73 protein-coding genes and 3 pseudogenes (1 of these 76 only partly in view) are annotated in these 102,792 nt (G+C 69.8%); 35 read left to right on the top strand and 41 right to left on the bottom strand.

The window, feature by feature from the left end; genetic code table 11:
- Positions 1–19,580: the 5' portion of a non-ribosomal peptide synthase/polyketide synthase gene (locus tag AC0B44_RS12520; RefSeq protein ID WP_471903202.1), read on the bottom strand. 2,479 nt of this gene lie to the left of the window's left edge; 19,580 of the gene's 22,059 nt are visible here — the first part of the coding sequence; it begins with the start codon at positions 19,578–19,580; its stop codon lies off the left edge, out of view.
- Between the two features lie 580 nt (positions 19,581–20,160).
- Between AC0B44_RS12520 and AC0B44_RS12525 the strand changes: the two genes are divergently transcribed.
- Positions 20,161–20,763, top strand: coding sequence for a hypothetical protein (locus AC0B44_RS12525; RefSeq protein ID WP_471903203.1), 603 nt, complete (start codon positions 20,161–20,163; stop codon positions 20,761–20,763).
- Positions 20,764–20,784: 21 nt separating this feature from the next.
- Here AC0B44_RS12525 and AC0B44_RS12530 read toward each other — a convergent pair whose 3' ends face one another.
- Positions 20,785–21,117: a hypothetical protein gene (locus AC0B44_RS12530; protein WP_471903204.1), complete on the bottom strand. Its 333-nt coding sequence runs from the start codon at positions 21,115–21,117 to the stop codon at positions 20,785–20,787.
- Between the two features lie 183 nt (positions 21,118–21,300).
- On the opposite strand from AC0B44_RS12530, the gene AC0B44_RS12535 reads away from it, so the two are divergent.
- From AC0B44_RS12535 to AC0B44_RS12555, 5 genes are all read left to right on the top strand, one after another.
- On the top strand, positions 21,301–21,639 hold the full coding sequence (locus AC0B44_RS12535) for an RNA polymerase-binding protein RbpA (RefSeq protein WP_072698158.1): 339 nt from the start codon (positions 21,301–21,303) through the stop codon (positions 21,637–21,639).
- A gap of 258 nt (positions 21,640–21,897) precedes the next feature.
- A complete protein-coding gene (locus AC0B44_RS12540; RefSeq protein WP_471903205.1) occupies positions 21,898–22,278 on the top strand; it encodes a chorismate mutase in 381 nt (126 codons plus the stop codon).
- 7 nt (positions 22,279–22,285) lie between these two features.
- Positions 22,286–24,424: an aminodeoxychorismate synthase component I gene (pabB, locus tag AC0B44_RS12545; RefSeq protein ID WP_471903206.1), complete on the top strand. Its 2,139-nt coding sequence runs from the start codon at positions 22,286–22,288 to the stop codon at positions 24,422–24,424.
- The gene (locus AC0B44_RS12550) at positions 24,421–25,335 is read left to right on the top strand and encodes a prephenate dehydrogenase/arogenate dehydrogenase family protein (RefSeq protein ID WP_471903207.1); all 915 of its coding nucleotides are present in this window, start codon (positions 24,421–24,423) and stop codon (positions 25,333–25,335) included. The genes pabB and AC0B44_RS12550 overlap by 4 nt, the downstream gene beginning before the upstream one ends.
- On the top strand, positions 25,332–26,333 hold the full coding sequence (locus tag AC0B44_RS12555) for a diiron oxygenase (protein ID WP_471903208.1): 1,002 nt from the start codon (positions 25,332–25,334) through the stop codon (positions 26,331–26,333). Before AC0B44_RS12550 ends, AC0B44_RS12555 begins: the two co-directional genes overlap by 4 nt.
- Before the next feature lie 34 nt (positions 26,334–26,367).
- Here AC0B44_RS12555 and AC0B44_RS12560 read toward each other — a convergent pair whose 3' ends face one another.
- The 4 genes from AC0B44_RS12560 to AC0B44_RS12575 are packed head-to-tail and all read right to left on the bottom strand — an operon-like array spanning position 26,368 to position 30,980.
- Positions 26,368–27,147: a polyprenol monophosphomannose synthase gene (locus AC0B44_RS12560; protein ID WP_471903209.1), complete on the bottom strand. Its 780-nt coding sequence runs from the start codon at positions 27,145–27,147 to the stop codon at positions 26,368–26,370.
- Positions 27,147–28,781 (bottom strand): apolipoprotein N-acyltransferase, encoded by a 1,635-nt coding sequence (gene lnt, locus AC0B44_RS12565; protein WP_471903210.1) that lies wholly within the window; start codon positions 28,779–28,781, stop codon positions 27,147–27,149. Before lnt ends, AC0B44_RS12560 begins: the two co-directional genes overlap by 1 nt.
- Positions 28,778–30,388: an amidohydrolase gene (locus tag AC0B44_RS12570; RefSeq protein ID WP_471903211.1), complete on the bottom strand. Its 1,611-nt coding sequence runs from the start codon at positions 30,386–30,388 to the stop codon at positions 28,778–28,780. Before AC0B44_RS12570 ends, lnt begins: the two co-directional genes overlap by 4 nt.
- A gap of 19 nt (positions 30,389–30,407) precedes the next feature.
- Positions 30,408–30,980, bottom strand: coding sequence for an FxsA family protein (locus tag AC0B44_RS12575; RefSeq protein ID WP_471903212.1), 573 nt, complete (start codon positions 30,978–30,980; stop codon positions 30,408–30,410).
- A gap of 155 nt (positions 30,981–31,135) precedes the next feature.
- On the opposite strand from AC0B44_RS12575, the gene AC0B44_RS12580 reads away from it, so the two are divergent.
- From AC0B44_RS12580 to AC0B44_RS12590, 3 genes are read left to right on the top strand one after another with little or no spacing between them, the layout of a single operon-like run.
- Positions 31,136–31,903 (top strand): sulfite exporter TauE/SafE family protein, encoded by a 768-nt coding sequence (locus tag AC0B44_RS12580; protein WP_471903256.1) that lies wholly within the window; start codon positions 31,136–31,138, stop codon positions 31,901–31,903.
- 21 nt (positions 31,904–31,924) lie between these two features.
- On the top strand, positions 31,925–33,436 hold the full coding sequence (locus tag AC0B44_RS12585; protein ID WP_471903213.1) for a TldD/PmbA family protein: 1,512 nt from the start codon (positions 31,925–31,927) through the stop codon (positions 33,434–33,436).
- The gene (locus AC0B44_RS12590) at positions 33,433–34,803 is read left to right on the top strand and encodes a metallopeptidase TldD-related protein (protein WP_471903214.1); all 1,371 of its coding nucleotides are present in this window, start codon (positions 33,433–33,435) and stop codon (positions 34,801–34,803) included. The genes AC0B44_RS12585 and AC0B44_RS12590 overlap by 4 nt, the downstream gene beginning before the upstream one ends.
- A 13-nt stretch (positions 34,804–34,816) precedes the next feature.
- Here AC0B44_RS12590 and AC0B44_RS12595 read toward each other — a convergent pair whose 3' ends face one another.
- Positions 34,817–35,350: a glutathione peroxidase gene (locus tag AC0B44_RS12595; RefSeq protein ID WP_471903215.1), complete on the bottom strand. Its 534-nt coding sequence runs from the start codon at positions 35,348–35,350 to the stop codon at positions 34,817–34,819.
- Between the two features lie 150 nt (positions 35,351–35,500).
- On the bottom strand, positions 35,501–35,938 hold the full coding sequence (locus AC0B44_RS12600) for a PPOX class F420-dependent oxidoreductase (protein ID WP_378528243.1): 438 nt from the start codon (positions 35,936–35,938) through the stop codon (positions 35,501–35,503).
- A gap of 100 nt (positions 35,939–36,038) precedes the next feature.
- Here AC0B44_RS12600 and AC0B44_RS12605 point away from each other — a divergent pair, with 100 nt between their 5' ends.
- From AC0B44_RS12605 to AC0B44_RS12625, 5 genes and pseudogenes are all read left to right on the top strand, one after another.
- The gene (locus AC0B44_RS12605) at positions 36,039–36,827 is read left to right on the top strand and encodes a precorrin-3B synthase (protein WP_378528244.1); all 789 of its coding nucleotides are present in this window, start codon (positions 36,039–36,041) and stop codon (positions 36,825–36,827) included.
- Between the two features lie 73 nt (positions 36,828–36,900).
- Positions 36,901–38,400: a dihydrolipoyl dehydrogenase family protein gene (locus AC0B44_RS12610; RefSeq protein WP_471903216.1), complete on the top strand. Its 1,500-nt coding sequence runs from the start codon at positions 36,901–36,903 to the stop codon at positions 38,398–38,400.
- A 59-nt stretch (positions 38,401–38,459) separates the two neighbouring features.
- Positions 38,460–38,573 (top strand): annotated as a pseudogene (locus tag AC0B44_RS12615) (VOC family protein); the annotation flags it as partial.
- Between the two features lie 160 nt (positions 38,574–38,733).
- Positions 38,734–39,228, top strand: coding sequence for a nitroreductase/quinone reductase family protein (locus tag AC0B44_RS12620; protein WP_378528246.1), 495 nt, complete (start codon positions 38,734–38,736; stop codon positions 39,226–39,228).
- A gap of 178 nt (positions 39,229–39,406) precedes the next feature.
- Positions 39,407–39,697, top strand: coding sequence for a WhiB family transcriptional regulator (locus tag AC0B44_RS12625; protein ID WP_378528264.1), 291 nt, complete (start codon positions 39,407–39,409; stop codon positions 39,695–39,697).
- Between the two features lie 69 nt (positions 39,698–39,766).
- Here the strand turns inward: AC0B44_RS12625 and AC0B44_RS12630 are convergent, their stop codons facing one another.
- A complete protein-coding gene (locus tag AC0B44_RS12630; RefSeq protein WP_471903217.1) occupies positions 39,767–40,513 on the bottom strand; it encodes an SDR family NAD(P)-dependent oxidoreductase in 747 nt (248 codons plus the stop codon).
- Between the two features lie 94 nt (positions 40,514–40,607).
- On the opposite strand from AC0B44_RS12630, the gene AC0B44_RS12635 reads away from it, so the two are divergent.
- Positions 40,608–41,003 carry a PPOX class F420-dependent oxidoreductase gene (locus AC0B44_RS12635; RefSeq protein ID WP_378528248.1) on the top strand — a complete coding sequence of 132 codons (396 nt, stop codon included), beginning with the start codon at positions 40,608–40,610 and terminating at the stop codon, positions 41,001–41,003.
- Between the two features lie 13 nt (positions 41,004–41,016).
- Here the strand turns inward: AC0B44_RS12635 and AC0B44_RS12640 are convergent, their stop codons facing one another.
- The gene (locus tag AC0B44_RS12640; protein WP_471903218.1) at positions 41,017–42,147 is read right to left on the bottom strand and encodes a M24 family metallopeptidase; all 1,131 of its coding nucleotides are present in this window, start codon (positions 42,145–42,147) and stop codon (positions 41,017–41,019) included.
- Between the two features lie 35 nt (positions 42,148–42,182).
- Here AC0B44_RS12640 and AC0B44_RS12645 point away from each other — a divergent pair, with 35 nt between their 5' ends.
- The gene (locus tag AC0B44_RS12645; protein WP_471903219.1) at positions 42,183–43,163 is read left to right on the top strand and encodes a 5'-3' exonuclease; all 981 of its coding nucleotides are present in this window, start codon (positions 42,183–42,185) and stop codon (positions 43,161–43,163) included.
- A gap of 25 nt (positions 43,164–43,188) precedes the next feature.
- Here AC0B44_RS12645 and AC0B44_RS12650 read toward each other — a convergent pair whose 3' ends face one another.
- The 7 genes from AC0B44_RS12650 to pafA all read right to left on the bottom strand — a co-directional run bounded on the left by AC0B44_RS12650 (position 43,189) and on the right by pafA (position 51,743).
- Positions 43,189–44,013, bottom strand: a complete 825-nt coding sequence (locus AC0B44_RS12650; RefSeq protein WP_378528251.1) for a DUF4333 domain-containing protein — start codon at positions 44,011–44,013, stop codon at positions 43,189–43,191.
- Positions 44,014–44,145: 132 nt separating this feature from the next.
- A complete protein-coding gene (locus AC0B44_RS12655) occupies positions 44,146–46,902 on the bottom strand; it encodes a DEAD/DEAH box helicase (RefSeq protein WP_471903220.1) in 2,757 nt (918 codons plus the stop codon).
- Positions 46,899–47,828, bottom strand: a complete 930-nt coding sequence (gene tatC, locus AC0B44_RS12660) for a twin-arginine translocase subunit TatC (protein WP_378528253.1) — start codon at positions 47,826–47,828, stop codon at positions 46,899–46,901. Before tatC ends, AC0B44_RS12655 begins: the two co-directional genes overlap by 4 nt.
- 108 nt (positions 47,829–47,936) lie before the next feature.
- The gene (tatA, locus tag AC0B44_RS12665) at positions 47,937–48,212 is read right to left on the bottom strand and encodes a Sec-independent protein translocase subunit TatA (RefSeq protein ID WP_378528254.1); all 276 of its coding nucleotides are present in this window, start codon (positions 48,210–48,212) and stop codon (positions 47,937–47,939) included.
- Positions 48,213–48,335: 123 nt separating this feature from the next.
- The gene (locus tag AC0B44_RS12670; protein ID WP_471903221.1) at positions 48,336–49,316 is read right to left on the bottom strand and encodes a helix-turn-helix transcriptional regulator; all 981 of its coding nucleotides are present in this window, start codon (positions 49,314–49,316) and stop codon (positions 48,336–48,338) included.
- Positions 49,313–50,317: a helix-turn-helix transcriptional regulator gene (locus AC0B44_RS12675; RefSeq protein ID WP_471903222.1), complete on the bottom strand. Its 1,005-nt coding sequence runs from the start codon at positions 50,315–50,317 to the stop codon at positions 49,313–49,315. Before AC0B44_RS12675 ends, AC0B44_RS12670 begins: the two co-directional genes overlap by 4 nt.
- 67 nt (positions 50,318–50,384) lie before the next feature.
- Positions 50,385–51,743, bottom strand: coding sequence for a Pup--protein ligase (pafA, locus tag AC0B44_RS12680; protein WP_378528257.1), 1,359 nt, complete (start codon positions 51,741–51,743; stop codon positions 50,385–50,387).
- A gap of 62 nt (positions 51,744–51,805) precedes the next feature.
- Between pafA and AC0B44_RS12685 the strand changes: the two genes are divergently transcribed.
- Complete coding sequence (locus tag AC0B44_RS12685; protein WP_378528258.1) at positions 51,806–53,296, top strand: bifunctional phosphatase PAP2/diacylglycerol kinase family protein; 1,491 nt, start codon at positions 51,806–51,808, stop codon at positions 53,294–53,296.
- Here AC0B44_RS12685 and prcA read toward each other — a convergent pair.
- From prcA to arc, 5 genes are all read right to left on the bottom strand, one after another.
- Complete coding sequence (gene prcA, locus AC0B44_RS12690; protein ID WP_471903223.1) at positions 53,281–54,087, bottom strand: proteasome subunit alpha; 807 nt, start codon at positions 54,085–54,087, stop codon at positions 53,281–53,283. The genes AC0B44_RS12685 and prcA overlap by 16 nt on opposite strands.
- Complete coding sequence (prcB, locus tag AC0B44_RS12695; RefSeq protein ID WP_378528260.1) at positions 54,084–54,938, bottom strand: proteasome subunit beta; 855 nt, start codon at positions 54,936–54,938, stop codon at positions 54,084–54,086. Before prcB ends, prcA begins: the two co-directional genes overlap by 4 nt.
- Positions 54,935–55,126, bottom strand: a complete 192-nt coding sequence (locus tag AC0B44_RS12700) for a ubiquitin-like protein Pup (RefSeq protein ID WP_296549362.1) — start codon at positions 55,124–55,126, stop codon at positions 54,935–54,937. The genes prcB and AC0B44_RS12700 overlap by 4 nt, the downstream gene beginning before the upstream one ends.
- A gap of 153 nt (positions 55,127–55,279) precedes the next feature.
- The gene (dop, locus tag AC0B44_RS12705; RefSeq protein WP_378528261.1) at positions 55,280–56,773 is read right to left on the bottom strand and encodes a depupylase/deamidase Dop; all 1,494 of its coding nucleotides are present in this window, start codon (positions 56,771–56,773) and stop codon (positions 55,280–55,282) included.
- Between the two features lie 122 nt (positions 56,774–56,895).
- Entirely contained in the window at positions 56,896–58,680 is a 1,785-nt protein-coding gene (gene arc / locus AC0B44_RS12710) for a proteasome ATPase (protein WP_471903224.1), read from the bottom strand.
- Positions 58,681–58,867: 187 nt separating this feature from the next.
- Between arc and AC0B44_RS12715 the strand changes: the two genes are divergently transcribed.
- The 4 genes and pseudogenes from AC0B44_RS12715 to AC0B44_RS12730 all read left to right on the top strand — a co-directional run bounded on the left by AC0B44_RS12715 (position 58,868) and on the right by AC0B44_RS12730 (position 60,458).
- Entirely contained in the window at positions 58,868–59,359 is a 492-nt protein-coding gene (locus tag AC0B44_RS12715) for an MTB12 C-terminal domain-containing protein (protein WP_378604128.1), read from the top strand.
- 81 nt (positions 59,360–59,440) lie between these two features.
- Positions 59,441–59,959, top strand: a complete 519-nt coding sequence (locus tag AC0B44_RS12720) for a MarR family winged helix-turn-helix transcriptional regulator (protein ID WP_471903225.1) — start codon at positions 59,441–59,443, stop codon at positions 59,957–59,959.
- Positions 59,960–60,009: 50 nt separating this feature from the next.
- A pseudogene (locus AC0B44_RS12725) lies at positions 60,010–60,293 on the top strand (SgcJ/EcaC family oxidoreductase); the annotation flags it as partial.
- Positions 60,294–60,299: 6 nt separating this feature from the next.
- Positions 60,300–60,458, top strand: a complete 159-nt coding sequence (locus AC0B44_RS12730; protein ID WP_471903261.1) for a hypothetical protein — start codon at positions 60,300–60,302, stop codon at positions 60,456–60,458.
- A gap of 54 nt (positions 60,459–60,512) precedes the next feature.
- On the opposite strand, the gene AC0B44_RS12735 is transcribed toward AC0B44_RS12730, so the two are convergent.
- The gene (locus AC0B44_RS12735) at positions 60,513–61,364 is read right to left on the bottom strand and encodes a tRNA (adenine-N1)-methyltransferase (RefSeq protein ID WP_471903226.1); all 852 of its coding nucleotides are present in this window, start codon (positions 61,362–61,364) and stop codon (positions 60,513–60,515) included.
- Between the two features lie 260 nt (positions 61,365–61,624).
- Here AC0B44_RS12735 and AC0B44_RS12740 point away from each other — a divergent pair, with 260 nt between their 5' ends.
- Complete coding sequence (locus AC0B44_RS12740; protein ID WP_471903227.1) at positions 61,625–62,452, top strand: thioesterase family protein; 828 nt, start codon at positions 61,625–61,627, stop codon at positions 62,450–62,452.
- Between the two features lie 63 nt (positions 62,453–62,515).
- On the opposite strand, the gene hisG is transcribed toward AC0B44_RS12740, so the two are convergent.
- From hisG to metH, 6 genes are all read right to left on the bottom strand, one after another.
- Positions 62,516–63,379, bottom strand: coding sequence for an ATP phosphoribosyltransferase (hisG, locus tag AC0B44_RS12745; RefSeq protein ID WP_471903228.1), 864 nt, complete (start codon positions 63,377–63,379; stop codon positions 62,516–62,518).
- A gap of 87 nt (positions 63,380–63,466) precedes the next feature.
- On the bottom strand, positions 63,467–63,748 hold the full coding sequence (locus tag AC0B44_RS12750; protein WP_206037218.1) for a phosphoribosyl-ATP diphosphatase: 282 nt from the start codon (positions 63,746–63,748) through the stop codon (positions 63,467–63,469).
- A 50-nt stretch (positions 63,749–63,798) separates the two neighbouring features.
- Positions 63,799–64,686 carry a pseudouridine synthase gene (locus tag AC0B44_RS12755; protein WP_471903229.1) on the bottom strand — a complete coding sequence of 296 codons (888 nt, stop codon included), beginning with the start codon at positions 64,684–64,686 and terminating at the stop codon, positions 63,799–63,801.
- 1 nt (position 64,687) lies between these two features.
- A complete protein-coding gene (gene trhO, locus AC0B44_RS12760; RefSeq protein ID WP_471903230.1) occupies positions 64,688–65,548 on the bottom strand; it encodes an oxygen-dependent tRNA uridine(34) hydroxylase TrhO in 861 nt (286 codons plus the stop codon).
- A gap of 1 nt (position 65,549) precedes the next feature.
- On the bottom strand, positions 65,550–66,269 hold the full coding sequence (locus AC0B44_RS12765; RefSeq protein WP_471903231.1) for an HAD family hydrolase: 720 nt from the start codon (positions 66,267–66,269) through the stop codon (positions 65,550–65,552).
- The gene (metH, locus tag AC0B44_RS12770) at positions 66,262–69,831 is read right to left on the bottom strand and encodes a methionine synthase (RefSeq protein ID WP_471903232.1); all 3,570 of its coding nucleotides are present in this window, start codon (positions 69,829–69,831) and stop codon (positions 66,262–66,264) included. The genes AC0B44_RS12765 and metH overlap by 8 nt, the downstream gene beginning before the upstream one ends.
- A 51-nt stretch (positions 69,832–69,882) precedes the next feature.
- On the opposite strand from metH, the gene AC0B44_RS12775 reads away from it, so the two are divergent.
- Genes AC0B44_RS12775 through nirD form a run of 4 tightly spaced genes read left to right on the top strand, consistent with a single transcriptional unit; the run spans position 69,883 to position 74,848 of the window.
- Complete coding sequence (locus AC0B44_RS12775) at positions 69,883–70,782, top strand: PAC2 family protein (protein ID WP_471903233.1); 900 nt, start codon at positions 69,883–69,885, stop codon at positions 70,780–70,782.
- A complete protein-coding gene (locus AC0B44_RS12780; protein ID WP_471903234.1) occupies positions 70,779–71,948 on the top strand; it encodes an MFS transporter in 1,170 nt (389 codons plus the stop codon). Before AC0B44_RS12775 ends, AC0B44_RS12780 begins: the two co-directional genes overlap by 4 nt.
- A gap of 57 nt (positions 71,949–72,005) precedes the next feature.
- Entirely contained in the window at positions 72,006–74,516 is a 2,511-nt protein-coding gene (nirB, locus tag AC0B44_RS12785) for a nitrite reductase large subunit NirB (RefSeq protein WP_471903235.1), read from the top strand.
- Complete coding sequence (nirD, locus tag AC0B44_RS12790; protein ID WP_471903236.1) at positions 74,513–74,848, top strand: nitrite reductase small subunit NirD; 336 nt, start codon at positions 74,513–74,515, stop codon at positions 74,846–74,848. The genes nirB and nirD overlap by 4 nt, the downstream gene beginning before the upstream one ends.
- A gap of 579 nt (positions 74,849–75,427) precedes the next feature.
- On the opposite strand, the gene AC0B44_RS12795 is transcribed toward nirD, so the two are convergent.
- Complete coding sequence (locus AC0B44_RS12795; RefSeq protein ID WP_471903237.1) at positions 75,428–76,513, bottom strand: AraC family transcriptional regulator; 1,086 nt, start codon at positions 76,511–76,513, stop codon at positions 75,428–75,430.
- A 128-nt stretch (positions 76,514–76,641) separates the two neighbouring features.
- On the opposite strand from AC0B44_RS12795, the gene AC0B44_RS12800 reads away from it, so the two are divergent.
- Positions 76,642–77,541 carry an SDR family oxidoreductase gene (locus tag AC0B44_RS12800; RefSeq protein ID WP_471903238.1) on the top strand — a complete coding sequence of 300 codons (900 nt, stop codon included), beginning with the start codon at positions 76,642–76,644 and terminating at the stop codon, positions 77,539–77,541.
- Between the two features lie 24 nt (positions 77,542–77,565).
- On the opposite strand, the gene AC0B44_RS12805 is transcribed toward AC0B44_RS12800, so the two are convergent.
- Complete coding sequence (locus AC0B44_RS12805) at positions 77,566–78,027, bottom strand: 6,7-dimethyl-8-ribityllumazine synthase (protein ID WP_471903239.1); 462 nt, start codon at positions 78,025–78,027, stop codon at positions 77,566–77,568.
- 112 nt (positions 78,028–78,139) lie between these two features.
- Here AC0B44_RS12805 and AC0B44_RS12810 point away from each other — a divergent pair, with 112 nt between their 5' ends.
- From AC0B44_RS12810 to AC0B44_RS12825, 4 genes are all read left to right on the top strand, one after another.
- Positions 78,140–79,222: a helix-turn-helix domain-containing protein gene (locus tag AC0B44_RS12810; RefSeq protein WP_471903257.1), complete on the top strand. Its 1,083-nt coding sequence runs from the start codon at positions 78,140–78,142 to the stop codon at positions 79,220–79,222.
- Between the two features lie 138 nt (positions 79,223–79,360).
- Positions 79,361–80,176, top strand: coding sequence for a trehalose-phosphatase (gene otsB / locus AC0B44_RS12815; protein WP_471903240.1), 816 nt, complete (start codon positions 79,361–79,363; stop codon positions 80,174–80,176).
- Between the two features lie 35 nt (positions 80,177–80,211).
- Complete coding sequence (locus tag AC0B44_RS12820) at positions 80,212–82,656, top strand: glycoside hydrolase family 65 protein (RefSeq protein WP_471903241.1); 2,445 nt, start codon at positions 80,212–80,214, stop codon at positions 82,654–82,656.
- A gap of 19 nt (positions 82,657–82,675) precedes the next feature.
- Positions 82,676–83,482, top strand: a complete 807-nt coding sequence (locus AC0B44_RS12825; RefSeq protein WP_471903242.1) for an HAD family hydrolase — start codon at positions 82,676–82,678, stop codon at positions 83,480–83,482.
- 40 nt (positions 83,483–83,522) lie between these two features.
- Here the strand turns inward: AC0B44_RS12825 and AC0B44_RS12830 are convergent, their stop codons facing one another.
- The 5 genes and pseudogenes from AC0B44_RS12830 to AC0B44_RS12850 form a co-directional block, all read right to left on the bottom strand.
- Positions 83,523–85,928 carry a phosphoketolase family protein gene (locus AC0B44_RS12830; protein ID WP_471903243.1) on the bottom strand — a complete coding sequence of 802 codons (2,406 nt, stop codon included), beginning with the start codon at positions 85,926–85,928 and terminating at the stop codon, positions 83,523–83,525.
- A 67-nt stretch (positions 85,929–85,995) separates the two neighbouring features.
- A complete protein-coding gene (locus tag AC0B44_RS12835) occupies positions 85,996–86,880 on the bottom strand; it encodes an RCC1 domain-containing protein (RefSeq protein WP_471903244.1) in 885 nt (294 codons plus the stop codon).
- 39 nt (positions 86,881–86,919) lie between these two features.
- Positions 86,920–88,131 (bottom strand): annotated as a pseudogene (locus AC0B44_RS12840) (RNA polymerase sigma factor).
- A gap of 6 nt (positions 88,132–88,137) precedes the next feature.
- A complete protein-coding gene (locus AC0B44_RS12845; RefSeq protein ID WP_471903258.1) occupies positions 88,138–88,545 on the bottom strand; it encodes a YciI family protein in 408 nt (135 codons plus the stop codon).
- 44 nt (positions 88,546–88,589) lie between these two features.
- Positions 88,590–89,582: a DMT family transporter gene (locus tag AC0B44_RS12850; protein ID WP_471903245.1), complete on the bottom strand. Its 993-nt coding sequence runs from the start codon at positions 89,580–89,582 to the stop codon at positions 88,590–88,592.
- Between AC0B44_RS12850 and AC0B44_RS12855 the strand changes: the two genes are divergently transcribed.
- The gene (locus AC0B44_RS12855; RefSeq protein ID WP_471903246.1) at positions 89,581–90,987 is read left to right on the top strand and encodes an aminotransferase-like domain-containing protein; all 1,407 of its coding nucleotides are present in this window, start codon (positions 89,581–89,583) and stop codon (positions 90,985–90,987) included. The two genes, AC0B44_RS12850 and AC0B44_RS12855, sit on opposite strands and share 2 nt — an antisense overlap.
- A gap of 7 nt (positions 90,988–90,994) precedes the next feature.
- Here AC0B44_RS12855 and AC0B44_RS12860 read toward each other — a convergent pair whose 3' ends face one another.
- The 3 genes from AC0B44_RS12860 to AC0B44_RS12870 form a co-directional block, all read right to left on the bottom strand.
- Positions 90,995–92,059: a tyrosine-type recombinase/integrase gene (locus AC0B44_RS12860; protein WP_471903259.1), complete on the bottom strand. Its 1,065-nt coding sequence runs from the start codon at positions 92,057–92,059 to the stop codon at positions 90,995–90,997.
- Positions 92,060–92,151: 92 nt separating this feature from the next.
- A complete protein-coding gene (gene pepN / locus AC0B44_RS12865) occupies positions 92,152–94,638 on the bottom strand; it encodes an aminopeptidase N (RefSeq protein ID WP_471903247.1) in 2,487 nt (828 codons plus the stop codon).
- A gap of 113 nt (positions 94,639–94,751) precedes the next feature.
- On the bottom strand, positions 94,752–95,360 hold the full coding sequence (locus AC0B44_RS12870; RefSeq protein ID WP_471903248.1) for a TetR/AcrR family transcriptional regulator: 609 nt from the start codon (positions 95,358–95,360) through the stop codon (positions 94,752–94,754).
- Between the two features lie 302 nt (positions 95,361–95,662).
- On the opposite strand from AC0B44_RS12870, the gene AC0B44_RS12875 reads away from it, so the two are divergent.
- A complete protein-coding gene (locus AC0B44_RS12875; RefSeq protein WP_471903249.1) occupies positions 95,663–96,517 on the top strand; it encodes an NmrA family NAD(P)-binding protein in 855 nt (284 codons plus the stop codon).
- 43 nt (positions 96,518–96,560) lie between these two features.
- On the opposite strand, the gene AC0B44_RS12880 is transcribed toward AC0B44_RS12875, so the two are convergent.
- Complete coding sequence (locus AC0B44_RS12880; RefSeq protein ID WP_471903260.1) at positions 96,561–98,477, bottom strand: ABC transporter ATP-binding protein; 1,917 nt, start codon at positions 98,475–98,477, stop codon at positions 96,561–96,563.
- A 35-nt stretch (positions 98,478–98,512) separates the two neighbouring features.
- Complete coding sequence (locus tag AC0B44_RS12885; protein WP_471903250.1) at positions 98,513–100,246, bottom strand: ABC transporter ATP-binding protein; 1,734 nt, start codon at positions 100,244–100,246, stop codon at positions 98,513–98,515.
- Between the two features lie 279 nt (positions 100,247–100,525).
- Between AC0B44_RS12885 and rox the strand changes: the two genes are divergently transcribed.
- The gene (rox, locus tag AC0B44_RS12890; protein WP_471903251.1) at positions 100,526–101,953 is read left to right on the top strand and encodes a rifampin monooxygenase; all 1,428 of its coding nucleotides are present in this window, start codon (positions 100,526–100,528) and stop codon (positions 101,951–101,953) included.
- A gap of 57 nt (positions 101,954–102,010) precedes the next feature.
- Complete coding sequence (locus AC0B44_RS12895; protein ID WP_471903252.1) at positions 102,011–102,598, top strand: DJ-1/PfpI family protein; 588 nt, start codon at positions 102,011–102,013, stop codon at positions 102,596–102,598.
- The last annotated feature ends 194 nt before the right edge of the window (positions 102,599–102,792 follow it).

A 102,792-nucleotide genomic window follows, 5' to 3' on the forward strand; every position in this document is an offset into this window, starting at 1 on the left:
AGATCCCGGTAGGTCAGGGTGGTGTCTCCGTCGATGACGGCGAGACCGTCCGGGTCGGTGGCGACGGCGTCGTCGAGCAACTGCGGCCACACTCGGGCGGGGCCGCCCGCCGGGCCGGTGGCGGGCACCAGCGCCGCGCGTTCGGAGTCGGTGAGCAGGTCGACGTCGCCGACGGGGACGGCGGGGTCGGCGGTGACGGCGCGGAGGAGCCGGACGAACCGGTCGGCGAACCCGGCGACGGTGTCCCGGTCGAACAGGTCGGTGGCGTAGACGAAGGCGGCGTCCATGCCTCCGGCGGGGTCCTCGCCGAGGAGCAGTTCGAGGTCGAAGTTGCACACCTGCGGGTCGAGTTGGACGCCCTCTTCGGTCAGGTGCGGCAGTTCCAGGGTGGGGCGTTCGGTGTTGTGGAACTCGAGGGACACCTGGAACAGCGGCGAATGGGCGGTCGAGCGGGCCGGTTCGACCGCCTCGACGACACGTTCGAACGGCAGATCGGTGTGGGCGAACGCCTCGAGGTCGTCGTGGGTGACGGTGCCCAGCAGGTCGGTGAACGGTGCGTCGCCGGGGACACGGCTGCGCAGCACGACGGTGTTGACGAACATGCCGATCAGGTCGTCGAGGGCGCGGTGGCCGCGTCCGGCGATCGGGGATCCGATGGCGATGTCGTCACTGCCTGACAGGCGGGCCAGCAGCACGGCGAGAGCGGTGTGCACGGTCATGAACAGCGTGGTGCCGTGCGCGGACGCCAGGCGGGTGAGGCGGGTGTGCAGGTCGGAACCGATGGGGAACCGCACGATGTCGCCGCGGAACGACTGCTGCGGGGGGCGGGGCCGGTCGGTGGGCAGGGTGAGCACGTCGGGGAGTCCGGCGAGGGTGGTGCGCCAGTACTCGGCCTGCGCGGCGGCGAGCGATGCCGCGTCGGTGGGCTCGCCGAGCCGGTCGAGTTGCCACAGCGTGTAGTCCGGATACTGCACCGGCAGCGGCGTCCACGCGGGGACGTCGCCGCGGCTGCGGGCCTGGTAGGCGCCGAGCAGATCACGCGCGAGCGGGCCGGTGGAGGCGCCGTCGGCGGCGATGTGGTGCACCACCAGCACCGCGAGGTGTTCGTCGCGGCCGAGGGTGAACACCCGCGCCCGGAGCGGGATGTCGACGGTGACATCGAATCCGGTGGTGATGAAGTCGGCGACCGCGGTGTAGACGGTGTCGTTGTCGGCGGGCACCACGTCGAGGGTCAATGCCACGTCGTCGGCGTCGAGGATGCGCTGGCGCGGTCCGGCGGCGGACGCCGGGTAGACCGTGCGCAGGCTCTCGTGCCGGGCGACCACGTCGTGTAGCGCGTCGCCGAGGGCGGTGGCGGACAGGTGGCCGCCGAGCCGGATCGCGAGCGGAATGTTGTAGGCGCCGCTGCCGGGGTCGAACTGGTTGAGGAACCACAGGCGTTGCTGCGCCGGGGACAACGGGATGTGGCTGGGGCGCGGCACCGGGGTGGGTCCTGCGGTGTCGCGGCCGGTACTCGTCTCGGCGTCGAGATGGGTGGCGAGCATCCGGACGGTGGGCGCTTCGAACAGGGTGCGCACCGCGATGTCACGGCCGAGCCGGTCGCCGAGGCGGGCCGCGGCGCGGGTGGCGACCAGGGAGTTGCCGCCGATGTCGAAGAAGTTGTCGGTGACCGAGACCCGGTCGAGGCCGAGCACGTCGGCGAATTCGGCGGCGACGGCGGTTTCGAGGTCGCCGTTCGGGGGTTCGTAAGCGCCGGTGCCGGTCAGGTCGGGGACGGGCAGGGCGCGGCGGTCGAGTTTGCCGACCGGGGTGAGCGGGATCGTGTCCAGGACGGTGATCGCGGCGGGCACCATGTGTTCCGGAAGCAGTTGCGCCAGATGCTCTTTGACGTCATCCGGGTCGACAGGAGTGTCGCCGGCGGGACGGACGTACCCGACCAGCACCGGATCGCCGCTCGGTGCGGTGTGCGCGACGGTCACCGCGAAGGACACCGCCGGGTGCGTGGTCAGGGCGGCGTCGATCTCGCCGAGTTCGACCCGGAATCCGCGGATCTTGACCTGGAAGTCGGCGCGGCCGAGGTAGTCGAGTTGCAGGCTGTCGTCGGGGTCGCCGGTCCACCGGACGATGTCTCCGGTGCGGTACATCCGCTCCCCCGGCGTGCCGTACGGGTCGGCGACGAACCGGGAGGCGGTCAGCGTCGGCCGGTCGTGGTAGCCGCGGGCGAGTCCGAGTCCGGCGAGGTACAGCTCACCGGCAACACCGAGCGGGACGGGCCGCAGCGCCGGGTCGAGCACGACGGCGTGCACGCCTTGTAGCGGTCCGCCGAGGACGAGTGGGTCGCCGGGGCCGATCGGATCGCTGATCGTCGCCATCACTGTGGTTTCGGTGGGGCCGTACCCGTTGACCAGGCGGCGGTGCGGCGCCCAGGTGTCGCGCAGTTCGGGGGGCCAGGCTTCGCCGCCGACGGACAGGTCGGTGAAGGCGGTCAGGTCCGCCGGGTCGAGCGACGCCAACGCGGCGGGGGTGATGAACCCGTGGGTGACGGCGGTGTCGCGGAGCAGGCGGCCGAGTTCGGCGCCGCCGTACACGTGCGGGGGCACCACCACGAGGCTTGCGCCGGAGGCGAATGCCAGCAGGTATTCGAAGATGGACGCGTCGAAACTCGGCGACGAGAAGTGCATGACCCGGGAGCCGGGTCCGGCACCGAACCGGTCCTGCTGGGTGTGCGCGAAGTTGTCGAGGCTGCGGTGGGTGGTGAGTACTCCCTTGGGACGGCCGGTGGATCCGGAGGTGTAGATCAGGTAGGCGGCGTGGTCGAGTCGCAGCGGGACGGTGCGGTCCCGGTCGGTGATCGGCGCAGGATCGGCGGCCGCGAGCGCGGTGGTCGTCTCCGGGTCGTCGAGCACGAGCCACTGCACGGTGCCGGGCAGGCCGGCGACGTGCGCTTCGGCGGTCACCCCGACAGTCGCGCCACAGTCGTCGAGCATGAACGCGACCCGGTCGGCCGGATAGCGGGGATCGACCGGTACGAACGCCGCCCCGGTCTTGGTGATCGCCCACAGCGCGACGAGGGACTCCACGGACCGGGCGATGCCGAGCGCCACGAAGGTCTCCGGCCCCACTCCGCGCGCGAGCAGGATCCGGGCCAGCCGGGTGGACCGCTCGTCGAGGTCGCCGTAGGTGACGGTGCGGGCGGTCGCACCGGAAGCGGGGTCGAGCACCGCGGGGAGGTCCGGGTGTGCGGCGGCGGTGGCGGTGAACAGGTCGGGCATCGTGGCGACGCTGCCGCCGATCGGCCCGTGCACGGGGGCGAGGGTGCGGCGTTCGGTGGGTGTGAGCATCTCGACGCTGGTGACGGGCACGGTGGGGTCGCCGGCGAGGGCGTCGAGGGCGCGGGCGATGCGTTCGGCGATGCCGGTGACCTCGGTTCGGTCGAACACGTCGGGCAGGTACTTCATCCGCAGGTGCACCGCGGTGTCGGTGTGCACCACCACGCTCAGCGGGTAGTGCGCGGCGTCGTGGCCGGTGATGTCGGCGACCCGGATCCCGCCGATGTCGGTGTCGGAGGTGAGCCCGGCGCGTTCGACCGGGTACGACTCGAACACGGTGAGGGTGTCGAAACGGGTGGCGGCGCCGAGGTGCCGGTCGAGGGTGCCCAGGTCGAGGTGGTGGTGGTCGAGCAGCGCGGTTTGTTCGGCGCGGACCCGGTCGACGAGGCCGCCCACGGTGTCCCCGGGCCGCAGGGAGATCCGGACGGGAACGGTGTTGATGAACAGTCCCACCATCGATTCGATGCCCGGCACCTGCGGCGGCCGGCCGGAGACGGTGGCGCCGAACACCACGTCGGTGCGGCCGGTCAGCGCCCCGAGGACGAGTCCCCAGGCGGTCTGCACGAGGGTGTTGACGGTGACGCCGCGGGCCGCGGCGATCTCGTCGAGGCGTGTGGACAGCGTCGGGTCGAGGTCGATGTCGAGGTCTTCGGAGATGCCGGTGCTGCGCGACGACCGGTGTTGCGGCGCCAGCAGGGTGGGTTCGTCGAGACCGTCGAGGGCGTCCCGGTAGGCGTCGATCGATGCTGCGGGGTCGCGGTCGGCGAGCCATTGGAGGTACGTCCCGTAGTTGTGCGGGCGGTCCAGGACGGCGGGGTCGCCGTCGGTGGCGTAGAGCACGAGCAGTTCGCGGATCAGGACAGGTGTGGACCAGCCGTCGAGCAGCAGGTGATGGTTGGTCAGGGCCACGAGGTGGCGGTCCGGGGCGGTGCTCACGACCGTAACGCGCAGCAGCGGTGGGTGCGCGGTGTCGAACCGGGTGTGCCGGTCGGTGTCGAGCAGGTGCGCGGCGGCGGCGTCGGGGTCGGGTTCGTCGGTGGTGTCGACGACGGTGAACGGCAGGTCGACGTGGGACGGGACGACCTGGAGGTGGCCGTCGGGGCCGGGTGTGAACGCGGTCCGCAGGTTGGGGTGCCGGTCGAGCAGCAGTTCGAGTGCCCGTCGCAGCCGGGCCGGGTCGAGGGGGCCGCGCAGGTCGAGGACGAGTTGGACGATGTAGGCGTCGGGGTCGTCCCCGGCGAGCAGCGCGTGGAACAGCAGGCCGCTGTGCAGCGGTGCGGTGGGCCAGACCGTCTCGAGCGGCCCGTATCGCTGTTCGAGGTCCTCGATGCTGTCCTGAGGCAGCCGGACCAGCGGCAGGTCGGACGGGGTCAGTCCACCGGTGTGGGGGGTGCGGGTGTGGCGGGTCAGCGCGGTGGCCGCGGCGGTGAATGTGGCGTCGAGCCGGGCCAGGTCGGTGGTGTCGAGCAGTCCGGCCGGTGCGGACCAGTGGGTGCGCAGCACCGGCCCGTCGGGGGTGTCGACGGTGACGGCGTTGATGTCGATGACGGCGGCGGCGGGCATGTCGGGGTTCTGGGCGCCGCCGTGCGGGAATCCGGCGATGGGCAGCCACGGGGTGTCGGTGGCGCTGCCGGTGCCGGCGGTGGGACGGCCGAGATAGTTGAAGCTGATCTGTGGGGTGGGGCGGGCGGCGAGGTCTTCGCCGATGCCGGGGTCGAGGTAGCGCAGCAGCCCGTACCCGATGCCGTGGTCGGGGACGGTGGCGAGGTGTTCCTTGACGGTCTTGACGGCGCGGCCGGCGGCGGGACCGGCGGCCAGCGCGTCGTCGAGGTCGATGCCCGTCAGGTCGAGGCGCAGCGGGTGGATGGTGGTGAACCAGCCGACGGTGCCGGACAGATCCGCGCCGGGAACGGCGGCGGTGTCGCGGCCGTGGCCTTCGAGGTTGAGCAGCACGCTGGTGGTGTCGTCGCCGCGGTCCCGGCGCCATGCCTGCACGGCGAGTGCGACAGCGGTGAGCAGGGCGTGGTCGACCTTGCCGTGGAACGCGGTGGGCACGGTGGTGAGCATCGCGTCGGTGACTGCGGTGGGCAGGTTGCCGATGACGGTGGTGACGGTGTCGTTGGTGTCGCGGGCCGGATCGAACGGGCGGCGTCCGAGCGGCGGTTCGGCGCCGGTGAGCATGTCGCGCCAGTACTCGGCTTCGGCGCGGCGGTCCGGGTCGCGGGCGGCGTCGACGAGGGCGTGCGCCCAGCGGCGCACCGAGGTGCCGGCCGGTGGGGGTAGCAGCGACCCGGTCGGGTCGCCGTGTGCGGCGGTGCCCCACGCGGCGGCGAGGTCGGGTACCAGGATGCGCCACGACACGCCGTCCACGGCGAGGTGGTGGATGACGATCAGCAGTCGGCCGGCGCCGCTGGCGGCGTCGAACCACACGATCTGCACGACGCGCCCGGCGGTCGGGTCGAGGCGGTCGGCGGCGGCGTCGAGTTCGGTGGCGGCGAGGGCGAAGAAGTCGTCGGTGTCCGCGGCACTGGTGACCGGGACGCGGTGCACGACGGTGTCGGCGGTGACGCTGCCGGGCGGGTCGACGTGCAGACCGTATCCGGCGGGCGCTGCCGGGTCGGGAACGAGACGCGCCCGGAGCATGTCGTGCCGGTCCACGACGGCGTCGACGATGGCGGTGAGTGTGGTGTGGTCGAGGCCGGTGGGCAGACGCAGCAGCACCGACTGGGAGTACCGGTCGAAGTGTCCGCCGCGGTCGAGCATCCAGTGCACGATCGGTGGGATCGGGACGGCACCGACACCCCCACCGGGCAGTTCGGCCAGTTCCGCAGGCGCGGTGGTGGTTCCGGCGACCGCGGCGAGACCGGCGGGGCTCTTGTGCTCGAACACCGCGCGGGGTGTGAGGTCCAGGCCCAAAGCTTTGGCGCGGGAGACCAGTTGGATGGACATGATCGAGTCGCCGCCGAGGGCGAAGAACGAATCGTCCACACCGACGGTGTCGAGACCGAGCACCTGCGCGAACAGGTCGACGAGGGCCTGTTCGGCGCCGTCGGTGGGGGCGCGGCCCCCAGTCGTGCGGGCGGCGAAGTCCGGGGCGGGCAACGCCCGCCGGTCGAGTTTGCCGGTGGCGGTGACGGGCAGGGCGTCGAGCACCACGAGGGTCGCGGGCACCATGTAACCGGCGAGGTCGGCGGCGGCGCGGTCGAGGGTAGCGGTCACGTCCAGGTCGGTGCCGGTTTCGGGGACGACGTAGCCGACGATCCGATCGGCACCGGACCGTGCGTCGGTGTGCACGACGGCGATGGCCCGCGCGACTCCGGGACAGCGCAGCAGCACCGTCTCGATTTCGCCGAGTTCGATGCGGAATCCGCGCATCTGGACCTGGAAGTCGCTGCGCCCCAGGTATTCGAGGTCGCCGCGGCGGGTGCGACGCGCCCGGTCGCCGGTGCGGTACAGCCGGGCCCCGGGTGGGCCGTACGGGTCGGCGACGAACCGGGAGGCGGTCAGGTCGGGGCGTCCGAGATAGCCGTGGGTCAGTTGCTCTCCGGAGATGTACAACTCCCCCGCCACACCGGTGGGGACCGGATGCAGTCGTGCGTCGAGCAGATGGGACCGCAGCGCGGGCAACGGTTCACCGATGAGGCTGGCGGTGGCGGTGTCGGCGAGGTGCCGGTCCAGCGGCAGCGCGGTGACGTGCACGGTGGTCTCGGTGATGCCGTACATGTTCACCAGGGCCGGTGCGGTGTCGTCGTGTCGGCGATACCAGCGGCCGAGTTGGGCCAGGTCGAGAGCTTCACCGCCGAAGAACACCCGTCGCAGCGCGAGAGGTTCTCCCCCGGCGGCGCGGTCGGCTTCGATGAGTTGGTAGAACGCCGTCGGGGTCTGGTTGAGGACGGTGACGTGTTCGCGGCGCAGCAACTGCAGGAAGTCCTGCGGGGCGCGGGCGGTGTGGTAGTCGACGACGACGAGGCGGCCGCCGTGGGCGAGCGCCCCCCACAGTTCCCACACCGAGAAGTCGAAGGCGTAGGAGTGGAACATTGTCCACACGTCGCGGTGATCGAACCCGAACATCTCGCGGGTGTCGGACATCAGGGTGACGACGGTGCGGTGGGGCACGACAACGCCTTTGGGCCGTCCGGTGGAGCCGGAGGTGTAGATGACGTAGGCGGTGGCGTCCGGGTGCAACGGCCCGCGACGGTCCGCGTCGGTCAGTGCGGTGGCGGGCAGCGTCGCGAGTCGTGCGCGGACGTCGGGATCGTCGAGGTGGAGCGCCGGCGGGCCCGACTCGGGTAGCGGTGCGGCGTGGTCGCCGCTGGTCACGGTGCACACTGGGCGGGCGTCGGCGAACATGTGGGCGAGCCGGTCCGCGGGGTAGGTCACGTCGATGGGCAGATATCCGGCGCCGGTGTCGAGCACCGCGAGCAGGGTGACGACCAGGTCGCAGGTGCGCGGCAGGGCGACGGCGACGAGTTCGCCGGGCCCGGCGCCGTGGTCGACGAGCAACCGGGCAAGCCGGTGCACCCGCTCGTCGAGGTCCCGGTAGGTCAGGGTGCCGTCCTCGGCGGTGACGGCGACGGCGTCGGGGTCGCGGTCGGCGCCGCGCCGGAACAGGTCGACGAGGGTGTCGGCGGCGGGGACGCGCGGTGATGCGGGCCGGTGGGGATGCTCACCGGGGGCGAGCACGTCCACGTCGCCGACGGGGCGCTGCGGGTCGGCGGTGACCGCGTCGAGCACCCGCACGAACCGGTCGGTGAAGTCGGCGACGGTGTCGGCGTCGAACAGGTCGGTGGCGTAGGTGAACGCCCCGGACATGCCGGTGCCGTCGGGTGCTTCCTGCAGGTTCAGTTGCAGGTCGAATTTGGTGACGGGCAGATCGGTCTCGAGCGCCTCGACGGTCAGTTCCGGCAGGTCGAGGTGCGCGCGTTCGTTGTTCTCGAACTCGAGCACCACCTGGAACAGCGGGGAATGGTCGGTGGCGCGGGTCGGGGCGAGCACGTCCACGAGCTTCTCGAAGGGCAGTTCGGTGTGCCCGAACGCGGACAGGTCGATCTCGCGGGTGCGGTCGAGGTGATCGGAGAACGACAGATCGCCGGAGACGGGGGTGCGGAGCACCACGGTGTCGACGAACATGCCGACGAGGTCGTCGAGCGCGCGGTGCCCGCGGCCCGCGACAGGGGTACCGACGGCGATGTCGTCCGTGCCCGACAGGCGGGCGAGCAACACCGCGAGCGCGGCATGCACGGTCATGAACACGGTGGCGCCGTGCTCGGCGGCGAGGGCGGTGACGCGGCGGTGCAGGTCGGCGTCGACGGTGAACCGCACCATGTCGCCGCGGAAGGTGCGGTGTGCCGGGCGCGGCCGGTCGGTGGGCAGCGGCAGCACCTCGGGGAGGTCGGCGAGGGTTTCGCGCCAGTACCGCAGTTGGCCGGCAGCCAGGGAGTCGGGATCGTCGGGGTCGCCGAGCAGTTGCTGCTGCCACAGCGCGTAGTCGGCGTACTGCACGGTCAGGGGCGCCGCGGACGGTTCGGCGCCGCGGGTGCGGTCCAGGTAGGCGGTCATCAGATCGCGGGCGAGCGGCGCCATCGACGCCCCGTCCGCGGCGATGTGGTGGACGACCACGGCGAGGATGTGCTCGTCGGGCCGGTCGGAGTCCGGACCGGCAGGGTCGTCGGGGACGACGCGCATCACCCGGATCCGCACGGGCACGGCGGCTGCGACGTCGAACCCGGCGGAGAGGAATTCGAGCAGCGCGGCGGGCAGGTCGGGTGCGGCGACGGGCACCGGGGTGGGGTCGGCGAGGACCCGGCCGGTGTCGGTGACGACCTGGTGGGGGCCGTGTCCGTCGTCGGGATACCAGGTGCGCAGGATTTCGTGCCGGTCCAGGACATCGCCGACCGCGCTGATCAGCGCGGGCAGATCCAGTCGGCCGGTCAGCCGGATCGCCAGTGGGATGTTGTAGGCGGCGGAGGTGGTGTCGAACTGGTTGACGAACCACATCCGCTGCTGCGCCGGGGACAGTGGGAGGCGGTCGGGGCGTTCCGCGGCGGTGAGCGGCACCCGCCCGTGCCCGCCGTGGTCGTCGAGCACCCGCACCGCCAGGGTCCGCACGGTGGGGGCCTCGAACAGCACCCGCACACCGGCGTCGGTGCCGAGCGTGGTGTTGATGCGGGCGACGACCCGGGTCGCGACCAGGGAGTTGCCGCCCAGGTCGAAGAAGTTGTCGTCGATGGAGATCTGCGGGTGGCCGAGGACCTCGGCGACGATGCCGGCGAGGACCCGTTCGAGGTCGGAGGTCGGTGCCTGGTAGTCGTCGCCGGTCGCGGCGAGGTCGGGGACGGGCAGGGCGCGCCGGTCGAGTTTGCCGACCGGGGTGAGCGGGATGTCGTCGAGCACGACGACGGTGGCGGGCACCATGTGCGCCGGCAGGGACGCGCCGAGGTGGGTGCGCAGGGCCTGCGGGTCGGGCGCGGCTGCGGGGTCGGGCAGCACGTAGGACACCAGCACGGTGTCGCCACTGGGGGCGGTGTGGCCGAGGGTGTGGGCGAACACCACGTCCGGGTGGGCGGTCAGTGCCTCGTCGATCTCGCCGAGTTCGATGCGGAATCCGCGGACCTTGACCTGGAAGTCGGAGCGGCCGAGGTATTCGACGGTGCCGTCGGAACGCCACCGCACGATGTCGCCGGTGCGGTACATCCGCTCCCCCGGCGCGCCGTACGGGTCGGCGACGAAGCGGGCGGCCGTGAGGTCGGGTCGGCGGTGGTAGCCGCGCGCCACCCCGGCGCCGGCGATGTACAGTTCGCCGGCCACGCCGGTGGGGACGGGCCGGAGCCGGTCGTCGAGCACCACCTGGTGGAAGCCGATGGCGGGGCTGCCGACGGTGACGGTGTGCCCGGGCTGCAGGGGTGCGCTGACGCTGGTTTCGATGGTGGCTTCGGACGGGCCGTAGCCGTTGAACATCTGCCGACCCGGCGCCCAGCGGGAGACCAGGTCCGGGGGGCATGCCTCCCCCGCTACGACGAGCACCTGCAGGGTATCGAGACCGGCGGGGTCGAGTGAGGCGAGCGCGGTGGGCGTGATGAAGGCGTGGGTGACCCGCTCGTCGCGCAGCAGCCGGGCGAGTTCGTCGCCGCCGTAGATGTCGGGCGGGACGATGACCAGGGTGGCGCCGGCGCAGAACGCCTTGGTGTATTCGAAGATCGACGCGTCGAAGCTGGGCGATGCCAGGTGGGACACGCGGGCGGTGTGGGTGAGCGCGAAGTGGCTGCGCACCTCGGCGTGCAGGTTGGCCATGCCGCGGTGGGTGGCCACCACGCCTTTGGGGCGGCCCGTCGATCCGGACGTGTAGATCAGGTAGGCGGGGTGATCGAGGTGCAATGGGGCGGTGCGGTCGAGGTCGGTGACGGGGGTGTCGGAGGTGTCGTCGATGCGGCGGCGTACCGCCGGGTCGTCGAGGATCAGCCACGGCACCGTGTCGGGCAGCGCGTCGCGGTGCGCGCTGGTGGTCAGGCCGACGGCGGCGGCGCAGTCGGTGAGCATGTAGGTGATGCGGTCGGGTGGGTAGGCGGGGTCGACGGGGACGAACGCCGCGCCGGTTTTCGTCACCGCCCACACCGCGGCCGCGGATTCGACTGATCGTGAGAGACCCAGCGCGACCACCGATTCCGGTCCGATACCGGCCTCGTCGATGAGCAGGCGCGCCAGGCGGGTGGACCAGCGGTCGAGTTCGCCGTAGGTCACCTCGCGGTCGCGGAAGGAGAGGGCGACCGCGTCCGGCACGATCGCCGCGATCGACGAGAGCAGTTCGGGCCACGACTGGGACGAGACGGGCGGCAGGCCGCGGGCCGGTGCCAGTGCGGTGAGTTCCCGGCCGGTGACGATGTCGATGTCCCCGACCGTGACGGTGGGAGTGCTGCCGACGGTGTCGACGATCCGCACGAACCGGTCGGCGAACGACCGCACGGTGGTCTCGTCGAACAGGTCGGTCGCGTAGGTGAAGGCGGCGCGGATCCCGGCGGGTCCGTCGTCGTCGGTGTCCTCGGCGATCGACAGTTGCAGGTCGAAGTGCGACAGTTCCGGTTGCAGGTCGAGCACCGACGCGGTCAGTCCCGGCAGGTGGATGTCGGGGCGTTCGGTGTCCTGGAATTCGAGCAGCACCTGGAACAGTGGGGAATACGCCGTCGATCGGGGCGGATCGAGGACTTCGACGAGTCGTTCGAAGGGAACGTCGGTGTGTCCGAACGCGGCGAGATCGGCGTTGCGGAGGTCGTCGAGCAGCGCGGTGAACGTGGCGTTCTCGTCGACGTGGTTGCGCAGCACGACGGTGTTGACGAACATGCCGACGAGGTCGTCGAGGTTGCGGTGACCGCGTCCGGCGACGGGCGTGCCGACGACGATGTCGTTGGTGGCGGCGAGGCGGGCGAGCAGCACCGACAGGGCGGCGTGCACGACCATGAACACCGACGCGTCGTGCCGGCGGGCCACCGCCACGAGTCGCCGGTGGGTGTCGGCGTCGATGGTGAACGGCACCTGCGCGCCGCGGAGGCTCTGCTGGACCGGCCGGGGTCGATCGAGGGGCAGTTCGAGCAGTTCGGGGGCACCGTCGAGGGTGGTGCGCCAGAACTGTAGTTGCCGAGCGGCGATGGAGGTGGGGTCGTCCTCGTCGCCGAGGACCCGGTGCTGCCACAGCGCGTAGTCGGCGTATTGGACGGGCAGGGCGTCCCACTGCGGGGCGTGTCCGGTGCGGCGGGCGGTGTACGCGGTGATGATGTCGCGGGCCAGCGGGCCCATCGAGAAACCGTCGGCGGTGACATGGTGCACGACCAGCACCAGGACGTGTTCGGTCTCGGAGATGCTCAGGACCCGGATGCGGGTGGGGATCTCGGTGGCGACGTCGAATCCGGCCCCGACGATGCGGGCGATCTGCGCGTCGGGATCGGTGGCGGCGTCGAGCGGAACGACCGCGAATTCGGGCGGGGCCGCCGCGGCGGGCACCACGACCTGCACCGGGCCGTCGTCGGTGAACGGATATCGGGTGCGCAGCGATTCGTGGCGCGCGACGACGTCGGCGACCGCGAGGCGCATCGCGGCCGGGTCGAGATCGCCGGACAGGTGCAGGGCCACAGCGATGTTGTAGGCCGGGGAGGTGGTGTCGAACTGGTTGATGAACCAGATGCGCTGCTGGGCGGGCGAGAGGGGAATCGCGTCGGGGCGGGGTCCGGCGACCGGCGCGGGGCGAGCGGTGCTGTCGCGGTCGGCCCGGCTCAGGTGCGCGGCGAGGTCACCGACGGTGGGATGGTCGAACAGATCCCGGATCCCGACATCGATCCCGAGGATCGCGGCGAGCCGGGCGGCCAGGCGCATCGCGAGCAGTGAGGTGCCGCCCAGGTCGAGGAAGTTGTCGTCGAGGCCGACGGTGGCGGTGCCGAGCAGGTCGGTGAACGCCGCGGCGACCTGCTCTTCGTGCGGGGTGCTCGGTGGCCGGTACGCGGCGGTGCCGGTGTGGTCGGGTTCGGGCAGCGCCCGGCGGTCGAGTTTGCCGTTGGGTCCGACGGGGAGCCGGTCGAGCACCACCAGTGCGGTGGGCACCATGTAGTCCGGGAGGCGGGCGGCGGCGAACGCGGTCAGTGCGGCGGTGTCGACGGCGCGGTCGGGTCGCGGGACGACGTACCCGGCGAGGTGGGTGTCGCCCCGCTCGTAGACCAGCACGACGGCTTGTGCGACGTCGGGGTGGCTGCGCAGCACCTGTTCGATTTCGCCGAGTTCGATGCGCAGGCCGCGGATCTTGACCTGGAAGTCGGTGCGGCCCAAGTACATCAGGGCGCCGTCGCGCCGCCACGTGGCGAGGTCGCCGGTGCGGTACATGCGGGACCCGGGCGAACCGTACGGGTCGGGGACGAACCGGTCCGCGGTGGCGGCCGGGCGGTCGAGGTAGCCGCGGGCGAGTTGGATGCCGGCCAGATACAGTTCGCCGGCCGCGCCGGGCGGGACGGGATGCAGCCGCGCGTCCAGCACGTAGGTGCGGGTGTTCCACACCGGGGTGCCGATGGGCACGGCGCCGGTGTCGGTGTCGCCGGTGGGCCACGCGGTGACGTCCACGGCGGCTTCGGTGGGTCCGTACAGGTTGTGCAGTGCGGTCCCCGGGAGCGCGGCGCGGGTGGCGGCGGCCGTCGCCGCCGGTAGTGCTTCCCCGGATGCGAACAGCAGGCGCAGCGAGGCGCCGCGACCGGCGGTGACGGCGTCGACGAACACCTCGAGCATCGAGGGCACGAAGTGGGCGACGGTGACCTGCCGGTCGTCGATCAGCCGCAGCAGGTAGGCGGGGTCGCGGTGGCCGCCGGGGTCGGCGAGGACGAGATGCGCGCCGACCTGCAAGGGCCAGAAGAACTCCCACACCGACACGTCGAAGGTGGCGGGGGTTTTCTGGACGACGGTGTCGGCGGCGGTGAGCGGGTAGGTGTGCTGCATCCAGCGCAACCGGTTGACGATGGCGGCGTGCCCGACGGCGACGCCTTTGGGCCGTCCGGTCGAGCCGGAGGTGAACAGCACGTAGGCGAGGGTGTCGCCGGTCGGGTCGGGCCGGTCGGCGGCGGTGGTGGGCGCGGTCGCGGGCACACCGCTGGTGTCGGCGGTGTCCAGGTCGAGGGTGTCCAGGTCGACGGTCGGGGTGCCGGCGGGCAGCGTGAGGTGGTCGCGGCCGCGCACCAGCACCGTCACCGGGTGGGCGGTGTCGAGGACGTAGGCCATCCGGTCGGCCGGGTGCTCCGGGTCGAGCGGTAGGTACGCGGCCCTGGTCTTGACGATCGCGTACATGCCGACCAGCAGGTCGAGGGAGCGGGGCACGGCCAGCGCGACGACCCGTTCGGGCCCGGCGCCGGCGTCGAGCAGCACGTGGGCGAGACGGTTGGCGGCGGCGTCGAATTCGGCGTAGCTCAGGGTGGTCTCCCCCGCGGTGACCGCCGGGGCGTCGGGGGCGGCGGCGACCTGTGCGGCGAACAGGTCGCCGAGGGTGGCGTCGGTGCGGGGGGCGGTGGTGGCGTTCCAGTCCTCGAGGATGCGGGTGCGTTCGGCGGAGGTGAGCAGGTCGACGTCCCCGATCGCGGTGGTGGGGTCGGCGACGAGCGCGGTGAGCATCCGCACGAAACTGTCGGCGAACGCGGCGGCGGTGGCACGGTCGAACAGGTCGGTCGCGTAGGACAGCGCTCCGGTGGAGGTGACGGTGGTGCCGTCGTCGCCGGGCACGTCGCTGAGCAGCAGGTGCAGGTCGGACTTGGTGGTGCCGGTGTCGATCTCGGCGATGTCGACGGTCAGGCCCGGCAACTCGAGATGCGCGGACTCGTTGTTCTGGAAGGCGAGCATGACCTGGAACAGCGGCGAGTACGCCTCCGACCGGGCCGTGACAAGGGTGTCTGCGAGCCGGTCGAACGGCAGATCGGCGTGCGCGAAGGCGTCGAGGTCGTCGTCGCGGGTCGTCGCGAGCAGGTCCGTGAACTTCCTGTCGCCGCGCAGCGTGCTGCGCAGCACGACGGTGTTGACGAACATGCCGACGAGGTCGTCGAGGGCGGGGTCCCCGCGGCCGGAGACGGGGGTGCCGACGGTGATGTCGTCGCTGCCCGACAGGCGTGCGAGCAGCACCGCGAGCGCGGCGTGCACGACCATGAAGGTGGTGGCGCCGTGGGCGCGGGCGAGTTCTCCGATCCCCCGGTACAACTCGGGGTCGAGGTCGAAGCGGACGGTGTCACCGCGGAACGACTGCCGTGGGGGTCGCGGCCGGTCGGTGGGCAGCGCCGTCACCTCGGGGGCACCGGCGAGCCGGTCGCGCCAGAAGGCGAGTTGGGTCGCGGCCCGCGAGTCGGGGTCGGTGAGGTCGCCGAGCACCTCGTCGAACCACAGGGTGTAGTCGGCGTACTGGACGGGCAGCGGCGTCCACATGGGGGCGGTGCCGTGGGTGCGGGCCGCGTAGGCGGAGATCAGGTCGCGGGCCAGCGGGGCGAGAGAGGCACCGTCCGCCGCGATGTGGTGCACCACCACCGCGAGGGTGTGGTCGTCGTCGGCGGTGGTGAACAGCCGGATCCGCACCGGCAGGTCGGTGGTGACATCGAAACCGGCGGTGGTGAATTCGGCGACGGCGGCGTCGAGGTCGGCGGGGTCGATCGGCACGGCGGTCAGGTCCGGGTCGGCGGTGGGCACGACCTGCTGAACGGGTCCGTCGGCGGTGCCGGGGAAGACGGTGCGCAGCGCTTCGTGCCGGTCGAGCAGGTCGGCGACGGCGGCGGCGAGCGCGGCGGTGTCGAGCGGTCCGGTCAGGTGCAGGGCCATCGGGAGGTTGTAGGACGCGGACTGCGGGTCGAGCTGGTTGACGAACCACAAGCGCTGCTGGGCGGCGGAGACCGGGACCCGGTCCGGGCGGGGACCGGCGATCAGCGGCACCCGATCGGTGGGCGCGTCGGTCAGTTGCGCGGCGAGGGTGCGTGCGGTGGGTGCTTCGAACAGCGTCCGCACCCCCAGGTCGGTGCCGAGCGCGTCGTTGAGGCGGGAAACCACGCGGGTGGCGATCAGGGAGTTGCCGCCGAGATCGAAGAAGCTGTCGTGCACGCCGATGTCGGGAACGCCGAGTTGCTCGGTGAACACCCGGGTGATGGTGGCCTCGGCGGCGGACGCCGGTGCGGTGCCGGTCGTGCCGGTCGTGCCGAACATCGGCTCCGGGAGGGCGCGGCGGTCGAGTTTGCCGACGGCGGTCAGCGGGATCTCGTCGAGTGCGACGAGCGCGGCGGGCACCATGTGCGCGGGCAGCCGGTTCGCGAGGTGCGCGAGGAGCGCGTCGTGGTCGACGGCGCGGCCGGGTCCGGGCAGCGCGTAGGAGACGAGCACCGTGTCGCCGGAGGGGGCGGTGTGACCGAGGGTCGCGGCGAACGCGATGTCGGGATGGTCGGTGAGCGCGGTGTCGATCTCGCCGAGTTCGATGCGGAAACCGCGGATCTTGACCTGGAAGTCGGAGCGGCCGAGGTATTCGGCGGTCGGGGCGCCGTCGGGGGTGGACTGCCAGCGCACCACGTCGCCGGTGCGGTACATGCGGCTGCCGGCCGGGCCGTGCGGGTCGGCGACGAACCGGGTGGCGGTCAGTCCCGGCTGCCCGTGATAGCCGCGGGTCACTCCGTCTCCGCCGACGTACAGTTCGCCGGTCACACCGGCGGGCACCGGCCGCAGCCGGGCGTCGAGGATCACCTCGTCGACGCCGCACACCGGGGTGCCGATGGTGATCGGCTCTCCCGGCACGAGCGGATCGGTGACGTTGACGACGATGGTGGTTTCGGTCGGGCCGTAGGCATTGAACATGCGCCGCCCGGGCGCCCAGCGGGCGACCAGTTCCGGTGGGCAGGCCTCCCCCGCCACCGTCACCGCTTGGCAGTCGACGCCGGTGGGGTCGACGGAGGCCAGCGCGGCGGGGGTGGAGAACGCGTGGGTGATCCGTTCCTCGCGCAACAGCCGGGCCAGTTCGTCGCCGCCGTACACGTGGGCGGGAATGACGACCAGGGTCGCGCCGATACCGAAGGCGGTGATGTACTCGAACACCGAGGCGTCGAAACTCGGGGACGAGAAGTGCGAGACGCGGGAGGTGGGCTGCGGTTCGAGCCGCGAGTGCAGCGTCGCGGACAGGTTCGCCAGACCCAGGTGCGGCACCACCACACCTTTGGGGCGGCCGGTGGATCCGGAGGTGTAGATCAGGTAGGCGGGGTGCGCGGTGTGCAGGGGCGCAAGGCGATCGGTGTCGGTCAGCCCGGTCGCGTCGGTCTCGGCGATGCGGGTCCGCACCGCCGGGTCGTCGAGGACGAGCCAGTCCACGGTGTCGGGCAGATCGGCGCGGTGGGCGGCGGTGGTCAGCCCGAGTGCCGCGCCGGAGTCGGCGAGCATGTACTCGATCCGATCGCGCGGGTAGGCGGGGTCGACGGGCACGAACGCCGCCCCGGATTTGGCGACCGCCCAGATCGCCTCGACCGACTCGAGGGACCGGCCGATACCCAGCGCGACATACCGTTCGGGGCCGGCGCCGGCGTCGATGAGGATCCGCGCGAGCCGGTTGGACCATTCGTCGAGTTCCCGGTAGGTGCGTGCATCGTCGCCGCAGGACAGGGCGACTGCGTCGGGCACGATCGCGGCGACCGCGGACAGCATCTCGGGCAGGGTCTGTGGGGAGGTCGCCGGGAGTCCGCGTGCCGGCAGGAGTCCGGCGAGTTCGTCTTTCCCGACGACCGGCAGATCACCGAGGGTGGTTGTGGGGTCGGTGACCGCCGTGTCGAGGACGCGGCCCAGTCGGGTGACGAAAGTTCTGGCGGTGTCCTCGTCGAGGGTGTCGGGCCGGTACCGGCCGTGCACGCACAACCCGTCGTCCGTGGGGGTGACCTCCAACGTCAGCGCCGGGCCGCCGGAATGTCCGGGACCGTGTGCCGGATCGTCGGAGGACCGGGGGTCGGCGGAAGGAGTCTGCATGTCGACGACCACGGGCACCGACACGCCGGCGAGCACCGATCCGTCGACGTCGCTGTGCGTCGCCGCGTCCTGGGCGCGCTGCCGCACCTTCTCGAGGAACTGCGCGAACGGTGCGGTGGGGTCGACGTCGCTGCGGATCGGTAGGACGGTGGTGGCCGCCGGGGCGCCGACGACGGTGTCACGGCTGCCGGTGAGCACCGAGGTGACCACGGCGGTGGCCGCGTAGAGCAGGTGCCGCGGGTCGGCAGCCGGGTCCCGGAGCACCTGGGCGACGCTGCGCGAGACGGGCAGATCGGTGTCGAATTCCGCGACCCCGGCGTCCGCGACGTCGGAGTCGGCGGGCCGGGGCAACTCGAGATGGTCCGGCGCGTCGGCGAGGACGGCCCGCCAGTACGCGGCGGCGGCGGCGGTGCGGGCGCGCTGCGCCCCGATCGCGGCGGTCGGCGGGTCGATCACGCCGACCGGCGTGTCGCCGTCGGCCTGCAGGAACGCGGTGAGCACCTCCACGAACCGGTGATGGTGATCCCGCATCTCGGCGTCGTCGTACCGGTACGGATTGCCCCGGAAATCGAGGAATGTCCTTGCCGGGGTACCGCTTTGATAGATGTTGACGAGCAGATCCTCGACCGGCCCGGACGTCATGATGTGGAATTCGCCGCGCAGGTCGCCGAGGGTGATCTCCTGCCGGAAGAGCATCACGTTGATGGTGGGACCGGCGTAGGCGTGCGGCGCGGTGGTCCCCGATTCCCGGCGGATGTCTTCGATGCTGCATCGCTGGTGGCGCAGCGCGCCGGTCAGTTCCAGTTGCACGCGCCGCACCAGCGCGGTGCGGGTGTCGTCCGGGTCGATGTGCAGGTGCAGTGGGGCGGTGTTGACGAGCATGCCGCCCGAGCGCCGGGCCGAGGCGGTGGTGCGGGCGGAGACCGGCAGGTTCACCACGACGTCGTCGGTGCCGGTCATCCGCGCCAGGTAGCAGCCGAATGCCGCGACCACGGCGGCGGTGGACGACGACCCGGCGTCCTCGTCGATGGCGGTCAGAGCGGCGACGAGATCGTCGGGCAAGGGGATGCTCGACAGCAACGACACCGGGGCGAGCGGGCCGGCGCGGGTGGCCAGGGTCGAGCCGTCCTCGAGCCCGGCGACCCGTTCGAGCCAGTAGTCCCGGTCGGTGACGTACCGGGTCGACTGCCGGTAGTCGCGGTCCCAGTCGTAGAGGGTGCGGAGGTCGGCGGCGCGCGCCGGTTCGGGATCGCGGTTCTCGACGGCGGCGGTGTAGAGCGCGGCGATGCGGTTGACCATGGTCATCGCGGCGTAGCCGTCGAGCGCGACGTGGTGGATGCGGCCGTACCAGAGGTAGCGGGCGTCGTCGATCCGCAGCAGGGTCATGTTCATCAGCGGGTCGTGCGCGAGATCGACGGGGCGCGAGTAGTCCGCGGTCATCCAGCGGTGCGCCGCCTCGAGCGGGTCGGGTTCGGCCCGGAAGTCGACCACCTCGATCGGTTTCGCGGCCAATGTGGGGTCGACGTACTGGTAGGGCTCGCCGTCGACCTCCACGACCCGCAGGCAGGCGGATTGGAACTCGCCGCCGGCGACGTAGCCGGCCTGACGCACCCGATCGATGTCGAGGTCACCGGGCAGGTCGACGTACTGGGCGATGCAGATCGGCACCTCGGGTGCCAGTTGCTGCGCGAACCAGATGGAGCGTTGTGCGGACGAGAGTGGAAAAGCATCGGGTGGTAGCTGCAGACGACGCTGTCGCAACGACATGTCCCCTCCGGAAGCGATGTTGGCGTGAAACGGCGCGCCCCCGACATCGCGTCGGGGCCGATCCTCGCCGATCGTGTCTCGCCGAGTTCGGCCCCCGTTCGAGCTCCCGGTTGTGACCGGGAGCACTTCCCCAAGTTAGCTCACAATTATCGGAGGCGTCCGAATTCCGGAAACAGGAACGCCGATTTCCCGGCGACGCCGAATTCGATCTTGGATTTCCGCCCGAATAGTCTTTACCGACCGTTTACCGCGTCGTATGCCGGCAATTACGAGTACTGCGTAGATGCGCACTTCCGTTTAAACAGTGCTGCGGTACGCGGCAAATGTCGGAAATGCTCGGACATGTGTGCCAATTTCGCCCGGAGGGATGCTCGCCTCTTTATCCTCGGGTTCTGGTACCCCCGTACGCGTCAGGAATTCAGGGTGCCGCGCACCCCCGCGTCACGCACGTCGCCTCACCGTCGCCCCGGGACGCCTCGCCTCGGCGCGCGACCGCTCGTCCGCGTTCCCGCACGACCTGCTTCCCACATACGACTTGCTTCCACATCCGACTTGCACAGCCGACTCGAAGGAGCACCCGATGCCGCGTCGCCGGACCATCCGCACTCTCGGCGTACTGTTCGCCACCGCACTCGCCGTCGCCCTGCCCGCCCACGCCTCCGCCGAACCCGCGCCGCCGGGCCTGCCGCTCGAGCAGTTGCGGGCGGCCGCCGCACCCGACCCCGGCGCGCTGCGCGCCGTCGACGACATGATGGGCGGCGGAACGGGGTCGGCGCTGTTCGCGCCGCCGCCGCGCAACACCCCGCAGCCGTTCATGCAGCCCGCACCCACGCTCGGGCCCGGGTGCGGCGGCGGCCTGGTGCCGTACGCGATGACCACGGGATGGGTGCAACCCGGCCCCAACGTGAACCCGGACGTGCAGATCGGGCAGTTGAAGATCTTCGTCGCGCCCACCATCCCGGTCACGCCCGCCGCAGCGGACCTGAAGTTCGTCTGGCTCAACATGGAGACCTTCCGCGGCGGCATCGAGACGCTCGACGACTCGATCGGCGGGGTTCCGCAACTGTCGAAGACCGTCAACACCGGGACCGGCCCGGTGCTCGCCGCCCTGTTCGGGTCGATCAACTACACCAACGGCGCGTTCTGCCAGGTGGTGTACACGATGGGCGGGTTCTTCGCCTGACCGGACGGCCGGGCGGAGCGCTCAGCGGATCCGCTCGGCGTCGCGGGCGAGCGTCACCAGTTCGGCGCACAACCGGCCCAGTTCCTCGGTGTCGGCGCCCTCCGCCACCGCGGTCGTCACGTCCTCGGCGGCGCAGCGCACCAGATAGGCGCGGTCCGCCAGGGACTCGACCTCGGCGGCGGTGAGCACCACCGCGTCCTCGGGCAGACCGGCCTCCCGGGTGGTGTGGCGCTGCTCGTAGGCGCGTTGCCGGCACGACTGCCGGCAGTACTGTCGGCGCCGCCCCGTCCCGATCTCCGGGACAGGTCGCCCACACCACAGGCAGTTGCCCGGCGGGCGGGTCCGTTCGGTCATGACCGGACACCTTACTGCCGTCGCGGAGGCGGCCGGTAATGTGGTGTATCCGGCCCTGACGCGGGCCGCGGGAACGGAATCGGCCCCGTCGGCGTTGACATGAGGTGAACGTTGATCCCGCGTGGGCGCTCGCCGGTACCGGCGAGCCCACCCCCGGGTGGAGCACAAGGAGAGGACACCACCATGGCAGATCGTGTACTGCGAGGCAGCCGGCTCGGCGCGGTGAGCTACGAAACCGACCGTGACCACGATCTGGCGCCACGGCGGATCGCCCGTTACCGCTGCGACAACGGCGAAGAGTTCGATGTGCCGTTCGCCGACGAAGCGGAGATCCCCGGCACCTGGATGTGCAAGAACGGCCTGGAGGGCACCCTCGTCGAGGGCGCCGCACCGGAGCCGAAGAAGGTCAAGCCGCCGCGCACCCACTGGGACATGCTGCTCGAGCGCCGCTCGATCGAGGAACTCGAGGTTCTGCTGCAGGAACGCCTCGATTTGATCAAGGCGAAGCGCCGCGGAGCCTGACCGAGGCTGCACCGACGCAAAGAATGCCGTTGCGGGAATTGTTTCCCGCAACGGCATTTTGCATTTTCCGGGCGAGTCCTCCGACACCATTTCGAGACCGGAGATCACCAGAGTTTCCGGAGTGGCACAAATCCATCAATCGTCGGCACTTCGGTTCGGCCACATGCAATCATGAGCGAATACCAACCGACGAGTCGGGCACCGTCGAACACTTCACGATCCGACCCCCACCCCCGGGGGCTGTAGGGGTGAGCGCACGTGAACGACAGGAACAGCACCGCGGCGGACACGACGACCGCACCGACACCGGAAACCCAACTGGACGCCCTGCGCGCCCACCTCGACCGACTCGACCGCGCGTTGCTCGACGGCGTCCGAGAGCGGCTGGCCCTGTGTGTCCGCGTCGCTGAACTCAAACGACGCCACGACATCGCCGTGCTGCAACCGGATCGGATGCAGGTGGTGCACCGCCGCGCCCAGGACTATGCCCGCAGCAACGGGCTGTCCGGCGATTTCGTCGAAGAATTGTTCACGCTGCTCATCGGGGAGGCCTGCAGGCTCGAGGACGACATCGTCGCCGGTTCGGGTGACGGCGCCGGTCCGCGACGCCGGGCACGCTCCGGGGACCCCCAGATCTGAGGCCGCCATGTCTGCGCCGCCACCGACCCGAACCCTGCTGGTCGACAACTACGACTCCTTCACCTACAACCTTTACAGCCTGCTCTCCCGCGTCAACGGGATCCCCCCGGTGGTCGTCACCCACGACGCCGCCTGGGACGAGTTGGGGCTGCATCGGTTCGACAACATCGTCGTCTCCCCCGGACCCGGGCGACCGGATCGCGTCCGCGACTTCGGGATCAGCGACCGCATCCTCGCCGAGTCCGGGTTACCGGTCCTCGGTGTCTGCCTCGGCCATCAGGGACTGTGTCATCTGTTCGGCAGCGCCGTGGTCCCCGCGCCCGAGCCGGTACACGGCCGGATCGCCCGGATCGTGCACAGCGCCACCGGCCTGTTCGACGGCATCCCGTCCCCGTTCGACGCGGTCCGCTACCACTCGCTGATCGCCGACCGCGTCCCCGACGAACTGGTCGGCACCGCCTACACCGACAGCGGCCTGCTGATGGCTGTCGCACACCGGCACCGCCCTCTGTGGGGGGTGCAGTTCCATCCCGAATCGATCTGCACCGACTACGGCGCCGACCTGCTCACCAACTTCCGTGCCGCCACCCCCGCCCGGTCCCCGATCACCGTGACCGGCCCCGCGTCGGCCGCGACTCCGCCCCCGCCGCGGTACGTGCTCGACACCCGCGTCCTGGATCTGCATCCGGATCCGCATGCCGTCTACGAGACCCTCTTCGCCGACGGTCCGCACAGTTTCTGGCTCGACGGGTCCGTGACCACCGAACCCGGCTCCCGGTTCACCGTGATGGGCGACAGTTCCGGTCCGCGGGCCGAGTTCGTCACCTACAGCGTCGCCGAAACGGTGGTGCGCGAATACCGTGCCGGCGCCCCCGTCGCCGAATATCACCGCACCTTCTTCGACCATCTCGACACGCGCCTCGCCGAACGGCGCATCGCCCGCCGCGACGATCTGCCGTTCGCGTTCGCGCTCGGCTACGTCGGCTATCTCGGCTACGAACTCAAAGCCGACGCCGGTGGGCAGTTGGTGCACACCTCCCCGATCGCCGATGCGTCGATGGTGTTCGCCGACCGTGCGGTCGTCCTCGATCACGAGGCGGGGCGCTGTTATCTGCTGGCATTGTCGGATCGCGCCGACGACCCGGAGACCGTCGCGTGGTTCGACAGCACCGCCGCGGCGCTGGCCACCCTCGCCGACACCGACGTCACCGCGCCGACACCGGTGCCGTTGTTGCGCGACGAACACGACCTGCAGATCCGGTTGCGGCACACTCCGGCGCGGTACCTCGACATGATCGAGCAGTGTCAGGCGGAGATCCGCAGCGGCGAGACATACGAGGTGTGCCTGACCAACACCGCGACCGTCGACGGTCGCATCGACCCGCTGCGCACCTACCGGACGATGCGGGAGATCAGCCCCACCCCGTACAGCGCGTTGCTGCACTTCCCGGAGGTGGCGGTGCTCAGCGCCTCCCCGGAGCGGTTCCTGCGGATCGGGGCGGACGGCACCGTGGAGTCCAAACCGATCAAGGGCACGCGGCCGCGGGGCAGCACCGCCGCCGAGGACGCCGCCTTGCGCGACGGGCTGCGCACCAGCGAGAAGGACCGCTCCGAGAACCTGATGATCGTCGATCTGGTGCGCAACGATCTGTCCCGGGTCTGTGAGCCGGGTTCGGTGCACGTGCCGAAACTCTTCGACGTCGAAACGTATTCGGCGGTGCACCAACTCGTCTCCACGGTGCGCGGCACACTGCGCCCCGACGTGACTGCGGTGGACTGTGTGCGCGCCTCGTTTCCCGGCGGGTCCATGACCGGCGCCCCGAAACTGCGCACCATGGAGATCATCGACAAACTCGAGGACGGCCCGCGCGGGGTGTACTCCGGCGCCATCGGCTACCTGTCCCCCACCGGCACCGCCGACCTGTCGATCGTCATCCGCACCATGGTCGCCACCGACCATCAGATCACCTTCGGGATCGGCGGCGCGATCGTCGCGTTGTCCGACCCCGACGACGAACTCGAGGAAACCCTCGTCAAATCGCTCGTGATGCGGCGGTGCCTGACCGAAACGGACGCCGCGCCGCTCGACGCCAACGCCAACGCCGCGCTGCGCGCCCGACCCGACCGACCCGACGGCTCACCGTGACCACCCACGAGTCCGGTTCGGTCGTCGTGGCGGGCGGGTGCGGCGCGGTCGGCGCCATGCTGGCCGCGGCGCTGCGCGGCGACGGGCACCACGTGGTGCTCGTCGACCCCGCGGCGACCCGTCCCGGCCCACAGGTGCTGCCCGGCGACATCGTCAACCCCACCCCGCAGGTCGCGGACGTGCTGCGGTCGGCGGCGACGGTGATCCTCGCCGTGCCGGACGCGACCGCGACCGCCGCGGTCCCGGCCCTGGCGAGGTTGCTGTCACCCGAGGCGCTGCTGGTGGAAACCCTGTCGGTGAAGACACCGTTCGCGGCGGCGTTGCACGCGCACCTGCCGGACCGGTCGGCGCTCGGGATCAACCCGATGTTCGCTCCGGCGCTGGGCGCGGCGGGCCGTCCGGTGCTCGCGGTGCGGCACCGGGACGGCGCCGCGGTCGAGGCGTTCGTCGACGCGCTCCACCGCTGGGGCATGCGGGTCGTGGAAGTCGATGCCGCCGAGCACGACCGCGCGACCGCCACCAGCCAGGCACTGACCCATGCGGTGGTTCTCGCCTTCGGCGGCGCGCTGGACCGATTGGACCCACCGCCTGCCACGGCCATGGCCGCACCCCCGCCGCACGTGCTGCTGCGGGCACTGCTCGCCCGCATCGCGTCCGGCACCCCGGCGGTCTACCACGACATCCAAGTCGCCAACCCGTACGCCGCGGACGCCCGCCGCGCCCTGCGCGCCGCCCTGGACGACCTCGACGCGGCCGAGGACCCCGACCGGTTCGCGGCGCTGACCGCACGCGGCTACCGCGCCCTCGGCGACGACCGCGAGCAGTACCGGGCACTGTGCGGAGAACTGTTCGGCCTGCTCCCGTCGGACCTGCACGAACCGGACGCCGTGCGAAACGGGGTGTCGCCGTGACCGATCGCGAGGCAGCGAAGCTGCGGGCCCGGCTGCGGCCCCCGGAGCTTCCCGGCAACGACACCGGCGACCCGGTCGCCGCCGCGGTGATTCGCGGCCTGACCCGGTCGTGGCCGCGGCGCGCCGCAGTGAAGAAATCCGAACCCGACCTGGATGCGCTGTTCGAACCCGCGCGCGACGATTTCCCCGACACCCTGCTGCCGTTCCACACCCATCCCCGGTACCTCGCACTCGACGAGCCCGCCCGCGCGCGGCTGCGGGCGTGGGGGTGGATCGCCTACAACAAGAACGTCATCGACATCGAGCAGTACGTGGTCAATCCCGGTTTCGGGCTGATCACCTCCGACGTGTTCGGTCTCGCTCCGCCGGACACCGTGGTCGTCGGGGTGATGCAGGCGATGGTCGACGAGCAGTACCACACCCTCATGCACCAGAACGGCAATGCGCTCACCCGGCGCCGACGGGGCTGGGCGCTGCCCGACGCGGTGCTGCCTCCCTGCCGCACCCTGCGCGCGCATCGCGCGGCGGTGCAGCAAAGCACCGATCCGCGGCACGAGGCGCTGGTGCAGCTGGCGTTCACGACCGTCGCAGAAACGTCGATCAGTGCCTACCTCGCGTTGTTCACCGGGGACGAAACGGTGCAGCCGGTCAACCGGGCCACCGTCGCGGTGCACCGGCGCGACGAACTGTGCCACGCGACTCTCACGGGTGAACTGTTCGCCACGGTGTTCACCGAACTCGGCGTCGCCGACCGGGAGCGTCTGTTCGAGGCGCTCGCCGCCGGCATCGACGCCTTCACCGGCGGCGACATGACGACGTGGGCGGCGATCCTCGCGCACGAAGGTATCCCCGGTGGCCGGGAGATGCTCGCCGACACCGCCGCGGCGACCGCCGACCAGCCGGTGGTGCAGGACACCAGCGCGATCCGGCGATTGTGCGTGTCGGTGGGGGCGGGCGACGACTTCGACGCCCACCGCGCCCGTCGGCTCCGCGCCTGACCGGGCTCGGCGCCCGAGCCGGTCAGGCGTCGGCTCAGCGGCGCTGCAGCAGTGTCCGCAGCCGGTCGTATCGGCTGCGCAGCCCCCACAGGGTGACCCGCAGCAGCGCTTCCTGCACGATGTTGCCGCTCATCTTCGACTCGCCGATCTCCCGTTCGGTGAACGTGATCGGTACCTCGGCGACGGTGAAACCGGCCTGCAGCGTCCGCCACGCCAGATCCACCTGGAAGCAGTAGCCGTGCGAGGCGATCGCGTCGAGATCGAGGGCTTCGAGGACCGTGCGCCGGTAAGCGCGGTACCCGCCGGTGATGTCGTTGACCTTCACACCGAGCGCGAGCCGTGAATAGATGTTGCCGCCGCGGGAGAGCACCTCGCGGTGCCACGGCCAGTTCACCACGGTGCCGCCGGGCACGTACCGGGAGCCGAGCACCAGATCGGCGCCCGCGTCGACGCGCTCGAGCAGCAGGTGCAGCTGTTCGGGGGCGTGGCTGCCGTCGGCGTCCATTTCGACCAGCACGGTGTAGTCGCGGTCCAGGCCCCACCGGAACCCGGCGATGTAGGCGGCGCCGAGCCCGTTCTTCTCGGTGCGGTGCATCACGTGGATGCGGTTGTCCGCCTCGGCGAGGCCGTCGGCGATCGCGCCGGTGCCGTCGGGGCTGCCGTCGTCGACGATCAGCACGTCGGTGCGGGGCAGGGCGGCGTGCAGTCGCTCGACGATCCGACCGATGTTGTCGCGCTCGTTGTACGTCGGAATGATCACCAGGGTGCGGGCGCTGGGTGCGCTGTCGTTCCCGGCCGGCGTCGCCGATGCCATCAAAGGTCCTCCCTGTCGAACCGGCCGGGGGCCGGTGCTCCTGCGGTGCCGGGGCGGGGCTGCGTGCCCCGGCCGGCCTTCTCACGTCGGCTCCGCACCAAAGCGAGACCGGCGGCGACGACGGCACCGACACAGAGCACGAGCTCCGGGATCGGGCCGAGCCGACTAGCCAGCGTAACGTCTGTGCGCAACGGCACCTGCGCCACCAGGGCCGCCGGCGCGAACAACGGGGTGCGTTGCTGCACCGATCCGTCCGGATCCACGATCGCGCTGACCCCGCTCGTGGCGGCGACCACCACGGTGCGGCCGTGTTCCACCGCCCGCACCCGCGACATCGCCAGCTGCTGGTAGGTCATCTCGGTGTCGCCGAACGTGGCGTTGTTGGTGGGCACCGCGAGCAGTTGGGCGCCCGCGTCGATCGAGTCCGCGAACGCCCGATCGAAGGCGACCTCGTAGCAGGTCGCCACCCCGACGGTGAGATTCCCGGCGGTGACTGCCCCGTCCCCGTCACCGGGCACGAAGTTGCCCGCGCGGTCGGCGTACTCGGAGAACAACCGGAAGAACGAGCGGTACGGCAGATACTCCCCGAACGGCTGGATGATCCGCTTGTCGTGCTGCTCGCCCGGCCCGGTCTGCGGGTCCCACACGATCACCGAGTTGCTGGTGGTGCCGTCCCCGTTGAGCAGGACCGCGCCGACGAGAATCGGGGCGCCGACGGCAGTCGCGGCGGCGGTGATGTCGCGGGCGGCGTCGGCGTTGCGCAGCGGGTCGATGTCGGAGGCGTTCTCCGGCCAGATCACCACGTCGGGTTGCGGTACCGCACCCGACCGCACGTCCGCGGCCAGTTCCAGGGTCCGCGCCACGTGGTTGTCGAGCACTGCTTTGCGTTGTGCGTTGAAGTCGAGGCCGAGGCGGGGCACGCTGCCCTGGATCGCGGCGACGGTCACCACCGGCGAGTCGGCGCGGTCGGTCCGCAGCAGCGGCCACACCGCCAGCGCGACCAGCGGCGCGAGCGCCGTCCACGCGGCGGCGCGCACCGCGCGGCCCCGGTCGAGACGGGGACCGTCGCGGCGCACGAGGGAAAGCGCCAGTGCCGCCAGCCCGGTGCCGGTCAGCGCGACCGCGAACGACACCAGCGGGGCACCGCCGACCGCGGCGAGGGAGACGAACACCCCGTCGGGCTGGCCGAATGCGAGCCGGCCCCACGGGAATCCGCCGAACGGCACCGACGAGCGCGCGAATTCGGTGGCACTCCACGCCGCAGCGATCCACAGCGGCGCCGCGGGCAGTGACCGCAGATGCACTGCCAATGCCCCGAACAGGCCGATGAACACCGCTTCGGCGGCGGCGAGCGCAAGCCACGGCAGCGGTCCGACGTACACCCCGACCCACGGCAGCAGCGGCACCAGGAAGCCGAGTCCGGCGAGGTAGCCGTACCCGAACCCGGCGCGGCGCCGCATCGGCTGCGCCGTGAGCACCGCGGTGAGCAGGGCGATGCCGACGGGCGCGAGGAACCACAGCGGGCGGGGCGGGAAACTGGCGAACAGCAGCAGCCCGGCGAGGATCGCCGCGGCCGACCGCACCGCGATCGTCGTGGCGACCCGCCGCCGGGTGCCGGTGTCGGGCGCGGTCACCGTGCGTACACGACGCGGCCGCGGTGCACGCTGCGCACCAGCACCGGGTCGTCGGTGCCGTCGGCGAGGTCGGGTAGCGGCGCGACCCGCGAGCGCGGGTCCGTCGACCACCGTTGCACGCTGTCCTTCGGGGCCCGGATCACCAGGTCCCCCGCCTCCCACAGGGCATACGACGCCGGTGCGCCCGGATCCAAGGTGCCGGCCATCCCGTCGCGGACACCGCCGGCGCGCCACGCACCCCGGGTCGCCGCGGCGAACGCGGCGCGCGGCGAGATGCCGCTGCCGGGAGTGCGGTGATGCACCGCGGCGCGCAACATCTGCCAGGGCCGCGGCGCGGTCACCGGCGCGTCGGAACCGAACGCGAGGGACATGCCGGTCGCAGCGATGGCGGCGAAGGCGTTGAGTGCCGCGGCGCGCGGCGCCCCGAGACGCTGCGCGTACATCGCGTCGGGTCCGCCCCACAGCGCGTCGAACATCGGCTGCATGCTGGCGATGACTCCGTACCGGGCCAGCCGTTCGGCCTGCGCTGCGGTGATCGACTCGACGTGTTCGAGGCGGTGTCCGCGCGCCCCGACCGACGGGCCGCCCAGTTCGGTGGCGACGGCGTCGAATGCGGCGACGGTGGCGGTGACGGCGGCGTCCCCGATCACATGGAATCCGGCCTGGATGCCGACCTCGGTGCAGACCCGCACGTGGTCGGTGATGTCCTCGACGCTCAGGTAGGCGGTGCCGTGGCAGTCGGGCCGGTCCGCGTAGGGGTCGGCGAGCCACGCGGTGTGCGAACCGAACGCACCGTCGACGAACAGGTCGCCGCCGAGGGCGTGCGCGCCGGTCTCGGCGAGCAGGGCGGTGGCCTCGTAGGCGGTGCGCACCGCCTCACCCCAGTAGCCGCGCACCTCCACGGGATGGTCGGTGGCGAGCAGTTCGGTGAAGTCGTCGCGCCCGGAGATGTCGGGACCGCCGCATTCGTGCACGGCGACGATGCCGTGTGCGGCGAAATCGTCGAGGGCCGCTGCGCGGGCGCGGGCGCGCTGGGCCGCGGTGAGCCCGGTGCGTGCCGCCGCTCGCACCGCGTGGTGGGCTGCTGCGGTGACCGGGCGCTGCGGGTGGTAACCGCCGAGCGTGTCGAGTGAACCTGCCGCGACGCGCAGCGCCGAGGAGGCGGCCGCGGAGTGAGCGTCGATCCGGCCCAGGTAGACGAGCCGGCCGGGGGCGGCGGCGTCGAGTTCGTCGGTGGTGGGCGGGGTGGGATCCGGCCAGCGGGTCTCGTCCCAGCCGTGACCCCAGATCACCGCGTCGTCGCAGCCGGCGGCGAACTCCGCGACGCGGCGGAGCGCGTCCTCGCGGGTCGCGGCGCCGGTCAGATCCAGTCCGGACAGGGCGAGACCGTGTGCCGTCGTGTGCACATGGGTGTCGACGAAAGCGGGTGCGACGAAGGCGCCGTCGAGGTCGACGATCTCGGCATCGGGGTGCAGGACGCGTCCGGTGCGGTCCTGCCCGACCCACACGACGTGTCCGTCGGAGACGGCCATCGCGGTGGCGTCGGGTGCGCTCGCACTGTAGATGCGGCCGCCGACGAAGAGCTGGGTGTGCGGTGCTGGACTCACAACTGCCCAGTCTGCCCCGTCACGGTCGGCGGGGGCGCTGCGGGGTATCGACGATCTCCCCTTCGAGGATCTCGCCGTCCACGATGTCCGGCCGGGCAGGTCCGGCCGGACCGCGACCGGCGCCGTCGGTGCCGCCGGGCAGATGGGGCGCCGCCCCGACCACGGTGTTGTCGACGACCTGACCGTCGACGACCACCAGGCGTTGTCCGCGCCAGGTCGCGGCGTGGGTTCGGGCGGTGCGGGCAGCGAGGGCACGCACCACCGGCCGGAGCAGGGCGCGGCTCGGCAGCAGCAGCACGATGCCCAGGATCGTGGTGATCACGCCGGGGACCAGGACGAGACCGGCGCCGGCGCCGATGAGCGCGCCGTCGGTGAGCATCTTGTCGGGGGAACCGGCGGGTGGGAGCGGGCCGCTGCGGAGCTTGCCGAGGCCGCGCAACGCGCGGCGGCCCTGGGCGCCGAGCACCATGTACCCGGCGACGTTGACGGCGAGGAAGATCAGCACGGTGGCGAGGGCGCCGACGGTCGAGCCGAGCCAGGCCAGCACAGCGATCTCCGCAGCGACGTAGACGACGAACAGCAAGAGGTACACGCGGGGTCCTTCCGTACGCCGGGTCCGGCGCGAGGGTCGCTCGGGTGAGGGACTCGTCTGTTCAACGTACGAGACGCCGAGTTTGCTCCCGGCCCCTGCGGGCGGTGCGGTGGCCGCTCCGCTCCCCCGCTGCGGCCCATGATCGAATGGCGCTCATGACTATGGCCGACTGGGCGGTGCTCCTGACCGCGGCGACGGCTGCGGGCTGGGTCGATGCGGTCGTCGGCGGCGGCGGGCTGATCCTGCTGCCGGCGTTGCTGCTGGTCGCCCCGCATTTGGCGCCGCAGGTGGCGCTGGGCACCAACAAGCTCACCGCGATCTTCGGGACCGGGGCGGCGGTGTGGACCTTCGCGCGGCGGATCCCGTTGCCGTGGTCGGTGCTGGGACCGGCGGCGCTGGTGGCGGCGGTCTTCGCGGGGGCGGGTGCGGCCGCGGTGTCGCTGATCGACCGGGACGTGTTCATCCCGATCGTCATCGTGGTGCTCGTCGCGGTGGCGGTGTTCGTCGCGGCGCGGCCCACGCTCGGTTCCGGGGCAGGGCAGCACCGCCCGAGCGCGACGCGCATGGTGACAGTGGTGGTCGGCGCGGCCGCGGTGATCGGGTTCTACGACGGCATCCTCGGCCCGGGCACCGGCACCTTCCTGATCCTCATGTTCGCCGCGATGCTCGGCAGCGAGTTCGTCAAGTCGGCCGCGATGGCGAAGGTGATCAACCTGGGCTCGAATGTGGGCGCGCTGACGGTGTTCGCGATCGGCGGGCACGTGTGGTGGACCCTCGGGTTGACCATGGCGGTGTGCAACGTCGCCGGATCGGTGCTCGGGTCGCGGATGGCGCTGCGGCGCGGGGCGGGATTCGTACGGGTGGTGCTGCTGATCGTGGTGGTCGCGATGGCGGTTCGGCTGGGTTTCCAGCAGTTCGGGTGAGCCGGTCGCTACGGTAGGCCGGTGACCGGTGTGGACGACGACTTTCTTGCCCTGCCGCTGCGGGCCGCAGCCGACGCCGCGTTGTCGGTGGCCCGCGCTGCCGGCGCCACCCACGCCGACGTACGGGTGCAGCGGGTGCGGACGCATTCGCTGACGCTGCGCGACGGGGCGCTGCAGGCCGCGGTGGACGGCACCGACAGCGGGCTCGCGGTGCGGGTGCTTCTCGACGGCACCTGGGGGTTCGCGTCGCATCCCGAGCCGGGACCCGACGGGGCGGCGGAGGCGGCAGCGCGGGCGGTGGCGGTCGCGCGGGCGGTGCGGCCGCTGAACCGGGACCGTGTGCAGTGGGCGGACGAACCGGTGTATCCCGACGCGATGTGGACCTCCGCGTACGAGATCGACCCGTTCACCGTGCCCACAGCCGACAAGATCGCGGTGCTCGGCGCGTTCTCCCGGCGACTGCTCGACGCCGACGGGATCGACCACGTCACCGCCGGACTCGAACAGGTCAAGGAGCAGACCTTCTACGCCGACCTGGCGGGCTCGTCGATCACCCAGCAACGCATCCGGGTGCAACCCCATCTCGAGGCGATCACCGTGGATCGGCGGGCCGGCAGCTTCGAATCGATGCGCACCCTGGCTCCGCCGGTCGGGCGCGGCTGGGAGTACCTCGACAGCGACGCGCACTGGGACTGGACGGGAGAGCTGGACCGGCTGCCCGGCCTGCTGGCCGAGAAGTCGCGGGCACCGTCGGTGACACCGGGCCCCACGGATCTGGTGATCGACCCCACCAACCTGTGGTTGACGATCCACGAATCGGTCGGGCACGCCACCGAATACGACCGGGCGATCGGCTACGAAGCCGCGTACGCCGGCACCTCGTTCGCCACCCCGGACCGGCTGGGCACACTCCGCTACGGCAGCACCGCGATGCACGTGACCGCCGATCGCACCACCCCACACGGGCTCGCCACCACCGGATACGACGATGACGGCGTGGCCGCGCAGTCGTGGGATCTGGTGCGTGAGGGGGTGCTCGTCGGCTACCAGCTCGACCGGGCGTTCGCACCGAAGCTCGGTGTGCCGCGGTCCAACGGTTGCGCCTACGCCGACTCCGCCCACCACGTGCCGATCCAGCGGATGGCGAACGTGTCGCTGCAGCCGGATCCGGTGGTCGATCGCAGCACCGCCGACCTGATCGCCGGGGTCGAGGACGGGCTGTACATTGTCGGGGACCGCAGCTGGTCGATCGACATGCAGCGGTACAACTTCCAGTTCACCGGCCAGCAATTCCACCGCATCCGCGGAGGTCGGCTGGTCGGGCAGGTCCGCGACGTGGCGTACCAGGCCTCCACCCCCGACTTCTGGGGTGCGCTCGAGGCGGTCGGCGGATCGTCGACGTGGCGCCTCGGCGGCGCCATGAACTGCGGAAAGGCGCAACCGGGGCAGGTTGCCGCGGTCAGTCACGGCTGCCCGTCGGTGCTGGTGCGTGGCATCTCCGTGCTCAACACCGCGCAGGAGGGTGGCCGATGATCCCCGGACCGGACCTCGTCGAGGCGGCTCTGGCCGCGTCGACCGCCGACGAGACGATGGTGGTGGTCACCGACACCGAGGAAGCGGCCCTGCGGTGGGCGGGCAACTCGATGACCACCAACGGCTCGACCCGGTCCCGGTCGGTGACGGTGATCGCGGTGCGGCGCACCGCCGCCGGTGCCCGGTGCGGCATCGTCACCGCCCCGCTGCTGGACCACCGCGAGACCGCGGCGGTGGTCGGGGCCGCCGACGCCGCGGCCCGTACCGCCCCACCCGCTGCGGACGCGACGGACCTGGTGGCCGGCGACGGGACGCCGCACGATTGGGACGATCCCGTCGGGCGCACCGGCATCGACGTGTTCGATCCGGTGATCGGTTCTCTCGCAGAAGGATTCGGCGGGTCCGACGTGTTGTACGGCTTCGCGGAACACCAGGTGCACAGCACCTGGCTGGGCACGTCGACCGGGCTGCGGCGGCGCTGGACCCAACGTGACGGCTCGATCGAGATCACCGGCAAACGCGGCGGACTCGACGGGGCCAGCGCGTGGGTCGGTGCCGGCACCACCGATTTCACCGATGTGCGGACCGATCGGCTGCTCGAGGATCTGGCCCGTCGCCTGGACTGGGCCGCCACCTCGGTGACGTTGCCGGCGGGCCGGTACGAGACGGTGTTGCCGCCGTCCGCGGTGGCCGACCTGATGATCTACCTGATGTGGTCGATGGAGGGCCGGAGCGCACACGAGGGCCACACGGTGTGGTCGGGTCCGCGCGGCACCCGTATCGGCGACACCCTCACCGACCTGCCGCTGACGTTGACTTCCGATCCGGCGGCCCCGGGCCTGCAGTACGCCCCGTTCGTCACGGCCACCGCCTCGTCCGACGCGGTGTCGGTGTTCGACAACGGATTACCGGCCGGGCGGGTCGACTGGATCCGGGACGGCGCGGTCCACGCGTTGACCTATCCGCGCGCCGCGGCCGCCGAGTTCGCAGCAACACCCACCGCGCCCGGCCACAATCTGCTGCTCACCGGCGGAACCGGCGCGTCGCTCGACGACATGATCGCCGGCACCGAACGCGGACTGCTGCTCACCACGCTGTGGTACCTGCGCGATGTCGACCCGGCCACGTTGCTGCTGACCGGGCTGACCCGCGACGGGGTTTACCTGATCGAGGACGGGCAGGTCCGGGGCGCGGTCGGCAACTTCCGGTTCAACGAGTCCCCGGTGACGCTGCTGGGCCGCGCCACCGAGGTCGGGGCCACCGAACGGACCCTGCCGCGGGAGTGGAAGGACTGGTTCACCCGCACCGCGATGCCGCCGATGCGCATCCCGGACTTCCACATGTCGTCGGTCAGCGCCGCACGCTGACGACTTCCCGGCGCTACAGCAGGGCGTCGAGTCGGGTGCCGATCTCGTCGGGCCCGACGGTCGGTTCGAACCGGGTGACCACCTCACCGTCGGGGTCGACGAGGAACTTGGTGAAGTTCCACTTCACCTCGTCGGTCCCGATGGCCTCGGGCCGGGTCTTGCTGACGTGATCGAACAGGAACCCGTGCTCGGGACCGAAGTCGCCGGGCGCGGCGCTGCGCAGACACCGGTACAGCGGGTCGGCGTCGTCGCCGTTGACCTCAACCTTGCCGAACACCGGGAACGTCACGTCGTAGGTCAGGCTGCAGAACTCCTGGATCTCCGCGTCGGTGCCCGGCTCCTGCTCCCCGAACTGGTTACAGGGGAACCCGATGATCTGCACGCCCTGGTCGGCGGTGTCGCGATGCAACTTCTCCAGGCCTTCGTACTGCGGCGTCAGCCCGCACTTGCTGGCGACGTTGACGATGAGCAGATACGAACCCGCGTACTCACCGAGCGAGGCGGTCTCTCCCTGGGCGGTACGAACGGTGAAGTCGTGCACGGTCATGCGGTCTCCTGCCGGAAATGGCGATTCGGGTCGGACGAGATGGGTGTCACAGCAAAACTACGTCACCGCGATCACGTCGACGCTGTGGCCGATATCACGCGATCGTGCCTGAGTAGTGGGTACGCCGCATCGTTTCCCCGTGCCGTTCGGTTACTGCGGCGCGGTGGTGCCGGTGTCCGTACCGGTACCGGGGTCGAGGGAGCACGCCAGCCCTACCGTCCCGGTGCGGCCGCGGCGCAGCACGCTCGCGCCGACGATGAGCCGGCCGAGCAGACCGTACTTCCGGGCGATCACCGACCGCGCATGGGCGGTCTGTTCGGCATCGAGGATCACCCCGGTACCGGGGACCGCAGCCGACTTCGCGTTGCCGCGTGGGTCGCACACCGCCAGCGTCAGCCGCGGGTCGCGCCGCAACCGGCGCACCTTGTAGGCATCGGCTTCCGTCCACACCAGCAGGCGATCCCCGTCGGGCGCGGCCCACACAGGGGTGCCCACCGGCGACCCGTCCTTCCGGAACGTGGTCAGCAGGACGTACTTGGCTGCGGAGAGCTCGGCGAAGGAGGGTCGGCCGGAGCGAGTTTCGGACATGCGGACACCCTACGGTCTGTTCCGGCTCGGTCGCGTATCGACGCCGCACCTACGCGGTGAAGCCTTGGTCGTCGCCCGCCCGACGCTCTAGCCTGTGTGCATGCCCGACACCGCTGTCGAAATCCACTTGTCCGGCGGCGTGCTCACCGCAGCGCAGTTGCGCGCCCTCGCCGAACTCGCCGACGCTCACGGCGGCGGCAGTCTGCACCTGACCGGTCGGGCGCAGGTCCGGCTGCACGGCGACACCGAACAGATCACCGAGCGACTCGGCGCGATCGGGCTCAGCGCCGATGCGCCGACTCGTTCCCGGGTGCTCGCGTCGCCTTTGAGCGGCCGTCTCGAGGGGCACCGCGACATCCGCCCACTGCTTCGTGCCGTCGCCGCCCGCCTGCACGAGACCCCGGAGCGCGGTGCCCGGATCTACGGCATCGACGACGGTACCGGCGACATCGTGGCGCTGGCCCCGCACATCGCGGTGCTCGCCCGCCCCGACGGCCGGATGGCGGTGGTGCGCGACGGTGCCGACACCGGTTTGCGCATCGATCCGGAGGCTGCCGTCGACATCCTGTTCGCCGAGACCCCACCGGACGGGACCCCTGATGCGGCGGAGCCGCTGCCCTCGCCGCCCCCCGCCCCGATCGGGTGGCTCGACCAGAGCGACGGCGGGGTCACCCTCGCCGGTGGTCTCCCCGGTGGAGTGCTGCCGTCGCGACTCGCCGAGTTCCTCGCCGCGGTGGAACGCCCCGTCGTGATCACCCCGTGGCGGTCGGTGCTGTTGTGCGACCTCGACGAGTGGACCGCCGAGCAGATCGTGCGGGTGCTCGCCCCGATGGGTCTGGTGTTCGACGCCGGTTCCTCGGAGTTGGACGCACGCACCGACCGGGACTGATTCACCGCTCGGGCGCTGGGCCGATCCCACAGAACGGGTCCGCGAGCGGTGCACGCCGCCTACCGTGAATCGGGTGACCCGCGCCGACAGTTCCCCCGGGCCCCGCGATCCCGGTACCACCGACGACACCTACGACGTGATAGTGCTCGGCGGGGGTCCCGCCGGAGAGAACGCCGCGCAGTACGCCGTATCGGGGAGCGAGCGCACCGTCGCCCTGGTGGAACACGAACTGGTCGGCGGCGAATGCTCCTACTGGGCGTGCATGCCGTCGAAGGCACTGTTGCGACCCAGCCAGGTGCTGGCGACGGCGCGGCACATGCCCGGCGTCGGCGACAAGGTCAGCGCCCATGGCGTCGACGTGCCCGCCGTGCTCGCCCGCCGCGACGGGTTCACTCACGACCGGGACGACAGCTCACAGGTGGACTGGGCCCGCTCGGCGGGCATCGACGTGGTGCGCGGACGCGCGGCGCTGGCCGGGGAACGCACCGTCGCCGTCACCGGCGCCCATCCCGATCGGCCCCGCGTCCTCCGCGCTCGGCACGCGGTGGTCCTCGCCACCGGCACCGTCGCCGTCGTTCCCGACACCCCTGGTCTGCGCGCGGCGTTGCCGTGGATTTCCCGCGATGCGACCAATCTGCTGGAGATCCCGCGGCGCGTGCTCGTCGTCGGCGGCGGTGTGGTCGCCTGCGAAACCGCCACCTGGCTGCGGCAACTCGGCGTCGAGGAATTGACGATGGTGGTACGCGGATCACGGCTGCTTCCCCGCGTCGAACCGTTCGCCGCCGACGCCGTCACCGACGCGCTGAGGACTCACGGCATCACGGTCCGGCACCACGCCACGATCCGGCAGGTCGAGCGCCCCGACGTGCGTGAAACCGGAATCGGCCGGATCCACGGCGGTCCGGTCACCGTCGAACTCGACGACGGCACCCGCCTCGAGGTCGACGAGATCGTGGTCGCGACCGGCCGACGCCCGACCACCAGCACTCTGGGTCTCGACACGGTCGGCCTGGCCGCCGACGCGGCGATCACCGTCGACGACCATCTCACCGTCGAGGGCGTGGACGGCGACTGGCTCTACGCCGTCGGCGATGTCGCCGGCCGCGCCGCCCTGACCCACATGGGCAAGTACCAGGCGCGGGTGTGCGGGGACGTGATCGCCGCCCGCGCGGAAGGCCGCCCCCTCGACGGATCGCGGTACCGGGCGAGCGCCGACCACGGGCAGGTCCCCCAGGTGATCTTCACCGACCCCGAGATCGCCGCCGTGGGACGCACCGCCGAGCAGGCCCGCGCCGACGGTGTCGACGTCGAGGTGCTCGAGGCGGACATCGATGTGGCCGGCGCTGCGCTGTCCCGGGACGACTTCACCGGCCACGCCGCGCTGGTCGTCGACCGCGCCACCGACACCCTGGTCGGGGCGACCTTCGTCGGCACCGACGTGAGCGAACTCGTGCACGCCGCGACGATCGCTCTCGTCGGGCGGGTACCGCTCGACACGCTGTGGCATGCCGTGCCGTCGTACCCGACGGTCAGCGAGGTGTGGCTGCGGCTGCTCGAAGCCCGCCGCTCCTGACGGCGGTTCGTCGGGTTTGTACAAGACAGGTGGGTACCTGATGTCCGACCGTGGGACACATGACCGACAAAGTGACTCCCGTACCCGAGGGTTACACCGCCCTCACGCCTTTCCTCGTCGTGGAGGGCGCAGCATCCGCGATCGATTTCTACTGCGATACCTTCGGCACGACCGGTGCGTGTGGTCATCGGTGGTGGTTCAGTGCCCGCACAGCGGGCAATATGCAACCGAGCTTTCGGAACCCGACTTCATCGTCCGATCGGTTGACGGATGGTGGACGGTCGGGGGATGCGCCGGCACCGTGTCACCGAGCACGCTAGGAGGGTGGATCCGATGAATGCACTGCAGCGGACGCTCGCGCGGGGCTTCGGTGGCCTCACCCGACGGATGTACCAGGGCGGCCGACCGGGGTCGGTGGCTCGCGCGATGAACGGGTTCGCGAGCCGCCAGTACGCGGCAGGGCTGCTGTCCCCCAGCTATGCGATGACCCTCGAAGTGACCGGGCGGCGCAGTGGCCAGCCGGTGACTCTGCCCGTGGTGGTAGCCGACTTCAACGGGCAGCGGTATCTCGTGTCGATGCTCGGCGAGGCCAATTGGGTGCGCAACGTGCGCGCCGCCCGGGGCCGCGCTGTCCTGCACCGTCATGGCAGCGACACGGTGCACCTCGCGGAGGTCGACCCGGGCGAACGTGCCCCGATCCTGCGCCGCTACCTCGAGCTCGCGCCCGGCGCGCGACCTCATTTCCCGATCGACCGGCACGCCCCCGTCGCCGAATTCGAGCGGATCGCGGATCGGTATCCGGTGTTCCGGGTCGACGCCGTCGGCTAGCGCGGCAGGGTGCCGCGGGTTCGTCCGGGGCAGCAGCCGAGTCCCGAAGGACACCGGCCGCACCGGTCTCCGCACTCCATACCTCGCGCGAGCCCCGACGACGCGCCCGCGCGTTCCCTCATCGATCGAACCGTCAGGAGCCCTCGTGTCGACCGAAAACCTTTGGACCGCATCGCGTGTGGGTGACCGTGTCGTCAGCGCGGACGTCGACGGGCTTCCGTGTCACGGTGACGACCCCGATCTGTGGTTTGCCGAGGCGCCTGGAGATCTCGAACTTGCGAAATCCCTGTGCACCGGGTGTCCCGTGCGTGCGCGCTGCCTTACGGCGGCATTGGCCCGCGAAGAGCCGTGGGGGGTGTGGGGCGGCGAGATCATCGATCACGGTGTGATCGTCGCCCGCAAACGTCCGCGTGGACGACCGCGCACGACGGCAATCACCGAGTCGCGCAAAGAACTGGTGCGCGCCTGAAGCGGCTGCCCGGCCCCCGACGCGGATCCCCACCGAATCGAGCAGAACCCGAAAGCTCGACGCCACCGGTCAACGCGGCAGTCGCCGCCAGATCGCCCGCGGCAGCAACCGCATCCCGAAGAACACCGGCCGCAGCAGTCCCGGCACCCATACCTCGCTGCGACCGCGACCCAGGGCGCGCACCACCGCGTCCGCGACCTGCGGAGGGGTGCTCGAGAACGGTGCCGGCTTCATTCCGTCGGTCATCCGCCCGATCACGAATCCGGGCCGCACCAGCAACAACGACACTCCGCTGCCGTGCAGCGCATCCGCGAGCCCGGACGCGAATCCGTCCAGACCGGCCTTCGCCGACCCGTACACGTAGTTGGCGCGCCGCACCCGCACTCCCGCCACCGACGAGAACACCACGATCCGTCCCGAGCCCTGCCCGCGCAGCAACGACGCCAGCCGCGTCGCCAACGCGACCTGCGCCACGTAGTCGGTGTGCACGATCGCCACCGCGTGCGCAGCATCGGTTTCGGCGCGGGCCTGGTCACCGAGGATCCCGAACGCCAGGACCGCCACATCGATCGGCCCGTACGTAGCCACCAGGTCGTCGAGCACCTGCTGGTGCGTGTCGAGCGCGTCGGCGTCGAACTCGGCAGTGTGCACCGCAGTCGCACCCGCCGCGACCACTGCGTCCTTCTCCGCGGCGAGGTCGTCGGCACGCCGCGCGGCGAGGATCACGGTGCGGCCGGGCGCGAGCCGACGGGCTACTTCGATCCCGATCTCGCTGCGGCCTCCGAATACGACGACAGTTCCCGGTGCGCTGTTCATGCCCGTCAGTCTCGCGCCTCCGGGGGTGCATCGGTGCCGCCGGGTCCCCTTGTGCCGCCGCCGCGGCGGTCGCGGGCGCTCTAGGCTTCCGGGCATGGTTCACACCCCCGAGGCGCTCGGCGACCGTGCCTTGCAGTTCCTGTCCGAATACCATCTCGGCACCCTGACGACGTTGCGGGCCGACGGCACCCCGCACGTGGTGGCGGTGGGGTTCACCTGGGATCCCGACGCGCAGGTGGCGCGGGTGATCACCAACGCCGGGTCGCAGAAGGCCCGCAACGCCGCCCGCGGCGGCTACGGCGCGGTGAGCCAGGTCGACGGGGGCCGCTGGCTCACCTTGGAAGGTCCCGCCCGGGTCCGCGACGACGCCGACGCCGTCGCCGAAGGGGTCGCCCGTTACGCCCGCCGGTACCGGCAGCCACGGGAGAACCCGACCCGCGTGGTCGTGGAGATCGCGGTGGCCCGGGTGATGGGCTCGGTGCTGGACTGACCGGCCGGGACGCTCAGGCGGGCAGCACCGTCAACCCGTGCGGCCGCAGATTCATCGACTCGCAGCCGTCCGCGGTGACCACCACGATGTCTTCGATGCGCGCACCCCACTGTCCCCGGAAATAAATACCCGGTTCGATGCTGAACGCCATGCCCGCCTCGAGCGTCTCGGTGTTGCCGCCGACGATGTACGGCTCCTCGTGGACCGACAGGCCGATGCCGTGCCCGGTGCGGTGCACGAACACCTCCCCGAAACCTTCGGCGGTGAGCAGATCGCGCGCCGCGGCATCGACCGCTTCGGCGGTGATCCCGGGGCGCACCGCGTCCACCGCGGCCTGCTGCGCCGCTTCGAGCACCGCGATCTTACGGGCGATCTCCGGGTCGGGCTCGCCGATGCTGTAGGTACGGGTGGAATCGGAGTTGTAGCCCGGTTCCACGGGTCCGCCGATGTCGATCACCACGATGTCTCCGGCTTCGATGACCCGGTCGGACACCTCGTGGTGCGGGTCGGCGCCGTGCGGACCGGACCCGACGATCACGAACGCCGCCTCGGTGTGACCCTCGGCGAGGATCGCGGCGCTGATGTCCGCGGCGACCTGCGCCTCGGTGCGACCGGCGCGTAGCCACTCCCCCATGCGGGCGTGCACGCGGTCGATGGCGGCTCCGGCGCGGCGCAGCGCGTCGATCTCGTCGTCGTCCTTGAGCATCCGCAGTTGCCGGATCACCGGGGTCGCCAGCACCGGGGTGCCGTCGAACCGGGCCGCGAGCGGCACCAGATGCAGTGCCGGCATGGCCTCGGCCACCGCGACGTTGCGCGCGCCCGGCAGCAACTCCGCGACCAGCGCATACGGGTCCTGCCCGTCCACCCAGTCGCGGATCGGCAGCGTGAGGTCGGCGACCGCCGACCCGTTCAGCGACGCCAACTCGAGGCGCGGCACCACCACGGTCGCCGGGGACCCGTCGGTTGGGATCACCAGGCAGGTCAGCCGCTCGAACGACTCGGCGCGCGACCCGATCAGGTACCGCAGGTCGGGACCCGGGGTGATCAGCAACGCGTCGAGCCCGGCGGCGGCGCCCAGTTCGGCGGCGCGAGCGAGGCGGGTTCCGTAGCGGGCGGCGGGAAATCGGGATTCGGCGGTGCTCATGATCCCCAGCGTATCGGTCCGACCCGAATGGCAGGATGTGGTCCGTGACCGCACCCGAGACGTCCCCGCCGACCGTTCCGCAGCCGACGCTCCTGCTGCTCGACGGCGCCAGCCTGTGGTTCCGCGCCTTCCACGCGTTGCCGGAGTCGATGACCGCACCCGACGGCACGCCCGTCAACGCGGTCCGCGGTTTCGTGGACATGGTGGCGTCGCTGATCCGCCGGCACCGGCCGACCCGGCTGGTGGTGTGCCTGGATCTGGACTGGCGTCCGGCGTTCCGGGTCGCCGCGGTCCCCAGCTACAAGGCACACCGGGTCGCGGCCGGATCGGGCGGCACCGTCGAAGAAGTCCCCCCGGCGCTGCTGCCGCAGGTCCCGGTGATCCTCGAGGTGCTCGCGGCTGCGGGGATCGCCACCGGCGGGGCCGCCGGCTTCGAGGCCGACGACGTGCTGGGCACCCTCGCCGCCCGAGAGCGCACCGATCCGGTGGTTGTGGTCAGCGGCGACCGCGATCTGCTGCAGGTCGTCGCCGACACCCCGGTCCCGGTGCGGGTGCTCTACGTCGGTCGCGGCCTGGCCAAGGCCGAACTGTTCGGTCCCGCGGAGGTTGCGGACCGCTACGGGGTGCCGGCCGACCGTGCCGGTGTCGCCTACGCCGAACTGGCGGCGCTGCGCGGCGACCCGTCGGACGGGTTGCCCGGCGTCAAGGGTGTCGGGGAGAAGACCGCGTCCGGGTTGCTGCTGCAGTACGGCTCGCTCGCGGCGGTCCGCGCGGCCGTCACCGACGACAGCTCGCGGTTGTCGCAGGGCATGCGCGCGAAGCTGGCCGCGGCCGCCGAGTATCTCGATGCGGCGCTGCCGGTGGTGCGGGTCGCCACCGACGCGCAGGTGCAGATGTCGCGGCCTGATGTGCTGCCGCAGGTCCCCGCCGACCCCGCCCGACTCGACGACCTGGCGCGCCGGTGGGGTGTGGAACGGCCAGTGACCTCGCTCGTCGCGGCGCTCGCCGGGCAGTGACCGATTGCGAGGCCGATCGTCGGCCTCAGTTGGGGCGGCTGACCTCGTAGGTGCCCGCGTCGTCGGTGAAGGTCAACGTCACCGAGCGGTACTGGCCGTCGACGGTGACGGTGCACGCGAAACTGTTGCCCGCGGCCACTTCCTGACCGGTCGGGCAGGAGACGTCCCCGACCTCGGTGGCGCCGTACGACTCGGTGAGCACCTTCGCCACACCCGCCTCGGCGGCTTCCGCGTCGAGGGTGGTCGTGGCGCCGAGGGTCGCGATCGCGATCACACCGCCGACGACGAACACCAGTGCCACCACCGCGCCGATGATCAGCGGCAGCTTCGACTTCTTCGGCGGCGCAGGAGGCTGGCCCCAGGGCTGGGCGCCGGCGGACGGCGGTCCCCACGGCTGTCCGGGCTGCTGTTGTCCCGGGTGCGGTCCGGGCTGACCCCACTGCTGCGCCCCGGGCGGTGGACCCCAGCCGGGTTCGGCGGCCGGGCCGGGTTGCTGCGGTCCGCCCCACCCCGGCCCTGCGGCAGGTTGCCCCCAGCCCTGCGGGCCGGGTTGCGGCGCGGACGGCTGCTGCGGTGGCGGACCCCAGGGTTGTTGCTGGGGCGCACCCCCGCCCGGTGCCCATTGCCCGCCCGCGGCGCCGGGCTGCTGCGCGCCGCCGCCCTGCTGCTGCCACGGCGGAGGACCGGGGTTCGGCTGTGCGGGCTGTCCCCACCCGGAGTGCGGCGGCGCCCAGGCCCGGTCGTCGGGCGTGGCCTCCCACTGCGAGCCGGATGCCGGGTTCGCCCACGGATCGGCGGGACGGGAGGGTCGCTGCCCGCCCGGGTCCTGAGGTTCGTTCGGCCCGGTCATCGTCGCCTCCAGCTGCCCGTCACATCGGTTGGTTCACCGTAGCCCGTCCACCACTGGGCATCGGTACGGCAGCGCGTATCAAACCACACCTTCCGGTCCGGTCGTGTCCCCGGAGGGTCACCCCGCCGCTGCTCACTCCGCCGCCGGATCGATGGCCACCACACCGCGCCGGATCGCCCCGACGGCCCGACCGGCCGTGCGCGCCAGTTCCGGGTCGTCCGCGCAGGTCCGCACCTGGTCGAGCAGGTCGATCAACTGCCGGCACCACCGCACGAAATCGCCGGGAGACAGCTCGCGGCCCGCAGTGTCGGCCGCGATCAGCGCATCGGTGAGCGAACCGGAATTGGCCCAGGTGAACGCGGCGGTCACGAAGCCCAGATCGGGTTCGCGGGTGGGCGGCAACCGATGTCGCACCTCGTCGGCGCGCAACGTGTCGCACATCCGGATCGTGTCCACGAGTGCCGTGCGGATCGGCCCGGTCGGGCCGCGCACGCTGATCACATCGTCGGTGCGTGACTCGTAGATCACCGACGACGCCACCGCCGCCAACTCGGCCGGGGACAGGCCCGCCCAGATCCGGTGCCGCAGGCACTCCGCGACCAGAAGATCCGCCTCGGCGTACACCCGCGCCAGCCGGTCACCGGCGTCGGTGGTCTCCGGATCGTCACCCCCGGTGAGGTATCCGCGTTCGGTCAGCAACGCCACGATCCGCTCGAAGGTACGGGCCAGCGAATCGGTGGTGGCCTCGGCGCGGCGCCGTTGCTGCTGCGTTTCCCGCAGCAACCGGTGGTACCGCTCCCCTACCCGCGCCAGCGAGTCGAGGTCGGGACGGTCGTGCGCCGGGTGGCTGCGCAACCGGCGCCGCAACGTGTCGATCTCCCGGCTGTGCGCTTTGCTCTTGCCGCGTTTCGGTCGTCGCGGCGCCGAGTACCCCTTCGACCGCAACGCCGAGGCGATGTCGCGGCGGCCGCGACCGGTGCGATGGTCGACGTGCCGCGGCAGCCGAAGTCGCCCGAGTACCTGCGCCGGTGAGGGGAAATCTCCCGCCGACAACCGCCCGGACCATCCGTCCGGGGTGACGACCTGCGGCCGCGGGTCCACGGCGTCCTGATCGGCCACGACGACGACGGCCAGCCCGGAGTGCTTGCCGGCCGGCACCGCAACGATGTCGCCCGCCCGCAACGTCACCAGCGACGCCACCGCCTCCTGTCTGCGGTCCTGCCGGCCACGCCGTTCGTGTTCGCGCTCGGCGGCGGTCAGGTCCGATCGCAGCGTCAGGTAGTCGAGGATTTCGCTGTCGGCGCCGCCCAGTTCGTCGCGCAGCTTCGCCAGCGTCGCCTCGTTGCGCTCGATCGCGCGGGTCAGCCCGACCACCGATTTGTCCGCCTGGAACTGGGCGAACGACATCTCCAGCAGGGCGCGGGAACGGTCCACCCCGACGGCGTCGATGAGATTGACCGCCATGTTGTACGACGGACGGAACGAACTGCGCAGCGGGAAGGTGCGGGTCGACGCGAGCCCGGCGACGGTGGCCGGTTCCACACCCGGCTGCCATAGCACCACCGCGTGCCCCTCGATGTCGATGCCGCGACGTCCGGCCCGGCCGGTGAGCTGGGTGTATTCGCCGGGGGTCAGTTCGGCGTGGGTTTCGCCGTTGAACTTGACCAGCTTTTCGAGCACCACGGAGCGGGCCGGCATGTTGATGCCCAGCGCGAGGGTTTCGGTGGCGAACACCGCCCGCACCAGACCGCGCACGAACAACTGCTCGACGGTGTGCCGGAACGCCGGCAGCATGCCCGCGTGGTGGGCGGCGATACCGCGTTCGAGGGCGGTGCGCCAGGTGCTGTAGCCGAGTACCTCCAGGTCCGCGCGCGGCAATTCACGGGTGTGTTCGTCGATGATCCGGCCGATCTCGGCGGCCTCCTGATCGGTGGTCAGATGCAACCCCGATCGCAGGCACTGCTGCACCGCGGCGTCACACCCGGCACGGCTGAACACGAAGGTGATCGCCGGCAGCAACCCGTCGCGGTCCAGGCGGGTGATCACATCGGGCCGGGGCAACGGCCGGTGGTTGCGGCTGCCGAAACCGCGGCCGCCGCGGCCCTGCCACCGGTCCCCGCCGTCGGCGGCGAGCCGGCGCCGCACCGCGGCGAGCAGTTCCGGGTTGACGACCACACCGCGGCGACGTTCCCGCCGCGGCAAATCCGCCGGTTCGGCGCGGGCGTCGAACAGGTCGTAGATCTGCGGACCGACCATCATGTGCTGGTGCAGCGGGATGGGCCGCACCTCGTCGACGACAACGGTGGTGTCGCCGCGCACGGTGGTCATCCATTCACCGAACTCCTCGGCGTTGGAGACCGTCGCGGACAGGCTCGCCAACCGCACGTCCTCGGGGAGATGCAGGATGACCTCTTCCCACACGGCGCCGCGGAACCGGTCGGCGAGGAAATGCACCTCGTCCATCACCACGTGCGTCAACCCGATCAGCGAGGACGACGACGCGTAGATCATGTTGCGCAGCACCTCGGTGGTCATCACGACCACCGGCGCGTCCGCGTTGATGGACTGGTCGCCGGTGAGCAACCCCACCGACGCTTTGCCGTGCCGGGCGCACAGATCGGCGTACTTCTGGTTGCTCAGCGCCTTGATCGGGGTGGTGTAGAAGCATTTGGTGCCGGCCTGCAACGCCAGGTACACCGCGAATTCACCGACCACCGTCTTTCCGGCGCCGGTGGGGGCGCACACCAGCACCGAGTGCCCGTCCTCGAGCGCACGACACGCATCCTTCTGGAACGGGTCGAGCGGGAAGGCGAGGTCGGCGGCGAAGTCGGTGAGGCGGGGGCCGGACACCTCAGGGACGGCCGACGGGGCGTGGGGGTGCTCGCTCACAGGGTGTCGGAGTAGTCGGGGCGGGTAGGCGCGGCGGGTTCGACGGGTGCCGGGGTGGGGATCGAGGAGCCCTCGTCGTCGTCGAGGTCGCCCCAGCCCTCCTCCTTGCGGCGGCGCGCGCGGCGCCGGTCGGTGATCCGGGAGATCTGGATGGCCACTTCGAGCAGCAGCGTCAACGCCATCGCGAGGGCGATCATCGAGAACGGGTCCTGGCCGGGGGTGGCGATCGCGGCGAAGACGAACATCGCCATGATCAGGCCGCGGCGCCACGCCTTGAGTTTCTCGTACGGCAGGACGCCCACCGCGTTGAGCGCGACGACCACCAGCGGGATCTCGAAGGACACTCCGAAGATCACCAGCAGATTGATGATGAACCCGAAGTATTCGGAGCCCGACAGGGCCGTGACCTGCACATCGTTACCGATGGTGAGCAGGAACGACAAGGCGTGCGAGACGACCAGGTAGGCCAGCACCGCGCCGGAGACGAACAGCACCGCGCCGGAGACGACGAAGCCGATCGCGTAGCGCCGTTCCTTGCTGTACAGGCCGGGGGTGACGAACGCCCACAGCTGGTAGAGCCACACCGGGCAGGCCATCACGATGCCCGCGGTCAGCGCGACCTTCAATCGCAACATGAACTGTTCGAACGGGCCGGTTGCGAGCAGTCGGCAGGCGCCGTCGGTGCTCAGGTCGGCGCGCGCGGACGGCGGCAGCTCACAGTAGGGGCCGCGCAGGATTTCGCCGAGGCTGTCGAGCCCGAACACCCCGCGGCTGTACCAGAAGAATCCGAGGATGGTGGTGAGAAACACCGCAGCGACCGCGATGAGCAGCCGTGTGCGCAGTTCGTACAGATGCTCGACCAGCGACATGGTGCCGTCGGGGTTGGTCTTGCGCCGACTGCGGCGGGGATCGAACGGGATGCGCACGGTGCGGTTCTCAGCTCCTGACAATGGCCGCCGGGGTTCGGAGTCCGGGCCCGTCGGCATCAGCGGAACCGGGACACCCGTGTGGGTGCCCCGGAGGGGAGAGCACGGTCAGTGAGACCGCGGTTCGCTGTGAGGGGCGTTCTGCTGCTGCTGCGGCGGGACGACGGTCGGCTCGACCGGCGGTGCCGGCGTCGGCGCGGGCGGCAGCGGCTGCTGGGTCCCGGCCGGACGCGCATCGTCGTTCTGCATCTCCTTGACTTCACTCTTGAAGATGCGCAGCGAACGACCCAGGCCGCGTGCGGCGTCGGGAAGCTTCTTCGACCCGAACAGGATCACGACGACCAACGCGACGATGGCCCAGTGCCACGGGCTCATTGCACCCATTTACAACCTCCACAAATCGGCTGGTGTCGATGCTACCGGACCAGGGCCCGGCTGATTCGCATGCCGAAGCGAATCCGCAGGGAGTTTGCACGGGGTTCACACAACCGTTTCCTGCGCGTCGATTCAGGTGAGCGGTTCCGCGGCGTCCAGAGCGGCGTAGGCGGCGAGGGCTTCGCCCGCCCGAGCCCGCACCGCGGAGACCAGGTCGGCGGGTGCGAGGACCGTCACGCCGCTGCCGAGACCCACCAGCAACCGCACCATCCAGTCCCGCGACGCATACCGCAACACCGCCTCGCAACTGCCGTCCGGGAACACCTCGACGTCGGTGAGCGGATAGTAATCGAGCAGCCAGGTGTATCCCGGTTCCAGACGCAGCCGAGCGGCGGGCAACGCCGGGTCACCTTCGAACAATTCGAGGTGGTCGTCGCCGGTCAGGGCCCGCTGCGGCGGCTGGGCCGCCTCGTCCAGCACGGTCGCGTCGTCGATCCGGTCGAACCGGAACAACCGCACGCCCTCGGCGGTACGGCACCACGCCTGCAGATAGGTGTGCTCGTCGATGAGCACGATGCGGATGGGGTCGACGACCCGTTCCGAGACGGTGTCGCGCGACGCCGAATAGTAGGTCAGGTGCAGGGCCCGGCCGCGGCGCACCGCGTCCCGCACCCGTCCCGCGACCGGATTCTCCATTACCGCAGGACCGGTGCTTTCCGGGGAGTTCGCCGTCGCGGCGGTGCCGGCCGCCGCCTCGATCTTCGCGATCGCCGACTGCGCCGCCGCCGGTTCCACCACGCCGGGCATCTCCAGCAGCGACCGCAACGCGACGAGCAGGGCGGTCGCCTCGGTGGAGGTCAGCCGCAGCGGACGGTCGATGCCCGCGGTGAACGTCACGGCGATGCTGTCCTCGGAGAACGACAGGTCGATCAGGTCGCCGGGCCCGTACCCGGGCAGTCCGCACACCCACAACTGGTTCAGATCGTCCATGATCTGCTTGGGGGTCACCCCCAGATCGCGGGCCGCCTCCGCTGCGCTGATCCCGGGGTGCGCCTGGAAATAGGGCACCAGGTTCAGCAACCGCGCCAACCGGCTGGACAGTCGTGCACTCATCGTTCGTCGTCCCCCTCCGCGGCGACCGGGTCGCCGACCACCCGGGCGAGGATGCGTTGCACCTCGGCCCGCAATTCTGCCGGTTCCAGTACCAGCGCGTCGGCGCCCTGACCGGCGATGATCCGTTCGATCCATTCCCACGACCGCACCGGCACCTCGAGCACACTGCCGTCGCGTCCCCCGATCTGCCGCGACTCGAGTTCCTCGCCGAGCCGGCGCAGCTCGTAGGCCTTACCCGCCGCCACCCACACCCGAGCCGAGCCGGAAACATCGCGCTGGCTGGTGGCGGCCAGGACCCGGGCCCGCAGGTCCACCCCCTCCGGGATCTGCACCGCCCCGGCCGGGCCGATCGCGGTGACATCGTCGCCGATGCGGGAGAGCCGGAAGGTGCGCGGCGCATCCCGGTCGCGGTCGTGGCCCACCAGGTACCAGCGGCCGTGTACGGTCACCACACCCCACGGATCCACGGTGCGTTCGGTCCACGGTTCGGTGGGAGAACTGCGGTGCGAGAATCGCACGGCGCGCCCGGCATCGATCGCGGCGAGCAGTTCCTGCAGGGCCGGTTCCGAGCCGCGGGCGCGCGCCGGGATCGGGGCGACCGTCCCGGGATCGACGTCGACCTGCACCCCTGCTGCCCGTAGTTTCAGCAACGCGCCCTGGGCCGCGGACGTCAGTTCGGGCGACTCCCACAGTGCGGATGCCACCGCGACCGCGGCGGTTTCCTCCTGAGTCAGGTCGATGTCGGGCAGTTCGTAGGCGTCGCGGTTGATGCGGTAGCCCTCGACGGTGGAGAACCGGGACGGCATTCCCGTTTCCAGCGGCACCCCGAGATCCCGCAGTTCGTTCTTGTCGCGTTCGAACATCCGGCTGAACGCCTCGTCGCTCGCGCATTCCGAGTATCCGGCCACCGACGTGCGGATCTTCTCCGCCGGGAGGTACTGCCGGGTGGACAGCAACGCGATGACCAGATTGACCAGCCGTTCGACTTTCGAGATCGCCACGGCCCAACCCTAATGCCCCGCAGCCCGCGCACCGCCCCGGAACGTCTCAGCCGGTGACGGCCGGCACTCACATCGACGCGATGAGCCGCTCCACCCGTTCGTCCACGGCCCGGAACGGGTCCTTGCACAACACGGTGCGCTGCGCCTGATCGTTGAGCTTGAGGTGGACCCAGTCGACGGTGAAGTCGCGGCCCGCGGCCTGCGCTGCGGCGATGAAGTCGCCGCGCAGTTTCGCGCGGGTGGTCTGCGGCGGAGTGTTGACCGCCGCCTCCACCGCCTCGTCGTCGGTGGCGCGAGCCGCCAGCCCCTTACGTTGCAGCAGGTCGAACACGCCGCGGCCGCGTTTGATGTCGTGATACGCCAGATCGAGCTGGGCGATCTTCGGGTCGGACAACTCGATGTCGTACCGGTCCTGGTAGCGCTGGAACAGTTTGCGCTTGATCACCCAGTCGACCTCGGTGTCGACCTTCGCGAAATCCTGCGATTCGACGGCGTCGAGCACCCGTCCCCACAGGTCCACGACCTGCGAGACGTACGGGTCCGGGGTGCGGGTGTCGAGGTACTCCACCGCCCGCGCGTGGTATTCGCGCTGGATGTCCAGAGCGCTGGCCTGCCGGCCCCCCGCCAGCCGCACCGGTCGCCGCCCGGTCAGGTCGTGGCTGACCTCGCGGATCGCGCGAATGGGGTTGTCCAGTGCGAAATCGCGGAACGGCACGCTCGCCTCGATCATTTCGAGCACCAGCGCCGCCGACCCCACCTTGAGCATCGTGGTGGTCTCGGACATGTTGGAGTCGCCGACGATCACGTGCAGCCGCCGGTACTTCTCGGCGTCGGCGTGCGGTTCGTCGCGGGTGTTGATGATGGGACGGGACCGGGTCGTCGCCGAGGAGACGCCTTCCCAGATGTGCTCGGCGCGCTGCGACAGGCAGAACGTCGCGGCCTTCGGGGTCTGCAGCACCTTGCCGGCACCGCAGATCAGCTGCCGGGTCACCAGGAACGGCAGCAGCACATCGGAGATCCGGGAGAACTCCCCCACGCGCGCGACCAGGAAGTTCTCGTGGCAGCCGTAGGAGTTGCCCGCCGAATCGGTGTTGTTCTTGAACAGGTAGATGTCGCCGCCGATGCCCTCTTCCGCGAGCCGCTGCTCCGCGTCGATGAGCAGTTCTTCGAGCACCCGCTCCCCGGCGTGATCGTGTTCGACGAGCTGGAGGAGGTTGTCGCACTCGGCGGTCGCGTATTCCGGATGCGACCCGACGTCGAGGTACAACCGCGCTCCGTTGCGCAGGAACACGTTGGAGCTGCGCCCCCAGGACACGACCCGGCGGAACAGGTAGCGGGCCACCTCGTCCGGACTGAGTCTGCGGTGCCCGTGAAAGGTACACGTGACGCCGAATTCCGTCTCGATACCCATGATTCGTCGCTGCACACTTCGACAGTACCGCTACGGTCCGACCACCATGGGTCGCAACGACATCTACGGTGCAAGGTGTGACTCTTCGCGAGCGACGACGAACCGCCGACCGGGCCCTGTTCCGCCGCAGCGGGGCGCTGCGCCCCTCCCACGCGGACCCGGTCCTGCGGGATCTCGGACGCGCCGCGAACCACAGTGTGCTGTGGATCGGATGTGCCGCGGTGTGCGGTGCCGCCGGGGGCCGTGCCCGGCGCGGCGCCGTCCGGGGGCTGCTGTCGGTTGCCGCGGCCAGTGCGCTCGCCAACGGGGTCCTCAAACCGCTGATGCCCAGGCGCCGTCCCCCGGCGCGCACCGCGCCGCATCTCGCCCGCCGGATCGTGCCGACACCCCGGTCCTCGTCGTTCCCGTCCGGGCATGCCGCGTCCGCGGCGGCGTTCGCGACCGGCGTCGCGCTCGAATCCCCGGTCGCGGGGGCGGCGCTCGCCCCGCTCGCGGCCGCCGTGGCGTACTCCCGCGTGCACACCGGGGTGCACTGGCCCAGCGACGTGCTGGTCGGGGCCGCGGTCGGCGCGGCGGTGGCGTTGTCGACGCGGCGCTGGTGGGCGGTGCGCGACGACGAGCCCGCTGCGGTCCGCACCGAGGTCGCGGCGCCCGCGCTGCGCGGCGGCGACGGTCTGATGCTGGTGGTCAACCCGGGTGCCGGCAGCAGCGAGGAGATCGTCGAACAGCTGCGCCGGGGACTGCCCGACGCCCGGTACGTCACGCTGGACACGGACGCCGACACCGACCTGTCAACTCAGCTCGACGACCTGGTCACCGCCGACCGCCCCACCGCAATCGGGGTGTGCGGGGGCGACGGCACCGTCGCCACCGTCGCTGCGGCGGCGCGGACGCACCGGTTGCCGCTGGCCGTGTTCCCCGGCGGCACCCTCAACCACTTCGCGCGGGATCTCGGCGCCGCCGATATCGATGCCACGATGCGGGCCGTGACCGACGGCTACGCCACCGCCGTCGGGCTCGGGGAGGTCACCGTTACCGGCGCGGGCGGCACCGACGCCCGCGTGTTCGTGAACACCGCCAGTATCGGCGGGTACCCCGACGCGGTGCGACTGCGGGAACGGTGGGAACCACGCATCGGGAAGTGGCCGGCGGCGGGATTGGCGATGATCGATGTGCTGCGCACCGCCGAACCGATGCGGGGTGCGCTCGGCGGCGTCCCGACCGCCTGGTGGCTGCTGTTCGTCGGCAACGGCCGGTACACCCCCCGCGACCAGGTGCCGATGTCGCGGGCGGCGCTGGACTCCGGCACCCTCGATGTGCGGTATCTGTGCGCGGATCGGCGCTGGTCGCGGGTGCGCCTGCTCTACGCTGCGGCGACCGGGACGCTGGGGGCGTCGTCGGTGTACCGCCAGTACGACAGCGTCACCCTGTCGGTGCGCGTCGACGGGCCCGCGGTGGCGTTGGCCGTCGACGGGGAAGCCCCCGTCGACGGCACCGTCTTCGACTTCCGGGCGTTACCGTCCGCGATGCTGGTGTACCGGCCCCCGGTGGATCAGTCGGTGCCCTGACCGGGAGTGGTACCGGACTCGGGGGCCGGGCTGTCGGTCTCGCCGGTGTCGCCCGCTGCGGCGGCGTCCGGTGCGGCGCTGCCGGTGCCGGCCGGCAGCAGTGCCTCGAGGGCAGCCCCGGAGATCCGGCGGAACGCGCGGCGCGGCCGCGCCTTCTCGAGTACCGCCACTTCGAGTTCACCGCGACCCAGCGCTCGCGGTGTCGCGTCGTTGCCGACCGGCTGCTGCAGAGCCCGCACCGCGACGCCCACGGCGTCCTCGAGCGACAAGCCGGGGCTGTACGACGACCGCAGCGCGGTGAGGATGGGTTCGGTGTTGCCGCCCATCACCACGAACTGCGGTTCGTCGACGATCGAGCCGTCGTAGGTGATCCGGTACAGCTGCGGTGCCTCGTCGCCCTCCGCGCGGCCGACCTCGGCGACGCAGATCTCCACCTCGAACGGTTTCGGCTGGTCGGTGAAGATCGATCCGAGGGTCTGCGCGTACGCGTTGGCCAGGGCCCGCCCGGTCACGTCGCGCCGGTCGTAGGAATACCCGCGCATGTCGGCGTGCATGATGCCGGACCGGCGCAGGCTTTCGAACTCGTTGTACTTGCCGACCGCGGCGAACCCCAGCCGGTCGTACAGTTCGCTGACCTTGTGCAGCGCCTTCGACGGGTTTTCCGCGACGAACAGCACCCCGTCGGCGTAGGTCAGCGCGATCACGCTGCGCCCGCGGGCGATACCTTTGCGCGCGAGTTCCGAGCGATCGCGCATGATCTGCTCGGCGGATGCATAGTAGGGAAGCGTCACTGCTCACCTCCAGCGGTGCGGTCGGCCACGATTCCGCGGGCGAGCGTCGACAGGGTTTCCTCCGGTACCTCCACCGCTCCGGCGGCGGTGATCACCACCGCGGTCGGATAGATGCCCCGGGTGGTGTCCGGGCCACCGGTGGCGGTGTCGTCGTCGGCCGCGTCGTACAACGCTTCGACCGCGGCACGCAACGCCGCCGTTTCGTCCGCATCCGCCCGGTACAACTTCTTGAGCGACGAGCGGGCGAACAACGACCCGGACCCCACCGCGTGGTACCCGGCGCGTTCTTCGTATCGGCCACCGACCACGTCGTACGACACGATCCGGCCGGCGCGCGCCGCGTCGGTGGCATCGAGATCGAACCCGACGAGCAGCGGCACCACCGCGAGGCCCTGCATCGCCGCGCCGAGATTGCCGCGCACCATCGACGAGAGCCGGTTGGCCTTGCCGTCGAAGGTCAGCGGCACGCCCTCGATCTTTTCGTAGTGTTCGAGTTCGACCGCGAACAGCCGGACCAGTTCGATCGCCAGGCCCGCGGTGCCCGCGATGCCCGCCGCCGAGTACGAGTCGGTGACGAACACCTTCTGCACGTCGCGGGAGGCGATCATGTTGCCCATGGTGGCGCGCCGATCCCCGGCGATGAGCACCCCGCCGGCGAACGTGAGCGCGACGATGGTGGTGCCGTGCGGTGCCATGTCCACCCGGTCACCGCCCTCGAATCGGAACCGGTTCTCCGGCAGCAGTTCCGGCGCATGGATGCGCAGGTGGTCGGAAAACGACGACAGAGGTGACGCGAGGTGCAGCCGGGGCTGCACCTCGCGTGAAGGAAACGACGACCGGTCCGCTGTCACTGGCCACCCTTCTGCACATACGCCCGGACGAAGTCCTCGGCGTTCTCCTCGAGCACATCGTCGATCTCGTCGAGAAGATCGTCGGTTTCCGACGCCAGCTTTTCGCGGCGTTCCTGACCGGCACCACCGTCGCCGACGCCCTCGTCGTCGTCTCCGCCGCCACCGCGTGTGGTCTGCTCTTGCGCCATAGCCGCCGACCTCCTCCTGTATCCGTGCGATTCCCGTCACCGGTCGACGATCGGTGAGGCCACCGCTACTTCAGAACCCCACCCTACCGAGCCACACCGCTGCGGGGCGACGACACGACGAGGCAAGTTCGCCGCCGCCGGTGTCGCCGCTGCTCAGTGCGTGAGCTGGTCGACCAGTTCGGCCGCCGACTGCGCGTTGTCGAGCAGTTCCCCGACGTGCGCGCGGCTGCCGCGCAGCGGTTCCAGGGTGGGGATGCGCACCAGCGATTCCCCACCGAGATCGAAGATCACCGAATCCCAGCTGGCGGCGGCGATGTCGGCGCCGAACCGGCGCAGGCACTCGCCGCGGAAATAGGCCCGGGTGTCCGACGGCGGGGTGTGCACCGCGTCGAGCACCTGCTGTTCGGTGACGAGACGCTGCATCGACCCCCGCGCCACCAACCGGTTGTAGAGACCCTTGTCGAGCCGCACATCCGAATACTGCAGGTCCACCATGTGCAGCCGCGGCGCCGACCACGCCAGATTCTCCCGCTGCCGGAACCCCTCGAGCAGCCGCAGCTTCGCCGGCCAGTCCAGCAGGTCCGCGCATTCCATCGGGTCGCGTTCGAGCAGGTCGAGCACCATCGCCCACTTCTCGAGGATGTCGAGGACCCGCTTGTCGTCGGTGCCGTCGTGGAACCGCGCGGCCCGTTCGTGGTAGATCCGTTGCAACGCCAGGCCGGTCAGCTCCCGGCCGTCAATCAGCGCGACGGTCTTGCGCAGCGTCGGATCGTGGCTGATGTGGTGCACCGCGGTGACCGGGCGGGCGAGTTGCAGGTCGGTCAGGTCCACGCCCGCCTCGATCAGATCGAGGACCAGGGCCGTGGTGCCCACCTTCAGGTATGTCGACATCTCGGCGAGGTTCGCGTCGCCGAGGATGACGTGCAGGCGCCGGTATTTGTCGGCGTCGGCGTGGGGTTCGTCGCGGGTGTTGATGATGCCGCGCTTGAGGGTCGTCTCCAGGCCGACTTCCACCTCGATGTAGTCGGAGCGCTGGGATAGCTGGAATCCGGCCTCGTCGCCGTTCTGCCCGATCCCGACCCGCCCCGATCCGCAGATCACCTGCCGGGAGGCGAAGAACGGGGTCAGGCCCGCCACGATCGACGTGAACGGGGTCTGCCGTGCCATCAGGTAGTTCTCGTGGGTGCCGTAGGAGGCGCCCTTGCCGTCGACGTTGTTCTTGTACAGCTGGAGCCGTGGGGCGCCGGGCACACTCGACGCGTGTCGCGCGGCGGCCTCCATCACCCGTTCGCCGGCCTTGTCCCAGATCACCGCGTCGAGCGGGTCGGCGACTTCGGGAGCGGAGTATTCGGGGTGGGCGTGGTCGACGTACAGCCGCGCCCCGTTGGTGAGGATCATGTTGGCGGCGCCGACCTCGTCGGCGTCGATGACCGGGGCGGGGCCGTTGAACCGGCCCAGATCGAAGCCGCGGGCGTCCCGAAGAGGAGATTCGACCTCGTAGTCCCACCGCGTTCGCTTGGCGCGGGGCACGCCCTCGGCGGCCGCGTAGGCGAGCACCGCCTGGGTGGAGGTGAGAATCGGGTTCGCTGTGGGGTCGTGAGGCGAGGAGATCCCGTATTCGACCTCGATACCGATGATCCGCTGCATAGCGTCGAGCCTAGGCGATCCGGGTGTGCGCGGCGCCGGGACGCCGATCCGGTGGGCCGAGGGCCGGCGCCCCGCGAGTGGCGGGCACCGGCCCTCGGCGCCGATCGGGACGGTGGCTGCTCCTACAGGTACTGACCGGTGTTCGACTCGGTGTCGATCGCGCGGCTGGCGCTGGCGTTCTTGCCGGTGACCAGCGTCCGGATGTAGACGATGCGTTCGCCCTTCTTCCCCGAGATCCGGGCCCAGTCGTCCGGATTGGTGGTGTTGGGAAGGTCTTCGTTCTCGGCGAACTCGTCGACGATCGAATCGAGCAGATGCTGCACCCGCAGACCGGGCGCGCCGGTCTCGAGCACCGACTTGATCGCGTACTTCTTGCTGCGGTCGACGATGTTCTGGATCATCGCACCCGAGTTGAAGTCCTTGAAGTACAGGACTTCCTTGTCGCCGTTGGCGTAGGTGACTTCGAGGAAACGGTTCTCCTCGGACTCGGCGTACATGCGGTCGACGACCCGTTCGATCATCGCGCGGATGCAGGCGGCACGGTCGCCGCCGAATTCGGCGATGTCGTCGGCGTGCACGGGCAGCGTCTCGGTGAGGTACTTCGAGAAGATGTCCAGTGCCGCTTCCGCGTCGGGCCGTTCGATCTTGATTTTTACGTCGAGGCGGCCGGGCCGCAGAATCGCCGGGTCGATCATGTCCTCACGGTTGGAGGCACCGATGACGATGACGTTCTCGAGCCCTTCGACGCCGTCGATCTCGCTGAGCAACTGCGGCACGACGGTGGTCTCCACGTCGGAGGACACCCCCGACCCACGGGTGCGGAAGATCGAATCCATCTCGTCGAAGAACACGATCACCGGGGTGCCCTCGGACGCCTTTTCCCGCGCCCGCTGGAAGATCATCCGGATGTGCCGCTCGGTTTCACCGACGAACTTGTTGAGCAGTTCGGGGCCCTTGATGTTGAGGAAGAAGGACTTCGCGTCCTTCGAGTCCTCGCCACGGGCCTCGGCGATCTTCTTGGCGAGCGAGTTGGCCACCGCCTTGGCGATGAGCGTCTTACCGCAGCCGGGCGGCCCGTAGAGCAGCACACCCTTCGGCGGTCGCAGCGCGTACTCGTGGAACAGGTCCTTGTGCAGGAACGGCAGTTCCACCGCGTCGCGGATCTGCTCGATCTGCCGGCCCAGGCCACCGATGTCGCCGTAGTCGACGTCCGGGACCTCCTCGAGCACCAGATCTTCGACCTCGGCCTTGGGGACCCGTTCGAACGCGTACCCGGCCTTGCTGTCGACGAGCAGGGAGTCGCCGGGCCGCAGCTTGAAGTTGTCCGGCCCGTCGGTTTCGTCGGTGGAGACGGTCGATGCCGGGTCGAGGGTGCGGGCGGCCGCGGCAGCCAGCGGCGCGGCCAGCCACACGACGCGTTCCTCGTCGGCGTGCCCGACCACCAGTGCGCGGCGCCCGTCGTCGAGGAGTTCGCGCAGGGTGGTGATCTCCCCGACCCGCTCGAACTCGCCGGCTTCGACGATGGTGAGTGCCTCGTTGAGCCGGACGGTCTGGCCGGGCCGGAACTCGTCGAGGTCGAGGTTGGGTGAGACCGCGACCCGCATCTTGCGGCCCGAGGTGAACACGTCGACCGTGTGGTCGTCGTAGGTTTCGAGCATCACCCCGTAGCCGCTGGGCGGCTGTCCGAGCCGGTCGACTTCCTCCCGCAGCGTGATCAGCTGCTGCCGGGCGTCCTTGAGCGTCTCGAGCAGCTTGCCGTTGCGCACGGTGAGGGACTCGAGCCGGGCTTCGAGGTCGCGTACCCGGTCGGACGGTTCGGCGCGCATGCGGCGCAGGGTGGCAACCTCCGCGCGCATTTCTTCGATCTCCCGTGCCGCCGCAACCGCATCCGGATTCTGTGAGTTCATGAGCGACTCCCTCCACTGTGGTTATTCCACGCTACCGGGCGTTGGCCGAATGTGTACGACGACACGAATTCGTCGGGTACCGAACAGGTGTCGGTGTGCTCGACCGGTACCTCCCGACACGCAGCCAGTGCTGTTAGGCTCTCCTAACTATCTTTTTTTGCCCCGTGTCCGGAAAGGACCCTCCCCCGTGACCACCCGCACCCTGTGGACCGCCGCTGCCGTGGCCGCCCTGGCACTGCTGCCCGCCTGCTCCGATTCGTCGTCGGATACCGACACCACCGACACCACCGCCACCACAGCCACGAGCACGAGCACCACCACCGCGACCACTGCCGCCGCGGCCCCGGTCGACGCCGCGGTCCTGCAGCAGTCGGTGGACGTGTTCTTCGACCCCGCCGCGAGCACCGACGACCGCGTCGCCGTCGTCGAGGACGGCGACGAGCACCGCACCGAACTCGACCAGTTCACCGGCGTGCTCGCCGGCTACCCGCTCACCGGCACCGTCGGCGAGGTCACCGTCGTCGACGATGACACCGTCACCGCGGACACCGAGGTCGCCGGACCGCACGGCGGCGCCCCCATGCCCCTTCAGTTCAGCCTCACCGACGACGGCCGCTGGGTCCTCGACGACGACGCCGCCTGCTCGATCCTGGAAATGGGCCGCATCACCTGCAGCTGAGTACGGCTGCCTGTGGGGTTGACAGACCGATCGGAGGCAGTAAAGCTATTCGCTTAGATTCTAAGCGAATAGGTGAGATGGATGGCTCGACGGACCGACGCAGACCCGGCGCAGTTGACGCGCCGGCACAGCACGGCCACGGTGCTGTATCACCATGCGATGGCCGAGCGGCTCGGGCTCGGGCCCTCCGACCACAAGTGCCTCGACCTGCTGCTCCAGCACGGCGAGCTCACCGGCAGCCGCCTTGCCGCGATGACCGGGCTCACCACGGGCGCCGTCACCGGAGTCGTCAACCGATTGGAGTCGGCCGGCTTCGTGCGCCGCCGTCCGGACCCCACCGACGGACGACGGCAACTCCTGACGCCCGTCCCGGAGCGGGTCGCGGAGCTCGTTGCCGTCTTCGAGGACAACGGCCCGGCTCTCGGCCGCCTCACGGACGGCATGACCCCGGACCAGGTCGACGCAGTGCTGACCTTTCTGTCCCGGGCGACCGATGAGCTCGAGGAGCGCACGACCCGCCTCCGTGGCCTTGCGCTCCTCCGAGGCGCAGGCCGCGCCGGGCCCACCCACCCGCGACAAGCGAAGGAGGAAGCCCGATGACGGTCGTCACCCGAACTGCGGATGCGAGGCTGAACGAACTGTTCGACCGGATGTGCGCCGCCTGGACAGCAGGCGACGCGGTCGCCTACGGGGCGTGCTTCACCGAGGACAGCGACTACGTCTCCTACGACGGCACTCACGCGCGCGGTCGGCAGGACATGGTCGACAACCACGACGGCTGTTCAGGGGCGTCCTGAGCGGCTCCGCACTTGTCGGCCGCGTCGAGTCGATCCGTTACCTGAGTCCCGACGTCGCGCTCCTGCACGCGACCGGCTCCGTGCTCATGCCCTGGCGGGCCCACTTGCCGAAGCGGCGGCTTTCGCGCCAGACGCTCGTCGCGGTGAAGGAGGACGGCGCCTGGCGGATCGCCGCGCTGCACAACGGGCGGGTCAGACCGGTCGGCATCCCGGAGCCGGGTTCCATGCCGTCCCGGATGTCCCGGGCGATGACGGCGGTTGCCCGGGCTCTCGGGATCGGTCACCACCTCGACGAGCGTTGAGTACGGCTGCAGCCGACCTGGCTGTCGGCTCGGCCGCGCCCGGACGCCGCAGGGTCAGCCCTTGCCGGCCCGGCGCTGCGGCTTCGGGGTGACGGTGCCCGCGGCGAGCTTGCGTGCCGACACCAGGAACGCGGTGTGTCCCTGCATCCGGTGCTCCGGCCGCACCGCCAGCCCCACCACGTGCCAGCCACGCACGATCGACTCCCACGACCGGGGTTCGGTCCAGCACGTCTGCTCCCGCATCGCCTCGACCACCTTCGACAACTGCGTCACGGTCGCCACGTACACGATCAACACCCCGCCGGGCACCAGTGCATTCGCCACCGCCGGCAGCGCATCCCACGGCGCGAGCATGTCCAGCACCACCCGGTCCACCGGGCCGTGCGCCTCGAGGTCGTAGTCGGCGACGTCCCCGATCGTCAGATCCCAGTTCGCGGGCCGCTCCCCGAAGAACGTCTCCACATTGCGCACCGCATGCACCGCGTGATCGTCGCGCACCTCGTAGGAGATCACCTTGCCCTCGGGGCCGACCGCGCGCAGCAGCGAACACGTCAGGGCCCCGGACCCGGCGCCCGCTTCGAGGACCCGCGCACCGGGGAACACGTCGCCCTCGTGCACGATCTGGGCCGCGTCCTTGGGATAGATCACCTGGGCGCCGCGCGGCATCGACAGCACGTAATCGACCAGCAGCGGCCGCAACGCGAGATACGGGGTGCCGTTCGTCGACGTCACCACCGAGCCTTCGTCCGTGCCGATCAGCGCGTCGTGCACGATTCCGCCGCGATGGGTGTGGAACTCCTTGCCCTCTTCGAGCACCACGGTGTACTTCCGGCCCTTGGCGTCGGTCAACTGCACCCGGTCCCCGACCTGGAAGGGTCCGCTGCGCCCGAGTCCGCCTTCTGCCATCACCGTGTCCACCTTCGTCCGTTCACCGCGCCGGCCTCGGCGCGCAGGTCCCGCGTCGTGCCGGTCCCGACTCTCTAGCGTGCCAGGTCGGGGCCCGGGGGCCGACACGCCCCCCATCGACTGCCGCCGCCGACCGCACCCCGAGCCACGGCGACACACCCGCCGTGTGGCGCGCGGCACCGCGACTGCCATCATCGAGTCCGGCGTCCGGTTTTCGCACCGGGCGTCGTTTCGTCCCGTCATCTCGAGGAGTCCCCGCAGTGAGCGCCGCGTATTACGTGCCCGTCCCCGTCCCCCACGACCCCGGCGCCGACCCCGCCGTGAGCATCGAACGATTCCGGCCGACGGAACACACCGTCAGCACCTGGGGACCGGACCTGCAGCACGGCGCACCTCCGTCCGCGCTCCTCGCCCGCGCCCTCGAACGGCACCGCCCCCGCCCGGGCACCCGGCTGACCCGCGTCACCGTCGACCTGCTCGGCCCGGTGCCGCTCACCGACATCGAGGTCCGCACCCGCATCGAGCGACCCGGCCGCAAAATCGAACTGCTCGTCGCCGAACTGTGGGCGACCACCGCCGACGGCACCTCTCGCGCTGTCGCCCGCGGCAGCGGATGGCGGCTCGAAACCGTCGATCTGCCGAACGTGGCGCGCACCTCCGAACCACCGCTGCCGCCGGTCGACACCGTGCCCGCGGGTTCGGTCGGGCATCCGGCCTGGTCGGGCGGGTTCATCTCCACCCTCGAATGGCGTGTCGTCACCGAATTCGGGGTGCCGGGCCCGTCCGCAGCGTGGGTGTGCTCGGCCCTGCCGCTGGTGGAGGGCGAAACCCCGACCGGCCTCGACCGGCTGATGACCGTCGCCGACGTCGCCAATGGGGTCGGATCCAAGCTCGACCCGACCGAGTGGCTGTTCCTGAACACCGAACTGACCGTGCACCTGTTCCGGGCACCGGATCCGACCTGGGTGGGGATCTCCGCGGAGACGTCCGTCGGCCCCGACGGGGTGGGGATGACCGCCGGGGTGCTCTACGACGAAGCCGGCGCACTGGGCCGCATCGCCCAGAACGTGCAGGTGCGGCCCCGCTGATTGCGGGACCGCACCTGAGACGAGAAGACGGGATGTGTCCCGCCGGTAGTTCGGGTGACCGAGCTACTCGGCGGCGCGCATCGCCCGGCACGAGCGGATGTTCGACGCCAGGATCGCGTGCGCCCCGATCTCGGCGAGACGATCCATCACCGCGTTGTGGCCCTTGCGCGGCACCATCGCCCGCACCGCCACGGACGAATCGTTCGCCAGCGGGGAGATGGTCGGCGACTCGAGGCCCGGGGTGACCTCGACGGCCTGCTCGAGCAGGTGCTTGGGGCAGTCGTAGTCGAGCATCACGTACTGCTGTGCGAAGACCACGCCCTCGAGGCGGGCGATCAGCTGGTTGCGGGCCCGATCGGCGCGGTCGGAACCCTCCCGCTCTATGAGCACGCCTTCCGAATCGCACAGCGAGTCACCGAACGCGACCAGGTCGTGCTGGCGCAGCGTGCGGCCGGACCCGACCACGTCGGCGATCGCATCGGCGACGCCCAGCTGGATGGAGATCTCCACCGCGCCGTCGAGCCGGATCACGGTCGCGTCGAGACCGCGGGCCTCGAGGTCGCGGCGCACCAGGTTCGGGTACGACGTGGCGATGCGCAGTCCGTGCAGGTCCTGCACCGTCCAGTCCCGGCCCTTGGGGGCGGCGTATCGGAACGAGGACCGGCCGAAGCCCAAAGAGAGCCGTTCGGCGACGGGCGCACCCGAATCGAGCGCCAGGTCGCGGCCGGTGATCCCCAGATCCAGTTCCCCCGAGCCGACATAGATCGCGATGTCCTTGGGACGCAGGAAGAAGAATTCGACGTCGTTGACCGGGTCGATGACCGTCAGATCCCGCGAATCCGTGCGGCGCCGGTAGCCGGCCTCCTGCAGGATTTCGGCGGCGGATTCGGACAGCGAACCCTTGTTGGGAACTGCGACGCGCAGCATGAGAGACGTCCTTTCGGGGAGGGAGGGAAGAATCGAAGTGGTCTACGGGCACGGACGGCAGCTACCCCCGGTGGGGGCCGCCGGCCGTCACAGATGCTTGTAGACGTCCTCGAGCTTCAGACCGCGCCCCACCATCAGAACCTGTACCCAGTACAGCAACTGTGAGATCTCCTCGGAGAGCTCCTCGTCGGATTGGTACTCGGCGGCGATCCACACCTCGCCGGCCTCCTCGATCACCTTCTTGCCCTGCGCGTGGACACCGGCGTCCAGGGCGGCGACGGTGCCGGACCCCTCGGGACGGGTCACAGCACGTTCGGACAGCTCGGCGAACAGGGAATCGAAGGTCTTCACAGGTGTTGATTGTTTCATGCCGCGCCGGACGCCCCGAATTCAGGACACCACCGCTGCCCGAGCGCCCCTCACCAGCCGAGGTTGCGGCGGCTCACGAACCGCTGCGCCGCACCGCTGATCGGGTCCGGGAACTCGAGCGTGCGCGCCAGCAGCCGGAGCGGTTCGGTGAAGTCGTCGGGGTCGCGGCGCCGGAACACCGGATAGAAGTTGTCGCCCACGATCGGGATCCCCAGCGCCGTCAGGTGCAGCCGCAACTGGTGGGTGCGTCCCGTCCGCGGGTGCAGCCGGTACCGGGCGCGGTCGCCGCGCCGCTCGAGCAATTCGATCCGGGTCTCGGAGTTGGGTGCGGTGAAACTCTGCACCGCTGTGAGTTCCCCGTGCTGCTTGTCGATGCGGGTGCGCACCACCTGCGGGAACTCGAGGTCCGGGTGGAACCCCGCGACCGCCTCGTATTCCTTGGTCACCAGTTGCCGCTCGAACAGTTCCTGGTAGGGCCGCCGCCACCGCGGGTCGGTGGTGCACAGCAGCACCCCCGCGGTCATCCGGTCCAGCCGGTGCACCGGCACCAGATGCGGCAACTCCAACTCCCGCCGGAGCCGCACCACCACCGTTTCCCGGATGTGCGTGCCCCGCGGAATCGTCGCCAGGAAATGCGGTTTGTCCACCACGACCAGCCGCTCGTCGCGGTGCAGCACCTCCACCGGGAACGGCACCGGTACCTCCGGCGGCGGCTCGCGGTAGAAGTACACGAACCGGGCCGGCTGATAGCGGGTCTCGGCATCTACGCGCCGGCCGTGCTCGTCGACGAGTTCACCGGCGCTCATGTGGGCGTTCCAGTCCTCGTCGGGATGCCGGGACTGCAAGAACTCCACGATCGTCGCGGCGTCCGCGTCGGCGGGCATGCGCAGCCGGTCCGGGCCGAGCCCGTCCCGCACCGGCAGCGGTGCTCCCCGCATGTCAGGACCCGACAGGATCCGGGACGCACCCTTCGCACACCAACGTCAGGTCGCGGCCGTCGAGATCGGGATGATTGCGGTACCGCGAGGTCGGGGTGCCGCATTCGGTGCACCGACCCAACACTGTTGCGGCCGGGCTGAATTCGACATTCATGCGACTGTCGAACACGTACAGCGACCCTTCCCACAGGCCCTCGTCGCCGAACGTCTCGCCGTAGCGCACGATCCCGCCGTCGAGTTGGTAGACCTCCTCGAACCCGCGGTTGCGCATCAACGCCGACAGCACCTCGCATCGCACCCCACCGGTGCAGTACGTCACGACCGGTCGCGACTTGAGATGGTCGTAGCGGCCGCTGTCGAGTTCGGCGACGAAATCGCGGGTGGTCTCCACGTCGGGCACCACCGCGTCCCGGAATCGGCCGATCTCCGCCTCGAACCGGTTGCGGCCGTCGAAGAAGACGACCTCGTCGCCGCGCTCGGACACCAGGTCGTGCACGGCGCGCGGCGACAACGGTGTCCCGCCTCCGACCACGCCGTGCTCGTCGACCTTCACCTCGCCGGGCACCCCGAACGTGACGATCTCCGGGCGCACCTTCACCGACAGGCGCGGGAAATCGTTCCCGGTGCCGTCGGACCATTTGACGTCGGTGTCTTTGAAGGCGGCGTAGCTGCGCAGTCCGCGCACGTACTTCTTCACGGCGGCGATGTCCCCGCCGACGGTGCCGTTGATGCCGTGCTCGGAAATCAGGATCCGGCCGGTCAGCCCCAGCGACGACGCGAGGGTGTGCTGCCACAACCGGATCGCCTCCGGGTCCGGCAACGGGGTGAACGCGTAGAACAACACGATCTTGGGCACCGCCATGTCAGTGCGCCCCCGACCCGTGCAACTCTCGCAGGTCCGCCACCGTCAGGCCCTCGAGCGTGGACCGGAACACCCGGCGCGGTGAGCCCGGCACGTCCACCAGCGACGGCACCACCAGCACCGCGCATCCCGCGGCCTCCGCGGAGGTCGCGCCGGTCGGCGAATCCTCGATGGCCAGGCACTGCGCCGGATCGAGGCCGAGCAGTTCCGCGGCCCGCCGGTACGGCGCCGGATCGGGTTTGCCCGCCGGCACCTCGTCGCCGCACACGGTGTGATCGAACCGGTCCCGGCCCAGCGTTTCGAGGGCGACATCGCACAACCGGCGGCCGGTGTTGGTCACCAACACCTGTCCCAGACCCGCCGCCCGTACCGCATCGAGTGCCGCCTGCGCGCCGGGACGCCACCGCAAACCCTGCGCGAACAACCCCGCCATGTAGGCGTTGAGCCAGTCCTCGGCGGCGGTCTGCTCGTCGGGCGTCGGGTCGAGCCCGAGACCGGCGAACGCCCGCCACACCGACAGGTCGAGCGGCCCGCCGATCGTCGAGCGTCGGGTCTCCTCACTCATGGGCCCGCCGAGATGCAGCGACAACTCCCGCATCCCGATGTCCCACAACTGCTCCGATTCGAGCAGGGTGCCGTCCATGTCCCACAGCACCGCCCGCAATTCGGTAGGTGCGGCGCACCGGGATTCGAGTTGATCAGAGATCGACAACTCAGACATTGAAATACTTGGCCTCCGGGTGGTGCAGCACGAACGCGTCGGTGGACTGCTCGGGATGCAACTGCAATTCCTCCGACAACTCCACGCCGATACGTTCGGGCTCGAGCAACTCGACGAGCTTGATGCGGTCCTCGAGGTTCGGGCACGCGCCGTATCCGAACGCGAACCGGGCCCCGCGGTACGCGAGCTTGAAGTACTCGGCGATCTCGTCGGGATCCTCGTCGGCGGCCGTCCCGCCGCCGGCGAACGCCAACTCCTGCCGGACCCGGCGATGCCAGTACTCCGCCAGCGCCTCGGTCAGCTGCACGCCGATCCCGTGCACCTCCAGATAGTCGCGGTAGGCGTCCGCCGCGAACAACTCGTTCGCGAAATCGGCGATCGGCTGCCCCATCGTCACCAACTGGAAGGGCCACACATCGACCTGGCCCGACGCCAGCGCATCCTCGCGCGACCGCACGAAGTCGGCGATGCACAGGAAGCGGGACCGCTGCTGCCGCGGGAACGTGAACCGGTAGCGCTCCGGCGCGTCCGGGCGCGGCTCGGTGAGCACGACCACGTCGTCGCCCTCCGACACGGCCGGGAAGTAGCCGTACACCACGGCGGCGTGCTGCAGGATTCCCTCGGTCGCCAACCGGTCCAGCCAGTACCGCAACCGGGGCCGGCCCTCGGTCTCCACCAACTCCTCGTAGCTCGGGCCCTCTCCGCCGCGCTGCCCGCGCAGCCCCCACTGTCCGAGGAACAGCGCCCGCTCGTCGATCAGCGACGCATAGTCGGCCAGCGGGATGCCCTTGACCACCCTGGTCCCCCAGAACGGCGGGGTCGGCACCGGAAGATCGGCTGCGACGTCGCTGCGCGCGGGCACCTCCACCGGCGCCTCCGCGGCCTTGCGCTTCTCCGCGATCCGCTTGCTGCGCTCGTGGCGTTCCTTGCGCTCGGCGGCCTTGCGTGCCGCTTCGAGGGCCTCCGGGCTGTCCGGTGCCGGGGCCTCGCCCCGCTTCACGACCATCACCTTGTCCATCAGCGACAAGCCCTCGAACGCATCCCGCGCGTACGACACCTGGCCGTCGTAGACCTCCGCGAGATCGTTCTCCACGTAACTGCGGGTCAGCGCCGCACCGCCGAGCATCACCGGGAACTGATCCGCCACCCCGCGGGCGTTGAGTTCCTCGAGGTTCTCCTTCATCACCACGGTCGACTTCACCAGCAGACCCGACATGCCGATCACGTCGGCCCGCTTGTCGACCGCCGCGTCGAGAATCGTCGCGATGGGCTGCTTGATCCCAAGGTTGACCACCTCGTAGCCGTTGTTCGACAAGATGATGTCGACGAGGTTCTTCCCGATGTCGTGCACATCGCCCTTGACGGTCGCCAGCACGATCCGGCCCTTGCCGTCCGCGCCGGTGGACTCCATGTGCGGTTCGAGGAACGCCACCGCCGTCTTCATCACCTCGGCGGACTGCAACACGAACGGCAACTGCATCTGCCCCGACCCGAACAGCTCACCGACCGTCTTCATCCCCGACAGCAACGTGTCGTTGATGATCGCCAACGGCGGGGTGGTGGTCATCGCCTCGGTCAGATCGTCTTCGAGTCCGTTGCGCTCGCCGTCGACGATGCGCCGCTCGAGCCGCTCGAACAGCGGCAGCGCCGCCAGTTCCTGCGCCCGCGACTCCCGCGCCGACGCCGCCGACACGCCCTCGAACAACTCCATCAGCTTCTGCAACGGGTCGTAGCCGTCGCGGCGGCGGTCGTACACCAGATCCAGCGCGACCTGCCGCTGCTCCTCCGGAATGCGCGCCATCGGCAGGATCTTCGACGCGTGCACGATCGCGGTATCCAGACCGGCCTCGGTGCACTCGTTCAGGAACACCGAGTTGAGCACCTGCCGGGCCGCCGGATTCAGACCGAACGACACATTCGAGATACCGAGGGTGAAATGGATCTTCGGATGCCGGCTGTGGAGCTGACGGATCGCCTCGATCGTCTCGATCGCGTCGCGCCGCACCTCCTCCTGACCCGTCGAAATCGGGAACGTCAGCGCGTCGACGATGATGTCCTCCGGCGCGAGCCCCCAGTTCTCCGTCAGGTCGGTGATCAGACGTTCCGCGATCCGCACCTTGTGCTCCGCGGTCCGGGCCTGGCCTTCCTCGTCGATCGTCAACGCCACCACGGCCGCGCCGTGCGTCACGACCAGCTGCATGATCCGCTGGAACCGCGACCCGGGACCGTCACCGTCCTCGTAGTTCACCGAGTTCACCGCGCACCGGCCACCGAGATGCTCGAGGCCCGCCTGGATTACCGCCGGTTCCGTCGAGTCGATCATGATCGGCAGCGTGGAGGCGGTCGCGAACCGGGACGCCAGTTCGGCCATGTCCGCCGCACCGTCGCGGCCGACGTAGTCCACGTTCAGATCGAGCATGTGGGCACCGTCGCGGATCTGATCCTTCGCGATGTCCAGGCACTTCTGCCAGTCGGCGGCGAGCATCGCCTCACGGAACGCCTTCGACCCGTTCGTGTTGGTGCGCTCCCCGACCATCAGGATCGACGCGTCCTGCTCGAACGGCACCGCCGTGTACAACGACGACACGCCCGGCTCCGGCACCGGGTTGCGCGTCCCCGGTGTAACCTCGCGCACCGCCGCGGCGACCTGCCGGACATGCTCGGGAGTCGTGCCACAGCACCCGCCGACGAACGACAGCCCGTACTCGCCGACGAACCCGGCCAGCGCCGACGCCAGCTCCTCCGGACCGAGCGGATACTCCGCCCCGTTCGGGCCCAGCACCGGCAGTCCCGCATTCGGCATCACCGACACCGGGATCCGCGCGTGCTGCGTCAGGTAACGCAGGTGCTCACTCATCTCCGCCGGACCGGTCGCGCAGTTGAGCCCGATCAGATCGATGCCCAGCGGCTCGAGCGCGGTCAGTGCCGCGCCGATCTCGGAACCGAGCAGCATCGTGCCCGTCGTCTCGACCGTGACGTGGGTCACGATCGGCAGCCGGCGACCTGCCTGCTCCATCGCGAGCTGACTGCCCACGATCGCGGCCTTGGCCTGCAACAAGTCCTGGCAGGTCTCCACCAGAATCGCGTCGGCACCACCGTCGATCATGCCGAGCGCCGCCTCCGAATAGGCATCGCGCAGTGCCGCATAGGGCGCATGCCCCAGCGTCGGCAGCTTGGTACCCGGGCCCATCGACCCGATCACCATCCGCGGCATACCGTCTGCGCTCGGGCCCATCTCGTCGGCCACCTCGCGGGCCAGGCGAGCGCCACGTTCGGACAGGTCACGGATGCGGTCGGCGATGTCGTAGTCGGCGAGATTGGGCAGGTTGCAGCCGAAGGTGTTCGTCGAGACCACATCTGCGCCGGCCTCGAAATACGCCCGATGGATCTCACGGATCACATCCGGCCGAGACTCGTTCAGAATCTCGTTGCACCCCTCCAAGCCGCGGAAATCGTCGAGCGAGAGATCCGCGGCCTGCAACATCGTGCCCATCGCCCCGTCTCCGATGACAACGCGCCGCTTCAACGCATCGAGCAAGACAGAGTGCAATGGGGTGGACATACCCACCAGACTAGTGGGCAGACGAACCGACCCGGGTCGTAGGCTGGACGAGTGAGTGCACGCGAGAATTCCGACACCCCGGACCAGGACGTACCCGTCCTCCGCGATCCGGTGCTCGTTGCCGCGTTCGAAGGATGGAACGATGCCGGCGACGCCGCCAGCGGAGCCGTCGAACACCTCGAACTGATCTGGGACGCCGAACCCTTCGCCGAACTGGACTCCGAGGACTACTACGACTATCAGGTCAACCGCCCCCAGGTCCGGCTCGTCGACGGCGTCAGCCGCGAACTCGACTGGCCCGCCACCCGCCTGTCCGTCTGCGCGCTGCCCGGCAGCGACCGCGACATCGTGCTGCTCCGCGGCATCGAACCCAACATGCGCTGGCGCAGCTTCTGCGACGCCATCATCGAACTGATCGACGACATCGGCGTCCACACCGTCATCCTGCTCGGCGCGTTGCTCGCCGACACCCCGCACACCCGCCCCGTGCCCGTGACCGGCACCGCCTACAGCGCGGAAGCCGCCAAACGATTCAACCTGGAGAAGTCCCGCTACGAAGGACCCACCGGCATCACCGGCGTCCTCCAGGACGCCTGCGTCCGCGCGGGCATCCCCGCGGTGTCCTTCTGGGCCGCCGTCCCCCACTACGTCTCCCACCCACCGAATCCCAAGGCGACCGTCGAACTGCTCCGCCGCCTCGAAGACATCCTCGACGTCGAAGTCCCCCTTGGTGAGCTGCCCGTTCTCGCCGAAGAATGGGAACAGGCCGTCACCGAGATGACCGACGACGACGAAGATGTCGCCGACTACGTCCGCGGACTCGAAGAGCGCGGCGACGCCGAAGCCGAATCCGACATCACCGACGACATCTCCAACATCGACGGCGACGCCATCGCCGCCGAATTCGAGCGGTACCTGCGCCGACGCGGTCCCGGCGGACTCGCGCAGTGAGCGCCCTGCGCGCGGCACTCCCGCGCGCGGCGCTCTACACCGGAGGTTTCCTCGGCCCGTTCGGCGGCAGCGTCGTCGTCTCGATGCTCCCCGAGATGGGCGCCGACCTCGGAGTCACGGCGGCCACCGCCGCCACCTCCGTGACCGCCTACCTCGGCGTGTTCGCCGCGGTCATGCTGTTTTCCGGCACTCTCGGCGCCCGCTGGGGGCAGGCCCGCACCGTGCGCTTCGCCTACCTCGCCTACGCCACCGTCTCACTCGCCGCCGCACTGGCGCCCACCCTGACCGTGCTGCTCGGTGCCCGCATGCTGCAAGGCGCCGCCAACGCGTTCACCACACCGCTGCTGCTTGCCGCGCTGGCGGCACTGACCCCGAAAGACCGCCTCGGCCGCGCACTCGGCCTCTTCGGCGCCCTCCAGGCCGCCGGACTGACCTTCGCACCGCTCGTCGGTGGGCTCGCCGCCGAAATCGACTGGCGATGGGCGTTCGTGGTCCTCGCCGCGGTTGCATTCGCGCTCGCCTGCGTCGGGCTGCCCGACACTCCCGACAGCGCCGACTCCCCCACCGATCGTGCGCGACTGCGCGACGCGCTGCGTCCCCGCATCATCCGGATCGGCATCGTGGCGCTGCTCGGCTGGGGCGCCATCGGCGGCCTCAACTTCCTGCTCGCCTTCCGCGCCGAAGACGTATTCGGCCTCGACCCGTCGGGACGCGGAGCGCTGCTGACCCTCCTCGGCCTCGCCGGCATCCTCACCGCCCGTCGTGTCGGCGTCCTCGTCGACCGGATCGGCGCACGGCGCACCGTCCTCATCGGCGCTCTCACCGGCGCCGCCCTCGTGGTGACCATCGGCACGGCGCCCAACCTCGCGGTCGTCGCGGTCGCGTGGTTCCTGGCGGGAATCGCCTCGCAATGCGTGCTCGTCGGAGTCAACGCCGCCGTGCTCGGTGCCCCCGGAGCCAACCGCGGTGGGGCGGTCTCGGTGGTGCAGGCCTTCCGGTTCGGCGGTGGCGCCTTCGCGCCCCTCGCGCTCACCCCGGTGTACTCGGCCGATCCGACCGCCGCATTCCTCGTCCCCGCGGTACTGCTCGCCGTCGTCACCCCGCTCGCGATCCCCGCACCACCGAGACCTGACAACGGCGACACCGAGCGAGTGAGATCTTCCTGATCGCCTTGTAACGCCCGTGCATCCGATCGGTCATCGGCGCGGTCGACCCTCGAAGTCATGACATCGACCCCGATCCCACCGGAGACCCCGCGTCGTCGGCTGCTCGTCGTGGGAAACGGCATGGCAGGTGCTCGCACCGTCGAAGAGATCCTCACGCGCGGCGGAACCGACCTCTTCGACATCACCATGATCGGCGACGAACCGTACGGCAACTACAACCGGATCATGCTCTCCCACGTGCTGTCCGGTGAAGCGACCGTCGACGACGACGATCTCGTCCTCAACCCCATGAGCTGGTACCGGGACCACGGCATCACCCTGTACGCGGGTGACCGCGCGGTCCGTCTCGACCGCTTCGCCAAGAAGGTCACCTGCGAATCGGGCCGGTCGGTGGACTACGACGTTCTCGTCGTCGCCACCGGCTCGTCGACCTTCTTTCCCAACATGGACGGCCTGCGCGAACCGGACGGGCGCCTCGGGCGCGGCGTGTTCGGATTCCGCACGATCGCCGACACCAACGGGATGCTGCAGATGGCGGAGTCGCGCGACGACGTGTCGGCTGTGGTCGTCGGCGGCGGGCTGCTCGGCCTCGAAGCCGCGTACGGGTTGCGCACCCAGGGACTCGACGTGACGGTCGTGCACTCGCCGGGGCATCTGATGAACCAGCAACTCGACGAGCGTGGTGGCCGGGTTCTCCGCACCGAGATCGAAAAGCTCGGCATCACCGTGCATACCGGTGCCCGCACGGTCGGCATCGAACGTGACGGCAACGGCGACGTGGCCGGAGTGCGGTTCGCGGACGACACCGTCGTCCCCACCGACATGGTGGTCGTCGCGGCAGGTATCCGCCCCAACACCGAATTCGGACGCACCGGAGGACTTCTCGTCGAGCGAGGACTCGTCGTCGACGATCAGATGCGCTGCGAGGACGAATCCAGCGTCTATGCCGTCGGAGAATGCGTGCAGCACCGGGGCGAGGTGTACGGACTGGTCGCGCCGGTGTGGGAGCAGGCTGTCGTCCTCGCCCAGCACCTCACCGGCACCGACCCGAACGCCGCCTACGAGGGGTCGCGCACCACCACCAAACTCAAGGTCGCCGGAATCGACGTCGCGGCAATGGGTGTCAAAGGACCCGAACGCGAGGACGACGAGTTCGTGCAGTTCTACGATCCGCGCAGCGGCGTCTACAAGGCCGTCGTCGTCCGCGACGACAAACTGATCGGTGCGATGTTGCTCGGCGACATCGGCAAGGCGTCGATGCTCGGCCAGGCATTCGACGGCGTCATCGAACTCCCTGAGGATCGCGCGGCCCTGCTCTTCGACATCGGCGAGCCCCAAGGCGCCGATGTCGCAGCCGATCTCCCCGACAGCACCCAGGTGTGCAATTGCAACGGGGTCACCAAGGGCGACATCGTCGCGTGCGTCCACAACGGCGCCACCAGCCTCGCCGAGGTCGGTGCCGCCACCCGGGCCGGGAAAGGCTGCGGATCCTGCAAGGCGCTCGTCGGTGACATCGTCGCGTGCGCGGCCGACGGTGCTCTCGCCGAAGACCCCGCCGCGAACTGGTACGTGCCGTGCATCCCGATGACCAAACCCGAACTGATCGAAGCGATTCGTGAGCATGACCTGCGCTCGGTGTCGCAGGTGTTCGCCGAACTCGCGCCCGGCGGGCGGGAAGAGGCCACCGCGAAGATGCCGCTGGCGTCGCTGCTGCGCACCCTGTGGGGACCCGACTGGGTCGACGAACGCGGCGCACTGTTCATCAACGACCGGGTGCACGCCAACATCCAGCGCGACGGCACGTTCTCCGTCGTCCCCCAGATGAAGGGCGGTGTCACCACTCCCGATCAATTGCGCCGCATCGCCGATGTCGCCGACAAGTATTCCGTTCCCCTGGTGAAACTGACCGGCGGGCAGCGCATCGACCTGCTCGGCATCAAGAAGGAAGACCTGCCGAAGGTGTGGGCCGATCTCGACATGCCGTCGGGTTTCGCCTACGGCAAGAGTTTTCGCACCGTGAAGACCTGTGTCGGCAGCGACTTCTGCCGGTTCGGCCTCGGAGATTCGACGAACCTGGGGATCGCCCTCGAGGAACGCTTCCAAGGTCTCGAGACACCGGCGAAACTCAAACTCGCCGTGGCAGGGTGCCCGCGCAACTGTTCGGAGGCGCTGTGCAAGGACCTCGGGGTGGTCGCCGTCGGCGACGGACGCTGGGAGATCTACATCGGGGGCGCGGCCGGCGCGCACATCCGCAAAGGTGACCTGCTCGCGACCGTGGACTCCGTCGACGAAGTGCTCTCGGTGGCCGGACGATTCATCCAGTACTACCGGGAGAACGCCCAGTGGCTCGAACGCACCTACGCCTTCGTGCCGCGCATCGGACTGGATCGCCTCCAGACCCTGCTGATTCGAGACGAGGAGACCATCGTGGCCGGACTCGACGAACGCCTCGACGTTGCCGTTGCCGGCTACCGTGATCCGTGGCTCGATCGTTCGGACCCCAAGTCCCCCGCGCAGTTCGCGCCCTCGCTGCCGTTGCTGCCGCTCCCCCAGGTTCCCGTCCGATGACCGCCGTGGACGACAGCGCGGTCGTCGACCTCGGACCGGTCTCGGACCTCACCCGCGGCGAGGGGCGCACGTACACGGTGGACGATCAGCAGATCGCCGTGTTCCTGCTGTCCGACGGGTCCGTTCGCGCCACCGACGCCGTGTGCCCGCACAAGGGTGGGCCGTTGGCCGATGGGCAGATCGACGACTCCGCCGTGGTGTGCCCCCTGCATCAGTACTCGTTCTCGTTCGACACGGGTGCCTGCGCCGGTCGCGGGGTCGGATCCGTCCGCATCTATCCGGTCCGGGTGAACGACGGCCGGATCCTGCTGGCACCGTTCTCCACGAAATAGCGCCGACAATCCTGCTATCGTCCGTTCCCTTCGAGGGAAGGGTCCACAGTGGGGTGCGTCGTCGTCGATCGACGAGGTGCCGGTCGGGGTGCGCCTCGGACGCGCACCGCTACTTCTCTTCGGGGTGCTGCCGGTCGAGTTCGACAACCTCACCATCGCGAACATGGAGCGCGGTCGGAGGTTCCACGAGAAGTCCAGCATGGTGCTTCTCCGTCGCTGGGAACACGAACGTGAGCTACAGCCGCTGCCGTCCGGCGGAACCCGCGTGCACGATCGCCTCACCTGCGAAGTGCGCGCTCCCCTGTCGCATGTACCGATAGTTGCCGCCGTGGCGCACCGTGCGGTGGCAGGCCTGTTCGCCCACCCACCGGCATCGGAGGCTTGCTCGCCACTTCGACCGGCCCCTGGTGTAGGTGCGGGTGATGTGTAGCGGTGGTGAGTGGTGTGACAGAGATGAGCTGCGGTGAAGACGGCCAGATGTTATGTTTATTCTCTTGTTCCGTCCGGTCCAGAATTCTCCCGAGGACTACGGCGATCATCAACCTCCGGTCCGACCGAACGCACACGCCGGGCGCCGTTCTACTCCCACCCCGTCGTCCTTCCCTGCTCCGATTCCGCTCCGCCGGGGAGTGATCGGATCTCGTCCCTCCCAGACCCACGCGCTCCCCTGGCACGTCGGCCCGGAGTCGTTCCCGTCCACCTCGTGAAAGCTACCGTGAAGCTCGATGCATCGGAATACCCCAAGCGGTGCGCGACCCGTTCGACCGAGAGCCCCGCGGTGAGAAGTTCTTCGGCCACCGCGCTGTACGTCTCCGCAACAACCTCCCGGTACGACGTTCCTTCCTCGTCGAGCCTTCGCCGCAGCGTCCGCACACTGAGCCCCAACTCCCCCGCCACCCTTTGTTGCGTCGCATCGGACGAGGCGGCACGGAGCAGGATCTCACGGACCCGGAACGCGGTCCCACTGCGGAACCGCCGCCGCTGAAGGAGTTCCGCGCACTCTTCGAGCAGCAACGCCGACGCGGCCGCGCTGGCAGTCGGCATCGGGCGCTCCACCGCAGCCGCGTCCACCACGACCGTGTGCGGCCCGGACACGGACACCACCTCGTAGCCGTGTTCGCGCACCATCGGTGCGATGCGACCGAACAGCGACTCGTCGACTTCGATGCGCCGGACCTCGACCGGGCTGCCCCACAGGGCAGTCCAGTGCGCCAGGATTCCGGACAGATCGCGTTCGAGAAGGAATCCCCGCACGTCGCGCGGAACGTCACGGTCGTCGAGCGAGAACCGCACCTCGCCGTCCGCGTACGCCAGCGTCGCCCGCGAAAAGGCGTACGACAGATCGAAGTAGCGCGTACCCACCTCGATCCCTTCCCGAACGGTCGCGCAACTCATCAGCGCGTATCCGTAGATCCCGTGTACGGCTGCCTGATACGACGCACCGAGCGTGAATCCGCACCCCGGCGCATCGTCCAGCGCCGCCACCAGATTCCGGATCAGCGCGAGTTCCTGTTCGTCCGTGATCTCGCGTGCGGGATTCGAAAGTCCCTCGGCGGGTACACCGGTGCCGCGGAGAACCAGATGCGCGTCGATACCGCGCTCGCGGGCGAAGTCCACGAGAAGCCGTGCGCTGGTCGCGGCACGGCGAGGGACCAAGGTCGTCACGACGTGCCATCATCGGCCACGTGGCCGAAATCCACAAGAAACAGCCGCTTTCGACATGGATCTCCGGCGCTCCGCTTCCTAGGTTGAGCACACGGCAATACCCGCTCGAGAATTAAGGACGGCAACACATGACCCGAGGTGCACAGGGCAAGCGCGTCGCGATCACCGGCGGCGCACGCGGTATCGGACGATCGACCGCGGAGGCCCTTCTCCGTTCCGGCGCGCAGGTCGTCATCGGGGACATCGATGCGGCCCTGGTGGAGGAAACGGCCGCCGTGCTGACCGCACGATTCGGCACCACCGTGCTCGGGTTGCCCCTCGACGTCACCAATCGCGGCTCGTTCGAACAGTTTCTCGACCTCGCCGCAATCGAACTCGGCGGACTCGACGTCGTGGTCAACAACGCAGGCATCATGCCGACCGGACGTTTCCTCGACGAATCCGACGCCGTGTCCGATCGCCAGATCGACATCAATGTGCGGGGCGTGATCATCGGGTCCAAGCTCGCCGCCGCGCGCTTCACCGAGCAGGGGCACGGTCACATCGTCAACCTCGGGTCCGTCGTCGGCATCGAGGGAGCACCCGGGATCGCGGTGTATTCGGCCACCAAGCACGCGGTGATCGGTCTGGGCTCCGTGCTGCGGCAGGAACTCGCCGGTACCGGCGTCACCGTCTCGACGATCGCTCCGGGATTCGTACGCACCGAACTGATTGCGGGCATCAAGCCCAACGCGCTGATCCAGCGCGTCGCGATGGTCGGCCCCGAGGACGTCGCCCAGGCGATCACCGGAGTGATCGGCTCGGAACGGCCCGGTCTGCGCTACGTACCGCGCACCGCGGGCGGCATCCTCGCCGTCCTGCGCCTGATGCCCGAGGCTGCCCGCCACCGCATCTCCGGAGTGTTCGGACTCCAGTCCGTGGTTCTCGAGTCGGACGAGAACGCACGGGCCGCCTACCGGAATCGCACCGAGGCCGCGCCCGCTCCCTCGCCCGTCGCCGACAGCGAGACGCAGCGACAGGCGCGCTGACGCCGGTGCGTTGCCGGCCGCGGATCAGTCGGCGGTCGGCAACGCGCGCAGCGAGGTGACGGTGGAATCGAGAGCGCGAGCCGCTTCGGCGCCCTTCGTCACGAAGTGCCGGGTGTAGTACGAGACGTGCTCGTCGTGCTCGTGGAAGTGATGCGGGGTGAGCACCACGGAGAACACCGGAACATCGGTGTCGAGTTGGACGCGCATCAATCCGTCGATGACGGCGGTGGCGACGAAGTCGTGCCGGTAGATGCCGCCGTCGACCACCAGGCCCGCGGCGACGATGCCGGCATACCGGCCGGTGCGCGCGAGACGTGCAGCGTGCAGGGGAATCTCGAATGCGCCGGGGACCTCGAAGAAATCGAGGTTGTCGGCGGACCATCCGAGCGAGACGATCTCGTCGGTGAACCCGGCCTTCGCCTGGTCGACGATGTTGCGATGCCATGTGGCCTGGATGAATGCGATCCGGCCGGCGCTGTCAGTCATGCGCACGACGCTAGCGCATGGAATCTTCGTCTTCTGCGAGGGCACCGGGTAATCCACCACGACGGAACTTCCGGAAAGAGGGTTTTCCGTCGTACACAGAGTGGCTAGTGTGGTGGATGTGACACAACAGGACTCCCTGGCCGCCGCAGAGAATTCAGCCGGTCCGCGACCCGAACGCCACATCGACATCTACCGGCGCGCCGCCGCAGGTCTCGAGGCGTGTCTGCCCCTCGGATGGAGTCTGAGCGCCGACCGGTCCCGCTCCCCCGAGGCGCCCCGACGCCTCCTCGTCACCGCACCCGACGGTGAGTCGGTGTCGTTCGCCGTCATCCCGTCGCGGGGCGTGCTCAGCGGCGACGTCGCACGCATTACGGCCGAACTGTCCGAATCGGACCGGGGATTCGTGTGCGCCCACTATCTGTCCGATCCGGTGCGCAGACAGCTGGACCAGCACGGCATTTCCTATGCGGACGCCACCGGCAACCTGGCACTGATGGCCACACGCCCGGCGATCTGGGTGCGCAACCGCGGCGCCGACGCCGACCCGTGGCGCGGTCCGGGCAGACCCTCCGGCGTCCTCACCGGCGAACCGTCCGATCGGGTGGTCCGTGCCCTGGCAGACCACGAGGGCGAGATCACCGTCCCCGAGCTGATCAAGCTGTCGGGAGCATCGACCGGCGCCACCTACCGCGTAGTCGAGGTCCTCGTCGAACGCGAACTCATCCGCCGGATCCCGCGGGGCGCGATCACCGAGGTGCGATGGGAACCGATGCTGCGCGCGTGGGCCGCGGATCGAAAAGTCTGTGCCGTCCGCCGTTTCGCCGCGCCGGAAGGCGTGGCCGCCGTTCGGGAGCGACTCGCCGAACACGTCGACATCCCGTACGCGCTCACCGGTGTCGGAGCGACCGACTACGCGGAACCGGTGGCCGTCGAGGTCTACGCCGACGACCCGGACGAGTTCGCGGCGGCGCTCGGGTTGCGGCCCGTCGACCGGGGTGGCGATGTCGTCGTGGCGATCCCCTGGTCCCCCGTCGTGTTCGACCGGATGGACCGTCACGGAGGTTTGCGGCGTGTCGCGCCGTCCCACGTCTACGCCGATCTGCTGTCCGGTCCGTTCCGCAACTCGGACGCGGCGGAACACCTGGTCACGCAACTGACGGCCGACGATGCCCGGTGGCGGCGCCGCCTTCGATGACGACGGGCCGCGCGCCTTTCATTGCCTCCGGGTGCATGTCCCCAGGGTGTACGGTTTGTATGTGTTCTCCGTGCGGACAGGTGCGCGCGGAGCCCTGAACCACTGGGGACGACCCCGACGGCAGGAGGTACGGCCCACATGAAAACGGTATCGACCGTGGGTGATCTGCCCCCGGCACTCGGCTCGGAGGCGCTGCGGCAGCGACTGGAGGGCCGCCGCCCGGCGGTGTTCCTGGACTACGACGGAGTGCTGACACCGATCGTTTCCCGCCCCGAGGACGCGGTGTGGTCCGACAGCATGCGTCGCACCGTGCTCGCTCTCGCCGACCGGTGCTCGGTGTGCATCGTCACCGGCCGTGACCGTGAGGTCGTGCAGCAGTTGATGGGCGTCGATTCGCTGATCGTCGCCGGGAGCCACGGATTCGACATCTGGAGCCCCGCGCGGGGCAAGGTCGTACACGAAGCGCTCACCGACTTCACGGATCTGATCGCAGAGACGACGGCGACCCTGCGCGAGCGACTCCGCGGTCTCGACGGCGTCTCCATCGAAGCCAAACACGCGTCGGTGGCCGTGCACTACCGCCAGGCCGCACCGGACACCCGCGAACGAGTCGACGAGATCATCCACGAACTGCGCGACCGCAACATCGATCGGCTCAGACTGGTCCCCGGCAAGATGGTGTACGAGTTCACCCCGGCGATCGACTGGAACAAGGGCAAGGCCGTACTCCACCTCATCGACGTTCTCGGGCTGAAGTCCGACGACATCGTTCCGCTCTACCTGGGCGACGACATCACCGACGAAACCGCGTTCGAGGCGTTGAAGGGCAGAGGTGTCGGCATTCTCGTCGGCCGTCCCGACGACCCGGAGATGGCGGGCCGCAGCACCTCGGCCGACTTCGTGCTCGGCTCCGTGAAGGACGTCGAGACGTTTCTGTCAGCCCTGGCCCACTGATTCGTCGCCCACCGCTACTCGCCCTGGAGGTAAGCGTGTCCGACCCGGAGTTCACCCTCGAATACACCACCTTCGATCCGGACGAGGAGGGCCTCCGCGAGACGATGACCTCCACCGGCAACGGGTACTTCTGCACCCGGGGCACGGCGGAGTGGGAGGACATGGGCGAGGTCCACTATCCCGGGACCTACTCCCACGGCTGCTACAACCGGGAAACCACGATCATGGGCGGGCGTCCCGTCCTCAACGAGGATCTCGTCAACCTCCCCAACTGGCTGGTGCTGAAACTGCGCATCGAGGGTGAGGACGCGATCCGGCTGTCCAACGTCGAAATCCTGTCGTACCGCCACATCTACGACATCCGCACCGCCACGGTCATACGGAAGGTGAGGTTCCGGGACCGCAAGGGCCGCGAAACCACCCTGCACAGCCGGCGGTTCGTGAGTATGGCGCACCGGCACCAGGGTGGCCTGTCCTGGACCATCACCGCCGAGAACTGGTCCGGACGCATCGAATTGGTGTCGGCACTCGACGGGCGCATGACGAACCGCGCGGTGGCACGTTACCGCGAACTCGAAGGCCGCCACCTCGATCCCGTCTCGCCCCGAACCTTCAGCCCCGACACGATCGCCCTGAAGGTGCAGACACGCCAATCCGACATCTACATCGCCCAGGCCGCCCGCACGCAGGTCTTCTACGAAGGTGAGCAGGACTGCCTCGACGTCGAACGCGACCTGTACCAGATGGAGGACTACATCCAGCAGGTGCTCGCCTTCGACGTCACCCCGGGCACCCCCATGCGGGTCGAGAAACTCGTCGCGATGTTCACCGCCCGCGACGACGCGATCACCGAACCGCTCGCAGCGGCGGGGCGTCACGTGGTGCGTTATCCGGGCTTCGACGAGGCGTACGTCGAGCACGAGGCAGCGTGGGACGAGTTGTGGGACATCTGCGACATCCGGGTGCCCCGCGAACCCCGCGTCCAGATGCTGCTGCGACTGCACGTCGCGCACGTGCTGCAGGTGTGTTCGCGGCATACCGCACGGCACGATGCCGGCGTCCCGGCGCGCGGCCTGAACGGCGAGGCGTACCGCGGGCACGTGTTCTGGGACGAGTTGTACGTCTACCCCTTCCTCGACCTCCGGATGCCCGACGTCACGCGCGGCCTGATCGGGTATCGGTACCGCCGGTTGGTGGAAGCACAGGCCGCAGCGCGCGAAGCCGGGTACGACGGTGCGATGTTCCCCTGGCAGAGCGGTAGCGACGGCACGGAGGAAACACAGACCGTCCATCTCAATCCCCTGTCGGGACAGTGGGATCCGGATCTGAGCCGCAATCAGCGTCACGTGAGCGCCGCGATCTTCTACAACGTGTGGCGGTACTACCAGGCAACCGACGACTTCGATTTCCTGGCCGATTTCGGCGCCGAGTTGATGCTAGAGATCGCCCGGTTCTGGTCGTCGATCGCCCGGTACAACCCCGAACGGGACCGCTACGAGATCCACGGGGTGATGGGCCCCGACGAATTCCACGAGCGCTACCCCGGTGTCGAGGCAGCGGGACTGAACAACAACGCGTACACCAACGTCATGGTCGCGTGGATCGCGGGAAAGGCACTCGACGTCCTCGAGCGGCTGTCCGCGAGCCGTCAGACGGCGCTGCGCGCCCGCCTGCGGGTGACCGACGGCGAGTTGGAGACGTGGTCGCAGATGACCACCAAGATGTACGTGCCGTTCCACGACGGTGTGATCAGCCAGTTCGAGGGATACGAAGACCTCGAGGAGATCGACTGGGACCACTACCGCCGCAAGTACGGGAACATTCAGCGGATGGATCGCATCCTGCGGGCGGAAGGTAAGGACCCGAACCGGTACAAGGTCTCCAAGCAGGCCGACGCGGTGATGCTGTTCTTCCTGTTCGACTTCAACGAGTTGCAACCGTTGTTCGCGCGACTCGGCTACGACGTCGACCGAGCACTCGCTGTGCGGACCGTCGAATACTACGACCAGCGGACTTCGCACGGGTCGACGCTGAGTTTCCTCACCTACGCAGGTGTGCTGGCGGCGTTCGATCCGGAGTCGTCGTGGGAGCGCTTCATGGTGGCGCTCGAAAGCGATGTGAGCGACCTGCAGGGCGGCACCACCAAGGAAGGCATCCACATGGGGGTGATGGCCGGAACGCTGGACCTCGTGCAGCGCTACTACGTCGGAGCCCGGATCTACGGCGGCGCGTTGATGTTCCGCCCTCGCCTGATGGACCGGCTCGACGGGGTGTCGTTCTCGATGCGGTATCGCGGCACTCCCCTGCGCGTGCGCATCTCCGGCGACCAGTTGACCGTCCTCGCCGAGGCCGAAGGGTTCCGGGTGCCGGTGCGGGTGGGCGTCGGCGACAGTATCATCGAACTCGGCGCGGGTGCGTCGCACGTGTTCCATATTCCGCCGGTGCCGTCGGCATCGGACCGGCACGAGCTACCGGCCTGACCGGACGACGGGAGCGACGATGAGAGGGCACTCTCTGGACGGCGCGATTTTCGATGTCGACGGGGTGCTCGTCGACTCACCCCACGAGCACGCGTGGCGTGAGAGCCTGCGGGAGTTGATGCTCGGCGACTGGGCGCCGCTCCGCGACCGCAGTTCGTGGTCGGAGGAGGCGTTCACCCCGGTCGTCTATCAAGAGGTGATGTCGGGCCGGCCGCGCATGGAAGGTGCCGGTGCCGCGTTGCGGTACTTCGGGATTCCGGACGATGACGAACACCTCCGCACCTATGCCGACCGCAAGCAGGATCTGCTGATCCGCTTGATCGAAGACGGCAGATTCCGGGCGTATCCGGATGCCTTGCGGTTGGTGCTCGCGTTGCGGGCAGCGAGCATCCCGATCGCCGCGGCGTCGTCGTCGAAGAACGCATTCCGGTTTCTGCGCGCGGTCCGGATGGACGTGTTCGCGCGGAACGAGGGTCTCGACACCGCCTCGGTCGAGGAGGGCGCGACGCTGAGTGACATGTTCGACGCAGACCTCTCGGGCCGCGACTTCGCCCACGGCAAGCCCCATCCCGAAATCTTTGTCACTGCCGCAGCCGAACTCGGTGTACCTGCGGAGAACTGTGTCGTCGTCGAAGATGCGGTGAGCGGCATCGAAGCAGCCGTTGCCGGACACATGCTCTCGATCGGGATCGCGCGTGCCGACGACGAGCGCGGCCTGGCCGAGGCCGGTGCCGACCTCGTCGTCACCTCGCTCGACCAGGTCGATGTGGCCCGGTTGGTCCGTGGCGAGCCGGTACTGCGCCGCCCGGAAACCGATTTCGCCTGAAGCCTTTCGCCTGAGTGTGGGTCTTCCGCGCGTACCGCCCTCAGGAGGACGAGGTGACCGCGTCCGGGCCACGCCACTGCCACTGTGTGATCTCGGGCAGATCTTCGCCGTGGGTACGGATGTAGCGGTGATGCTCGGCGAGGGCGTTGAGGAGGTGTTCGCGGGCGTGACCGGCGATGGGCCGGATGCGCTCGACCCGGTCGATGACGTCCTTCGCCAGGTGGAATCGGTCGATCCGGTTGAGGACGCACATGTCGAACGGGGTGGTGGTCGTGCCTTCTTCGATGTACCCGCGCACGTGGATGTTGTCGTGGTTGGTGCGCCGGTAGGTGAGGCGGTGGATCAGCCAGGGATAACCGTGGTACGCGAAGATCACCGGCTTGTCGGTGGTGAACAAGGCGTCGAAGTCCGCGGCCGGAAGACCGTGCGGATGTTCGCGATCGTCCTGCAATCTCATCAGGTCGACCACGTTGACGACGCGGATCTTCAGGTCCGGGAACCAGCGGAGCAGAATCTCGACGGCCGCGAGGGTCTCCTTGGTGGGCACGTCACCGGCGCATCCGAGGACCACGTCCGGTTCGGTTCCCTCGTCGGTCGATGCCCACTCCCAGATCCCGATTCCCTTGGTGCAGTGGCTGACTGCCGAATCCATGTCGAGATACTGCAGTTCCGGTTGCTTGCCCGCGACGATCACGTTGACGTACTGGCGACTGCGGAGACAGTGGTCGGCAACCGACAGCAGGGTGTTGGCGTCCGGCGGCAGATAGACCCGAATGACCTCGGCTTTCTTGTTGACGACATGGTCGATGAAACCGGGGTCCTGATGGGAGAAGCCGTTGTGGTCCTGCCGCCACACGTGCGACGTGAGGAGATAGTTCAACGACGGGATCGGCTTGCGCCACTCGATCCGGTTGGTGGTGCGCAGCCACTTTGCATGCTGGTTGAACATCGAGTCGACGACGTGGACGAAGGCCTCGTAGCAGGAGAAGAGACCGTGCCGGCCCGTGAGCAGGTAGCCCTCGAGCCAGCCCTGGCACATGTGTTCGGACAGCACCTCCATCACGCGCCCGTCGGGGGCGAGATGGTCGTCGCCCGGCACAGTCCGGGCGTTCCAGGTCCGGTCGGTGGCTTCCAGGACGGCGTCGAGCCGGTTCGAATTGTTCTCGTCCGGCGCGAACATGCGGAACGTCTCGGGATTGCGCACCATCACGTCGCGGAGGAATTCGCCCAGTACGCGGGTGGCCTCGGCGATCTCGGTCCCGGGAGTGCCTATCCCGACGGCGTAGTCGCGGAAATCGGGAAACACCAGATCGCGGAGGATCGCGCCGCCGTTGGTGTGCGGATTGGCGCTCATTCTCCGGTCGCCGACCGGGTGCAGGTCACCGATCCGGGCGACGGGCGCGCCGCTGTCGTCGAAGAGTTCCTCGGGCCGGTAACTGCGCATCCATTCCTCGAGGATCTTGCGGTGGCCGGAGTCGTTGCGGGCGTTGCCGAACGGCACCTGGTGTGCCCGCCAGTTGCCCTCGATCGGCGTTCCGTCGACCTCGGCGGGACCGGTCCATCCCTTGGGTGACTGCAGCACGATCATCGGCCACGCCGGGCGCACGGTGTCCCCTGTCTCCCGGGCACGCTCCTGGATCTCGGCGATACGGTTCAGTGCCCAGTCCAGCGCGGTTGCGAACGCCCGGTGCATCTCCGCGGGGTCGGACCCGGACACGACGAGCGGTTCGTGCCCGTATCCGCGCAGCAGCGAGATCAGTTCCTCGTCGTCGATGCGGGCGAGGACGGTGGGGTTCGCAATCTTGTAGCCGTTGAGGTGCAGGATCGGCAGAACTGCGCCGTCGCGGCGCGGGTCGACGAACTTGGTGGAATGCCAACTTGCGGCCAGCGGCCCGGTCTCCGCTTCGCCGTCACCTACGACGGCGGCGACGATCAGGTCGGGATTGTCGAACGCCGCTCCGTAGGCGTGGGCCAGCGAATACCCCAGTTCGCCGCCCTCGTGGATGGATCCTGGTGTTTCGGGGGCGACGTGGCTGGGGATGCCGCCCGGGAACGAGAACTGGGTGAACAGGCGCGTCATTCCGGCTTCGTCCTGCGAGACACCGGGATACCGCTCGCTGTAGGTGCCTTCGAGCCATGCCGCTGCGACGGGGCCGGGGCCGCCGTGGCCGGGGCCCATCACGTAGATCATGTCGAGATCGCGCGCGGTGATGACCCGGTTGAGGTGGGCGTAGATGAAGTTCAGTCCGGGTGTGGTGCCCCAGTGCCCCAGCAACCGCGGTTTGATGTGCTCGGGGCGCAGCGGCTCACGCAGCAGCGGATTGTCCATCAGGTAGATCTGGCCCACGGACAGGTAATTCGCCGCACGCCACCATGCGTCGATGTCGTCGAACTCGGAGCCGGTGGGACTCGCCGCCCCGGTGCTGATGGCTGTCCTCGACTCCATTGCTCTCCTCGGTCGCCTGCCGGCAGGTCGGTTCGTGCTCCGGTCGGGTACCCGGCCCGGGCGCGCCTCACTCCTGCCACGGCGCGATACCGGAGAGTCGGTGGGCGGAGGCGAGTTTCCACCTCCCGACGTCGCAGCGCCCGTCGTCGCGGTTACCGGCCGCAACGACTGTCCCGTCCGCGCGAAGGCCCAGGGTGTGGGTGGAACCGGCAGCGACCGCCACGACGTCGCGCCAGCGTGCGACCTCGCATTGCCCGCGACCGTTGTCGCCGGCGGCGAGCACCCGGCCGTCGTCGAGCACCCCGACCGTGTGAAAGCTTCCCGCCGACACGGCCACGACGTCGCGCCACGCAGAGACTTCGCCGACCCCGGCGGAGAAGTCTCCGGTCGCGAACACACGCCCGGTAGCGGTGAGGGCGACGGTGTGCAGAGCGCCCGCCGAGATCGCCCGCAGACCACGCCACTCCCCGACCCGGCACTGCCCCCGACGGTCGTTTCCTGCGGCCACCGCCGTGCCGTCGGACCGCAGCCCGATCGAGTGCCAGTCGCCCGCCCCCACGGCGACCAGATCGGTCCACCCCTCGACGGCGGCGGCGCCGTCGTGGCGGCCTGCCGCGCGGGCGGTCCCGTCGGCGAGCACGGCGAGGGTGCGTCGCCACCCGGCGGCCACACTCACTACGTGGGTCCAGTCCCCGACGTCGCATTGGCCCTCGTGGTTCCATCCGGACGCGACCACCGTGCCGTCGGTGCGAAGCCCGATCGTGTGGGAGCGTCCGGTGTTCGGTGCTGTGTGTACGTTGCCCGCCGCCACCGCAACGATCTCGCTCCACCGTTCGGTGCGCCGTTCCGCCGCGTTCGGCGGGCCCGCAGTGAGGACCACTCCCCCGGCGGTGACGCCCACCGAGTGGCGGCGACCGGCAGCGATGCGGGGACGGGGAGGCGGGATCGTCATCGGCCGATCGTCTCAGGTCCACCCCCGGGCGGGAGGCGCTTACTCGGGGTGGGTTCTGCGGGTTGCGGAGGCGGCCGGCGGTTGAGACGCCCGGCGGTTGAGACGCGCAGCCTGCCGCACGAGGTGCTCGCGCTCGGCAAGGTTGGGGGATGCGCGGGCGGCCTCGGCGTACAACCGGGCTGCCGTCACCGGGTCGCCGTCCCGCTCGTGCAGATACGCCGCCACCGCCGCATAACGGGGCACGGATCGGCCCACCTCCGTGAGCGCCGCCAGGCCGGCGCGGGGTCCGTCCGCCTCGCCGACGGCGACCGCACGGTTGAGCCGGACGACCGGGCTGCCCGTCAGGCGCACAAGTTCGTCGTACCACTCGACGATCTGCACCCAGTCGGTTTCCTCGGCGGTGCTCGCGTCGGCATGGAGAGCGGCGACGGCGGCTTGGGCCTGGAACTCCCCCAGTCGGTCGCGGGCGAGAGCAGCTTGCAGGATGTCGACGCCCTCGGCGATCGCTGCGGTGTCCCATCGGCTGCGATCCTATTCCGCGAGCGGTATCAGGCGTCCGTCGGCGGTCAGCCGGGCGTCGCGCCGCGCGTGATGCAGCAACATCAATGCGAGCAGGCCCCGCACCTCGGGGTGATCGATCACCGTTGCGAGTTGCCGGGTGAGCCGGATGGCTTCGGCGGCAAGGTCGACGTTGCCCGAATAACCCTCGTTGAACACGAGGTAGAGCACGCGCAGCACGGTGGCGACATCACCGGGCCGATCGAAGCGGACGCCCGAGACCGTGCGTTTCGCTCTGCTGATGCGCTGAGCCATCGTCGATTCGGGCACGAGGTAGGCCTGCGCGATCTGCCGTGTCGTCAGCCCGCCGACTGCCCGCAGCGTGAGCGCGACCGCCGACGACGGTGTCAGCGACGGGTGCGCGCACAGGAAATAGAGATGCAGCGTGTCGTCCATCGCCGTCGGCGGCGATGTGTCCGCACCGTCCGGCCCGTTCTCGGCGCGGTGCTCGGCCCCTGCGAGACGTTCTCTCCGCCGGCGCGCCGCGTCCGCACGGGTCGCATCGAGGAAGCGACGCCACGCGACCGCCACCAACCAGCCTTTCGGGTCGGTGGGCGGGTCGTGGGGCCACACCCGCAGGGCTTCGACCAGCGCGTCCTGCACAGCATCCTCGGCCGCCGCGAACTCTGCTCCGCGGCGGACGAGGATGCCGAGCACGCTCGGGGTGAGGTGCCGCAGTTCGGTTTCGTCCACCCGAGGTCACTCGGTGACGGTGGGCGGTCCGGTGAGGAAGGGACGCAGTTCGAGCCATTCGTGGATGGGCTTTCCTCCGGCCCCGGGTGCTGCGGACAACTCCCCCGCCAGTTCGAGCGCACGCTCGTAGCTGTCGACATCGATCGCCATCCAGCCGGCGATGAGGTCCTTGGTCTCGGCGAACGGCCCGTCGGTGACCGGTGGGCGGCCCTCGCCGTCGTACCGGACGAAGGTGCCCTCCGGGGCGAGAGCCTGTCCGTCGACGAATTCGCCGGTTTCTTCGAGCCGGGCGGCGAAGTCGTTCATGTACCGGATGTGGGCGGAGACCTCGTCCGGTGTCCACCGGTCCATCGGCACGTCGTTGACGGACGCCGGGGCGCCTCGGTAGTGCTTGAGCAGCAGATACTTGGCCATCGTCTTCTCCTCGATGCTGATGCGACCCATTCTGGTCGCGTTCACTACAGAGACGGAGCCGATGACGGATTCTCGACATCGCACCGATGACTTTCTCTCCGGGCGAGGACCGGTGCCGGCGCCGCACGGGTGCGCACGGCGGTGGCGGCACACAGAATCACGACGAGCCCTCCCGCGACGACCGGCCAGGTGAGAGGTTCGTGCAGGATCAGCGCGGCCCAGCAGATCGTCATGACGGGCTGGGCGAGCTGGATTTGGCTGACCCGAGCCATCGGCCCGATCGCCAGACCTCGGTACCACGCGAAGAACCCCAGGAACATGCTCACCGCTCCCAGATACGCGAAGGCCGCCCACTCGGGAAGTGTGCCGGTGGGCATCCGGTCCGTCATGGACCACGCGGTGAGCACGAGCGTGAGTGGCATGCCCAGCACCAGCGCCCACGAGATGGTCTGCCATGCGCCGAGTTCCCGGGCGAGCAATCCACCCTCGGCGTAACCGATCGCGGCCGCAAGCACCGCGCCGAACAGCAGCGCGTCGGCCCACTCGAGGCCCGCGAACCCACCGCTCTGCAGGCTCGCGAACACGAGTGCGGCTATCGCACCGGCGCCCGCGGTGACCCAGAACTTTGCGGGTGGGCGTTCGCGTCCACGCACGACGGCTGCTACAGCGGTCGCTGCGGGGAGCATCGCGACCACGACGGCTCCGTGGCCGGCGGGCACGGCCGTCAGCGCGTACGAGGTCAGGAAGGGGAAGCCGATCACCACGCCGCCCGCGACCGCGGCCAGCCGGACCCACTGGGTGCCCCGGGGCCGTTTCTGCCGGGTCAGTACCAGGGCGAGCGCGGCCAGCAGCCCGGCGACGACCGCGCGACCGGCGCCGACGAACAACGGTGGCATCGCATCGTTTTCGACGACGACGCGGGTGAGTGGGAGCGTGAAGGAAAAGGCCACGACCCCGAGGAGGCCCCAGAACAGGCCGTTACCCGTTCCCGGTAGCACCGGTCGGTCCACAGCGATAGCGTTACTCTTGTGACTCATGAATGATAGTAGCAGTGCGCGGATCGTCGCCGACTTGGAGCGCTGGGTCGCCTCGGCTACCCCGGGCGCACAGCTTCCGTCGACGCGGGCACTGGTCGAACGGTACGGCGTGAGCCCGGTGACTGTGCAGAAAGCTCTCCGCACGCTGCAGTCCCGGGGTGTGGTGGAAAGCCGCCCCGGCGTCGGCACCTTCGTCCGCGGCACCCGGCTCGCACATCCCACCGACTTCGGGTGGCAGACAGCGGCATTGGGAACACCTCAGCACCGCATCCCCCGGTTCTCCTCCGCACTGCGGACCGTCCCGAACGACGTGGTCGGGCTGCACTCGGGCTACCCGGACCGCGAACTGCTACCGGAGAGACTGGTTCGCAGTGCATCCGCCCGCGCTGCGCGCAGCGACGCCGTCGTTGCTCGTCCCCCGGCTGCCGGTATTCCGGAACTGCAGGCATGGTTTGCGGGCGAACTCGGAGCGGTGACACCGCTCGGCGTGGCTACCCCGTCCGCGAGCGACGTCATCGTCACACCGGGCAGTCAAGGCGGTCTCGGCGCCGCATTTCATGCCCTCGTCGGAACGGGTAACGCGCTGCTCGTGGAATCACCCACCTATTGGGGCGCGATGCTCGCGGCGGCCCGAGCGGGAGTGCGCCTCGTGCCCGTCGCCGGCGGACCCACCGGCCCCGATCCCGACGAACTGGCCCGCGCGTTCGAACGCACCGGCGCCCGCGCGTTCTACGCCCAACCCAATTTCGCGAACCCGAACGGAGCCCAGTGGTCACCGGCCCTGACCGAGCGCGTACTCGCGCTGGTCCGGGCCGCGGGCGCGTTCCTGATCGAGGACGACTGGGCACACGACTTCGGGATCACCTCCGACGCGCAACCGGTCGCCGCACTCGACGACAGCGGGCACGTCGTCTACCTCCGATCCCTGACCAAGAGCGTGTCGCCGTCGGTGCGCGTCGCCGCGGTGGTGGCACGCGGCCCGGCCCGCGATCGCATCCTGGCCGAAGTGCAGGCCCAGTCGATGTACGTCAGCGGGATGCTCCAGGCGGTGGCGTGGGATGTCGTCTCACAACCGGGCTGGCGCACCCACCTCCGCGGGCTCCGGCAGCAACTCCGCAGCCGCAGGGACCTGTTGGCCACCGCCGTCCGCGACCACGCACCGTCCGCCCACGTCGAGGCGATACCACCCGGAGGCCTGCACCTGTGGGCTCGGCTTCCCGACGGCACGGACCTGCCACGGCTCGCCCGCGAATGCGAGACCCGAGGTGTCGTCGTGGCCCCCGGCGACGAGTGGTTCCCCGCCGAACCCACCGCTCCGTACCTGCGCCTCAACTATTCCGGTGCGAACCCCGGGGCGTTTCCCGACGCCGCCCGTGTCCTCGGCGACGTGCTGGAGGGCAGGTGAGTACTCGTCAGAGTCCGAGGTGGGTGACCGCGTTGCCGACGAGTCCGGCGTGGTGCCGGCTGTAGAGCGCGACCATGCGCTCGTCGGCGTGGCCGGTCTGCGTCATGATCGTTTGCGTCGTGGCACCATTCCGTACGGCCTGCGTGACGAAACCTGCTCGGAGACTGTGCCCGCCGAGCGACGCGACCAGGTCGGGACTGAACCCCGCACGACGCGCACGACGCTGGATCATCGAGTGCACCGACTGCCCCGACAGCGCGCCCGCCCCGAGCGACCCGGAGCGGTGCACCGGCCGGAACAGCGGGCGATCCCCCTCCGGCCCGGCAGTGGATAGGCCGCGGCAACAGTGTGTGTCGAAGCCTGGTCCGTCGCCGGTGAGGAGGTCGGCGAGCGCGTCGCGTCCTCCGTCGTCCCATGCGTCGAGCACCTCGCGCCACCGGCGGTACGCGCACACCGGACAGGTATGGGGGTCGGAACCGTACGGCAGGGTCACCGTGCGGCCGCGGGCCTGGCGGTCGGTCTTGGAGCGCCGCACCGTCACGTAGAGACCGTCGGCGCGGTGCGGGACCACGTCGGAGACGACGAGCCCGGACAGTTCGCTGCGGCGCAGCGCACCGGCCAGTCCGATGAGCAGCAGCGCCGAGTCGCGGCGCTCGGCCGCGCGGTCCGGCCACTCGCCGTCGCGTGCGGTGGCCCGCATGTCGGCGAGGATCGTGCGGATGTCGTCGGTGAGCAGCGGTGTCCGACGGGCCGGTGGCGTGGCCCGGTCACGGCGGATGCCGCGCAACAACTCCCGCACCGACTCGTGCTGCCCCGGGCGGGGATGCCCGGCCAGTGCATGCAGTTTGTTGATCGTCGACACCCAGCGCGACAGCGTCGACGGGGCGTAGGCCCAGCGCCCGTCGGGCCGGAGTTCCGCGGCCTTTTCGGTGAGGAACCATCCGAGTTGCTCCGGTGTGGCCGGTAGCGGAGTGTGCCCGGTGCTCTCGCACCATCGGGTGAAGATTCCCCAGTCGCTCAGGTGCGCCGCGCGGGTGTTGCCGGAGGCCGCCTTGTCCCGCAGGCGGCGCATCGCCTCGCTCACCGTGTCCGGCACCGATGGGGCCGACGACGCCGGCAGGTCCGGCGCGGCGACCACCGGCGGGCCGTACGGGTCGATGCCTGTCACGGCGTGTTGCGTTTCTGTACGCGCAGGTCGCGCGCGAGGTGGTCGCGTTGCTCGACGACGAGGCGCCGCAGCGCCGCCGGCGCATCGGAATTCGCGGCGAGCCATGCGTCGACGGGTTCGAGGGTGTCGGCCGGCGGGAACAGTCCGACGACGATACGCCGCGCGATCTCGATGCTCCGCTCGGTCCAGGTGTCGCGGAGCACCGCGAAGTAGTCGGCGTCGTAGGGGGCGGTCAGGTCGCGCCGGGCACCGGCACGGAAACCGCCGATGACGGCGTCGAGATGGTCGTTGGTCAGTGTCCGGTCGGCGAGGATCGATGCCCAGGCGTGGGCTTTGACTTCGGCACGAGGTCGTGCGGCGAGGGCCTGAAGGGATGCGGTGCGGCCGGTGGCGGTGTCGTCGAGACGCAGTTCCTCGGCGATATCGGATCGGTCTGCGTACCCGGTCGCGCTCAGGGCCGTCCACAGCGCCCACCGCAGATCCGGATCCAGCGCCAACCCCGTGGGGACGCTGCCGCTGCCGTCGAGCATGCCCCGGATCTCGGCGGCACGGTGATCGGCCGCGGTGGCCGCTGCGGCCACCGCACGCGCGAAGGACAGTTGCGCACCTCCGCCCGGCGCCGCCTCGAACAGGGCCGCCCAGACGGCGTCGAGCCACGCGGTACGCGCCGCCGGCCGCTCGGTGGCCGGAAGATAGTGCTCGATCGCGGCGGGCGCGTTCGCGAGCACCGAAGCGAGCAGCGACAGATTCGTCTCACTCGGCGAAAAACGCTGAGCCATGGACAGATACCGCTTCACGGCGAGTTCACCGTCGCGGGTGGCATTCCACAGCGCCGACCACACCAGGCCACGCGCGAGCGGATCCCCCAACCGGTCGAGGGAATCCTCGACGGTGTCGAGCGACCGTTCGTCGAGCCGGATCTTGGCGTAGGTGAGGTCGTCGTCGTTGAGCAGGATCAGCGGGGCATCGGGCAGGTCGACGGTGGTGCGGGTCTCGGTGAGATCGAGTTCCCGGCGATCGGTCCGGACGAGATTTCCCGCGTCGTCGAAGGTGTAGGCACCGACCGCGAGACGGTGCGGGCGCGCCTCGGATTGCACGATCTCGCGCCCGGACCGGTCGAGGCTCAAAGTCGTGACACCGGTGGTCTGCAGCCATTGCCGTGCCCACTCCCCCAGGTCGCGTCCCGACGCCGCGGACAGTTCGGTGAGCAGGTCGTCGAGCGTGGTGTTGCCGAAGGCGTGCGCACGGAAGTAGTGCCGGATCCCGGTGAAGAACGCGTCGCGGCCGACATACGCGACGAGTTGTTTCAGGACGCTGGCGCCCTTGGCGTAGGTGATGCCGTCGAAGTTGAGTTTGGCGGCTTCGAGGTCGACGATGTCCGCGACGATCGGGTGGGTGGTGGGCAACTGATCCTGCAGGTACGCCCAGGCTTTGCGCCGGTTCGCGAATGCGACCCAGGCGTCCCGGAACGCGGTGGCCTCGGCGCTGACCAGCGATCCCATGTAGTCGGCGAAGGACTCCTTGAGCCACAGGTCGTCCCACCACTTCATGGTGACGAGGTCGCCGAACCACATGTGCGCCATCTCGTGCAGGATGGTGTTGGCCCGGGCCTGCCGCTGCGCCTCGGTGGCGGCGCCGCGGAACACATATGCCTCGGTGAAGGTGACGCAACCGGGGTTCTCCATCGCACCGAGGTTGTACTCGGGGACGAACACCTGGTCGTACTTCGTGAACGGGTAGGGAAAGTCGAAATGCTCGGCGTAGTAGTCCATTCCCTGCGCGGTGATCTCGAGTATCACGTCGGCGTCGAAATACTCGGCGAGGGAGGCCCGGCACAGCGCCCCGAGCGGAACGGTGAGCTCTCCCCGCGTCCATGTCGAGTCGACGCGGTGGTAGGCGCCCGCGACGATCGCCGTGATGTACGTCGAGATCGGCAGTGTCGGTGCGAAGGTGACGGTCTGCGTGCCCTCGGTGGACCTGCGGCGCTCGGCCACCTGATTGGACAGCACCTGCCAGTGCTCCGGCGCGGTTACCACGAAGGTGAACGGCGCCTTGAGGTCCGGCTGCTCGAAGCAGGCGAACACCCGGCGGGCGTCGGCGGGTTCGTACTGGGTGTAGAGGTAGGTCTCGCCGTCGACGGGGTCGACGAAGCGGTGCAGTCCCTCGCCCGACCGGCTGTATCGCCCGGTCGCCGCGACGGTCACCACGTTGATTTCGCGGAGACCGGCGACGGTGATGCGCGCGCCGTCGTAGACCACGGGGACGGATTCGCCGTTGACGGTGACGGATTCGACCGAGTCGCCGAGAAAGTCGATCCAGGTCTCGTCGGTGGATGCGGTGAACTCGATCGTCGTCACCGTCGGGAAGTTGGTGCGTTGCGCGTCGACCGCGTCACGCAGGTCGAGTTCGACCTCGTACGAGTGCACGTCGACGGCAGCGGCGCGGGCAGCAGTTTCGGATCGGGTCAGGTTCGCAGAACTCACGGGCTCGATCCTGCCACCGCGACGCAAGATTCGGGCCGTCGGGCGCTCGGTCGGGAATTGTGAGGCAGGCCCGGGGATTTCTCCGACCGGGTGTGCGGCTCACCGATCCTCGATCACTCCCCGGCGGTCGACGCGTGCAACGGGCCGGAGGCCAGGGCTTTCGTGACGAAGTTCGCCAACTGTGCCCGCATTCTTTCTCGCGGAACGCGCTCCTCTCCGGCTAGGTGCTCGACGAGGTCGGCTCGTGTGGCGGCGAGCAGGGCGTGGGCGGTGAAGTCGCTGTCGGTCAGGCCGGGAATCTGCTCGAGTACGGCTTGGAGCAGGTTGTGCCACCGCTCGTAATGCTCCGCCTGGTACGGGCTGGAGCTTCCGCCATCTTCCAGTGCCAGCGCGAGGCGCCGGTTGTCGATTTTGAAGCAGAGGATGGCATCGAGCAGGGCGGGGACGCGATCCTGCGGTGGGGTCGTGGGCCCGAGTGGTGGCGGGCCGGCCTCGACGGCCTGCCTGATCGGTTCGAGCCGCGCCTCGTACAGCGCGCGGAGCAGTCCGGCGCGATCCCCGAAGGCCCGGAAGAGCGTGCCCTTACCGACGCCGGCCTCCGAAGCGACGGCGGCCATGGTGATGTCGGCGGGACTTTCGGTGCGGGCGAAAAGGGCGTCGGCGGCTGCGAGCACGGCCTCACGGTTACGGGCGGCGTCTTTGCGGGACCTGTGCTCGGGCATGCTGCTCCTCTGTTTTGCAAAACGGACCCGTGGTCCGTATCGTCAAACGGACCCAGGGTCCATTTTATAGAACTGGAGAATACCCTTGTCCGCACCGACTCCTCCGGCGGATCTGTACCGCCACAGCCTTCGACTGCTGCTCGCCGAGAACATTCCCGCGTGGGTCGCCCTGTGGGCCGAGGACGGCCTCATGACCTACATCGCCGTCGTGACCGTTCGAGACGGGCACATCACCTCGTACCGCGACTACTGGAACCCCTCGCCGTCCAGGAATCCGGCACCGACTTCACCAGGAGCAACCGATGACCACCGCCACCACCACTCTGGTCATCGGCGCCACCGGCACCACCGGCAGCCGCACCGCCGCACAACTGACGGCCGCGGGCCACCACGTCAAAGCCGCCAGCCGCCGGGCCACCCCGGTCGCGGACGCCGAATCGGTCCCCTTCGACTGGTACGACCCCGCTACCTACGCGGCCGCCCTCGACGGCGTGGACCAGGTCTACCTCATACCGCCCCTGGGCGACTCCGACCCCGCGGCGACGATGCTGCCGTTCCTCCATCAGGCCCGCACTGCGGGCGTGCACCGCGCGGTGCTGCTGAGCTCCTCGGCCATCCCCGAGGGCGGACCGGGGGTGGGAAAGGTGCATCAAGCCCTGCCCGACATCTTCGACCAATGGGCGGTACTGCGCCCCTCGTGGTTCATGCAGAACTTCACCGGCACACACGCGCACGCCGGCAGCATCCGCGACGAGGGCATCATCTGGACCGCCACCGGAAGCGGCCGCGTCGGCTTCGTCGACGCCGAGGACATCGCGGCCGTCGCCGTGCGCGCGCTGACCGCTGAGCGAGCCCCCAACACCGATCTCGTCCTCACCGGACCCGAGGCGCTCGGCCACGACGACATCGCCACGATCATCACCGAGGTCACCGGCCGGCCCGTTGCCCACCACCGTCTGTCCTACGAGCAGATGCGCGACCGCCTCACGACGCAGGTGCCGGTGGAGTTCGCCGCGATGCTGGCCGGCATGGACCTTGCCATCGCCGAAGGGGCGGAGGACCGCGTCACCGACACGGTCCAGCGCCTCACCGGCCGGCCCCCGCGCTCCTTCCGTGCCCTCCTCGAGAAGGAGATGCGGTGCAGCAGCGGACGTTGATGAGGCCGATGGTGATGAGGCCGAGTCCTGCGGGCTGTGCCGGTCACGCCCGGTCGGCCACAGCCACCCGGTCCGCTTCCCCGGCTGAGTCGGCCGGGCCGCTGAACTGGCTCAGATACAGCTGGTAGTAGGCGCCGTGGGCGGCGAGCAATTCGGAGTGGGTGCCCTGTTCGACGATATGTCCGTCCTCCATGACGACGATGACGTCGGCATCGCGGATCGTGGAGAGCCGGTGCGCGATGACGAAGCTGGTCCGATCGGTGCGCAGCGTCGCCATCGCCTGCTGGATCAGCAGTTCGGTGCGGGTGTCCACCGAACTCGTCGCCTCGTCGAGGATCAGGACGACGGGTTTGGCCAGGAAGGCGCGGGCGATCGTGATGAGCTGTCGTTCACCGGCGCTGATGCCCCCGCCTTCCTCGTCCAGCACCGTCTCGTACCCGGCGGGCAGTGCCCGTACGAAGTGGTCGACGTGGCTCAGCTCGGCGGCTTCCTGTACTTCTTCCGGAGATGCGTCCGGGTCGCCGTACGCGATGTTCTCGTAGATGGTGCCGCCGAACAGCCAGGAGTCCTGCAGCACCATGCCGGTACGTTCGCGCAGGTCGTCCCGGGTCATGGTCATCGAATCCACACCGTCGACCCGGATCGTCCCCGAGTCGACGTCGTAGAACCGCATGATCAGGTTGACCAGGGTGGTCTTTCCGGCGCCGGTGGGGCCGACGATGGCCACCATGTGTCCGGGCTCGGCTACCAGTGACAGGTGCTCGATGAGCGGCTTGTCGGGGACGTAGCGGAAGGAGACGTCCTCGAATTCGATGCGCCCGTTGTTGGTGGACGGGGCCTGCGGATCGGTGGGGTCGGGGGTCTGCTCGTCGGCGTCGAGAATGTCGAAGATCCGCTCGGCGGACGCGACGCCGCTCTGCAGGATGTTGAACATCGCGCCGATCTGGCTGAGCGGCTGGGTGAACTGACGTGAGTACTGGATGAATGCCTGTACGGAGCCGAGACTGAGCGACCCCGAGGCGACCTGCAGCCCACCGACGACGGCGACCGCGACGAAGTTCAGGTTGCCGAGGAACATGACGGCCGGTTGCACCAGTCCCGAGATGAACTGGGCCCGCCAACTCGAGTTGTAGAGCTTGTCGTTGCGGGTGTCGAACTCCTCCTCCACTTCGCCTTCGAGTCCGAACGCCTGCAAAACGTCGTGGCCGGTGAACGCCTCCTCCACCTGCGCGTTGAGTTTTCCCGTCGTGGCCCACTGGGCCGCGAAGTGCGGTTTGGAGCGGCGGGCGATCATGGCCGTCATGCCGAGCGCCAGCGGCACCGTCACGAGCGCGATGAGCGCAAGCAGCGGAGAGATCCACACCATCACGAACAAGATGGCGATGACGGTCAGCACCGAGTTGAGTGCCTGCGAAATGGTCTGCTGCAGACTCTGGGAGAGATTGTCGAGATCGTTGGTGACCCGGCTGAGCAGATCGCCGCGCGGGATGGTGTCGTAATAGCGCAGCGGCAGCCGGTGCAGTTTCGACTCGACTTCCGAGCGCAACCGTCGCACCGTGCCGACGACAACGACATTGAGCAGGTAGGCACCGATCCACGACAGCAACGCGGTGCCCAGATACAGCCCGAGCACGATCATGAGCACCCGGGCGACAGCGGAGAAATCGACGCCCACACCGGGAGTGAGGTTCATCGACGCCACCATGTCGGCGAACGTGTCCTGCCCCTGGCCACGGAGTTGGTCGACCGCCTCCTCCTTGGTGGCGCCGGCCGGGAGCATGCGGCCGACGACGCCGTCGAAGATCAGATCAGTGGCCTGGCCGAGCACCCGCGGCGCGAGTGCGGACATGATCACCGACCCGACGATGGCGGCGAGCACCGTCACCACGTAGGTGCGGTAGGACAGCAGAAGATGCATCAGCCGTCGCACCGAGGGCCCGAACGACCGGGCCTTCTGCATCGGCGCAGACGCCGCGGCACGCGCGGCGGGCCCGGTCACACCTGCTCCTCGATCGCGAACTGGGACCGGACGATCTCGGCGTAGGTCGGGCAGGTGTCGACGAGGTCGTGGTGCCGCCCCAACCCGACGATCCGACCACGATCGAGGACCACGATCTGATCGGCATCCATGATCGTCGACACGCGCTGCGCGACGATGATCACCGCGGCGGACCGGGTCACCGGCCGCAACTCGGCCCGCAGTCGCGCGTCGGTGGACAGATCGAGCGCGGAGAACGCGTCGTCGAAAACGTAGATGTCGGGTTCGCGCACCAGAGCACGAGCGATCGCCAGACGCTGGCGCTGCCCACCGGAGACCGTGGTACCGCCCTGCGCGATCGGAGTGTCGAGTTGCAGCGGCATCGCACGCACGAACTCCTCGGCCTGCGCGATACGCAGCGCCTCCCAGATCTCGTCGTCGGTCGCGTCGGCTTTACCGTGCCGCACATTGGACGCGACGGTGCCGGAGAACAGGTACGCCCGCTGCGGAACCAGCCCGATCACCGACCGGAGGCGGTCGGGATCGAGGCGTCTGACATCCGTGCCGCCGACGAGAACCGATCCGGCCGTGACGTCGATCAGTCGTGGCACCAACCCCACCAGCGTGGTCTTTCCCGATCCGGTGGACCCGACCACGGCGGTCGTCGTGCCCGGCGCGACGAGGAACGTCAGGTCCTGCAGCACCGGCTGGTCTGCGCCGGGATAGCGGAACTCGGCGCCCCGGAACTCGACCGTCGCGGGGTCGCCGGCGAACCCGGCCGGCTCGGCGGGACGCACCACCGACGTTTCGGTGGCGAGGACGTCCCCGATCCGGTCCGCGCACACGGCCGCCCGGGGGGCCATCATCGCCAGGAACGATGCCAGCATCACCGAGATCATGATCTGCACGACGTAGGTGATCATCGCGGTCAGTGCGCCGATTTCCACGGTGCCGTCGGAGACTTCGTGGCCGCCCACCCAGATGATCGCGACCGTGGTGACGTTCGTGACGAACATGACCGCCGGAAACATCAGGGCCATCAGGCGTCCGACCCGCAGGGTGGCATCGGCGAGTTTGTCGTTGGCGACCGCGAACCGGCCGATCTCGTGACGTTCCCGCACGAAGGCCCGCACCACCCGGATGCCCGTGATCTGTTCCCTCAGCACCCGGTTCACGCTGTCCAGATGGGTTTGCATGGAGCGGAATCCGGGGATCGTCGCGCGGATGATGAGAGCCATCGACAGGCCGAGGACGGGCACCGCCACCAGGAGAATCCAGGCGAGTCCCGGCGCGACGCGCACACCCATGATGATCCCGCCGATGCACATGATCGGCGCGGTGACCAGCATGAACGAACTCATCACCAGCAGAATCTGAATCTGCTGGACGTCGTTGGTGTTCCTGGTGATCAGCGACGGAGCCCCGAAGGTACCGACCTCGCGGGCGGAGAACGTGTTGACCCGATGCAGCAGGTCGTGCCGGATGTCGCGGCCCACAGCGAGCGCACCTCGGGCCCCGAAGTACTGGCCCGAGACGGTGCACAGAACCTGCAGTAACACCACGACCAGCATCCAGCCGCCGATGCGCATGATGTAGCCGGTGTCTCCCTTCGCGACGCCGTTGTCGATGATGTCGGCGTTGAGTGTGGGGAGGTAGAGCATGGCCGCCGTCGCAACGAACTGGAACGCGACCACCGCAACGACGTATGCGCGATAACGCGACAGGTACGCGGAGATCAAGCGCGTCAACATGTGATCACCCTCACAACGGTAACCACAACTCGTTGCGCGTGCCGGAGACCGCCGTCGAACGCGCCGAAAGATGTTCCCGGAGCGACCGGCCGACGAGGGCGGCGGGACTCGGACGGTAGAGGAAAAGGCAGGGATCTCTTTGCCTGCCCCTTTCAACGTATAACTCACCCAGGGTCTTGCGGCAAGCCCCCGGTCGGGTAGCAGAATCACGATCCGACGCTTGGACCTGCGCAAACACCGGGAGACCGGTGGAACGCTGCTGCCGAAACGGGGGTTGCCATGTTCGATGTGATCGTGGTCGGAGGCGGGCCGACCGGCATGATGCTGGCCACCGAACTGCGTCTGCACGGTATAGGGGTGCTCGTCCTGGAGCGGGACGCGGAGCCGTCCCCGGTCGTGCGCTCCCTGGGCTTGCACGCTCGCAGCCTCGAGGTGCTCGACCAGCGTGGAGTCCTCGAGCGATTCCTGGCGCACGGAAAGCAGCACCCGCTCGGTGGCTTCTTCGCCGGCATCCCCGCCCCGGCACCTGACGGGCTGGACACCGCGCACCCATATGTACTGGGCATCCCGCAACCGGTCACCGATCATCTCCTGACCGAACGCGCCGCCGAACTGGGCGCCTCGATCCGCCGCGGGCGCGAGGTCGTGGGTCTGGAGCAGGACGACGACGGCGTGACCGCCGTACTGGCGGACGGTACCGAGGAGCGCGCGCGATATCTGGTCGGCTGCGACGGCGGCCGCAGCACCGTACGCACCCCGCTCGGTGTTCCCTTCCCGGGCGAGCCCTCCACGATGGACACCCTGCTCGGCGAGGTCGAACTGACCGCGGCACCGGAAACGATCGGTGCGGTGTGCGCCGAAGTCCGGAAAACACAGTTGCGATTCGGTGCCATGCCGCTCGCCGACGGGCTGTATCGCGTCATCGTTCCGGCGGCCGAAGTGACCGAGGATCGCAGGACCACACCGACGTTCTCCGAACTGACACAACAGATGCGCGCCGTCGCGGGAACGGACTTCGGGGCACATTCACCGCGCTGGTTGTCCCGCTTCGGCAACGCCACCCGACTGGTGGAGCACTACCGGGTCGGCCGGATCCTGCTGGCGGGCGACGCCGCGCACATTCATCCCCCGACAGGCGGACAAGGCCTCAACCTCGGTGTCCAGGACGCGTTCAATCTGGGATGGAAGCTTGCCGCGCAGGTACGCGGCTGGGCACCGCAAGACCTTCTCGACACCTATCACTCCGAGCGGCACCCCGTCGCCGTCGACGTACTCGACACCACCCGCGCGATGATGGAACTGATGTCGCTCGAGCCGGGCGCCCGGGCGGTCCGCAGGCTGGTGACGGAACTGATGGGCTTCGACGTGGTGAACCGGCACCTGATCGAAAAGGTCACTGCGCTCGGAGTCCGCTACGACTTCGGCGGCGGCCACGATCTCGTAGGTCGGCACCTGCGGGACGTGCACTTCGCGAGTGGGCGACTTTACGACCGGATGCACGCCGGCCGGGGGTTGTTGCTCGACCGGACCGGGCGGCTGTCCGTGGCGGGGTGGACGGACCGCGTCGACCGCATCGTCGAGCCCTGCGACGAACTGGATGTGCCCGCAGTGCTGCTGCGTCCCGACGGTCACGTGGCGTGGGTCGGTGAGGACCAGCGCGATCTGACCGACCATCTTGCGGTGTGGTTCGGCGCTGCGTGCGCCTGACAGATCCGGTGCACGGCTCGTAACGATCCCTCCCCCGCCGACGCTACGATCTGCGGCGTGGCAGCGACTCGGTACGGCATCCTCCTCTTCGACGACGTCGAGGTGCTCGACGCGTTCGGGCCGTTCGAGGTGTTCTCGGTGGCCGCGCGGCTCTCCGCGGGTCTCGACCGCGGAAGTGCCGGTGCGACACTCGTGTCCGCATATCCCGATCGGCAGATCGTCACCGCGCGCGGTGGTCTGCGCGTGTGTACCGAGGTATCGATCGCCAACGCACCGGAATTCGATGTCCTGCTCGTACCGGGTGGGGTCACGCAGGTCGCGGAAACCGATCGAGCCCTGCTCGCCTGGATCGCCGCGCGAGCGTCGACACCGATCGTCGCCTCGGTGTGTACGGGGGCCTTCCTGCTCGCCGCGGCGGGTGTGCTGACCGACCACCGCGTCACCACGCACTGGGACGACCTCGATGAACTCGCGAGTCGCTTTCCCGAGTTGACGGTGCTCGACGGGCCGCGCTGGGTGCACCATCGAAACGTCTACACCTCCGCCGGCATCTCCGCGGGGATCGACCTCGCGTTGCATCTCGTCTCTCTTGTCGACGACGACCTCGCGCGCCGGGTGGCCCGTCAGATGGATTACCGCGGGTAAGGGTGGCCGTAGTACTCGGGAGAAATCGGGCGGATATGGGCTGAGTGCACACCTCCGGTCTGTGGAACCGCGAGGGAGTGGCCGACGGCCGGGAGGCGACGGGGGATGCGGCCGAGATGGCGACCGTCCCCGTTGGTCGTGTCGAAAAACCTTCGTCTCTCGACAAGCTTTAGCGTGAAACCGTTTATCCAGGT

The sequence above is a fragment of the Rhodococcus sp. NPDC019050 genome (assembly GCF_055664235.1).

What these genes read in the sequence shown, in the direction of transcription:
- AC0B44_RS12525 (WP_471903203.1), top strand. Translation starts at nt 20,161, where the DNA reads ATGCCGCGTCGCCGGACCATCCGCACTCTCGGCGTACTGTTCGCCACC.
- AC0B44_RS12530 (WP_471903204.1), bottom strand. Translation starts at nt 21,117, where the DNA reads ATGACCGAACGGACCCGCCCGCCGGGCAACTGCCTGTGGTGTGGGCGA.
- AC0B44_RS12535 (WP_072698158.1), top strand. Translation starts at nt 21,301, where the DNA reads ATGGCAGATCGTGTACTGCGAGGCAGCCGGCTCGGCGCGGTGAGCTAC.
- pabB (WP_471903206.1), top strand. Translation starts at nt 22,286, where the DNA reads ATGTCTGCGCCGCCACCGACCCGAACCCTGCTGGTCGACAACTACGAC.
- AC0B44_RS12560 (WP_471903209.1), bottom strand. Translation starts at nt 27,147, where the DNA reads ATGGCATCGGCGACGCCGGCCGGGAACGACAGCGCACCCAGCGCCCGC.
- AC0B44_RS12580 (WP_471903256.1), top strand. Translation starts at nt 31,136, where the DNA reads ATGACTATGGCCGACTGGGCGGTGCTCCTGACCGCGGCGACGGCTGCG.
- AC0B44_RS12590 (WP_471903214.1), top strand. Translation starts at nt 33,433, where the DNA reads ATGATCCCCGGACCGGACCTCGTCGAGGCGGCTCTGGCCGCGTCGACC.
- AC0B44_RS12595 (WP_471903215.1), bottom strand. Translation starts at nt 35,350, where the DNA reads ATGACCGTGCACGACTTCACCGTTCGTACCGCCCAGGGAGAGACCGCC.
- AC0B44_RS12600 (WP_378528243.1), bottom strand. Translation starts at nt 35,938, where the DNA reads ATGTCCGAAACTCGCTCCGGCCGACCCTCCTTCGCCGAGCTCTCCGCA.
- AC0B44_RS12605 (WP_378528244.1), top strand. Translation starts at nt 36,039, where the DNA reads ATGCCCGACACCGCTGTCGAAATCCACTTGTCCGGCGGCGTGCTCACC.
- AC0B44_RS12620 (WP_378528246.1), top strand. Translation starts at nt 38,734, where the DNA reads ATGAATGCACTGCAGCGGACGCTCGCGCGGGGCTTCGGTGGCCTCACC.
- AC0B44_RS12630 (WP_471903217.1), bottom strand. Translation starts at nt 40,513, where the DNA reads ATGAACAGCGCACCGGGAACTGTCGTCGTATTCGGAGGCCGCAGCGAG.
- AC0B44_RS12635 (WP_378528248.1), top strand. Translation starts at nt 40,608, where the DNA reads ATGGTTCACACCCCCGAGGCGCTCGGCGACCGTGCCTTGCAGTTCCTG.
- AC0B44_RS12640 (WP_471903218.1), bottom strand. Translation starts at nt 42,147, where the DNA reads ATGAGCACCGCCGAATCCCGATTTCCCGCCGCCCGCTACGGAACCCGC.
- AC0B44_RS12645 (WP_471903219.1), top strand. Translation starts at nt 42,183, where the DNA reads ATGTGGTCCGTGACCGCACCCGAGACGTCCCCGCCGACCGTTCCGCAG.
- AC0B44_RS12650 (WP_378528251.1), bottom strand. Translation starts at nt 44,013, where the DNA reads ATGACCGGGCCGAACGAACCTCAGGACCCGGGCGGGCAGCGACCCTCC.
- tatA (WP_378528254.1), bottom strand. Translation starts at nt 48,212, where the DNA reads ATGGGTGCAATGAGCCCGTGGCACTGGGCCATCGTCGCGTTGGTCGTC.
- AC0B44_RS12670 (WP_471903221.1), bottom strand. Translation starts at nt 49,316, where the DNA reads ATGAGTGCACGACTGTCCAGCCGGTTGGCGCGGTTGCTGAACCTGGTG.
- AC0B44_RS12700 (WP_296549362.1), bottom strand. Translation starts at nt 55,126, where the DNA reads ATGGCGCAAGAGCAGACCACACGCGGTGGCGGCGGAGACGACGACGAG.
- dop (WP_378528261.1), bottom strand. Translation starts at nt 56,773, where the DNA reads ATGCAGCGGATCATCGGTATCGAGGTCGAATACGGGATCTCCTCGCCT.
- arc (WP_471903224.1), bottom strand. Translation starts at nt 58,680, where the DNA reads ATGAACTCACAGAATCCGGATGCGGTTGCGGCGGCACGGGAGATCGAA.
- AC0B44_RS12720 (WP_471903225.1), top strand. Translation starts at nt 59,441, where the DNA reads ATGGCTCGACGGACCGACGCAGACCCGGCGCAGTTGACGCGCCGGCAC.
- AC0B44_RS12735 (WP_471903226.1), bottom strand. Translation starts at nt 61,364, where the DNA reads ATGGCAGAAGGCGGACTCGGGCGCAGCGGACCCTTCCAGGTCGGGGAC.
- hisG (WP_471903228.1), bottom strand. Translation starts at nt 63,379, where the DNA reads ATGCTGCGCGTCGCAGTTCCCAACAAGGGTTCGCTGTCCGAATCCGCC.
- AC0B44_RS12750 (WP_206037218.1), bottom strand. Translation starts at nt 63,748, where the DNA reads ATGAAACAATCAACACCTGTGAAGACCTTCGATTCCCTGTTCGCCGAG.
- AC0B44_RS12755 (WP_471903229.1), bottom strand. Translation starts at nt 64,686, where the DNA reads ATGCGGGGAGCACCGCTGCCGGTGCGGGACGGGCTCGGCCCGGACCGG.
- trhO (WP_471903230.1), bottom strand. Translation starts at nt 65,548, where the DNA reads ATGGCGGTGCCCAAGATCGTGTTGTTCTACGCGTTCACCCCGTTGCCG.
- AC0B44_RS12765 (WP_471903231.1), bottom strand. Translation starts at nt 66,269, where the DNA reads ATGTCTGAGTTGTCGATCTCTGATCAACTCGAATCCCGGTGCGCCGCA.
- metH (WP_471903232.1), bottom strand. Translation starts at nt 69,831, where the DNA reads ATGTCCACCCCATTGCACTCTGTCTTGCTCGATGCGTTGAAGCGGCGC.
- nirB (WP_471903235.1), top strand. Translation starts at nt 72,006, where the DNA reads ATGACATCGACCCCGATCCCACCGGAGACCCCGCGTCGTCGGCTGCTC.
- nirD (WP_471903236.1), top strand. Translation starts at nt 74,513, where the DNA reads ATGACCGCCGTGGACGACAGCGCGGTCGTCGACCTCGGACCGGTCTCG.
- AC0B44_RS12800 (WP_471903238.1), top strand. Translation starts at nt 76,642, where the DNA reads ATGACCCGAGGTGCACAGGGCAAGCGCGTCGCGATCACCGGCGGCGCA.
- AC0B44_RS12805 (WP_471903239.1), bottom strand. Translation starts at nt 78,027, where the DNA reads ATGACTGACAGCGCCGGCCGGATCGCATTCATCCAGGCCACATGGCAT.
- otsB (WP_471903240.1), top strand. Translation starts at nt 79,361, where the DNA reads ATGAAAACGGTATCGACCGTGGGTGATCTGCCCCCGGCACTCGGCTCG.
- AC0B44_RS12825 (WP_471903242.1), top strand. Translation starts at nt 82,676, where the DNA reads ATGAGAGGGCACTCTCTGGACGGCGCGATTTTCGATGTCGACGGGGTG.
- AC0B44_RS12830 (WP_471903243.1), bottom strand. Translation starts at nt 85,928, where the DNA reads ATGGAGTCGAGGACAGCCATCAGCACCGGGGCGGCGAGTCCCACCGGC.
- AC0B44_RS12835 (WP_471903244.1), bottom strand. Translation starts at nt 86,880, where the DNA reads ATGACGATCCCGCCTCCCCGTCCCCGCATCGCTGCCGGTCGCCGCCAC.
- AC0B44_RS12845 (WP_471903258.1), bottom strand. Translation starts at nt 88,545, where the DNA reads ATGGCCAAGTATCTGCTGCTCAAGCACTACCGAGGCGCCCCGGCGTCC.
- AC0B44_RS12855 (WP_471903246.1), top strand. Translation starts at nt 89,581, where the DNA reads ATGAATGATAGTAGCAGTGCGCGGATCGTCGCCGACTTGGAGCGCTGG.
- AC0B44_RS12850 (WP_471903245.1), bottom strand. Translation starts at nt 89,582, where the DNA reads ATGAGTCACAAGAGTAACGCTATCGCTGTGGACCGACCGGTGCTACCG.
- AC0B44_RS12860 (WP_471903259.1), bottom strand. Translation starts at nt 92,059, where the DNA reads ATGCGCCGCCTGCGGGACAAGGCGGCCTCCGGCAACACCCGCGCGGCG.
- AC0B44_RS12870 (WP_471903248.1), bottom strand. Translation starts at nt 95,360, where the DNA reads ATGCCCGAGCACAGGTCCCGCAAAGACGCCGCCCGTAACCGTGAGGCC.
- AC0B44_RS12875 (WP_471903249.1), top strand. Translation starts at nt 95,663, where the DNA reads ATGACCACCGCCACCACCACTCTGGTCATCGGCGCCACCGGCACCACC.
- AC0B44_RS12880 (WP_471903260.1), bottom strand. Translation starts at nt 98,477, where the DNA reads ATGCAGAAGGCCCGGTCGTTCGGGCCCTCGGTGCGACGGCTGATGCAT.
- AC0B44_RS12885 (WP_471903250.1), bottom strand. Translation starts at nt 100,246, where the DNA reads ATGTTGACGCGCTTGATCTCCGCGTACCTGTCGCGTTATCGCGCATAC.
- rox (WP_471903251.1), top strand. Translation starts at nt 100,526, where the DNA reads ATGTTCGATGTGATCGTGGTCGGAGGCGGGCCGACCGGCATGATGCTG.